At 71.4% G+C, this 112,059-nt stretch carries 101 protein-coding genes and 1 riboswitch (2 of these 102 cut by a window edge); of the genes, 39 read left to right on the top strand and 62 right to left on the bottom strand.

Going from position 1 to position 112,059, the window contains the following annotated elements; translation table 11 throughout:
* The 6 genes from ACGFNU_RS18955 to pgl form a co-directional block, all read left to right on the top strand.
* A protein-coding gene (locus ACGFNU_RS18955) for a glucose-6-phosphate isomerase (protein WP_392595200.1) crosses the window boundary here: on the top strand, positions 1 to 353 show its final stretch. The gene continues 1,315 nt to the left of window position 1, outside the view; only the last 353 of its 1,668 coding nucleotides appear in the window; its start codon lies off the left edge, out of view; the stop codon is at positions 351 to 353.
* Between the two features lie 290 nt (positions 354 to 643).
* The gene (locus ACGFNU_RS18950) at positions 644 to 2,332 is read left to right on the top strand and encodes a phosphoheptose isomerase (RefSeq protein ID WP_392595198.1); all 1,689 of its coding nucleotides are present in this window, start codon (positions 644 to 646) and stop codon (positions 2,330 to 2,332) included.
* Positions 2,329 to 3,999 carry a glucose-6-phosphate isomerase gene (locus ACGFNU_RS18945; protein ID WP_392595197.1) on the top strand — a complete coding sequence of 557 codons (1,671 nt, stop codon included), beginning with the start codon at positions 2,329 to 2,331 and terminating at the stop codon, positions 3,997 to 3,999. The genes ACGFNU_RS18950 and ACGFNU_RS18945 overlap by 4 nt, the downstream gene beginning before the upstream one ends.
* Positions 4,000 to 4,165: 166 nt before the next feature.
* Positions 4,166 to 5,692 carry a glucose-6-phosphate dehydrogenase gene (gene zwf, locus ACGFNU_RS18940; protein ID WP_392595195.1) on the top strand — a complete coding sequence of 509 codons (1,527 nt, stop codon included), beginning with the start codon at positions 4,166 to 4,168 and terminating at the stop codon, positions 5,690 to 5,692.
* 1 nt (position 5,693) lies between these two features.
* On the top strand, positions 5,694 to 6,674 hold the full coding sequence (locus tag ACGFNU_RS18935) for a glucose-6-phosphate dehydrogenase assembly protein OpcA (protein WP_392595193.1): 981 nt from the start codon (positions 5,694 to 5,696) through the stop codon (positions 6,672 to 6,674).
* Positions 6,674 to 7,456 (top strand): 6-phosphogluconolactonase, encoded by a 783-nt coding sequence (pgl, locus tag ACGFNU_RS18930; RefSeq protein ID WP_392595192.1) that lies wholly within the window; start codon positions 6,674 to 6,676, stop codon positions 7,454 to 7,456. Before ACGFNU_RS18935 ends, pgl begins: the two co-directional genes overlap by 1 nt.
* Before the next feature lie 98 nt (positions 7,457 to 7,554).
* On the opposite strand, the gene ACGFNU_RS18925 is transcribed toward pgl, so the two are convergent.
* Positions 7,555 to 8,130, bottom strand: coding sequence for a hypothetical protein (locus ACGFNU_RS18925; protein ID WP_392595190.1), 576 nt, complete (start codon positions 8,128 to 8,130; stop codon positions 7,555 to 7,557).
* 103 nt (positions 8,131 to 8,233) lie between these two features.
* On the opposite strand from ACGFNU_RS18925, the gene ACGFNU_RS18920 reads away from it, so the two are divergent.
* Entirely contained in the window at positions 8,234 to 9,430 is a 1,197-nt protein-coding gene (locus ACGFNU_RS18920) for an Ig-like domain-containing protein (RefSeq protein WP_392595188.1), read from the top strand.
* A gap of 13 nt (positions 9,431 to 9,443) precedes the next feature.
* Here ACGFNU_RS18920 and ACGFNU_RS18915 read toward each other — a convergent pair whose 3' ends face one another.
* Positions 9,444 to 10,988, bottom strand: a complete 1,545-nt coding sequence (locus ACGFNU_RS18915) for an alpha/beta hydrolase (protein ID WP_392595187.1) — start codon at positions 10,986 to 10,988, stop codon at positions 9,444 to 9,446.
* Positions 10,989 to 11,158: 170 nt separating this feature from the next.
* Here ACGFNU_RS18915 and ACGFNU_RS18910 point away from each other — a divergent pair, with 170 nt between their 5' ends.
* From ACGFNU_RS18910 to ACGFNU_RS18895, 4 genes are all read left to right on the top strand, one after another.
* On the top strand, positions 11,159 to 12,358 hold the full coding sequence (locus ACGFNU_RS18910) for a sensor histidine kinase (protein ID WP_392595185.1): 1,200 nt from the start codon (positions 11,159 to 11,161) through the stop codon (positions 12,356 to 12,358).
* Positions 12,359 to 12,384: 26 nt separating this feature from the next.
* The gene (locus ACGFNU_RS18905; RefSeq protein ID WP_392595184.1) at positions 12,385 to 13,068 is read left to right on the top strand and encodes a response regulator; all 684 of its coding nucleotides are present in this window, start codon (positions 12,385 to 12,387) and stop codon (positions 13,066 to 13,068) included.
* Between the two features lie 110 nt (positions 13,069 to 13,178).
* Positions 13,179 to 14,126 (top strand): ABC transporter ATP-binding protein, encoded by a 948-nt coding sequence (locus tag ACGFNU_RS18900; RefSeq protein ID WP_392595182.1) that lies wholly within the window; start codon positions 13,179 to 13,181, stop codon positions 14,124 to 14,126.
* Complete coding sequence (locus ACGFNU_RS18895) at positions 14,123 to 14,899, top strand: ABC transporter permease (RefSeq protein WP_392595180.1); 777 nt, start codon at positions 14,123 to 14,125, stop codon at positions 14,897 to 14,899. Before ACGFNU_RS18900 ends, ACGFNU_RS18895 begins: the two co-directional genes overlap by 4 nt.
* Before the next feature lie 40 nt (positions 14,900 to 14,939).
* Here the strand turns inward: ACGFNU_RS18895 and ACGFNU_RS18890 are convergent, their stop codons facing one another.
* The gene (locus tag ACGFNU_RS18890) at positions 14,940 to 15,443 is read right to left on the bottom strand and encodes a winged helix-turn-helix transcriptional regulator (RefSeq protein WP_392595178.1); all 504 of its coding nucleotides are present in this window, start codon (positions 15,441 to 15,443) and stop codon (positions 14,940 to 14,942) included.
* Between the two features lie 31 nt (positions 15,444 to 15,474).
* On the bottom strand, positions 15,475 to 16,563 hold the full coding sequence (locus ACGFNU_RS18885; protein WP_392595176.1) for an amidohydrolase family protein: 1,089 nt from the start codon (positions 16,561 to 16,563) through the stop codon (positions 15,475 to 15,477).
* 91 nt (positions 16,564 to 16,654) lie between these two features.
* Here ACGFNU_RS18885 and ACGFNU_RS18880 point away from each other — a divergent pair, with 91 nt between their 5' ends.
* Complete coding sequence (locus ACGFNU_RS18880) at positions 16,655 to 17,128, top strand: MarR family winged helix-turn-helix transcriptional regulator (protein ID WP_392595174.1); 474 nt, start codon at positions 16,655 to 16,657, stop codon at positions 17,126 to 17,128.
* A 49-nt stretch (positions 17,129 to 17,177) separates the two neighbouring features.
* Positions 17,178 to 18,272, top strand: coding sequence for a suppressor of fused domain protein (locus ACGFNU_RS18875; RefSeq protein WP_392595172.1), 1,095 nt, complete (start codon positions 17,178 to 17,180; stop codon positions 18,270 to 18,272).
* Here ACGFNU_RS18875 and ACGFNU_RS18870 read toward each other — a convergent pair.
* From ACGFNU_RS18870 to ACGFNU_RS18860, 3 genes are all read right to left on the bottom strand, one after another.
* Positions 18,253 to 18,636 (bottom strand): RidA family protein, encoded by a 384-nt coding sequence (locus ACGFNU_RS18870; RefSeq protein ID WP_392595170.1) that lies wholly within the window; start codon positions 18,634 to 18,636, stop codon positions 18,253 to 18,255. The two genes, ACGFNU_RS18875 and ACGFNU_RS18870, sit on opposite strands and share 20 nt — an antisense overlap.
* Positions 18,637 to 18,679: 43 nt before the next feature.
* The gene (locus tag ACGFNU_RS18865; RefSeq protein ID WP_392595169.1) at positions 18,680 to 19,303 is read right to left on the bottom strand and encodes a LysE family translocator; all 624 of its coding nucleotides are present in this window, start codon (positions 19,301 to 19,303) and stop codon (positions 18,680 to 18,682) included.
* 141 nt (positions 19,304 to 19,444) lie between these two features.
* A complete protein-coding gene (locus ACGFNU_RS18860; RefSeq protein ID WP_392595167.1) occupies positions 19,445 to 20,314 on the bottom strand; it encodes a LysR family transcriptional regulator in 870 nt (289 codons plus the stop codon).
* 75 nt (positions 20,315 to 20,389) lie between these two features.
* On the opposite strand from ACGFNU_RS18860, the gene ACGFNU_RS18855 reads away from it, so the two are divergent.
* Together ACGFNU_RS18855 and ACGFNU_RS18850 are read left to right on the top strand one after the other, a co-directional pair.
* Positions 20,390 to 20,536, top strand: coding sequence for a hypothetical protein (locus ACGFNU_RS18855; protein WP_392595165.1), 147 nt, complete (start codon positions 20,390 to 20,392; stop codon positions 20,534 to 20,536).
* 306 nt (positions 20,537 to 20,842) lie between these two features.
* Entirely contained in the window at positions 20,843 to 21,025 is a 183-nt protein-coding gene (locus ACGFNU_RS18850; protein ID WP_392596467.1) for a PKD domain-containing protein, read from the top strand.
* Between the two features lie 9 nt (positions 21,026 to 21,034).
* Here ACGFNU_RS18850 and ACGFNU_RS18845 read toward each other — a convergent pair whose 3' ends face one another.
* Complete coding sequence (locus tag ACGFNU_RS18845) at positions 21,035 to 21,307, bottom strand: DUF397 domain-containing protein (protein WP_392595163.1); 273 nt, start codon at positions 21,305 to 21,307, stop codon at positions 21,035 to 21,037.
* The gene (locus ACGFNU_RS18840) at positions 21,304 to 22,164 is read right to left on the bottom strand and encodes a helix-turn-helix domain-containing protein (protein ID WP_392595161.1); all 861 of its coding nucleotides are present in this window, start codon (positions 22,162 to 22,164) and stop codon (positions 21,304 to 21,306) included. Before ACGFNU_RS18840 ends, ACGFNU_RS18845 begins: the two co-directional genes overlap by 4 nt.
* Before the next feature lie 161 nt (positions 22,165 to 22,325).
* On the opposite strand from ACGFNU_RS18840, the gene ACGFNU_RS18835 reads away from it, so the two are divergent.
* Positions 22,326 to 22,721, top strand: a complete 396-nt coding sequence (locus ACGFNU_RS18835; RefSeq protein WP_392595159.1) for an ATP-binding protein — start codon at positions 22,326 to 22,328, stop codon at positions 22,719 to 22,721.
* Between the two features lie 190 nt (positions 22,722 to 22,911).
* Positions 22,912 to 23,289, top strand: a complete 378-nt coding sequence (locus ACGFNU_RS18830) for a hypothetical protein (RefSeq protein WP_392595158.1) — start codon at positions 22,912 to 22,914, stop codon at positions 23,287 to 23,289.
* Here the strand turns inward: ACGFNU_RS18830 and ACGFNU_RS18825 are convergent.
* Complete coding sequence (locus ACGFNU_RS18825) at positions 23,279 to 24,472, bottom strand: hypothetical protein (protein ID WP_392595156.1); 1,194 nt, start codon at positions 24,470 to 24,472, stop codon at positions 23,279 to 23,281. The genes ACGFNU_RS18830 and ACGFNU_RS18825 overlap by 11 nt on opposite strands.
* 133 nt (positions 24,473 to 24,605) lie before the next feature.
* Between ACGFNU_RS18825 and ACGFNU_RS18820 the strand changes: the two genes are divergently transcribed.
* Together ACGFNU_RS18820 and ACGFNU_RS18815 are read left to right on the top strand one after the other, a co-directional pair.
* A complete protein-coding gene (locus tag ACGFNU_RS18820) occupies positions 24,606 to 25,376 on the top strand; it encodes a hypothetical protein (protein ID WP_392595155.1) in 771 nt (256 codons plus the stop codon).
* Positions 25,373 to 26,152 carry an isocitrate lyase/phosphoenolpyruvate mutase family protein gene (locus tag ACGFNU_RS18815; RefSeq protein WP_392595153.1) on the top strand — a complete coding sequence of 260 codons (780 nt, stop codon included), beginning with the start codon at positions 25,373 to 25,375 and terminating at the stop codon, positions 26,150 to 26,152. Before ACGFNU_RS18820 ends, ACGFNU_RS18815 begins: the two co-directional genes overlap by 4 nt.
* Here the strand turns inward: ACGFNU_RS18815 and ACGFNU_RS18810 are convergent.
* Genes ACGFNU_RS18810 through ACGFNU_RS18795 form a run of 4 tightly spaced genes read right to left on the bottom strand, consistent with a single transcriptional unit; the run spans position 26,129 to position 29,162 of the window.
* Positions 26,129 to 26,452, bottom strand: coding sequence for a DUF1330 domain-containing protein (locus tag ACGFNU_RS18810; protein WP_392595151.1), 324 nt, complete (start codon positions 26,450 to 26,452; stop codon positions 26,129 to 26,131). The genes ACGFNU_RS18815 and ACGFNU_RS18810 overlap by 24 nt on opposite strands.
* A gap of 19 nt (positions 26,453 to 26,471) precedes the next feature.
* On the bottom strand, positions 26,472 to 27,881 hold the full coding sequence (locus ACGFNU_RS18805) for an NAD(P)/FAD-dependent oxidoreductase (protein WP_392595149.1): 1,410 nt from the start codon (positions 27,879 to 27,881) through the stop codon (positions 26,472 to 26,474).
* A 56-nt stretch (positions 27,882 to 27,937) separates the two neighbouring features.
* Positions 27,938 to 28,486, bottom strand: a complete 549-nt coding sequence (locus tag ACGFNU_RS18800; RefSeq protein ID WP_392595147.1) for a GNAT family N-acetyltransferase — start codon at positions 28,484 to 28,486, stop codon at positions 27,938 to 27,940.
* Positions 28,479 to 29,162: a carboxymuconolactone decarboxylase family protein gene (locus ACGFNU_RS18795; protein ID WP_392595146.1), complete on the bottom strand. Its 684-nt coding sequence runs from the start codon at positions 29,160 to 29,162 to the stop codon at positions 28,479 to 28,481. The genes ACGFNU_RS18800 and ACGFNU_RS18795 overlap by 8 nt, the downstream gene beginning before the upstream one ends.
* 188 nt (positions 29,163 to 29,350) lie before the next feature.
* On the opposite strand from ACGFNU_RS18795, the gene ACGFNU_RS18790 reads away from it, so the two are divergent.
* Both ACGFNU_RS18790 and ACGFNU_RS18785 read left to right on the top strand, forming a co-directional pair.
* Positions 29,351 to 30,139, top strand: coding sequence for a class I SAM-dependent methyltransferase (locus tag ACGFNU_RS18790; protein WP_392595144.1), 789 nt, complete (start codon positions 29,351 to 29,353; stop codon positions 30,137 to 30,139).
* 10 nt (positions 30,140 to 30,149) lie between these two features.
* Positions 30,150 to 31,040 carry a DUF4429 domain-containing protein gene (locus ACGFNU_RS18785; protein ID WP_392595142.1) on the top strand — a complete coding sequence of 297 codons (891 nt, stop codon included), beginning with the start codon at positions 30,150 to 30,152 and terminating at the stop codon, positions 31,038 to 31,040.
* Positions 31,041 to 31,065: 25 nt separating this feature from the next.
* On the opposite strand, the gene glyA is transcribed toward ACGFNU_RS18785, so the two are convergent.
* Positions 31,066 to 32,337 (bottom strand): serine hydroxymethyltransferase, encoded by a 1,272-nt coding sequence (glyA, locus tag ACGFNU_RS18780; protein ID WP_392595140.1) that lies wholly within the window; start codon positions 32,335 to 32,337, stop codon positions 31,066 to 31,068.
* 54 nt (positions 32,338 to 32,391) lie between these two features.
* Positions 32,392 to 32,478, bottom strand: a riboswitch (ZMP/ZTP riboswitch).
* 51 nt (positions 32,479 to 32,529) lie between these two features.
* On the opposite strand from glyA, the gene ACGFNU_RS18775 reads away from it, so the two are divergent.
* Together ACGFNU_RS18775 and ACGFNU_RS18770 are read left to right on the top strand one after the other, a co-directional pair.
* The gene (locus ACGFNU_RS18775) at positions 32,530 to 33,582 is read left to right on the top strand and encodes a peptidoglycan DD-metalloendopeptidase family protein (protein WP_392595138.1); all 1,053 of its coding nucleotides are present in this window, start codon (positions 32,530 to 32,532) and stop codon (positions 33,580 to 33,582) included.
* A 167-nt stretch (positions 33,583 to 33,749) separates the two neighbouring features.
* On the top strand, positions 33,750 to 35,069 hold the full coding sequence (locus ACGFNU_RS18770; RefSeq protein ID WP_392595137.1) for an acyltransferase family protein: 1,320 nt from the start codon (positions 33,750 to 33,752) through the stop codon (positions 35,067 to 35,069).
* 483 nt (positions 35,070 to 35,552) lie between these two features.
* On the opposite strand, the gene ACGFNU_RS18765 is transcribed toward ACGFNU_RS18770, so the two are convergent.
* From ACGFNU_RS18765 to uvrC, 9 genes are all read right to left on the bottom strand, one after another.
* On the bottom strand, positions 35,553 to 35,927 hold the full coding sequence (locus ACGFNU_RS18765) for an RNA polymerase-binding protein RbpA (protein WP_392595135.1): 375 nt from the start codon (positions 35,925 to 35,927) through the stop codon (positions 35,553 to 35,555).
* Positions 35,928 to 36,016: 89 nt separating this feature from the next.
* Positions 36,017 to 36,256, bottom strand: coding sequence for a preprotein translocase subunit SecG (gene secG / locus ACGFNU_RS18760; protein WP_392595133.1), 240 nt, complete (start codon positions 36,254 to 36,256; stop codon positions 36,017 to 36,019).
* Positions 36,257 to 36,419: 163 nt separating this feature from the next.
* Complete coding sequence (gene tpiA / locus ACGFNU_RS18755) at positions 36,420 to 37,214, bottom strand: triose-phosphate isomerase (RefSeq protein WP_392595132.1); 795 nt, start codon at positions 37,212 to 37,214, stop codon at positions 36,420 to 36,422.
* A gap of 3 nt (positions 37,215 to 37,217) precedes the next feature.
* Positions 37,218 to 38,405, bottom strand: coding sequence for a phosphoglycerate kinase (locus ACGFNU_RS18750; protein WP_392595130.1), 1,188 nt, complete (start codon positions 38,403 to 38,405; stop codon positions 37,218 to 37,220).
* 74 nt (positions 38,406 to 38,479) lie between these two features.
* Entirely contained in the window at positions 38,480 to 39,484 is a 1,005-nt protein-coding gene (gene gap, locus ACGFNU_RS18745; RefSeq protein ID WP_392595128.1) for a type I glyceraldehyde-3-phosphate dehydrogenase, read from the bottom strand.
* 304 nt (positions 39,485 to 39,788) lie between these two features.
* A complete protein-coding gene (whiA, locus tag ACGFNU_RS18740; RefSeq protein WP_392595126.1) occupies positions 39,789 to 40,769 on the bottom strand; it encodes a DNA-binding protein WhiA in 981 nt (326 codons plus the stop codon).
* Positions 40,770 to 40,829: 60 nt separating this feature from the next.
* The gene (yvcK, locus tag ACGFNU_RS18735) at positions 40,830 to 41,783 is read right to left on the bottom strand and encodes a uridine diphosphate-N-acetylglucosamine-binding protein YvcK (RefSeq protein WP_392596465.1); all 954 of its coding nucleotides are present in this window, start codon (positions 41,781 to 41,783) and stop codon (positions 40,830 to 40,832) included.
* A 40-nt stretch (positions 41,784 to 41,823) separates the two neighbouring features.
* A complete protein-coding gene (rapZ, locus tag ACGFNU_RS18730; RefSeq protein WP_392595124.1) occupies positions 41,824 to 42,702 on the bottom strand; it encodes an RNase adapter RapZ in 879 nt (292 codons plus the stop codon).
* Positions 42,699 to 44,774, bottom strand: a complete 2,076-nt coding sequence (gene uvrC, locus ACGFNU_RS18725; protein ID WP_392595123.1) for an excinuclease ABC subunit UvrC — start codon at positions 44,772 to 44,774, stop codon at positions 42,699 to 42,701. The genes rapZ and uvrC overlap by 4 nt, the downstream gene beginning before the upstream one ends.
* Positions 44,775 to 44,998: 224 nt before the next feature.
* On the opposite strand from uvrC, the gene ACGFNU_RS18720 reads away from it, so the two are divergent.
* Positions 44,999 to 46,051 (top strand): mechanosensitive ion channel family protein, encoded by a 1,053-nt coding sequence (locus ACGFNU_RS18720; RefSeq protein ID WP_392595121.1) that lies wholly within the window; start codon positions 44,999 to 45,001, stop codon positions 46,049 to 46,051.
* A gap of 74 nt (positions 46,052 to 46,125) precedes the next feature.
* On the opposite strand, the gene ACGFNU_RS18715 is transcribed toward ACGFNU_RS18720, so the two are convergent.
* Positions 46,126 to 46,617, bottom strand: a complete 492-nt coding sequence (locus ACGFNU_RS18715; protein WP_392595119.1) for a Rieske (2Fe-2S) protein — start codon at positions 46,615 to 46,617, stop codon at positions 46,126 to 46,128.
* 180 nt (positions 46,618 to 46,797) lie between these two features.
* Between ACGFNU_RS18715 and ACGFNU_RS18710 the strand changes: the two genes are divergently transcribed.
* From ACGFNU_RS18710 to ACGFNU_RS18700, 3 genes are all read left to right on the top strand, one after another.
* Positions 46,798 to 47,538: a hypothetical protein gene (locus ACGFNU_RS18710; protein WP_392595118.1), complete on the top strand. Its 741-nt coding sequence runs from the start codon at positions 46,798 to 46,800 to the stop codon at positions 47,536 to 47,538.
* 274 nt (positions 47,539 to 47,812) lie between these two features.
* Positions 47,813 to 48,196, top strand: a complete 384-nt coding sequence (locus ACGFNU_RS18705; RefSeq protein ID WP_392595116.1) for an STAS domain-containing protein — start codon at positions 47,813 to 47,815, stop codon at positions 48,194 to 48,196.
* Positions 48,193 to 48,822 carry a GAF domain-containing protein gene (locus ACGFNU_RS18700; protein WP_392595115.1) on the top strand — a complete coding sequence of 210 codons (630 nt, stop codon included), beginning with the start codon at positions 48,193 to 48,195 and terminating at the stop codon, positions 48,820 to 48,822. The genes ACGFNU_RS18705 and ACGFNU_RS18700 overlap by 4 nt, the downstream gene beginning before the upstream one ends.
* A gap of 228 nt (positions 48,823 to 49,050) precedes the next feature.
* Here the strand turns inward: ACGFNU_RS18700 and ACGFNU_RS18695 are convergent, their stop codons facing one another.
* Positions 49,051 to 49,275, bottom strand: coding sequence for a hypothetical protein (locus ACGFNU_RS18695; protein ID WP_392595114.1), 225 nt, complete (start codon positions 49,273 to 49,275; stop codon positions 49,051 to 49,053).
* A gap of 264 nt (positions 49,276 to 49,539) precedes the next feature.
* Between ACGFNU_RS18695 and ACGFNU_RS18690 the strand changes: the two genes are divergently transcribed.
* On the top strand, positions 49,540 to 49,743 hold the full coding sequence (locus tag ACGFNU_RS18690; RefSeq protein ID WP_392595112.1) for a cold-shock protein: 204 nt from the start codon (positions 49,540 to 49,542) through the stop codon (positions 49,741 to 49,743).
* 64 nt (positions 49,744 to 49,807) lie between these two features.
* Here ACGFNU_RS18690 and ACGFNU_RS18685 read toward each other — a convergent pair whose 3' ends face one another.
* The 12 genes from ACGFNU_RS18685 to ACGFNU_RS18630 all read right to left on the bottom strand — a co-directional run bounded on the left by ACGFNU_RS18685 (position 49,808) and on the right by ACGFNU_RS18630 (position 66,485).
* Entirely contained in the window at positions 49,808 to 50,392 is a 585-nt protein-coding gene (locus ACGFNU_RS18685) for a sarcosine oxidase subunit gamma (RefSeq protein ID WP_392596464.1), read from the bottom strand.
* Entirely contained in the window at positions 50,385 to 52,904 is a 2,520-nt protein-coding gene (locus ACGFNU_RS18680) for a 2Fe-2S iron-sulfur cluster-binding protein (protein ID WP_392595110.1), read from the bottom strand. The genes ACGFNU_RS18685 and ACGFNU_RS18680 overlap by 8 nt, the downstream gene beginning before the upstream one ends.
* Positions 52,901 to 53,170, bottom strand: coding sequence for a sarcosine oxidase subunit delta (locus ACGFNU_RS18675; protein ID WP_392595108.1), 270 nt, complete (start codon positions 53,168 to 53,170; stop codon positions 52,901 to 52,903). Before ACGFNU_RS18675 ends, ACGFNU_RS18680 begins: the two co-directional genes overlap by 4 nt.
* Before the next feature lie 12 nt (positions 53,171 to 53,182).
* Positions 53,183 to 54,400: a sarcosine oxidase subunit beta family protein gene (locus ACGFNU_RS18670; RefSeq protein ID WP_392595107.1), complete on the bottom strand. Its 1,218-nt coding sequence runs from the start codon at positions 54,398 to 54,400 to the stop codon at positions 53,183 to 53,185.
* Complete coding sequence (locus ACGFNU_RS18665; RefSeq protein ID WP_392595105.1) at positions 54,393 to 56,762, bottom strand: FAD-dependent oxidoreductase; 2,370 nt, start codon at positions 56,760 to 56,762, stop codon at positions 54,393 to 54,395. Before ACGFNU_RS18665 ends, ACGFNU_RS18670 begins: the two co-directional genes overlap by 8 nt.
* A 20-nt stretch (positions 56,763 to 56,782) precedes the next feature.
* Positions 56,783 to 57,742: an ABC transporter substrate-binding protein gene (locus ACGFNU_RS18660; protein WP_392595103.1), complete on the bottom strand. Its 960-nt coding sequence runs from the start codon at positions 57,740 to 57,742 to the stop codon at positions 56,783 to 56,785.
* Positions 57,743 to 57,814: 72 nt separating this feature from the next.
* A complete protein-coding gene (locus tag ACGFNU_RS18655) occupies positions 57,815 to 59,764 on the bottom strand; it encodes an ABC transporter permease (RefSeq protein ID WP_392595102.1) in 1,950 nt (649 codons plus the stop codon).
* Complete coding sequence (locus tag ACGFNU_RS18650; RefSeq protein ID WP_392595100.1) at positions 59,761 to 60,864, bottom strand: glycine betaine/L-proline ABC transporter ATP-binding protein; 1,104 nt, start codon at positions 60,862 to 60,864, stop codon at positions 59,761 to 59,763. Before ACGFNU_RS18650 ends, ACGFNU_RS18655 begins: the two co-directional genes overlap by 4 nt.
* A gap of 37 nt (positions 60,865 to 60,901) precedes the next feature.
* The gene (locus tag ACGFNU_RS18645; protein ID WP_392596462.1) at positions 60,902 to 62,374 is read right to left on the bottom strand and encodes an aldehyde dehydrogenase family protein; all 1,473 of its coding nucleotides are present in this window, start codon (positions 62,372 to 62,374) and stop codon (positions 60,902 to 60,904) included.
* 104 nt (positions 62,375 to 62,478) lie between these two features.
* Complete coding sequence (locus ACGFNU_RS18640) at positions 62,479 to 63,264, bottom strand: IclR family transcriptional regulator (protein WP_392595098.1); 786 nt, start codon at positions 63,262 to 63,264, stop codon at positions 62,479 to 62,481.
* Positions 63,265 to 63,278: 14 nt separating this feature from the next.
* Positions 63,279 to 64,949, bottom strand: coding sequence for a choline dehydrogenase (gene betA / locus ACGFNU_RS18635; RefSeq protein WP_392595096.1), 1,671 nt, complete (start codon positions 64,947 to 64,949; stop codon positions 63,279 to 63,281).
* A gap of 6 nt (positions 64,950 to 64,955) precedes the next feature.
* Positions 64,956 to 66,485 (bottom strand): trimethylamine methyltransferase family protein, encoded by a 1,530-nt coding sequence (locus ACGFNU_RS18630; protein WP_392595094.1) that lies wholly within the window; start codon positions 66,483 to 66,485, stop codon positions 64,956 to 64,958.
* 12 nt (positions 66,486 to 66,497) lie between these two features.
* On the opposite strand from ACGFNU_RS18630, the gene ACGFNU_RS18625 reads away from it, so the two are divergent.
* From ACGFNU_RS18625 to ACGFNU_RS18605, 5 genes are read left to right on the top strand one after another with little or no spacing between them, the layout of a single operon-like run.
* Complete coding sequence (locus tag ACGFNU_RS18625; RefSeq protein WP_392595093.1) at positions 66,498 to 67,268, top strand: IclR family transcriptional regulator; 771 nt, start codon at positions 66,498 to 66,500, stop codon at positions 67,266 to 67,268.
* A gap of 37 nt (positions 67,269 to 67,305) precedes the next feature.
* A complete protein-coding gene (locus ACGFNU_RS18620; protein WP_392595091.1) occupies positions 67,306 to 67,974 on the top strand; it encodes a corrinoid protein in 669 nt (222 codons plus the stop codon).
* On the top strand, positions 67,971 to 68,846 hold the full coding sequence (locus ACGFNU_RS18615; RefSeq protein WP_392595089.1) for a dihydropteroate synthase: 876 nt from the start codon (positions 67,971 to 67,973) through the stop codon (positions 68,844 to 68,846). The genes ACGFNU_RS18620 and ACGFNU_RS18615 overlap by 4 nt, the downstream gene beginning before the upstream one ends.
* Complete coding sequence (locus ACGFNU_RS18610) at positions 68,843 to 70,642, top strand: ASKHA domain-containing protein (RefSeq protein WP_392595088.1); 1,800 nt, start codon at positions 68,843 to 68,845, stop codon at positions 70,640 to 70,642. Before ACGFNU_RS18615 ends, ACGFNU_RS18610 begins: the two co-directional genes overlap by 4 nt.
* A gap of 49 nt (positions 70,643 to 70,691) precedes the next feature.
* Positions 70,692 to 71,321, top strand: coding sequence for a DUF1638 domain-containing protein (locus ACGFNU_RS18605; protein ID WP_392595086.1), 630 nt, complete (start codon positions 70,692 to 70,694; stop codon positions 71,319 to 71,321).
* Here the strand turns inward: ACGFNU_RS18605 and ACGFNU_RS18600 are convergent.
* The 3 genes from ACGFNU_RS18600 to ACGFNU_RS18590 all read right to left on the bottom strand — a co-directional run bounded on the left by ACGFNU_RS18600 (position 71,314) and on the right by ACGFNU_RS18590 (position 75,854).
* Positions 71,314 to 71,820 (bottom strand): Rieske 2Fe-2S domain-containing protein, encoded by a 507-nt coding sequence (locus ACGFNU_RS18600; RefSeq protein WP_392595085.1) that lies wholly within the window; start codon positions 71,818 to 71,820, stop codon positions 71,314 to 71,316. The genes ACGFNU_RS18605 and ACGFNU_RS18600 overlap by 8 nt on opposite strands.
* An 81-nt stretch (positions 71,821 to 71,901) precedes the next feature.
* On the bottom strand, positions 71,902 to 74,739 hold the full coding sequence (gene uvrA / locus ACGFNU_RS18595; protein WP_392595084.1) for an excinuclease ABC subunit UvrA: 2,838 nt from the start codon (positions 74,737 to 74,739) through the stop codon (positions 71,902 to 71,904).
* Positions 74,740 to 74,924: 185 nt separating this feature from the next.
* Complete coding sequence (locus ACGFNU_RS18590; protein WP_392595082.1) at positions 74,925 to 75,854, bottom strand: SMP-30/gluconolactonase/LRE family protein; 930 nt, start codon at positions 75,852 to 75,854, stop codon at positions 74,925 to 74,927.
* A gap of 185 nt (positions 75,855 to 76,039) precedes the next feature.
* On the opposite strand from ACGFNU_RS18590, the gene ACGFNU_RS18585 reads away from it, so the two are divergent.
* Positions 76,040 to 76,789, top strand: a complete 750-nt coding sequence (locus tag ACGFNU_RS18585) for a maleylpyruvate isomerase family mycothiol-dependent enzyme (protein ID WP_392595080.1) — start codon at positions 76,040 to 76,042, stop codon at positions 76,787 to 76,789.
* On the opposite strand, the gene ACGFNU_RS18580 is transcribed toward ACGFNU_RS18585, so the two are convergent.
* The 3 genes from ACGFNU_RS18580 to ACGFNU_RS18570 form a co-directional block, all read right to left on the bottom strand.
* Positions 76,784 to 77,482, bottom strand: a complete 699-nt coding sequence (locus ACGFNU_RS18580; protein ID WP_392595078.1) for a Crp/Fnr family transcriptional regulator — start codon at positions 77,480 to 77,482, stop codon at positions 76,784 to 76,786. The two genes, ACGFNU_RS18585 and ACGFNU_RS18580, sit on opposite strands and share 6 nt — an antisense overlap.
* Positions 77,483 to 77,564: 82 nt before the next feature.
* Entirely contained in the window at positions 77,565 to 81,377 is a 3,813-nt protein-coding gene (locus ACGFNU_RS18575) for a tetratricopeptide repeat protein (RefSeq protein WP_392595076.1), read from the bottom strand.
* Positions 81,374 to 81,847, bottom strand: coding sequence for a hypothetical protein (locus tag ACGFNU_RS18570; RefSeq protein ID WP_392595074.1), 474 nt, complete (start codon positions 81,845 to 81,847; stop codon positions 81,374 to 81,376). The genes ACGFNU_RS18575 and ACGFNU_RS18570 overlap by 4 nt, the downstream gene beginning before the upstream one ends.
* A gap of 168 nt (positions 81,848 to 82,015) precedes the next feature.
* Here ACGFNU_RS18570 and ACGFNU_RS18565 point away from each other — a divergent pair, with 168 nt between their 5' ends.
* Complete coding sequence (locus ACGFNU_RS18565) at positions 82,016 to 82,666, top strand: MBL fold metallo-hydrolase (protein ID WP_392595073.1); 651 nt, start codon at positions 82,016 to 82,018, stop codon at positions 82,664 to 82,666.
* A 51-nt stretch (positions 82,667 to 82,717) separates the two neighbouring features.
* Here ACGFNU_RS18565 and ACGFNU_RS18560 read toward each other — a convergent pair whose 3' ends face one another.
* The 5 genes from ACGFNU_RS18560 to ACGFNU_RS18540 form a co-directional block, all read right to left on the bottom strand.
* Positions 82,718 to 84,298 carry a benzoate-CoA ligase family protein gene (locus ACGFNU_RS18560; RefSeq protein ID WP_392595071.1) on the bottom strand — a complete coding sequence of 527 codons (1,581 nt, stop codon included), beginning with the start codon at positions 84,296 to 84,298 and terminating at the stop codon, positions 82,718 to 82,720.
* 15 nt (positions 84,299 to 84,313) lie between these two features.
* The gene (gene boxB, locus ACGFNU_RS18555) at positions 84,314 to 85,732 is read right to left on the bottom strand and encodes a benzoyl-CoA 2,3-epoxidase subunit BoxB (RefSeq protein WP_392595069.1); all 1,419 of its coding nucleotides are present in this window, start codon (positions 85,730 to 85,732) and stop codon (positions 84,314 to 84,316) included.
* Positions 85,733 to 85,734: 2 nt separating this feature from the next.
* Complete coding sequence (gene boxC / locus ACGFNU_RS18550; RefSeq protein WP_392595067.1) at positions 85,735 to 87,405, bottom strand: 2,3-epoxybenzoyl-CoA dihydrolase; 1,671 nt, start codon at positions 87,403 to 87,405, stop codon at positions 85,735 to 85,737.
* A gap of 74 nt (positions 87,406 to 87,479) precedes the next feature.
* Positions 87,480 to 88,703 (bottom strand): ABC transporter permease, encoded by a 1,224-nt coding sequence (locus tag ACGFNU_RS18545; protein ID WP_392595065.1) that lies wholly within the window; start codon positions 88,701 to 88,703, stop codon positions 87,480 to 87,482.
* A 202-nt stretch (positions 88,704 to 88,905) separates the two neighbouring features.
* A complete protein-coding gene (locus ACGFNU_RS18540; RefSeq protein ID WP_392595063.1) occupies positions 88,906 to 89,940 on the bottom strand; it encodes a LacI family DNA-binding transcriptional regulator in 1,035 nt (344 codons plus the stop codon).
* Positions 89,941 to 89,976: 36 nt separating this feature from the next.
* Here ACGFNU_RS18540 and ACGFNU_RS18535 point away from each other — a divergent pair, with 36 nt between their 5' ends.
* Positions 89,977 to 91,161, top strand: coding sequence for an MFS transporter (locus ACGFNU_RS18535; RefSeq protein ID WP_392595062.1), 1,185 nt, complete (start codon positions 89,977 to 89,979; stop codon positions 91,159 to 91,161).
* Here ACGFNU_RS18535 and ACGFNU_RS18530 read toward each other — a convergent pair.
* Both ACGFNU_RS18530 and ACGFNU_RS18525 read right to left on the bottom strand, forming a co-directional pair.
* Positions 91,150 to 91,650 (bottom strand): nuclear transport factor 2 family protein, encoded by a 501-nt coding sequence (locus ACGFNU_RS18530; protein WP_392595060.1) that lies wholly within the window; start codon positions 91,648 to 91,650, stop codon positions 91,150 to 91,152. The genes ACGFNU_RS18535 and ACGFNU_RS18530 overlap by 12 nt on opposite strands.
* 81 nt (positions 91,651 to 91,731) lie before the next feature.
* Positions 91,732 to 94,449, bottom strand: a complete 2,718-nt coding sequence (locus tag ACGFNU_RS18525) for an AAA family ATPase (RefSeq protein WP_392595058.1) — start codon at positions 94,447 to 94,449, stop codon at positions 91,732 to 91,734.
* Positions 94,450 to 94,592: 143 nt separating this feature from the next.
* Between ACGFNU_RS18525 and ACGFNU_RS18520 the strand changes: the two genes are divergently transcribed.
* A complete protein-coding gene (locus ACGFNU_RS18520) occupies positions 94,593 to 95,996 on the top strand; it encodes a wax ester/triacylglycerol synthase family O-acyltransferase (protein WP_392595057.1) in 1,404 nt (467 codons plus the stop codon).
* Positions 95,997 to 96,023: 27 nt separating this feature from the next.
* On the opposite strand, the gene ACGFNU_RS18515 is transcribed toward ACGFNU_RS18520, so the two are convergent.
* The 7 genes from ACGFNU_RS18515 to ACGFNU_RS18485 all read right to left on the bottom strand — a co-directional run bounded on the left by ACGFNU_RS18515 (position 96,024) and on the right by ACGFNU_RS18485 (position 106,227).
* The gene (locus ACGFNU_RS18515) at positions 96,024 to 96,881 is read right to left on the bottom strand and encodes a patatin-like phospholipase family protein (RefSeq protein WP_392595055.1); all 858 of its coding nucleotides are present in this window, start codon (positions 96,879 to 96,881) and stop codon (positions 96,024 to 96,026) included.
* 137 nt (positions 96,882 to 97,018) lie between these two features.
* A complete protein-coding gene (locus ACGFNU_RS18510) occupies positions 97,019 to 97,690 on the bottom strand; it encodes a cutinase family protein (RefSeq protein ID WP_392595053.1) in 672 nt (223 codons plus the stop codon).
* A gap of 217 nt (positions 97,691 to 97,907) precedes the next feature.
* A complete protein-coding gene (locus tag ACGFNU_RS18505; protein WP_392595052.1) occupies positions 97,908 to 99,257 on the bottom strand; it encodes an alpha/beta fold hydrolase in 1,350 nt (449 codons plus the stop codon).
* Between the two features lie 186 nt (positions 99,258 to 99,443).
* Positions 99,444 to 100,652: a helix-turn-helix domain-containing protein gene (locus ACGFNU_RS18500; RefSeq protein ID WP_392595050.1), complete on the bottom strand. Its 1,209-nt coding sequence runs from the start codon at positions 100,650 to 100,652 to the stop codon at positions 99,444 to 99,446.
* Positions 100,653 to 100,700: 48 nt separating this feature from the next.
* Positions 100,701 to 101,966, bottom strand: coding sequence for a PucR family transcriptional regulator (locus ACGFNU_RS18495; protein ID WP_392595048.1), 1,266 nt, complete (start codon positions 101,964 to 101,966; stop codon positions 100,701 to 100,703).
* A gap of 127 nt (positions 101,967 to 102,093) precedes the next feature.
* Positions 102,094 to 103,968, bottom strand: a complete 1,875-nt coding sequence (locus ACGFNU_RS18490; RefSeq protein ID WP_392595046.1) for a methyltransferase domain-containing protein — start codon at positions 103,966 to 103,968, stop codon at positions 102,094 to 102,096.
* A 396-nt stretch (positions 103,969 to 104,364) separates the two neighbouring features.
* Positions 104,365 to 106,227 carry a cellulase family glycosylhydrolase gene (locus ACGFNU_RS18485; protein ID WP_392595044.1) on the bottom strand — a complete coding sequence of 621 codons (1,863 nt, stop codon included), beginning with the start codon at positions 106,225 to 106,227 and terminating at the stop codon, positions 104,365 to 104,367.
* A 101-nt stretch (positions 106,228 to 106,328) separates the two neighbouring features.
* On the opposite strand from ACGFNU_RS18485, the gene ACGFNU_RS18480 reads away from it, so the two are divergent.
* On the top strand, positions 106,329 to 106,973 hold the full coding sequence (locus tag ACGFNU_RS18480) for a TetR/AcrR family transcriptional regulator (RefSeq protein WP_392595042.1): 645 nt from the start codon (positions 106,329 to 106,331) through the stop codon (positions 106,971 to 106,973).
* A 15-nt stretch (positions 106,974 to 106,988) separates the two neighbouring features.
* On the opposite strand, the gene ACGFNU_RS18475 is transcribed toward ACGFNU_RS18480, so the two are convergent.
* Positions 106,989 to 107,906 (bottom strand): oxidoreductase, encoded by a 918-nt coding sequence (locus ACGFNU_RS18475; protein ID WP_392595040.1) that lies wholly within the window; start codon positions 107,904 to 107,906, stop codon positions 106,989 to 106,991.
* An 80-nt stretch (positions 107,907 to 107,986) separates the two neighbouring features.
* Between ACGFNU_RS18475 and ACGFNU_RS18470 the strand changes: the two genes are divergently transcribed.
* Positions 107,987 to 108,586, top strand: coding sequence for a TetR/AcrR family transcriptional regulator (locus ACGFNU_RS18470; RefSeq protein ID WP_392595038.1), 600 nt, complete (start codon positions 107,987 to 107,989; stop codon positions 108,584 to 108,586).
* Between the two features lie 46 nt (positions 108,587 to 108,632).
* Here ACGFNU_RS18470 and ACGFNU_RS18465 read toward each other — a convergent pair whose 3' ends face one another.
* The 3 genes from ACGFNU_RS18465 to ACGFNU_RS18455 all read right to left on the bottom strand — a co-directional run.
* A complete protein-coding gene (locus tag ACGFNU_RS18465) occupies positions 108,633 to 110,927 on the bottom strand; it encodes a sensor histidine kinase (RefSeq protein WP_392595036.1) in 2,295 nt (764 codons plus the stop codon).
* Positions 110,928 to 111,022: 95 nt separating this feature from the next.
* Positions 111,023 to 111,643 (bottom strand): hypothetical protein, encoded by a 621-nt coding sequence (locus ACGFNU_RS18460; RefSeq protein ID WP_392595034.1) that lies wholly within the window; start codon positions 111,641 to 111,643, stop codon positions 111,023 to 111,025.
* Positions 111,640 to 112,059, bottom strand: the 3' portion of a protein-coding gene (locus tag ACGFNU_RS18455) for a hypothetical protein (RefSeq protein ID WP_392595032.1). The gene runs 30 nt beyond the window's last position; only the last 420 of its 450 coding nucleotides appear in the window; the start codon falls outside the window, past its right edge; it ends in the stop codon at positions 111,640 to 111,642. Before ACGFNU_RS18455 ends, ACGFNU_RS18460 begins: the two co-directional genes overlap by 4 nt.

Below are 112,059 nucleotides of genomic sequence, written 5' to 3'. Positions count from 1 at the left end.
ACCGGTTCGGCGACGCCTCGGCGGCCGGGCTGCGGTCCCTGCTGGCCGAACGCGGCGCCGAGCTCCGCAAGCGCGCGGCGCCGGTCACGTTCGGCTGGGGCCCGCGGTTCCTGCACTCCACCGGGCAGTTCCACAAGGGCGGCCCGCGGAACGGGACGTTCCTGCAGATCACCGGGGCCGTCAAGAACGACATCGCCGTGCCGGACCGTCCCTACACGCTGGGCCAGCTGCAGCTCGCCCAGGCGTTCGGAGACCAGCGGGTGCTGCGGTCGCTCGGGCGCCCCGTGTTCCGGCTGCACCTGCGAGACCGCGACGAGGGCATCGCGCAACTGACCAAGGTGCTCACCGGCTGACCATCGTGTGTGTCCTGGGACACGCCCCGGCGTGCCAGGCACCTCCTGGTCGTGTGGTCGAGCGCAAATCGTCATCCAGAAGATCGGCGTTTTGGTAGCTGTTGCCCGTTCTTCCCTGAAACGATGGGGTTGGCTGCCAAGCGCAGCTTGACGATCAATGGTGGCGGGTGGGGCTGGAGCAGATGGCTCCGGGCGAAGCCCGTCAATTGATGGTGGTGGGTGGGGGCTGGAGCAAAATGGCTCCGGGCGAAGCCCGTCAATTGATGGTGGTGGGTGGGGGCTGGAGGACGGTGGCCGGATTCGACGTACTGACCCGCGGTGACGCGCTCGACGCGGCGCTGCAGGCTCGCGACTATCTCGTGAGCTGCGGCGTCCCCGGCGCGCTCGCGGCCAAGGACCCCCGGCTCTGGGGGCGGCGCACGGTGGACCACAGCCGCCTCGGCTGGCTGGACCTGCCGTTCGCCTCCCACGGCCTGCTCAACCAGATCGAGGGCCTGGTGGCCGAGGCCCGCTACTCCGGCCTGGACCACATCGTCCTGATCGGGATCGGGGCCGAGACCCTGGCGGCGCAGGCGATCGTCGAGGCGCACTCCCCCGCGGGCCGGCCGCTCGCCGTCCAGACCGCGGGCGGCACGCCCGGCGTCCCCGCCGACGACCAGGGCGCCGGACGGTCCGGCGAGCTCACCGTGCTCGACGGCGCCGACATCGCCGCCCTCATGTTCGCCCTCGAACGTCTCGACCGCACGCTCGTCGTGCTCTCCAGCAAGGCGGGCGTCTCGCTGGAGGGCGACGCCTACCGGCGCATCTTCTCGGCGGCGTTCCGCGAGCACGGCCTGTCCGAACGCGAGATCGCCGGGCGCTTCCTCGTCATCACCGACCACGGCAGCCCGCTGCACGACTTCGCGCGCCAGTGCGGTTACCGGGTCGGGCTCACCGACCCCTACCTGCCCGGGCACTACGGCGCGCTGTCGGCCTACGGCCTCGTCCCGGCGATGCTGGCGGGCGGCGACGTCTACCAGCTGCTCGACGAGGCCGCCGCGCTCGTGCCCTCCCTGGCCCGCGAGGACGAGAACCCCGGGCTGCTGCTCGGCGCGGTCCTGGGCGGCTGCGCGCAGCAGGGGCCGGGCGGCTTCCCCCGCGACAAGGTGGTGGTGCGCGAGCCGGCCGGGCCCAGCGCCCTCAGCGCGTGGATCTCCCAGCTCCTCGCCGTCGGCACCGGCAAGCGCGGCCGCGGCGTGCTGGCGTTCGAACCGCCCGGCAGTCCTGGGCCGAGCCCCGACATGCACGCCGTGGCGCTCAATCCCACCGCCGCGACCGGCGCCGACGCCGACACCTCGCTGTGGGCGCCGCTGGGCGGCCAGTTCCTCGTCTGGGAGTACGCGACGACGGTGGCGGGCTGGCTCCTCGGCGTCAACCCGTTCGAGCCCGGCGGCCCCGTCGTGCAGGACGCCGAGGACGACGCGGCGACGATCCTGCGCGCGGCGGGCACGGGCCCGCTCATGGCCGGCGAGCCCGCGTTCGTCGACGGCGACATCGAGATCCACACCGATCTCGCCCACACCGGCGGCACCGGCCTGGACGCCGCCCTCGGCGACCTGCTGAGCCGCATCCCCGCCAACGGGTACCTGTCGGTGGTCACCTACCTGTCGGGCGACTTCTCCGGCCGGTACCTGGCGCCCGCCCTGTCCCGCCGCACCGGGCGGCCGGTGTCGTACGGCCCCGGCCCCGGTTACCTGCACGCGACCGGGCCGGTGCACAAGGAGGGGCCGGGCAACGGCGCGTTCCTCATCGTGACCGGCGACATGGCCGACGACCATCCGGTGCCGGGCCGCCCGTACACGCTCGGCAAGCTCCAGCTGGCCCGCGCGGTGGCCGAGGTCCGGGCGCTGCGCCAGCGCGGTCTGCCCGTCCTGCGGCTGCACCTGCGCGACCCCGCCGAGGCGGCCGGCCGTCTCGCCGAGGCGGCCCGCTCGACGTGACCGCGACGAGCTTCACCGCGGTCGTGTCGGGCGACACGACCGTCACCGCCCGCGGCCCCGTCAGGGACGCCGCGGAACGCATGCTGGGCAGGCTCTGGATCGACCAGGTGCCGGTCCGGCTGGCGTCGGAGGACCCGGCGCTCTGGCCGTCGGCGGGCGCGGCGGCGGGCGACGGTCGCACGCTGTGCTGGCCCGGCCAGCCCGGCCCCTCCCGCGCGCTCCTCCCCCGCGTCGGCGAGCTGCGGGCGACGGCCGACGCGGAGGGCCTCACGGAGGTGGCGCTGCTCGGGCGCGGCGCCCCGGCGCGCGCCGCCAGGCTCATCGCCCGCAACTCCGCCGCGGGCCGGCCCCTGACCCTGCTGGACAGCGCCGAGCCCGGCCCGGTGGCGCGGCTCGGCGCCGACCGCGACCGGCTGGACCGCACGATGGTCGTGGTGACCGGCGATGACACCGCCACCGAGACGCTGCGCCAGATCCTCGTCCGGATGTTCCAGGACCTGGACCTGTCCCCCGCGCAGATCGCCCGGCGCTTCGTCACCGTCGCCGAACCGGGCTCCGCCTCGGCGAAGCGGGCGAACGAGGCGGGTCATCCCCTGATCGAGGCACCGGGACGCACGCCCTTCGGGGCCCTCTCCCCGTACGCGCTCGTCCCGGCGGCGCTCGCCGGGACCGACGTCGCGAGGCTCCTCGACCACGCGGCGACCGTGCTGCCCGCGCTCACCCGCCCGGAGAACAACCCGGGCCTGGTGCTGGGCGCCATCCTCGGCGGCGCGGCCCGGGCCGGCCGCCCGACCGTCGTCCTCGGCGACTACCCGGCCTCCCTGCCGGGCCTCGCGGACTGGGTGGCGGTCCTGCTCGCCGAGGCGACCGGCGGGCGGATGCTGCCGCTCGTCCAGCACGGCGGCCTGCCGGTCCTGCCGTCCGACGACGTCTTCCTCGTGACCCTGGACGGGCGGCCGCGGCAGGACGACGCCACGGTCACCGCTCCGCCGTCCGTGCAGCTGGTCGTCTGGGAGTACGCCGCCGCCGTGGCCGCCCAGCTGCTCGGCGGGGACCCGCTGGCGCCCCCGCCCGGCGCCGCGACGCCGGACCCGCACGCCGAGCCGGACCCGCACGCCCAGCCGGACCCGCACGCCACGGCACCGGATGTGCCCGCCGAGGAATCCGCCGCGTCCACCGTGTTGATCGTGGGCGATCCCGGGCAGGCCGTCGAGGTGCACACCCACGATCCGGTGCTCGGCCGCGCCACCGACCTGACCGGGCTGTTCGACGCCCTGGCCGAACGGGTCGGCGCGGACGGGCATCTGGCGATCGTCGCCCATCTCGACCCCGACCGGGCCCGCGGGCAGGGCACGCAGGTGCGCCGGCTCGGCGCGCTGCTGGCCGCCCGCTGTGCCCGCCCCGTGACGATCAGCTGGGGTTCCCGTTACCCCGCGATCGGGAATGATCGTCGGGAGAGGGGCGTATACCTGGTGTTGACCGGGAACGTCGTTCACGACGTGCCGGTCCCGGGCCGGCACTACCGGTTGAGCCGGCTCCAGCTGGCGCGGGCCCTCGCGGAGGCCCGCGCGGCGCGGACCGGCGGCCGCCCGGTGGTGCGGCTGCACCTGCAGAACCGCTGGGCGGGACTCGCCCGGCTGCTCGAATCCGCCCGAGGAGAGGCATGAGGTCGCCACGACCTGTGACAGCCAGATGCACAGCCACAGCGAGAAATACAGCGACAGCCGGAGATATGCCGACAGCACGAGATAGTCAGAGCAGACTGAGGGCGGGAACGCGCCCTGCCGGGTCACGAACGAAGCAGGGCATGCCGCGAGCAGAGGGGGCCGCCAGGTGAGCACGAAAGACAATCCGCTCCGGGATCCGCGGGACAAGCGCCTGCCCCGGGTGGCCGGGCCCTGCGTGCTGGTGCTGTTCGGCGTCACCGGGGACCTGTCGCGCAAGAAGCTGCTGCCCGCGATCTACGACCTGGCCAACCGCGGCCTCCTGCCGCCCGGCTTCTCGCTGGTCGGCTTCGCGCGCCGCGACTGGGACCACCAGGACTTCCGCCAGATCGCCTACGAGTCGGTCAAGGAGCACGCCCGGACCCCGTTCCGCGAGGACGTCTGGCAGCACCTGTCGGAGGGCATGCACTTCGTGCCCGGGGAGTTCGGCGACCCCGGCGCGTTCGACGCCCTCGCCATGGCGGTCAAGGAGCTCGACACCACCCGCGGCACCGGCGGCAACTACGCGTTCTACCTCTCGATACCCCCGAAGTTCTTTCCGCAGGTGGTCGAGCAGCTGCAGCGCAGCGGCCTCGCCGAGCACGACGAGAAGTCCTGGCGGCGGGTCGTCGTCGAGAAGCCGTTCGGCCACGACCTGGCGAGCGCGGTCGAGCTGAACGACACCGTGCACCGCGTCTTCCCCGAGGAGTCGATCTTCCGGATCGACCACTACCTCGGCAAGGAGACCGTGCAGAACATCCTGGCGCTGCGGTTCGCCAACACGATGTTCGAGCCCATCTGGAACCGCTCGTACGTCGACCACGTGCAGATCACCATGGCCGAGGACATCGGCATCGGCGGCCGCGCGGGCTACTACGACGGGATAGGCGCCGCCCGCGACGTCATCCAGAACCACCTGCTCCAGCTGCTCGCGCTCACCGCGATGGAGGAGCCGACCTCGTTCAGCGCCGAGGCGGTCCGCGCCGAGAAGGCCAAGATCCTCTCCTCGGTCCGGCTGCCCGACGACCTGAGCCGGGCCACCTCCCGCGGGCAGTACTCGGCGGGCTGGCAGGGCGGCGTGAAGGTGCGCGGCTATCTGGACGAGGACGGCATCCCGCCCGACTCCAGGACCGAGACGTACGCGGCCATCAAGATGGAGATCGACACCCGCCGGTGGGCGGGCGTGCCGTTCTACCTGCGGACCGGCAAGCGGCTGAGCCGCCGGGTCACCGAGGTCGCGATGATCTTCCAGCAGGCCCCGCACCAGCCGTTCTCGCAGACCGACACCGAGGAGCTCGGCGAGAACGCGCTGGTCATGCGGGTCCAGCCGGACGAGGGCATCACGGTCCGGTTCGGCTCCAAGGTGCCCGGCACCTCGATGGAGATCCGGGACGTCAACATGGACTTCGCCTACGGCGAGTCGTTCACCGAGTCCTCCCCCGAGGCCTACGAGCGGCTGCTGCTGGACGTGCTCATCGGCGACCCGCCGCTGTTCCCGCGCCAGGAGGAGGTCGAGCTGTCCTGGAAGATCCTCGACCCGGTGACCGAGTACTGGGCGTCCAAGCCCAAGGTCGAGCAGTACAAGTCCGGCGGCTACGGCCCCGCCGGCGCCGACGAGCTCATGGCCCGCGACGGACGCGCCTGGAGGCGAATCTGAGATGAACATCGATCTCACCGACACCAGCACGCGCCGGATCCAGGAGGCGCTCACCCAGGCCCGGCATCTGATGGGCGGGCCCGCGGTCGGCATGGTGCTGACACTGATCATCGTGACCGACGAGTCGGCGCAGTACGACGCCGTCCGGGCGGGCACCGAGGCGTCCCGCGAGCACCCGTGCCGCGTCCTGACGGTCATCTCCCGGGAGGCGCGCGGCAGCACCTCGCGCCTGGACGCGGAGATCCGGATGGGCGAGACCGGCCCGGGCGAGACCGTGCTGCTGCGCATGTACGGGCCGCTCGCCGAGCACGCCGACTCGGTCGTCATCCCGCTGCTCATGCCCGACACGCCGGTCGTGACGTGGTGGCCCGGCGGCAAGGTCCCGAAGGTGCCCTGCGAGGACCCGCTGGGCGCGCTCGCCCAGCGCCGGGTGACCGACTCCTACGCCGCCCGCGACCGGCTCGGCACCCTGGCCAAGCTCGCGGAGGGCTACAAGCCGGGCGACACCGACTTCGCCTGGACGCGGCTCACCTCGTGGCGGTCGCTGCTCGCGGCCGCGCTCGACCAGGACCACGACGAGGTCCTCTCGGGCGAGGTGTCCGCCGAGCCCGACAGCCCCAGCGCCGAGCTGCTCGCCGCGTGGCTGTCGATCCGGCTGGGCGTCCCGGTGAGCCGGGTCGTCTCCGACGGGCCCGGCATCACCGGCGTGCGGCTGGCCACCACGGGCGGCGACATCGCGGTGTCCCGGCCGGACGGCCGGGTGGCCACGCTGTCGCGGCCCGATCAGCCGGACCGGCAGGTGGCGCTGATGCGCCGCCCGATGCCGGAGCTGCTGGCCGAGGAGCTGCGGCGGCTCGACCCCGACGAGCCGTACCAGGAGGCGGCGGAGCGCTTCGCCAAGGACCTGTCCAAGCGCGACGACGCCGAGCCCGCCAAGCCCGCGCCGCGTTCCAAGGCCAAGCCGAAGCAGGCGGGCAGCTGATGACCACCCCGGCCGTTCTGATCCACCGTGACCAGGCGCTGCTGGCGCAGGCGGTCGCGGCCCGGCTGGTGACCCGGATCGTCGACGTGCAGGCGGCCCGGGGCACGGCCTCGGTGGTGCTGACCGGCGGCGGCGTGGGCACCGCGGTGCTCGCCGAGCTCTGCGCGAGCGGGGCCCGCGAGGCCATCGACTGGCGGCGCCTGGACATCTGGTGGGGCGACGAGCGGTTCCGGCCGACGGGCGATCCGGAGCGCAACGAGACCGGCGCCCGCGAGGCGCTGCTCGACCACGTGGACGTCGACCCGGCCCGGGTGCACGCCATGCCCGCCACCGACGGCCCCGACGGGGCCGACCCGGAGGCGGCGGCCGAACGGTACGCCGCGCGGCTGCGCGCCGCGTCCAGGCCGGAGGACCACGGGCCGGTGCCCTCGTTCGACATCCTGATGCTGGGCGTGGGCCCGGACGCGCACGTGGCGTCGCTGTTCCCCGAGATGCCGGCGGTCTACGACGAGCGCCCGGTGGTGGCGGTGCGGGGCGCGCCCAAACCGCCGCCCACGCGCATCTCGCTGACGTTCCCCTCGATCCGGGCCGCCCGCGAGGTCTGGGTCCTCGCGGCCGGCGCGGAGAAGGCCAGGGCCGTCCGGCTCGGGCTGTCCAAGGAGGCGGGCCCGGTGCAGGTGCCGGTCGCCGGCGCCCGCGGCCGCCAGCGCACGCTGTTCCTCCTGGACCGGGCGGCCGCGTCGCAGCTGCCCCGCGGCATCGAACGCATCGGCTCCCCGTAACGCCGTCAGCGTGACACACGAGTGCGAGCCCGGTCGCTGGAACGATCTTCCGAAGTTCCAGCGACCGGGCCCGCCGTGTGTGGGCGTGAACCCAGGGGTCAGCGGGTGCGGCGGGGGCTCTGGCGGGGCTTGGAGCGGCGTTCTCCTAGGCCCGGGTCGTGGACGGGGAGCCGCCACTGGAGCGCCATGCCCTCCCCTACCGGCGTCCGGGTCCAGCGGTCGGCGGCGGCGCGCAGGGCGGCGATCGCCTGTTCGACGTCGTCGAGGGCTATCCGCAGGGGCTCGCGGCTCATGGCGCCGTGCATCTTGCGGAGGGCCTCCAGTGCCTGGCCGGGGGTGTGATCGTGCTCTACCGCGTCGTGGATCGCTCCCGCGACCGCCTCGGACGCCCACACCCACTGCTCGTTGGCCTTCATGATCCGCTTGGAGCGCTCGTCGGCGTGGGGGCGCCGCCGTCCCTCCAGGACCGTCATGTTCGTGAACATGGCGCCGGCCGCGACGCTGCCCCAGAAGCCCCGGTTCAGCCCGAACTCGCGTTCGGCGACGAAATGGGCGAGGTCGTGCGGGACCGGGCTCTTGCGGTCGTAGCCCGGCACCCTGACGGTCACGCCGTCGTCCCGCGCGGCGGTGCTGAAGTACACGGCGGCCGCCTGCCGGTGAAAGATGACCTCCATGCGTCCAGCGTCACCGATGTTCCGAGACGGGGGCAAACGGTTTTCCGGCGACATACTCTGGCCAACGGGGGGAAGCCCTTATCGGATGACGAGGAGGGGCACAGTGGTCAAGGGTCGGGCTTTTGCGGCGGCCATGCTCGCGGTGGCGGTCGCCGCGGCCGGATGTTCGTCCGGCGGGGACGGCGACGGCGGCGGGAAGGGCGGCGGAGGCGGCGGCGGGAAGAGCGACGCCAAGCTGGCGATCACGCCCGCCACCGGCACCAAGCAGGTCGCGCCCGACCAGCCGGTCACGGTCAAGGCCGACAAGGGCAAGCTGACCGAGGTGACGGTCGCGGACGCCAAGGGCCACAAGGCCGAGGGGGCCCTGGCCGCGGACGGGCTGTCGTGGAAGTCGCGCTGGACGCTGCGCCCGGCGACGACGTACACCGTCACCGCCAAGGGCACCGATGACGGCAAGCCGGTCACCGCCACGTCCACGTTCACCACCCTCACCCCGCGCAAGAAGCTCGAGAGCGGCATGGCGCCGCTGGAGGGCGAGAAGGTCGGCGTCGGCATGCCGGTCCAGCTCCTGCTGACGCAGCCGGTCACGGGCAAGGAGGCCCGCGCGGCGGTCGAGCGGTCGCTGGTGGTGCGCATGTCCAAGCCGGTCGAGGGCGCCTGGCACTGGATCAGCGACAAGGAGGTCGACTTCCGGCCCCGCGTGTACTGGCCGGCGGGCTCCAAGGTCCAGGTGGTCGCGCATCTGGCGGGCGTCAAGGCGGGCAACGGGACGTACGGGGTGAAGGACCGCACGCTGAACTTCACGGTCGGGGCCAAGCACTACACGAAGATCAACGCCAAGACGCACAAGGCGACGGTGACCGACGGCGGCGAGACCGTCCGGACGATGAAGGTCAGCCTCGGCAAGCCGGGGGACGACAGCTACACCGGCGTCATGATCGCCCAGGAGAAGCTGTCGCACATGGTCATGGACTCCTCCACGACCGGCAACCCGGGCGAGTACCGCACGCCGACCGACTGGAACGTCCGCATGACCTACAGCGGCACGTTCGTCCACTCGGCTCCGTGGTCCACCGGGTCCCAGGGCAGCGCCAACGTCAGCCACGGCTGCGTCAACGCCGCCCCCTCGGACGCGAAGTGGTTCTACAACTTCACCCAGCGCGGCGACGTCATCGAGGTCACCGGCACCACGCGCAAGCTGCGGTTCGGCAACGGCCCGACGCCGTGGGCGATCTCGTGGGACGAGTGGCTCAAGGGCAGCGCGCTCGGCGCTCCGGTCACCGGCCAGCCCCTCACCTGACGGATCGCCGGGGTCATTTCTCGCAGACGACGTCCTTGCTGGGCAGCACCCCCGTTCCCAGATAGGCGTTGACCTGGTCGTTGACGCACGCGTTTCCGTAGGCGGCCTGGTAGGGCGCGTGGAAATTGGCGCCGCGCAGGGTGAGCAGGCGTGAGCCGGGCAGCAGGCGGTGCAGGGTCTGGCTGCCCTGGTAGATGGTGCGGGTGTCGCCGGTGGCGCCGACGACGAGCGAGGGCAGGCGGGTGGAGACGCGGGTCGGCTTCTCGCGCGGCGTGTACGGCCAGAACGCGCAGGGGTTGATGTTGTGCGCGACGGCGCCGAACACCGGGTGCCGCTTGCGGCTGCGCTGGACGTCCCGCCAGAGGACCTCGGGATCCCGTTCTCCCGCGGCGTCACCGCACAGCAGGGCGACCTGGGCGCTGCCGTAGCGCGACTCCGCCCCGGTCAGCGCGAACGTCAGTTCCTCGTCCAGGCGGGCGCCCGGCTCGGCGGGACGCCCGGCGGCGGCGGTCGTGAAGACCTTCACGGCATCCGCCAGTTCGGACCGTGCCTTGTCGCGGTCGTCCCCGAGATAGCCGAACAGCAGGGCGGGGAGAACGTTGTCGTCGACCTCGAACCTCCCCACGCGCAGCGGCTCGCGTGCGGAGGCCTGAACGACGTGCAGAACGGTGTCGAGGACCTCCTTGCGGGTCGCTCCAAGGCCGTACGTGGCGTTCCGCTTCGCCGCCCATCCGGCCCAGGCCGCCAGCGCCCGCTCGTTCGCCTCGCCGGTGTCCTTGAGGAGCCCGGGGCCCCACTTGGCCGGGTCCACGGCGCTGTCGAGCAGGGTGCGGTCGAGCCTTCCGGGGAACAGCTGGGCGTATACGGCGCCGAGGTACGTGCCGTACGACGCGCCGTTATAGGAGATCTTCCGTTCGCCGAGCGCGGCGCGCACGACGTCGATGTCACGTGCGGCGTTGCGGGTGCTGATGTTCGTCATCAGCTCCGGATCGACCCGCGCGCACTTGGCGGCCAGGTCCTTGGCGAACGCGGCGGCGCGGTCGAAGCCGCGGCGGTCCACGCCCGCCGACCTGATCCACGTGCCGATCTGCCAGCCGCAGTCCACCGGGGCGCTGCGGCCGATCGAGCGCGGATCCATCCCGATCAGGTCGTACCGTTTCCCGGCGTCGCCCATGAGGTCGCGGATGTACGGGGGCATGTCGATCGCGGGCCCCGGACCGCCGCCGTTGATCAGCATGGTGCCGATCCGGTTCGCCCGGTCGGTGGCGGCCAGCCGCGAGATCGCCACCTTGATCGTGCGGCCGCCGGGTTCGGCGTAGTCGAGCGGGACGGTCACGTCGGCGCATCTGGCGCCCGCCTTGTCGAGTTCCTTGCCCACTTCGTCATCGGGGCCGAGCGTGCAGTCCTTCCAGACGATCTTCTGCGTGTGGTAGCGGTCGAGAGCGGTGGTGGCCGCGGTGGCGGGGGGCGCGAGCGCCAGGCCCGCGGCGCCGATCGTGAGCGCCGCGACGACCGCGCCCGGGCGCCGTCCGCCGGGCCTGTGTTCGGTGATGGTCATGGGCAACGACGCTAGGGAGCGGACGCGCCGGGCGCAGGCGAGCGATCTCCCGAATCCGGGGTGGTGCGGGCCGGTGCACCGATCTGGGGGCTGGCCCCATCGACCAAAGTCGGTACCGCGTCGACCTGCGGTCACTGCCGGTGCGTCCGCCGGCCGATACCGTTGACCGGGTGGAACTGCGGCGCACGAAGCGCGAGTGGGCCGCCGACGCGTGCGCCACGGTCTTCGCGGCGATCCTCGGGCTGGCGATGCTCGAGAACTCAGAGCGGACCTTCGACCATAAGAAGATCTGGTGGGACGCGGCCATCGGTGCCGTCACCTGCGTGGTGTTCCTGCTGTTCCGGCGTGCCAGGCCCGCAACGCTGGCCGTCGTGATGATGATCGCCCAGCTCACCTCGTCCACCGCGTACGGGAGCGCGGCGATGGCCGTCTACACGGTCGCGGTGTTCCGGCCGTGGCGGGTGACCGCCATCGTCACCGCCACCAACCTCTGGCTCATCACCCTCGTCTTCTGGGCCCTGCTTAAGGGGCAGGACTTCCGCGACGGCATCGTCACCTTCTACCTGGGCTACGCGGTGCTGGTCGCCGTGGGCCTGCTCGTCCGGACCCAGCGCGAGCTGATGCGCTCCTACAAGGACCGGGCCCTGGAAGCCGAGGAGGGCCAGCGGCTGCGGGTCGAGGAGGCCCGGCTACTGGAACGCGAGCGCATCGCCCGCGAGATGCACGACGTCCTCGCGCACCGCATCTCGCTGCTGTCGGTGCACGCGGGCGCCCTGGAGTTCGGCCCGGACGCCCCGGCGGCGCAGCGCGAGGCGGCGGGGATCATCCGGCGGTCCGCGTACGAGGCGATGGAGGATCTGCGCGAGGTGATCGGCGTGCTCCGCACCGACGCCCCGTTCACCGGCGAGACCGCGGCGGCCGCCGGCGAGCGGGACCGGCCGCAGCCGACGCTCGCCGACCTCCCGGCACTGATCGACGAGTCGCGTGCGGCCGGGGCGCACGTCACCCTGGACGTCCGCGTCCCCGACCCGGACGCCATCCCGGCCAGGATCGGGCGGCACGCCTACCGTGTCGTCCAGGAGGGCCTGACCAACGCCCGCAAGCACGCGCCCGGCTCGCACGTGCGGGTCACGGTCGAGGCCGCGGGCGGCGAGCTGACCATCGAGGTGGCCAACCCGCTGCTGCCCTCCCTGGCCGCCCTGGGCCTTCCCGGCGCGGGCGCCGGGCTCGTCGGCCTCCGCGAACGCGTCGACCTCGTCGGCGGAACGATCGAACACGGCCGGACCCGCGACGGATTCCGGCTGCGCGTGTCCCTGCCCCTTCCCCTGCCCGCCCGGCCAGGCCGCGAGCCGGGCCCGACCAGTGAGTGACGGTATCGACAAGTGACGGCAGACAAGTGACGGCGGCGGACGCGCACATCCGCGTGCTCATCGTCGACGACGACGCCCTCGTCCGGCGGGGCCTGTCCATGATGCTGGCGGGCGCCGACGACCTGGAGGTGGTCGCGGACGTCGGCGACGGCGCCGAGGTCGTGGCGGCCGTCAACCAGCACCGGCCCGACGTGGTGCTGATGGACATCCGGATGCCGCGGATGGACGGGCTGGCCGCCACCGAGCTGCTGCGCTCGCGGCGGGAACCGCCCGAGATCATCATCCTGACGACGTTCGACACCGACGACCACATCCTGCGCGCGATGCGCGCGGGGGCGGGCGGGTTCCTGCTCAAGCACACGCCGCCGCCGGAGATCATGCGCGCGATCCGGCAGGTCGCGGCGGGCGAGCCGATGATGTCGCCGGCGGTGCTGCGCCGGATGATGTCGTACGTGGCGGGCGCGGGCGTCGCCCCGCGCCAGGCCCGGGCCCGCGAGCGGCTGGCCGGGCTGAGCGACGGCGAGCGGTCGGTCGCGCTGCTGGTCGGTCAGGGCAAGACCAACAGCGAGATCGGCAAGGAGCTGTCGCTCAGCGTCGCCACGGTCAAGGCGTACGTCTCGCGGCTCCTCACCAAGCTGGAGCTCAACAACCGGGTCCAGATCGCGCTGCTCGTGCACGACGCGCGCGGCGACGATCCCCCGGACGACTGATCATCCAGACGATTGATCATCCTTCGGACGGCTGATCACCGACTTTGGTCGAACCGGGCGCCGACGCCCGGCCGATGTGCCGCGCCGGGCCCGGCCGGCAGCCTGGAGGCATGATCAGTGTTGAGCATCTGACCAAGCGATATCGCGAGGTCACCGCGGTCGAGGACGTCTCGTTCCGGTGCGAGCCGGGAACGGTCACCGGCTTCCTCGGCCCCAACGGCGCGGGCAAGTCCACCACCATGCGGATGATCTGCGGCCTCACCCCGCCCACCAGCGGGTCGGCGACGGTCAAGGGCGTCCCGTACCGCCGGATCAGCAATCCCGGCCGCCATGTCGGCGTCCTCCTCGACGCCGCCGCGCAGCACGCGGGCCGCACCGGCCGCGAGACCCTCGCGCTGACCGCGCACGTGCTCGGCGTCGACCAGAAGCGCGTCGGCGAGATGCTCGACCGCGTGGGCCTGTCGCCCAAGGCGGCCAAGCGCCGGGTCGGCGGCTACTCCCTCGGCATGCGGCAGCGCCTCGGCATCGCCCAGGCCCTTCTCGGCGATCCCAGCGTGCTGATCCTGGACGAGCCCGCCAACGGTCTCGACCCCGAGGGCATCCACTGGATGCGCTCCATGCTGCGCGACTTCGCCGACCGGGGCGGGGCGGTCCTGCTCTCCTCGCACCTGCTGCTCGAAGTGGAGGCCGTCGCCGACCGTTTCGTGGTCATCGCGGGCGGGCGCGTCGCCGCGCAGGGCACCAAGCACGAACTCCTCAGCGAGCCCACCGGCGTCGTGGTGCGCGCCCTGGACGGCGCCGCCTTCCAGGCGACACTGGCACAGGCGGGGTTGCCCGCCCGGCCCGACGGCCAGGGCGCCTTCATCGTCGAGGCGCCGGCCGAGGCCGTGGGACGGGCCGCCGCCGCCACGGGCACCGTGCTCCTCGAACTTCGCCAGGCCAGCGGGGGCGGTCTGGAGGAGCTGTTCCTCTCCCTCACCAATCCCGCCGCCGCGTCCGCCGGGGCCCCGACCTCGGTTCCGGCTTCGGTTCCGGCTTCGCAGGAGGCACTCCGATGACCGCCGTCACCGCACCCGCCGCCCTGCTGGAGCCGGCCCGCCCGCCCCTCGCCCGGCTCACCGTCGTCGAGCTCCGCAAGATGATCGACACCCGGTCGGGCCGGTGGCTGCTCATCCTCATCGGCCTGACCGCCGTGGCGATGATGCCGGTCGTGCTCTTCGCGGTGCCGAAGGAGGACCAGACGCTGCCGGAGTTCTTCAGCGCCTCGCAGACCGGCGTCACGATCCTGCTGCCCGTCCTCGGCATCCTCGCGGTCACGACCGAGTGGTCCCAGCGCACGGCGCTCACCACGTTCACCCTCGTGCCGGAACGGCCCCGGATCCTGGCCGCCAAGCTGATCGCGGGTTCGGTGCTCGGCGCCCTCTTCGCCTGCGTCGGGCTCGTGACGGCGCTGATCGCCCGTACGATCGGCGAGGTGCTGGGCCGTTCGGACGGAAGCTGGTCGCTCAGCCCCGGCCGCTTCGGCCTGACCGTGCTCTTCGCGGTGCTCGTGCTCTTCATGGGCATCGCGTTCGGAATGCTCTTCATGAACTCGCCGCTGGCGATCGTGCTCTTCTTCCTGCTGCCCACGGTCTGGGGGACGCTCGGCGAGATGGTGAGCAAGCTGAGGGGTCCCGCGGGCTGGCTGGACACCAACCGCACGCTCACCGCGCTCAGCGAGCCCGGGATCACCGCCGAGGAGTGGGCCCGCGCCGGCACCTCGCTCGCGCTGTGGATGGTCCTGCCGCTCGTCATCGGGACCATCCGCCTGGTCAGGCGCGAGGTGAAGTAGGACGCGGGCCGGTGCCCGCCGGCCCGGGTGCGGCGCCCCGTCAGCCCGGGTGGCGGCCCAGGACGCGGGCGATCTCGTGGGTGCCCGGCCCGATCCGGGCACCCGGGCCCGGTTCGGGCCGCACGCCGTCCGCGGTCAGCGGCTCGCGGCAGTCCGGGCAGCTCACGACGGGGGTGACGGCATGGCCGCAGGTCTCGTGGCGGACGGTCATCGGGGGGCCGTCCTCGCCCGACGTCCAGCGGTCGCCCCAGGCCATGAGCGCGAGCAGGATGGGCACGAGCTCGCGGCCGCGCTCGGTGAGCACGTACTCGTGGCGCGGGGGGCGTTCGCTGTAGGGGCGGCGGGCGAGGATCTCCTCCTCGACGAGGCGGTCCAGGCGCTGGGTGAGCACCTTGCGGGAGATCCCCAGGTTGGACTGGATCTGCTCGAAGCGGCGGAGCCCGAGGTAGACGTCCCGGACGATCAGCGGCGTCCACCACTCGCCGAAGACGTCGAGGGTCCGGGCGATCGAGCAGGGGAACTCGGCCAGCGAGGTGCGTTGCATGACACCAGCGTAGTCGGTTTCCTCAAGAAACTCACGCAGGCACAGGCGCCGACGCGGGCGCGGGGCGTGCGGGACGCAGGCGCCGGGCGAGCGTGGGCATCAGGCGGAGCGCGTTGCCCTGGTAGATGGCGTCGCGCATGCGGTCGTTCAGCGCCGGGTCGCGTTCGAGACCGCGCGTCGTCTGCGCGACCTCCGGGGCCGTCGTCTGCGCCCAGTCGGTGCCGTAGAGCAGTTGCCCGGCCCCGGCCGCGGCGAGCAGGGTGGGCGTGGCGTAGGGCGAGGGCGGGGCGGCGGTGTCGTAGTAGAACCGCCGCACCGCCCGGCGGAACGCGGCCGGGCTCGGACCGCGCCCCGTCCGGCCCGCGTGCTCGATCCGCCCGCCGATGTACGGCAGGAAGCCGCCCGCGTGGGAGAGGATCACCGAGATCCGCGGATGCCTGTCCATCGTCCCGGAGGCGACGAGGTTGAAGGCGGCCCTGGTGGTGTCCAGCATGAAGTCGGCGATCCAGTCGTCCATGCCCGGCACCGCGAAGTCGCTCCCGGGCAGCGAGCCGGGATGGGTGAAGATCACCGCGCGGCGCCGGTCGAGCTCCGCGAAGAGCGGGTCGAACGCCTTGTCCCCGAGGTAGCGCGTCCCGTCGTTGGTCATCAGCAGCACCCCGTCCGCCTTGAGCACGTCGAGCGCGTACGCGGCCTCCTGGAGCGCGACGTCGACGTGGAGCAGCGGCAGGTAGGCGAAGAACCCGAACCTCGCAGGGTGCTCGCGGGCGAGATCGGCCAGGTCCTCGTTGATGATCCGCGTCCCGGACACCGCCAGCGCCCGGTTCCGGAACGCCTGGGACGGGACCGGTGCCGACGCGACCCCGAGCGCGATCTGGTTGCGGCGCATCGTGCGGAGGGTCTCCGACAGACTCCACTGACCCCAGCGCGGCCCGCCCTCAGCGGGCAGGAGGCCCTGCTCGACCGCCCACTTGCGCATCGCCGGGGGGACGGCGTGGTGGTGGGTGTCGATCCGGAAGGGGCGGACCGTGGCGTCCGCCGCGGTGGACGAGCCGAGCCCGGCCGCGGCCGTGGTGAGCGCGGCCGCCTGAAGGACCCGCCGCCTGCTCATGTCGCGCATTCACTTCTCCCTGCTTCGTCGGAGCCGCCCGATTAGAAGCATATAAGACAATCTCAAATGAGACTATATCGCGTGCCACTACGATGGGAGGGTGGAACAACCGGAGACGCCGTCGGTCCTGGGCGACCCGCGTGACAACGACCTGGCACTGGGATTCCTGCTGGCCACGGCGCACTACAACTCCCGGGAGAGGCTCGCCGGGCGCCTGCGGCCGTTCGGCATCGAGGTCCGCCACTTCGGCGTGCTGTCGGCGCTCGACCGGCACGGGCCGACCAGCCAGCGGCACCTCAGCGAGCTGCTCGACCTGGACAAGTCGGCGATGGTGCGGATCATGGACGAGCTCGAACGGTCCGGGCTGGCGACCCGCAACCGCTCGGCCCACGACCGCCGCGCGTACGCGATCGAGCTGACCGGCGAGGGCCGCGCGCGCCTGCACGCCGCCCGGGCCGAGGCGGCCGTGGCCGGCGAGGAGCTCTTCGGCTGGCTCCGGCCCGCCGATCGCGGGCGCCTCGTCGCGCTCCTGGAGGAACTCGTGGCCCGGATCGACCGTCCAACGGGGAACTGAAAACAGAGGATCTTGGTCCTCGTCGCTCCCCTCCGACGGAAGGCCTCCCGTGGCCACTCACTCCGAGCTCGTCCGCCTCTTCGGCGCGGACGAGGTCATCACGCTGGATCCGGCCGACGCCGAACGCCATGGCCTGCGGCCCGCCGACGCCGAGGCGCTGTGCTCGGCCGGGCTCCCGGTCACCGCCGACATGTTCTTCACGACGAAGGTCGACGGTGACTTCGACACCTTCACGCTCGTCGAGGCCGGGCCCCTGCGTCTGCTGGTGCTCGGCAAGGCCGCCACCGACGACCGCGTCCGGTACTGCTTGGATATCGAAAGCGGCCTCGTCCTCACGCTCGGGCTGGACGACGGCGTGCCGCGGGACGCCGAGCCCGTCAACTCGACCCTCGACGACTTCGTGGAGTTCCTCTACCGGATCTCGCTCCGCACGATCGAGCTGGCCGGCTCCCCTGCCGAGGAGGCCCGCCTCTACACCGAGCAGCTCCTGGCGACTCTGCGGGCCCGGGACGAGAAGGCGTTCACCCGGGACGGCCTGTGGGCGGTGGTGTTCGACGCGTACCTCGAGTCGGGCGTCCCCGAGGGCAGCCGGATGGCGATCGTCGCGACCCTGGAGGCCCTCCTGCCGGACCGCCCGCGGCTGCGCTGGTCGACCGAGGCCCCGGTGGGCCAGGGCGTCCAGGAGCTCAGCGCCCATCGCGCCGACGGCCACTGGCTATTGGTCACCCACGGCTTCAGCGACCTGGACGGCATCCTGGATCTCGATACCACCACCAGCGGCCTCGGATTCGAGCTGACGATGCGCGTGCCCTGCGGGGAGAACGACGAGCAGCCGCCCGGCTGGGCGCTGCAGGCGCTGCTCAACCTGGGCGACTACGTCTTCGGCGACGGCTACCCGTTCGCCGACGGCCACCGGATGCGGGTCGCCGGCTCGCTCGGCGACAGTGGCCGGCTCACCGCGCTGGCGTTCGTCACCGACCCGCTCCTCGGCACGATCGAGGCGCCCAACGGCCGCGTGGACTTCATCACCGCCGTGGGGGTCACGGCGGACGAGCTGGCCGAGGCCAAGGAGAACGGCAACGACAGCGTCGTCGCCCGCCTCACCGAGACCTACGGCGTCCCCCTCACCGACGTCTCGCGGTGACCTCGATCTCGATGCGCATCCTCGGATCGGCCAGCCCGCAGGAGATCATGGTGGCGGCGGGCCGCGCGGAGCCGAAGGCCGCGCGCAGGGCCGGCCAGCACGGCTCGAAGTCCGCCGGATCGGGCAGCATGTAGCGGACCCGGACGACGTCGCCGAACGTGGCACCGGCCTCGGTGAGCGCCGCCGCGATATTGGCCAGGCACTGCTCGGCCTGGGCGACGACATCGTCCTCGATGGTCATCGTGGCGTAGTCGAATCCGGTGGTGCCGGAGACGTGCACCCACTCCCCGTCCACCACCGCCCGCGCGTAGCCGATCTGCTCTTCGAACGTGGACCCGGACAGGATCGATCTACGATTCCGCATGATCGGGACTCTAGGGAAACCCCGCGCCCTACGTCCAACGTGCTCAGCGGGTCACGGCCAGCCGCAGCCCGAGCCCGATCAGAGCCGCGCCCGTGAGCCCGTCGACGGCACGCCGGACCCGCTGCCGCGAGAACACCCGCCGCAGCGCCCCCACCACGTTGGCGACGATGGTGAACCAGACCGCCGCGACGAGAGCGGCCACCACCGCCAGCACCAGGGCCTCCGACACGGCCGGATGGCCCCCCACGAACTGCGGGATCAATGCGACGAAGAAGACGCCCGCCTTCGGGTTCAGCACGTTGCACAGCAACCCCTGCCGGAACGCGTCCCACGGGGACGCGGCGGTCTCCTCTTCAGCGACCTCACCCGTCCCACCCCGCCTGGCCGCGATCAGCGACCGCACACCCAGATAAAGGAGATAGCCCGCGCCGACGACCTTCACCACCGTGAACGCGGCCGCCGAGGCCGCCAGCAGCGCCGCGACGCCCAGCGCCGCCGCCGCAACCCACACCAGCACGCCCGCGGCGATCCCCGCCGCGGCGGCCGTCCCGCCCCGCCGCCCGCCGGTGGCCGCGTGCCGGACCACGATCGCGAAGTCCGGCCCCGGCGACATCGCACCGAGCCCCATGGTCCCCGCGAACGCGATGACCTGCGCCGTAGTAGCCATTCACCCCTCCATCCCAGAAACCGCCAGCATAGTGATCATCCCCGCCGCCCGCCGGTGCGGAGGGTCACGGTGCAGGCCGGCCACGGCTCGTGGGCGGGCGGCCGCCTACGGAACTGTCGTGCACGGTGGGGTCGCTGCCTGCTATTCGAGCAGGTGATCCAGGAGGGCGGCGGCGGCCGGGTTGGTGGGCTTGGGCGCGCGGCCGGCGAGGACGGTCGTGCGGGCGGGGTCGGGCTGGCGGATCGTGAGGCACGGGAGCCCGGCCCGCTCCCCCACGAGGCGCGGGACGATCGCGATGCCGATACCGGCCCGCACGAGCTCGACCAGCAGCCTGATCTGGGTGACCTCGCAGGTGATGTGCCGTTCCAGACCACAGCTCGCGGCCAGGCGGCGGACGGCGGACTCCAGGCCGGTGCCCGCGCGGAAGTCGACGAAGTGTTCGTCGGTCAGGTCGGAGAAGAGCGCGCGGCGGTCGCCCGCGAGCCGGTGGCCGGGCGGCGTGACCAGGACGAGTTCCTCCTCCCAGGCGCCGAACGCGGTCAGCCCGTCCGGGACGCCGGGGCCCGCGCTGGCGAGGTAGGCCAGGTCCAGCTCGCGGGCGAGCAGGCGGTCGACCAGCTCGCCGACCGGCGCCTCGTGCACCGAGATCTGGACGCCCGGCCATTTGAGGTGGAAGGCGGCGAGCTCCGCGGCCAGATCGACCCTGGTCAGGGTCTGGAAGGTGCCGATCGCGACCCGTCCCGTCGCCAGCCCGGTGACCGCCGCGACCGCGTCCCGCGCCGCCGTCGCGTCGGCCAGGAGCGCCCGCGCCGCCGGGAGGAACGCCTCGCCGGCAGGCGTGAGCACCGGCCGCCGCCCGGTGCGGTCGAAGAGGTCCGTGCCGAGGTCCTGTTCCAGCTTGCGGATCGAGGTGCTCAGCGCCGACTGGACGATCAGCTCCGCGCGGGCCGCCGCCGTGAAGCTGCCATGCGTCGCCACCGCCACGAAATGGCGCAGTTGCCGCATCTCCATCCATCTACGATATCGATGGCCGATAGCGAAATGATGTGTTGGACCGATGGGCGTGGAGGAGACCACGCTGAACGCATGAACCGCGTTCCCTTTCTGTGGTCCGCCGCGTACGGCCCCCGCCGATCGCCCGTGACCCGCTACGCCGCCCGCACGGCTCTGAAGCTCAAGGCCTTCGTCCAGGACCTCGCCCGAGCGGACCACACCCCGTTCGCCAGCCACTAGCTCGATCATGGCGAGACAGGCCACCCGTCCTGACGTGAGCGATGCCTCTTCCTATGCTGGAAGGCACGCGCCCCTGGCTCGGCAGCGCGTGATCCCCAGCGGCTCCCTTGATTGCTGGACGCGGCCTCAGGCCCGTCCCGGAGGTGACCTGATCCCGACCGCCGCCGGCACGGAGCCCTCGCCCGTGACGTTCGCGCCGGACGGCCGTACCGCGTACGTGCTGAACCGGGGCGATAACACCGTGTCGGCGTACCGCGTCGGCCCTCGCGGTGAGCTGAGCACGACTGGGCCTTCGGCGACGGCACCATCCTGCGCGACGGCGGCCCTACGCCGACTCACACCTACCAGCGGCCAGGCACGTTCACCGCGACGGTCACCGTCACCGACAACGAGAACTGCTCCACCACCCTGGTGTTCACCGGCACCACCGCCCACTGCAACGGCTCACCGGAGGCACGCGCGTCAAAGAGCGTCACCATCACCCCATGACCGATCCCGCTAGAGGTCGAACGCTCCGCGCTTGACCCCGCCGAGGAACGCGCCCCACTCACTCCGGCTGAACGCCAGCACCGGCCCACTCGCATCCTTCGAGTCCCGTGCCAGAACGAGGCGGCTTGCAGGCGCTGCCGCTGCCTCGACACATTCGGTGCCCTGGCCACTGCTGTGGCTGCTCTTACGCCAGACACCCGCAATTTCCACACAGTCTGTCGGGTCGCCGCCGCTGTAGCTGCTTTTGCGCCACCTGAGGTTGGAAAGAAGCTGCTCACTCATGCCAGGGACCCTATCCGCTCGATTCTCGCCCGAGAATCGTGTTCGGACAGCGCCATCTCTTGGAGCCGTCTGAACGTCTCGGCGTAGAGATCCACGTCCGACGGCTCGTCCACGTACCAGCTCCGAGCAAGGCTGTGAACCGACACCACCTCCAGCAGTTGCCCGGGGCCACTACTGAGGATGATGAACGCACCGTCGACACCTGGGTGCGCTCCTGCTGCGAACGGGAGGATCTGGAGTTCGATGTGCGAAAGCTCGCTGATGGCGAGCAATTTGGCTCGCTGGTGCTGCATGACCTCCGGGCCCCCAATCTCCAGATGCAGAGCAGCCTCGCCCAGCACGACGGAGATACGGGGTGGCGGCTTCTGATCATGAATTCGCTGGCGGCCGAGCCTGAAGTCGATCGCAGTCTCGATATCGCGAGGGGATCGCAGTCTGGTTCCAGATCCGCTGATGACGGCCCTGGCGTACTCCGGGGTTTGGAGGAGGCCGTACACCAGGTGCGGCTGGAATGCTCGAATGCGCGAAGTCTCGGCTTCAAGCGCTGCATGGTCGAGCACACCGGGTTCGAGGCGTTCCTCGAAGTCGTGCCACCAGCCGTCCTGACGGCCGTGGCCCGCGAGGGAGAGCAGGCGCGTGCGCACCAGCTCGTCCGTGACCCCGTAGCTGTCGAGGATGTGCTTGAGATCGCGGGGGCGGATGGCGCGGTGCCCGTTCTCGTACGAGCTGAGGGAGGCTTGGGAGCGTTCGAGGAGACGCCCGGCGGCACCTTGGGTGAGGCCGCGCTCCTCGCGAAACCGGCGGAGCGCATCACCGATCTTCCGGCGGCGATACGTGTTTCGGTCGTCGTAGCGCATACCGCGACGATGTCACTCTTCGTGTCTGCATGGATCGTTTCCGTGAAAGACGAATATATTCGTTCTTCCACGTTTCAGCTCCTCACGGGATCACGGAGGAATAGTTCCAACCTGCTCCGTTCGTGTTGATGTGGTGACACTGCGCGACGACGCTGGCGGGCATGAAGGTGATCGCGGTGCTCACGCTGCCTGGTGTCGAACGGTCCGTCTGGTACGCGCGGCGGTTCCTGCGCGACTCCGTCGTCCCGGAGCTTCTGGCGGCGGAGGACGAGCGGGTGGACGACATGGAGCTCGTGGTGGACGAGTTCGCCAGCAACGGCATCCGCCATACGGCGTCGGGACGGGACGGCAAGATGACGATCGCCCTGCTGGCGGATCGCACGGTGCTGCGGATCGAGGTGACCGACGAAGGGGCGGGCGGCGAGCGGCCGGCGCTGACCGACGCTCCCGACGACGAGAGCGGGCGAGGGCTGCACATCGTGGCGGCGCTCGCCGAACGGTGGGGACATCGGCCGGACGGGGACCGCACAACGGTCTGGGCGGAATTCCCCCGGTGATACACGCGCGGGGACACCGACCCGTCCGAGGCAACGCCGTTCTCATAAAATTGAGCCTTTCCTAACAATTCAGCACCCCCGGTCGCCCTTTTCTCACCCCTGGTGAACGCGGTTCTCGCCTTATTGACTTCATGATCAATCTTTGCCTAAACTCCCGGCGTTTTCCTTTCGCCAACGGAAAGTGACGTCCATGATGAAGTCCTGGCTCACCCGCGCCGCCGTGGTCGGCGGCGTCGCCGTCACGATGATCGCCGGCTTCGCCGGCACCGCGATGGCCGACGACAAGACCATCAGGCTGCCGGGCGGATACGGCACGATGACCTTCATCGACGACGGTGACGTCTTCAAGATCTGCGACACCAGGGCCGACGGTCACGGCGTCTCCGGCGAGGTGTGGTTCCAGCCGTGGATCGGCGACGAGGACATCGTGCTCAGCATCGACGACGGCGGCGACGCGGGCTGCGACAAGAAGGGCTACAACGTCGGAAACGACGGGGAATACCAGATGCGCCTGTGCTGGGACGGCCCCAACGGCACGTGCATCTGGAGCGACGAGTTCAACGAGTAAGGCCGCGCAGGGTCAGGGTCCGGTTGGACATCGAGCCGTTGACGAGGACGTTCTTGTAGCCGACGGCCCACACGACCGGAGCCGTGCCGGGCACCGCTGCGATGCCCTGGGTCAGGCCGCCCAGCTCTGGCGCGGGCGTGGTTTCGACGCGCCAGGCTGTACCGTCCCACCGTTCGACCAAAGGCTGAGGGCCGCCGGAGGTGCTGGTGTATCCGACGGCCCAGACCTTGTCGGCCCCAAGCGCGGTGACCGCGTAGAAGAGGTTGTTGCCCGAGGTGCCGACCATGGGCGTGGGCATCTCGCTCCATGCCGAGCCGTTCCAGTGGTAAGCGACAGGCTTGCGGTAACCGTCCTTGGAGCCGACAGCCCACGCGTCGGTGGGCGAGATCGTGGTGACGCTGTAGAGAATGGCGTTTCCACTGGCCGGGACGTCGGACTGCGTCCAGGCGGAGCCGTTCCAGTGCATGGCCAGGGGATGCCGGGTGCCGTTCGGCTGGCCTCTGTCGACGAACGCGCCGACGGCCCAGATGTCGTTCGGCCCTGAGCCGGACACACCGTGCAGCTGGTTGTAGTAGTTCGCAGGGTTGGGCGAGTCGACCTGTGACCACGCCGTACCGTTCCAGTGCAGAACCAGCGTCTCGTACGTCGTCCCGGATTCGAGGTAGTAGCCGACCGCCCACGCGTTGGTCGTCGAGAACGCCTCGACGTCGTAGAGGTCCCGACCCTGAATCCCGGGATTGGGGGTAGCGACACGGCTCCAGGTGCTGCCGTTCCAGTGCATGGCCAGGGTGTTGTGCGGGCCGTTGTTGCCGTTGCCGCCGCCCGACTGGCCGGTGGCGAACGCACCCACCGCCCATGCGTCATTCACCGAAGTCGCGTCCACGCCATAGAGCTCGTTGTAGAAGTTGTTCACGTTGGGCGTCGTGACAGAGCTCCACTGGGATCCGTTCCACCGAAGCGCGAGCGTCCGGGTCGAGGCCAGGTTGACGTCGTACCAGTTGCCGACCGTCCAGACGTTGCCCGCCGAGGTGGCCGAGGCATCGCTCAGGGCGTTGACCCAGGTGCCACGGTTGGGGCTGCCGACCACGGTCCAGCTGGTCGCGGCACCGGCGCTCAAGGTCAGCACAGCACCGAGCACCACGCTCATGACGGCCGTCGGCACAACGCGTCTTCGCAGAGTCATAACAGGCTCCTGAGGTTCCTCGGGGAGACTCGCCCTCACCACGGACGGCCCCGCCGATCGGCTCAACCCCGGCCACAAACGGCCGACCGACCCTTCGACCGGCGTCGAAACGAATGCGGCTTACGTTCAAGGCATGGAGATCCGCGCCCACGCCGACGTCACAGCCGTGCTGTCCGACGACCGCTACACCGTCCCGCCAGTCCCAGGCCAGGCGGAACGCGGCACGTTGCAGTGGCTGCGCCAGAACGTGTGCCGCTTCAGTGAGGGCGAGGAGCACGACCGCCGTCTGGCCATCGTCACCAGGCAATTGGCACAAATGGATCCCGCGGCCCTTCGCCGAGAGGCCAACGAGCGCGCCACCGCGATCCTGAGAACCTCTCCGCCCGACCCGGTCGAAGCCGTGGCACGCCCCGTACCAACGGCCGTCCTGGGCCACGCCCTGGGAGTGACCGACCTAAACGCCCTGCTCGACGCAGTCCCCGTGGCAGCGGCCGTCTACCTGACGGGCACCGATCAGCCCGGGGAGGCCGACAAGGCCGTGGCCACCCTCGTCGATCTCCTCTCCCCCGGCTCGGACGAGCGGATCGCCAACCGCATCGCCATCCTGACGCAGTCGTGCGACGCGACCGCCGCCTTGATCACCAAAGCCGTCGACCGCGCCCACCCCCACGCAGACACCGAATCACTCCTCACAGAGACCCTCCGCCAAGACCCACCAGCCCCCGCCCTCCGCCGTCTGGACCCCCAAGGCAACCCCGTGACCCTGGACATTAAGACCGCCAACCAAGAGAAGGCCCCGCACCTGGCCTTTTCTGCGGGAAGACGCCCCTGCCCCGGCAGTGACCACGCCCTCCAATTGGCCGCCGGAGTCCTAGACGCCCTCCGAACCAAGGGGAACCTATGAGCACGCCCTTCCACGCCCTGCACCACACCGACAAGCCATTGCTCCTGCCCAACGCCTGGGACTTCGCCAGCGGGGCCCTCCTGGCCGAAGCCGGTTTTCCCGCCATCGGCACGACGAGCCTCGGCGTCGCCGGCGTGGCCGGAAAGCCCGACGCCTCAGGTGACACCAGGGAGGAGGCCATCGACCTGGCGCGACGTCTGGCTACCCGCCTGCCCGTGCCGGTCACCGCCGACATCGAGGGCGGCTACTCGGAACGTCCATCCGAGGTAGCCGCCCTGGTCAGCGAACTAGCTTCGTACGGCGTCGCCGGAGTCAACCTGGAAGACGGCCGAGCCGACGGGTCACTGAGGCCCATCGATCATCACGTCTCAGTGATCGAAGCCGTCAAAGCAGCCGCCCCGCAGGTCTTCCTGAACGCGCGCACAGACCTGTTGTGGCTCGGGAAGGGCTCCCTGAAAGAGACACTCGAACGGGCGAACGCGTACGCCGACGCAGGCGCGGACGGCATCTTCGTCCCAGGCGCAGCCGAGGACGACGACGTGCGCACCCTCGTCGAAGGAATCCCGCTCCCCCTGAACGTCCTGCACCTCCCAGGCCGCACCGACTTCACACGCCTGGGCGAGCTGGGCGCGAAACGAGTGAGCTGCGGCTCCCTGCTCTACCGCGCAGCGCTCCAGACCACCGTCAACACCGCCCTGAGCGTCGCAGGAAAGCCAGCCGACCACCCGATCCCGTCCTACGCCGACGTCCAGTCAGTCCTTGAGGAGGGGGCGTAGGTCTTCCAGTTTGTCGAAGAGGTGCCAGATGTAGGCGGACGAGCCGTCCTCTCTGTGCGGGTGCAGGTCGGTCAGGGCCGGGTCGTTCCGGTAGGAGTCGAACGCCTCCTTCGACTCCCACTCGACGACGATCAGCACCTGGCGGGGCTCGATCTCGCCGGTGACCGATTCGCGGAACTTGCCGAGGGCGACGACGCGGCCGCCGTGTGCGGCGACCTCGCGGGCGGAGCGGCGGGAGTACGCGAGGTACTCGTCGCGGTCGGCCACGTCGAAGAGGTTGAGCGCGTATACCGGGGCCATGCTCGCAACCTAGCCGGTCTCAGTGGCCGGTGATCGTGTCGGCGGCTCGGGCCAGGAGCGAGGTGCGCGAGGAGGCGGAGGCCGACTCGCGGGCGTCGGCGGCGCGGTAGAGGGCGTACATCGCCTGGACGCCTAGCCAGCGGAGCGGTTCGGGTTCCCAGCGGCGGACGCGCCAGTTCACCCACGGCAATGTTGTTAGGTCGGTGTGCTCGCGTAGGACGAGGTCGCGGAGGGTGCGGCCGGCGAGGTTCGCGGTCGCCACGCCGTGGCCGGTGTAGCCGCCGGCGTGGCCTAGGCCTGATTCGTGGTCCAGCACGACCGTGGAGCACCAGTCGCGGGGGACGCCCAGGACGCCCGACCAGGCGTGGGCTACTCGGGCTTCTTGTGCTGCGGGGAACATGTCCGTGAGCATTCGCCAGAGCAGCTCGATGGTCTGCGGCTGGGTGCGGCCTCCGTCGTCGATCCGGGAGCCGTAGCGGTAGGGCTTGCCCCGGCCGCCGAACGCGATGCGGCCGTCGGCGGTGCGCTGGGCGTACATGTAGTAGTGGGCCATGTCGCCGAGCAGTTCGTCGTTCTCCCAGCCGATCTGCTTCCAGACGTCCGGGGAGAGCGGCGTGGTCACGATCATCGAGCTGTTCATCGGCAGCCAGTCGCGGTGGTGCCCGGGCAGCGCGGCGGTGAAGCCCTCGGTCGCGCGGATCACGTGGCCGGCGGTGACGGTGCCGTGGGGGGTTGTGGCGGCTGGGGGGAGCTCGGCCGCGCGGGGGCGGATCCTGAGGACGGGTGTCCTCTCGAAGATCTCCACGCCCAGGCCGCGGACGACCTCGGCCAGTCCCCGGGCCAGTGCGGCGGGCTGGACGCGGGCGCAGTGCGGGCTCCAGACGGCGCCGACCGCCTTCTCTATCCGGATCCGGTCGTCGAGGCCCGTGACGATCAGGTCATCCTCGTTCCAGCCCCATTCGCGGGCGTTGCGCACCAGGCCGGTGAGGCGGACCCGCTGCGCCTCGTTGCGGGCGACGGTCAGGACGCCGCCCTTCACCACGTCCGCCTCGATGCCCTCCTCGGCCGCCACCCGGACGACCTCGTCCACGGTGTCGAACATCGCGCGCTGCAAGGCCACCGTCGCGGCCTTGCCGTGGCGGCGAGCGTAGGTCTCGCGCGATCCGGCGAGCTCGCCCACGATCCAGCCGCCGTTGCGGCCGGACGCGCCGAATCCGGCGAACTCCTTCTCCAGGACGATGACGTGCAGATCCGGCCGCGCGCGCTTGAGGTAGTAGGCGGTCCACAGGCCCGTGTAACCGGCGCCCACGATGCAGACGTCGCAGGCGCGCGGGCCTGGCAGGCGGGGGCCCGGCTCGGGCACGCCGCCGTCCCGGAACCAGTACGAGACGTCGCCGTTGACGTGGTCGGCGGAATACAGAGAGCCCATGCTCTCATCCTGACGTAATCAGCCGCCGGAGGCACCTGGGTGCACTGAATCAGTTGTCAAGCATCGATGGAATGGCGTGATCCGTGCCAGCTGATCCGTTCGGCCTTGTAGTGGCCGGGGTCGCCGTGCGGGCGCATGCCCAGCCGTTCGGCCAGCTCGGACGAGGCGCCGTTGGCCTCGTCGATCTCGGCGGTGACGCGGCGCAGCTGGAGCACCTCGAACGCGTAGTCGAGGACGGCGCGCGACGCCTCCGCCGCGAGCCCCTGCCCCCACCGGTCGGGTTCGAGGCTGTAGACGATCTCGACGTCGGCGTCGTGGCCGCGCAGCCCGGCGACGCCGACGAGCGCGCGATCGGGCAGCGCCGCGTCGATCGCGTCACCGCGCGCCGCCGCCCGGACGGCCCACAACCCGTAGCCCTCGGTGGCGAAGTCCCGCTGGCTGGCCGCGATGATCTCGGTGACCTCCAGCGCCGAGAGCGTCTTGTCGTCGAAGAGGTACCGGCGCACGAGCGGGCCGGTCCAGTGCGCCAGCAGGGCGCCGTGATCGCTCATGCTGAGCGGATGCAGCGCCAGCCGGTCGGTCCGCAGCACATCGCTGTCACTCACGTTCTCTCCACTCGGTGGCGGGACCGGGTTCCTTCCAGACCGGGGCGGGCTCACCCTCGGGCACGCCCGCCCGGAACACACGCAACTGCAGCGCCAGTGCCGCGTAGTAACCGACCAGCGTGACCAGCTCGACGAGGGCCGAACGGCCCAGGGTGGCGACGGCCTCGGTGTAGAGCGCGTCGCCGAGGTCACGTTCGGCGGCGAGCTGCCGGGCCGCCTCGTACACCACGCGCTCGCGGACGTCGGCCAGCATCGGCGCGCGGCCCTCGCGCAGGGCGTCGAGCTCGCCGGGCGTCAGCCCGGCGCGGCGGCCGACCCGCTCGTGCGCGTACCACTCGAAGTCCGAGCGCCAGTGCTCGGCGACCACCAGCGTCGCGATCTCACGTTCCCTCTTGGTGAAGGAGGTCTGGAAGCGCAGCGCCGAGCCGAGCTCCTGCAGCGGGCCGCCGACCGCGGGGCTGTAGAGCATGGCGTTGAACGGGCCGAGGAGGTGGCCGTCGTCGTCGACGAACCGGAAGACCGGTGCCCGCCCGCTCCGCGGGCCACCGCGCACCGCGTCGTACACCTCGCGCTGCTCGTCGCTCAACATCCCCGGCGGCAGGAGCGGCAGCCGGGCGGGGGGATCGGTGGCCAGGGGTCGCTCGTTGACGTGCTCACCACTCAGCGGGTCGATCACTTACGGCACGGTATGCGGTCGCGGGCAACGCCTCAACCCCGTCCCGAAAGGTGAAACCGTCAGCTCATGATGTCGTGGCGGTTACGTAACAGCGGCGGGCGAACGCGCTCGATGCACGAACGGTCCCAGCGATGGCCGGATGCCCCGACCACACGTGCCGCCCCGGGCGCGGCTGGCAGGATGGCCGGGTGACGACCGGCATCTATGACGACCCGTGGGCCTACGAGCTGGCCTGCTCGTTCCGTGACGTGCGCGCGGAGGTGGACGTCCTTCTGGCCTGGTGCGCCGAGCATTCGGGGGCGCCGGTCGCGACCGCGCTCGAACTTGCCGCCGGGCCGGCCGAGCACGCCCGCGAGCTCGCCCGCCGCGGGATCGGCGCGACCGCCCTGGACCTCAATCCGGCGATGTGCGCGTACGCCGCCGAGCGGGCCAAGTTCGCCGGTCTGGACGTCGAGGTGGTCCAGGCCGACATGACCGCCTTCGACCTCGGCCGCCGGTTCGATCTGGTCGTCACCATGCTCGACTCCACGTCCCATCTGATGACGCTCGACGCGTTCACCGCCCATCTCGATCGCGCGGCCGCGCACCTGGCGGACGGCGGCCTCTACATCGTGGAGATGTCGCATCCCAAGGACCGGCTCACCGACGAGCCCAGCGTGGGAACGGCGTGGACGGTCGACCGCGACGGTGTGCGCGCCACCGTCCGCTGGGGCGAGCCCGCCGACCGGCTCGATCCCGTCACGCAGATCGCCGACGACCACGTCACGATGACGATCGCCGAGGACGCGGGCGAGCCGCGGGTGATCCGCGACGTCGTGCCCTACCGGTTCTGGACCGCGACGGAGCTCGACGCGGCGATCCGCCTGTCCGGCGCGCTGGCGGTCGTGGCGCGGTACGGCGACTTCGGGGACGTCGCGCTCGCCGATCCCGAGGCCTGGCGGATGATCACTGTTCTGCGGCGCGCGCGGCCGTCCTAAGATCTCGTACATGGAGGTCATCGGGCGCGACGGCACATGGACGTTCGACGGTGAGGTGCTGCGGGTCGTCCCCGGCCGCGACCGGGGAGTCCACAAGCTCCGCAAGGCCCTCGGCGAGCTGGTCGTCCCGCTGGAGGCGGTGGCCGGAATGGCGTTCGAGCCGGGCCGCAAGGGCGGCCGGCTCCGGCTGCGGCTGCGTCCCGCCGCCGACCCGTTCAGCCAGGCCGTCGCGGGCGGCCTCGCCGACTCGGCCGCGGATCCCTACCGGCTGACGATCGACGCCGGGCGGACCGGCGTGGCCGAATACCTCGTCGACGAGGTGCGCAACGCGCGGCTCCTCGAACAGGTGCCGGACAGGCCGTGCGACCGCTACCTCATGCCGGGCCCGCCGGTGCCGGTGAGCGCCTCGGCGGGCGACGGGACGGCCTCGTTCGACGGCGAGCGCGTCCGGCTCGAATTCAACTGGATGGCCAACTCCAAGAAGGAGGAGGCGGGCCCGCAGCTCTTCGAGCTCGCGGACATCGCGGGCGTGGAGTGGGCGCCGCAGTCCGGGATGGGGTACGGCTGCCTCCGCTTCCGGCTCAGGAGCGGCGACTCCAGGCTCACGGCCGAGGAGGACCCCCAGTGCCTCGCGTGGGGCATCCAGAAGGAGGGCGGCCTCACCGCGCTGGTGGCGGCCGCCGTCGTCGCGCGCCTGCCGCATCCGGCCGCGCCGGCGGTCGAGGCCGCGGCGATCGAGACGGCGGCGCCGAGCCCGGAGCCCGCTCAGGGCGAGACTCCGGGCGACGACCACGACACCTTGCTGCGGCGGCTGCGCGAGCTGGGCGCGCTTCACAAGGACGGCATCCTGGACGACGAGGAATTCGCCACGGCGAAGCAGGCGCTGCTCCGCCGCTTCTGACACCATCCGGGCTTTACGCAGCGTCCTACGGCGTCGGCGCCCAGCCGGGCATCGGGTAGGCCGCGAGCAGCTCGCGCACCTGGTCGGCGATCCGTGCCAGCACGGCCTCGTCGTCCTTGGCGGTGGCCTGCACCACCTCGTCGATCCAGGCGGCCAGCTGCGGCATCTGCTGCTCGGTCAGGCCGCGCGTCGTGATCGAGGCGGTGCCCAGGCGCAGGCCGGACGGGTCGAACGGCTTGCGCGGGTCGAACGGCACCGCGTTGTAGTTGAGCTCGATCCCGGCGCGGTCGAGCGCCTGCGCGGCGGGCTTGCCCGCGACCCCCTTGTTGGTCAGGTCGATGAGGATCAGATGGTTGTCGGTGCCGCCGGACACCAGGTCGTAGCCGCGTTCGAGCAGGGCGTCGGCGAGCGCGCGGGCGTTCGCCACGATCTGGCGGGCGTACGCGGCGAACTCCGGCCGCGCGGCCTCCTTGAGCGCGACCGCGATCGCGGCGGTGGTGTGGTCGTGCGGGCCGCCCTGGAGACCGGGGAAGACCGCCTTGTCGATCGCCTTGGCGTGCTCGGCCGTCGACATGACCATGGCGCCGCGCGGGCCGCGCAGCGTCTTGTGCGTGGTGGTGGAGATGACGTCGGCGTGACCGGCCGGCGAAGGGTGCGCGCCACCGGCGATCAGGCCGGCGATGTGCGCGATGTCGGCGGCGAGGACGGCGCCCGCCTCCCGCGCGATCTCGGCGAACGCGGGGAAGTCGATGGTGCGCGGGATCGCGGTGCCGCCGCACCAGATCAGCTTGGGCCGCTCCTTCAGTGCCAGCTCGCGCACCTGGTCCATGTCGACGCGGCCGGTGTCGGCGCGCACGTCGTAGCGGACGGGCGTGAACCACTTGCCGGTGGCCGACACCGACCATCCATGCGTGAGGTGGCCGCCCATGGGCAGCGACAGGCCCATGACCTTGTCGCCCGGATCGAGGAACGCCATGTAGACCGCGAGGTTGGCGGGCGAACCCGAGTAGGGCTGGACGTTGGCGTGCTCGACGCCGAAGAGTGCCTTGGCGCGCTCGATCGCCAGGAGCTCGATCGGGTCGACGTTCTGCTGGCCCTCGTAGTAACGGCGGCCCGCGTAGCCCTCGGAGTACTTGTTGGTGAGGACGGAGCCGGTCGCCTCCAGGACCGCGGGCGAGACGTAGTTCTCGGAGGCGATGAGGCGGATCTTCTCGTACTGGCGGCAGGCCTCGGCCTCGACCAGTCCGGCGATGTCGGGATCCTGGTCGTGCAGATGGGGAAGGGCGGGCTGATGCATGACAACCTCCGCGCTGATCACGCCGGGGTTCGGGACGGGACCCCCGGCTGAGGACCCGTACACCCAGGCGCGCGGTGTGCGGACGGTCTTCGCTCCCCGGTGGGTGATTCCACCTTGACTGCGCCAGTCGCGTGGCCGCCAGCATAGCCCAGATCGAATTGACGGAATTCCGTAAAACCGTAATCTGGAGGCATGAGGACCCTCGCCCCGCACCTCGCCCGCTTCAAGACACTGATCGTCCTGCTCGGCGTCCTCCTCGCCCTGTCGACGTACGTCCACGGCAGCGGCCAGGTCATGCTCGCGGGCATGCTCCTGATCGCCGCGGGATTCGCGCTGATGCTCGTCCACCCGCCTCGGCTCACCACGGACGCGTTCAAGAGCACGCCCCTGAACGCACCACCCACCCCGAACAACCGGCCGATCCCCCCAGAGCCGCCCACCCTCCACAAGCCGCCGCCCCCCGACAATCCGCCCGCACCCGGTGAGCCGTCCACGCCCGGTGAAGCGCCCGTTCGGGCCAAGCCACCCGCGCCCGGCGAAGCGCCCGTTCGGGCCAAGCCACCCTGGCTCGGTGAGGTGCCCGTTCGGGACGAGCCGACGGCGCCCGCCGAACCGCGGGCGGTCCAGGCACCGGTGCGGGGCCGGTGGGTGCCCGTGCACAGCCCGGCCGACAAGGTGCCCAGCCACGGCGTGGACGCCTACGGCCAGACCTACGCCATCGATCTCGTCCACCACGAGGACGAGGAGCACGACTGGTCCGCGGTGCGCGCGTGGCCTCCGGCGCGGCGGGCGGCCGCGTTCTCCGGCTTCGGGCGGCCGGTCTACGCGCCGGCCGACGGCGAGGTCGTCCGGGTGTCCGGGCGGCACCGTGACCACTGGAGCCGCAACTCGTGGTTCGCGCTTCCGTACATGGTGGTCGAGGGCATGCTGCGCGAACTGGGCGGCCCCGGCTTCATCCTCGGCAACCACGTGATCCTCGACCTGGGCGACGGCACGTACGCGGCGTTCGCCCACCTCAAGCGCGGCTCGATCAAGGTCAGGCCCGGCCAGCGCGTCCGGGCCGGCGACCACCTCGCCGACTGCGGCAACTCGGGCAACACCTCCGAGCCGCATCTGCACTTCCAGCTGATGGACCGGGCCCGTCCGATGATCGCCAACGGCGTGCCCTTCGTCTTCGAGCACTACGAGACCGGCGGCGAGCACCACCGCGGCGTCCCGGGCGGCCAGCGCCCCTTCACCGCCTAGACAGGCGGAGGCGGCGGGCCTGCTGTACTTCTCGTCCATGGCTCGGCAAGCTGGGCAGCCGACCCCGGCCTGAGCGCGGACGGGCCGTTATGAGAAAGTGATGAACTTCCGGTGAGTTCGCGAGAATCCGGTCCGGGCACTTCTCCGGTGCCACTAGGGTCCGTTGGATGACCAAAACCGGACATCAAGCCTCACCTGTCCCGGTGATGTCGTCTCCGGGCGCCGGACGGCTCGGCTGGCTGGACGCGCTGCGCGGTCTCGCGGCGCTCACGGTGGCCTTCCACCACGGCACCGCGCGCTTCACGCCGTCCTTCCACAAGGACATGCTCGCGTGGTTCGACCCCGGACTGGCAGGTGTCCTGGTCTTCTTCCTGGTCAGCGGCTACATCATCCCGGCCTCGCTGGAACGCACCGGCTCGTTCCGCCGGTTCTGGATCAGCCGGGCCTTCCGCATCTACCCGCTGCTGCTGGTGGCGCTGGGCGCGGTCCTGGTGCTGGAGGCGACCGCGCTGCCCGTGCTCCCCGGCGGCCTCGACGCGTACGATCCGATCGCCGTGACCTTGTCGCATCTGACGATGTTGCAGGAGCTCCTCGCGGTTCCGAACGCCCTCACGGTGCTCTGGACGCTGTCGTACGAGATGGCGTTCTACCTGCTGGCCGTCGCCTTCTTCGCGGCCGGGACGCACCGGCGGTCGAGCGGCATCGCGCTGACCCTCGCCGTCGGCGCCGTGGTCCTCGCGGGCGTGCTCCCCAGCATGGCGCTGGCCACGGGCGCCGGGGTCACCCCGCTCGTGCTCGGCACGGGCGTCGCCGTCGTGGCGGCCATCGGCCTCGCCTGCTCGCGCAACCCGGCGGGCCGCCGGGCCGGCGCGCTCCTTGGCGGGGCGGTGGCCATGGCGTTGCTGCTGTTCAACGCCCGCATCCCGGCCTGGCAAGGTTTGATCATCCTGGCGGTGATGTTCACCGGCACCGCCCTGTACCGGGCGGAGCGGGGTCAGATCCGCCGGCGGTCGGCCGCGCTCACGGCCGCGGTCGTGGCCGGGACGGCCTGCCTGCTCGGCGCGATGCGCCTGAGCGCCTGGAACGCGGAGACGACCGACTGGGCCGTGCGGCGCGCCTGGATCTCCGCCGTGCTGGTGGCGGCGGTCGTCTTCGCCCTCGGGTATGCGCTGCGCCACCGCTCCATGCCCCAGGCCCTCACCCGGCTCGGAGTGATCAGCTACTCGGTCTACCTGCTCCACCCGGTGGTACTGGTGGCCCTGGAGAAGATCGCGGGACTCTCCGCCTCGGAGCGTCCGCTCCTCATGATCGTGTTCTTCGCCGCGCTGCTCCCCCTGGCCCACTGCACGCAACGGCTGGTGGAGGCCCCGGCCCAGCGCCTCGGCCGCAGCCTGACCCGCCGCCTGGCCGACCGTCCCGAGACGCCACCCGCCCCCGTGCCGCAGAAGACCCCCGAACCCGCCCTGGCCTCCACCCGAACCACCTGACCAGCCGCTCCACCCGAATACCATCGCCGTCTGATCAGCTGCGCCACGCAAATGCCGGCGCCGCCTGGTCAGCAGCGGCACCTGCATACCACCGCCACTTGACCAGCGACACCGCCTGAACGGCACCGGCGTCTGCGCCCGCGCCATGGCGCCTCACCAGCGGCTCCGGAACGCCAGCGGCGCTTGACCAGCAGCGCCACCTGAACAGCAGCGCCGCCCGGACAGCAACGGCATCTGCGCCCGCGCCACCTCGCCGTGGCGCCTATCAGCGGCTCCGGAACGCCGGCGGTACTTGATCGCCAGCGGCGCGCCATCTGGACGGCAGCGCCATGTGGACGCCAACGCCGGCTGATCAGCGGCGGAACCTATACGCCGCTCGGACGCGCGTTTGATCGGGAGGGGCCGGGCAGGCGGCAGGGCCCGGCTTCCCTGGTGGGGAGCCGGGCCCTGCCGTTGGCTGCGCGTGTCTGGTACCGGTGGTCGTCAGACGCGGGCGGCGGCCTCCATGGCGGCCTTGACGGCGGCGCGCTTCTGGCGCAGCTTGGCCAGGGCCTCCTCGAGGATGGCCTCGCCGTCCTCGTCGCTGCGACGCTCCTTCACGTACGCCAGGTGCGTCTTGTAGGGCTCCGTCTTCGGCGGAGCGGGGGGGTTGGTCGAATCCTGGCCCGCCGGGAACCCGCAGCGCGGGCAATCCCACGTGTCGGGCACCGCGACGTCCGTCGCGAAGCTGGGGCGGGTCTCGTGCCGGTTGGCGCAGTAGAAGGTCACCCAGACACGGGGCGCTGCGTCCCCGCGCTCGGCCTCTCCCATCGGCCCTGCTCCGACACGGCTGCCCCGAATCGCGTTACCACTACCCACGGACTACTCCTCGCTCAAAGTTCCGCTGCCGCCCGCCTGCCTGACCCCGGCCGGAGCGGCGATCGTTCGTGTGTGCCCGCCTGCTCGGCTCAGGCGCCCTTGCTCTTGAACAACAGCCCGAGGACGACGATCGAGGCGAACCAGATCACGCCCGTGCCGATCGTCAGCCGGTCGAGGTTGCGCTCCACCACCGACGAGCCGCCCAGGGAGGACGAGACGCCGCCGCCGAACATGTCGGACAGGCCGCCGCCCTTGCCCTTGTGCATCAGGACGAGAACCACCATCAGCAGGCTCGTGAGGATGAGCACGATGGACGTTGCGAGAATCACAGCAGTTGCGCCTCTTCTGGCCACCCCCGCTGACGCGGGGCTTGTCGTATTCAAGGACGGACGTTCGAGCCGGGCGGTTTACCCGTCAGCTACGAAGGGTACGACGAACTCTTCGCTGGTTCGTCAAGAACCCCCATGTCGTAGCCGAATTGATCAGAATTGATCAGACGGGCAGGTCACGGTACCGGCAGATCTTGACGAACTCACCCGGGTCGAGGCTGGCACCTCCGACCAGAGCGCCGTCGACATCGGGCTGGGCCATGATCCCGGCGATGTTGGCACCCTTCACCGACCCTCCGTACAGGATACGTACGGAATCGGCGATCTCGCCGTCATAGAGCTCGGCGAGCCGGGACCGGATCGCGCCGCAGACCTCCTGGGCGTCCTGCGGGGTGGCGACCTCGCCGGTGCCGATGGCCCAGACGGGCTCGTACGCGATCACGATGGTCCTGGCCTGGTCGGCCGGGATCTTCTCCAGCCCCCCGTCGACCTGGGCCAGCGTGTGGGCGACCTGCTCGCCCGCCTTGCGGACGTCCAGCCCCTCGCCGACGCACATGATCGGCGTCAGCTCGTTCGCGAAGGCGGCCTTCACCTTGGCGTTCACCACGGCCTCGTCCTCGTGGTGGTACTGGCGGCGCTCGGAGTGGCCGATCGTCACGTACGAGCAGCCCAGCTTGGCCAGCATCGCGCCGGAGATCTCACCGGTGTACGCGCCGGAGGCGTGCTGGGAGATGTCCTGCGCGCCGTACTGGATCCGGAGGCGGTCGGCGTCCACCAGCGTCTGCACCGAGCGGATGTCGGTGTAGGGCGGCAGCACGACCACGTCGACGGCCTCGTGGTCGGCCTCCTTGAGCCCGAACGCGAGCTTCTGCACCAGCGCGATCGCCTCGAGGTGGTTGCAGTTCATCTTCCAGTTGCCGGCCATCACCGGCTTGCGGGCGGGGGCTTTGGGAGCCATGTGTCAGTCCTCCAGCGCTTGCAGGCCGGGCAGCGTCTTGCCCTCGAGGTATTCGAGGCTGGCGCCGCCGCCGGTCGAGATGTGGGAGAAGGCGCCCTCGTCGAAGCCGAGGGTCCGCACGGCCGCGGCGGAGTCGCCGCCGCCGACGACGGTGAACGCGCCGGAGTCGATCAGGCCCTGCGCGACGGCGCGGGTGCCGTGGGAGTAGGGCTCCATCTCGAAGACGCCCATCGGGCCGTTCCAGAACACCGTCCTGGTGCCCGCCAGCCGGGACGCGAAGAGCTTCCCGGACTCGGGGCCGATGTCGAGGCCGATCCGGTCGGCCGGGATGGCGTCGGCGGCCACCACGTCGTGGCCGGCGTCGGCGGCGAAGGCCGTGGCGGCGACGATGTCGACCGGCAGCACGAACTCCACGCCCGTCTCGTCCGCACGTCGCAGGTAGTCGCGGACGGTGTCGAGCTGGTCTTCTTCGAGCAGGCTCTTGCCGACCTCGTGGCCCTGGGCCTTGAGGAAGGTGAAGACCATGCCGCCGCCGATGAGGATGCGGTCGGCCTTGCCCAGCAGGTTGTCGATCACGCCGAGCTTGTCGGAGACCTTGGAGCCGCCGAGCACCACCGCGTACGGGCGCTCGACCTCCTCGGTGAGCTTCTTCAGGACCGCGACCTCGGTGACGATCAGGCCGCCGGCCGCGTGCGGGAGCCGCCGGGGGACGTCGTAGACGCTGGCGTGCTTGCGGTGCACCGCACCGAAGCCGTCGCCCACGTAGACCTCGGCGAGAGCGGCGAGCCTGTCTGCGAACGCGCCGCGCTCGGCATCGTCCTTGCTGGTCTCCCCCGCCTCGAAGCGGAGGTTTTCGAGCAGCGCCACCTGGCCGTCGTCAAGGCCGCCGGCCGCGGCCTGTGCGGACTCCCCGACGACATCGGTGGCGAACGTGACGTCGGCACCGAGCAACTCACCCAGCCGCTTGGCGACGGGGGCGAGCGAGAACTCGGGCTTGGCCTCGCCCTTGGGACGGCCGAGGTGGGCGCAGACGATGACCTTGGCGCCCTTCTCCCGCAGCGCCGTGATCGTCGGCACGCTGGCCCGGATCCGGCCGTCGTCGGTGATCTTCCCGTCCTGGAGGGGGACGTTCAGGTCCGCGCGGACCAGCACCCGCTTCCCGGCGACGTCGAGATCGTCAATGGTGCGCATCGAAACGCGTGTCCTTCCGGAAGACGACACCGCCGTGATCACGCGGACGCATGATCACGGCGGAACGGGCGCTGTCAGAGGCTGGAGCCGACGAGCTTGACGAGGTCGACGAGGCGGTTGGAGTAGCCCCACTCGTTGTCGTACCAGCCGACGACCTTCACCTGGTTGCCGATGACCTTGGTCAGCCCGGAGTCGAAGATGCAGGAGGCCGGGTCGGTGACGATGTCCGAGGAGACGATCGGGTCCTCGGTGTAGGTCAGGTAGCCCTTGAGCGGTCCCTCGGCGGCGGCCTTGAACGCGGCGTTGACCTCGTCCACCGTGACCTCCTGGCCCAGGGTGGCGGTCAGGTCGGTGGCCGAGCCGGTCGGCACCGGGACGCGCAGCGCGTAGCCGTCGAGCTTGCCGTTGAGCTCGGGCAGCACCAGGCCGATGGCCTTCGCGGCGCCGGTCGACGTCGGCACGACGTTGAGCGCGGCCGCGCGGGCGCGACGCAGGTCCTTGTGCGGGGCGTCCTGGAGGTTCTGGTCCTGGGTGTAGGCGTGGATCGTCGTCATCAGGCCCTTCTCGATGACGAAGTTGTCGTGCAGCACCTTGGCCAGCGGAGCCAGGCAGTTGGTGGTGCAGGACGCGTTGGAGATGACCGTGTGGGCCGCCGGGTCGTACTTGTCCTCGTTGGCGCCCAGGACGAGGGTGATGTCCTCGTTCTTGGCCGGCGCCGAGATGATGACCTTCTTGGCGCCGTTGTCGGCGTGCACCTTGGCCTTGGTGGCGTCGGTGAAGAAGCCGGTCGACTCGACGACGATGTCGACGCCCAGGTCACCCCACTTGAGGGCCCCCGGGTCGCGCTCCTCGAACGCCTTGATCGCCTTGCCGCCCACGATGATCTCGTCGGCGGTCGCGGTGACCTCCTCCGGGAACCGGCCCAGGATGCTGTCGTACTTGAGCAGCGTGGCCAGCGTCTGGTTGTCGGTCAGGTCGTTGACCGCCACGACCTCGATGTCGGCCCCGCTCGCCTTGATCGCGCGGAAGAAGTTGCGGCCGATGCGGCCGAACCCGTTGATGCCTACTCGGATGGTCACGGAACGCCACTCCTCGTACGTCGATGTCCAGCTTGCTGGGAAGGGACCGCAAGGGCCCTTCCATCAGCGACCCTACCGAACCCCGGCCCCCCGCATCGCCACCGGTCGGGTGTGATCTACCGAGGGATTCCCCCTCCCCCGCCCGAGGGACCCGGCCCGCCGACCCGCATCCGCACGCGACTGCGCTACCTGAGCCGGAGCGAGCGCCAGCGAAGCTCCGCGCGAAGATCGCGAAGCGATGTCGCAGTCGCCGCTTTTGCGGTTCGGGTCCGAGCCGCCAGGCGAGGGCCCGAGGCCGTAAGAGCTATGAATTCAGCATGTCGGCGGTGAGGTTGGCCTCGGTGCCCGGAACGCCCTGGTCTTGGGCGCGCTTGTCGGCCATCGCCAGCAGACGCCTTATACGGCCCGCGATCGCGTCCTTCGTGAGCGGCGGGTCGGCGAGCTGGCCCAGCTCTTCCAGCGAGGCCTGCTTGTGCTCCAGGCGCAGGCGGCCCGCGTTGACGAGGTGCTCGGGAGCGTCGTCGCCGAGGATCTCCAGGGCGCGGGCGACGCGGGCGCCGGCGGCGACGGCGGCGCGGGCCGAGCGGCGCAGGTTGGCGTCGTCGAAGTTGGCCAGCCGGTTGGCGGTGGCGCGGACCTCGCGGCGCATCCGCCGCTCTTCCCAGGCCAGCACGCTGTCGTGCGCGCCGAGCCGGGTGAGCAGCGCGCTGATGGCGTCGCCGTCGCGCACCACGACCCGGTCGACGCCGCGGACCTCGCGCGCCTTGGCGTGGATCTTGAGCCGGCGGGCGGCGCCGACCAGCGCCAGCGCGGCCTCGGGGCCCGGGCAGGTCACTTCGAGTGACATGGAGCGGCCCGGCTCGGTGAGCGAGCCGTGCGCGAGGAACGCGCCGCGCCAGGCCGACTCGGCGTCGCAGGCCGCCCCCGACACCACGTGCCGGGGCAGCCCGCGCACGGGCCGCCCGTTGTTGTCGATCAGGCCCGTCTGGCGCGCCAGGGACTCACCGTCCCGGAACACGCGTACGACGTAGCGGTTGCCCTTGCGCAGGCCGCTGGGCGCGAGCACCACCACGTCCGACGTGTGCCCGAACACCTCGGCGATGTCCTTGCGCAGCCGCCGGGCGGCGGACCCGGTGTCGATCTCCGCCTCGATCACGATGCGCCCGCTGACCAGATGCAGGCCGCCGGCGAAGCGCAGCAGCGTCGACACCTCGGCCTTGCGGCAACACGGCTTCATGACGGACAGCCTGCTCAGCTCGTCCTTCACCAACCCGGTCATCGCCATAGATGAACCCTCCCCCTAATGAACTTCCTGCAGTCTGGCCGATCGCGGCCCCCGCGGTTGTCAGTCAGCGAATATCTGTACGAAGGCTTGGGCCAGCAGGGTGGGATCATGACGTGGCGACCCGTCCGGCGCGGCGACGTCGGCGAGCACCAGGGCGCCGCCGAGGGCCTGGACGGCCTTGTCGAGGGCGGCGGTGTCGTCGACGACACCCCGGTCGGCGAGGACGACGTCGACCCGGAGGCCGGGGGCGTGCGCCTGCAGCACCTCGAGATGGGTCTGCGGCGAGAAGTCGTCGGTCTCCCCGGGCTGCGGCACCAGGTTCAAGGCGACGATCCGCCGGGCGCGGGTCTCGGTCAGGGCCCGGGCGAGCTCGGGGACCTTCAGGTGCGGGAGCACGCTGGTGAACCAGGAGCCCGGCCCGAACACCACCCAGTCGGCCTCCTCCACCGCCCGCAGCGCCTCCGGGCACGCGGGCGGGTCGGTCGGCACGAGGGACACGCTGAGCACCGTGCCGGGCGTCTTGGCGCACGCCACCTGGCCCTTGACCCTGGAGATGTCGTCGGGACGGGCCGGATCGGCGCCGCGCACCTCGGCGACGATGTCCATCGGCACCGACGCCATCGGCAGGACCCGGCCCTGGGCGCCGAGCAGGCGGCCCACCCAGTCGAGCCCCTCGACGGCGGCCTCGGCGCCCAGCAGCTCCCAGAGCGCGACGATCAGCAGGTTGCCGACGGCGTGGTCGTGCAGGTCGCCCTGGCTGCGGAAGCGGTGCTGCACGACGTCGCGCCAGGTCTGGCCCCACTCGTCGTCGCCGCAGAGCGCGGCCAGCGCCATCCGCAGGTCGCCGGGCGGCAGCACACCGAGCTCCTTGCGCAGCCGGCCGCTGGAGCCGCCGTCGTCGGCGACCGTCACCACGGCGGTCAGCCGGTCGGTCACATGGCGCAGCGCCGACAACGACGCGTAGAGGCCGTGGCCCCCGCCGAGCGCGACGACCTTGGGCCCAGGGGGGTTCACCGTGCCGCTCGTCTCCTCGTGCCGTACCTGATCGGAACGCTCACTCACGACCGAGATCACGATGGGCGACCTGAACCTCGATGCCCTCGTCCCGCAGCCGGACGGCGAGCTGTTCTGCCATGGCCACACTACGGTGTTTGCCGCCCGTGCATCCCACGGCGAGCGTGACGTAGTGCTTGCCCTCGCGCTCGTAGCCGTCGGTCAGCAGCCGCAGGACCTCGGTGTAGGCGTCGAGGAACTCCTTGGCGCCGCGCTGCCCCAGGACGTAGTCGCGGACCGGGGCGTCGCGGCCGGTCTGGGGGCGCAGCTCGGGCACCCAGTGGGGGTTGGGCAGGAAGCGGCAGTCGACGACGAGGTCGGCGTCGACCGGCAGGCCGTACTTGTAGCCGAACGAGAGCACGGTGGCGCGCAGCCGGGACTCGCCGGTGTCGTTGCCGAAGAAGCCGACGATCTTGGCGCGCAGCTGGTGCACGTTCAGGTCGCTGGTGTCGAGCACCAGGTCTGCCTCGGCGCGCACCTCGCGGACCCGCTCGCGCTCGCGGGCGATGCCGTCGGTGAGGGTGCCGTCGCCCTGCAGCGGGTGGGGCCGCCGCACGCTCTCGAAGCGGCGCACCAGGGCGGCGTCGGACGCCTCCAGGAACACCACGCGAGGGTGGACGCCGCGGGCCTCGAGGTCCTCGATCGAGGAGTGCAGGTCGGCGGTGAAGGCGCGGCTGCGCACGTCGACCACGACGGCGATGCGCGGCACCGCGTCCTTGACCCGGCCGCCCAGGTCGGCCATGGTCGCCAGCAGCCCCGGCGGGAGGTTGTCGACCACGAACCAGTCGAGGTCCTCCAGCGACTTGGCGGCCGTGCTGCGGCCCGCCCCGGACATGCCGGTGACGATGACGATGTCCGGGACCCGTGTCTCGGCGGTCATGTCGGCTCCCCCCTGTCGTCGGCCCTGTGCTCGTCGTCGGCCGCGCCCGCGCGTTCACCGATCGCCGCTGTCGCGGACCCGCCCGGGACCGGCGCTCCCCCGAGCGCGGCGGCGATCTGCGCGCCGCTGCGCAGCCCGATGCCCGGCACCTCGGCGATCTGCTCGGGCGTCGCTTCCTTCAAGCGCTTGAGCGAGCCGAAATGTTTCAGCAGGGCCTTGCGGCGTGCCGGGCCCAGACCGGGAACGTTGTCGAGCTCGCTCGCCGTCATCGTCTTGGAACGTTTCTGGCGGTGGAAATTGATCGCGAACCGGTGCGCCTCGTCCCGCAGCCGCTGGACGAGGTACATACTCTCGCTGTTGCGCGGCAGGATCACCGGGTCGTCGTCGCCGGGCAGCCAGATCTCCTCCAGCCGCTTGGCGATGCCGCAGACGTCGATGTCGTCGATGCCGAGCTCGTCGAGCGCCCGCTGCGCCGCCGCGACCTGCGGCGGGCCGCCGTCGACGAGGACCAGGTTGGGCGGGTAGGCGAACTTGCGCGGACGGCCCGTCTCGGGATCGATCGGCTGGTGCGCCGCGCTCTCGTCCGGGCGGGGCTCCGCGTCACCTGCCGCGCCCTCCGCCGGCCCTGCCTCCGCGCCCGCCTCGGGGTCGCCGAGGGAGTCGAGCTCGCCCATCTTCTCGCTCTCGGCGAGGTAGCGCTTGAACCGGCGGCTGATCACCTCGTGGATGGACCGGACGTCGTCCTGCCCCTCGACCGCCTTGATGGTGAAGCGGCGGTACTCGCTCTTGCGGGCGAGCCCGTCCTCGAACACCACCATGGAGGCGACCACGTTGGTGCCCTGCAGGTTGGAGACGTCGTAGCACTCGATCCGCAGCGGCGCCTCGTCCAGGTCGAGGGCCTCCTGGATCTCCTGCAGCGCCTTGCTGCGGGTGGTCAGGTCGCTGGCCCGGCGCGTCTTGTGCTGCTTGAGCGCCTCCATCGCGTTGCGCTGCACCGTCTCGAGCAGCGCCTTCTTGTCGCCGCGCCGGGGCACCCGCAGGCGGACGGGGCCGCCGCGCTGCTCGCTCAGCAGCTCGGTCATGGCCTCCTCGTCCGGCGGCAGCGCCGGGACCAGCACCTCGCGCGGCACCGAGTCGCTCTCGCTGTAGATCTGGATGAGGAAGTCCTCGACGAGGTCGCCGGTGGTGACGGCCTCGACCTTGTCGACGACCCAGCCGCGCTGGCCGCGGATGCGCCCGCCCCGCACGTAGAAGACCTGGACGGCCGCCTCGAGCTCGTCCTCGAAGAGGGCGATCATGTCGCAGTCGGTCGTGTCGCCGAGCACGACGGTCTGCTTCTCCAGCGCGCGTTCGAGGGCGCGGATGTCGTCGCGCAGCCGCGCGGCGCGCTCGTACTCCTGGGACGCGGCGGCCTCGCGCATGTCGCGTTCGAGCCGCTTGATGAACCGGCCGGTGTTGCCCGCCATGAAGTCGCCGAAGTCCTCGGCGAGGAGCCGGTGCTCCTCGGGCGTCACCCGCCCCACGCACGGCGCCGAGCACTTGTCGATGTAGCCGAGCAGGCAGGGCCGGTCGAGCTGGTGCTGCCGCTTGAACACGCCCGGGCGGCAGGTGCGCACGGGGAACACGCGCAGCAGCTGGTCGACGGTCTCCCTGATCGCCCACGCGTGGGAATAGGGACCGAAGTAACGCACGCCCTTGCGCTTGGCGCCCCGCATCACCATCACCCTCGGAAACTCCTCGTCGAGGGTGACGGCCAGATACGGATAGGACTTGTCGTCGCGGTAACGGACGTTGAACCGGGGGTCGAACTCCTTGATCCAGGAGTATTCGAGCTGGAGGGCCTCGACCTCGGTGCCGACGACCGTCCAGTCGACGCGGGCGGCGGTCTGCACCATCGTCTGCGTGCGGGGGTGGAGCCCGGCGAAGTCGGCGAAGTAGGAGTTGAGCCGGGAGCGCAGGCTCTTGGCCTTGCCCACGTAGATGACCCGCCCGTGCTCGTCGCGGAAGCGGTACACCCCCGGCGAGTCTGGGATGGACCCCGGGGCGGGTCGGTAGGTCGCCGGATCTGCCACGCCACAAAGCCTAGTGGGCGCCGCCGACAGAGTACGCGTGAGCGGGCCTCCGCCCGCCTCCGGCCACGATCGTCATCCGTCTCCGCCCGCCGCCGCCGCGATGGCCCCGATGTGACCCAGGTCTCACGGGGTGATCCAAATCTCGATTCGGCCCCGCGAAGATCGGAAAGGGACACCCGGATGACGCCCAGGCCGCGATCAAGATCAAGGGAGGTCGTCCGGACGTGTCCGCGCTCTGGTCCTGGATCATTCTGGCGATAGCCGTCACCACCTCGGTGATCGTGGTGGAGGGCGGCCGCCGGCTGCTGGCCGGCCGGCATTCGCGGCGGTGGCCCGCCGTCGGCGCCGTCGCGCGCCGCTGCACCGCGCCCGCCTTCGCCACCGCCGCCGTGGTCAGCGCGAACGCCGCCATGCCGTACGAACTGCTCGGCGACGGGGCGAGCGGAGTGGTCCGGCACGGGATGCGGATCGCGGCGATCGGCGCCGCCACCTGGCTGCTGCTGCGGATCTCCTACGCGCTCACCGATCCGGCACTGAACCGGCTGACCCGCATCGAGGGTGAGCGCAACCGCCGGGCCCGCCGGGCGCGCACCCAGATGATGCTGCTCCGCCGGATCGCGGCGGTCGTGGTGGTGATCCTCGCGATCGGCGCGGCGCTGTTCACGTTCCCGGCGGTGCGGGCCCTGGGGGCCGGAGTGCTCGCCTCGGCCGGTGTCGCCGGGCTGGTCGTCGGCATCGCGGCCCGGCCGACGCTGGGCAACCTGTTCGCCGGGCTGCAGCTGGCGTTCAGCGACGCGCTGCGCCTTGACGACGTGGTGGTCGTCCAGGGGCAGTGGGGCCGCGTCGAGGAGCTCACCCTGTCGTACGTCGTGGTACACCTCTGGGACGACCGGCGGCTGATCCTGCCCGTCTCCTACTTCACCGAGCAGCCGTTCGAGAACTGGACCCGCCACTCCAGCAGGGTCATGGGAACCGTGCTCATGCACGTGGACTGGTCGGTGCCGGTGGAGGAGCTTCGCACCGAGGTCTACTCCTACCTGCGCGACAACCCGCTGTGGGACCGCCGCGAATGGGTGCTGGAGGTCACCGACGTCCTCCCGAACGGGCTGGTGCAGGTGCGCGCCCTGATGAGCGCGGCCGACTCCGCCAGTGCCTGGGATCTGCGCTGCGACGTGCGCGAGCACCTGGTGCGCTACATTCGCGAGAACCATCCGCACGCGTTGCCCAAGTTCCGCACGGAACTTCCCGAGCCCCTCCTCACCCACGCCGATGGCTGACGGAGGGGCCCGGGATCCGCGCGTCCGGGCACGCCGGGCGCCCCGCGCGAGCGGGCGCACCGGGCGAACCGGCGTCAGGCGAGCTTGATCTGCCCGTCGGCGACCGTGACCTGCTTCTCCTCCAGCGGGTCCTTCGCCGGGCCGGCGGCCACCGAGCCGTCCGTGATCTTGAACTTGCTGCCGTGGCACGGGCAGTTGATCGTGCCGCCGGCGACCTCGTCGACCGGGCACTTCTTGTGCGTGCAGATCGCGCTGAACGCCTTGAACTGGCCCTGCGCCGGCTGGACGACGACGATCTTCTGGTCCTTGAAGACCTTGCCACCGCCCACCGGGATCTCGCTCGCCTGTGCCAGCGCCGCCCCGCCGCCACCGGTGCCGGCCGCCGGCGACTGCTGCCCGGCGTCGCCGCCCGAATCGCCCGAGTCATCGGACCCGCCGCAGGCCGCGACCACTCCCGCGGCGCCGGCGAGCCCGACCCCGATGAGGACCCCGCGCCGGGTGTTGCCCTTGTCCGGTGCCGCGGTGGCCTCCTGCTCCGCCTTCTCCACCTGCGATGCGGACTCCATCACCATGAACCTCATACCTCCGTGTGCGGCGTTCGATTACTCCCCTGTCACAGGGGGATACGTATGAGTGACGCTGAAGGTTCAATTCTGAACAGATCAACCGGTCAAGATCACGCCGCGCCGGCCCGTTCTCGCCCCGCGGGCTCGACTCCGGGGCCGCTCATTGGTTTCACTGGACTCATGGCCGAGCTGCCCACACCAGACCCGGACATGGTCCGCGCGGCACGCCACCATCTCACGTCCCGCTACGCGACGGGGGTGGCCGCCGTGCTCTGGGAGATGCACAAACATCCGATGCACGACCTGGACGCCATCACCCAGGTCCTCAAGGCTGCGCGAGGGGACGACACCGACACCGCGCAAGGGTCTCAGGAGGAATCCGAGGATCCTCCTGAAGCGGACGCCATGGACGTGGGAGCCGCGCTGCTCCTGCTGGCCGCCGTACGCCTCGACGTCGACAAGCTGGAAGCCGGGCTCTTCGACAGGGCGCTCGAGCTCGGCATGAACTACGAGCAGATCGCCAGCACGCTGGATCTACGCGACGCCGAAGCGGCCCGGCGCCGCCACAAGTCCCTGAACCGGCGCGCCCGGGTCCCGGCGGACGAGGTGGAGCCCGTTCAGTTCGGCGGGACCGACGAGCGCGTGGCACGCGGCAGCGCCGCCGCCCAGCGCGCGGCGGAGGCGGCCGCCCGCACGGAGCAGCTCGAACGCCGCCGCCGCGACCTGCGGCGGCCGGAGCTCGACCCCGAGGCGGCGGCCGGCCACGCGGCCGCGGCGGCCCGGCACGAGAGCGCGCTCCGCGACGGCCACGGCGACGCCGCGCACCACCAGCGCCAGGCCGCGCACCACCGCCGGGCGGCGCGGGCCGATCGCAGGGACGCCGCCGAACTCGCCGGCGAACTGGGAGAAGACGGCACCTGACCGCGTCGTGCGGCGATCGTGACCGGGCGCGAGCGCAGTTGAAGGCGTACACTCGTGTCGACCGAGGGTTTCCAGATGCGGGCAGCAAAGCCGGCGTCGCCCCGGTTCCCCACTCCGTGGGCCCCGCGCGGGGCCCGGACAGGTCCGGCGCCCATGCCGCCGCAGTACCAGCTTCGACGCCGGGCACCGGTCCGGCCGGCTCCGCGGTGAGCACCACGTCCCCCGCCACGTCGGCGCCGCCGACGACCGTCCGACCCTGGATCGGAGATCCGGCATGACCGACCATCCGGCGCGGGACGAAGCCGGGATGACGCTCGAACGCGCGCCCGGGCACGTCCTCATCGGAATCCGCGGCGAGCTCGACATCGCGTCCACCCCGGACCTGCGGGGCCCGCTCTACGCCGCGCTGCGCGACCCCGGCCCCCTGGTGGTCATCGACCTCTCGGGCGTGACGTTCTGCGACGTGTCGGGCCTGGCCCTGCTGGTCGGCGCGCGCCGCCGGACACGGCCGCACGACGTCTCGATCGTCCTCGCGGCCCCCCGGCCCCAGCTGGAACGGCTCCTGAGCCTCACCGGCCTCAAGCGCGCGTTCACCATCCGCCGCTCGGTGCGCGAGGCGATCTCGCCTGGCGCCGGCACCCGTTCGACCGCGGCATGACCGCGGCCGGTTCCACTCCCGAGAGAGCCCAGGTGGTCCAGAAGATGTGGAACGACGAGGTGGCAGGCGACGAGGTCGCGCCGGTCAAGTGGGCCCCCGCGGGACGGACGTGGAGCTCTGGCGACCCCGAGCGGCTCGCGGCGTCGTTCGAGCTGATGTCGGTGATCCTGGACGGCGCCGGCCTGACGGACGTGCTGGGGCGGGTCGCGACGAACGCCCGCGCCATGGCCCGGGCCCGGCTGGCCTTCATCGCGCTGCCCCAGGACGACCCGAACCTCCTGCGCGTGGAGATCGCCGTCGGCGACGACGGCGATCGTGTCCTCGGCCTCACGGTCCGCCGCGGCCGCTCGATGATCGGCCGGGTGTTCGCCACCCGCCGGGCGCTGTCGGCACGGGTCGCCGTGGACCAGGCCCTGACCGGGCTGCCGGCCGGGCCCATCCTGCTGCTGCCGCTGGAGACGGGCGAGGCCACCCGCGGCGTGCTGGCGGTGGTCGGCCGTCCCGGCGATCTGCCGCTCAGCGCCTCGGTCACGCGCAACCTCGCGCTGTTCGCGGGCATGGCGGCGACGCTGATCGAGCTCGCCGAGGAACGCCGCGCGGCCGACCGGACCGCGGAGATGCGCTAGCCCACCGCGATGCGCGGGCTTGCCGAGGTGCGCGGGCTTGTCAGGATGCGCAGCCCTGTCGGAATGCGTCGGCTCGTCCGGGCGCGTGGGAACGTCCGGACGTGTCGGTTCGTTGGAGGGTACGTCGGCTCGTCCGGCGGCCGGTGGGTCCGGGCGCCGGAGGGTGCGGGAATGGGCGGAGCCGGCCCGTGCCCCTCGGGGACGCGGGCCTGGTGGGTCCGGGACGGATCAGAGCTTGAAGAGCTTGGCGTAGGGCGCGATGATGCGCGCCTTCACCGTGCCGAAGTCAACGAGGACGGCTTGCCCCTCGACCTCGAGAACGCGTCCAAGACCGTGCTTGTCATGAGTCACCTGGTCGCCCAGCTCGAACTCCTTGACCGGCGGCGCCGGGAGCGGAGGCTTGAAGGGGCTGGTCGGCAGGTGTCGCCGTTTGGCTGATCGGGAGGGTTTCATCGCTCCCCAGTATGCGCCACCGAGGCGGATTCCGGTGCATTTCCCCGGCACCTGACCTTGAATTTTGCCATCGGGAGCAAGTTGACCACGGCGGCCCGGACGTGTGCTACCGTGTGTGCGTTGCGGTTCCCATAAACATTGTTGTGTGCGCCTGACGGTTCCTCCTCAGGCGCTTTTTGTTTTTCTGGATCTTCCGGATGGGCGGTCGCGGCGTCCTCGTGCCCACAAGGGGTGGGTTCGAGGCCTATCCAGAAGGAGATGGCTATGGCCACCGGTACTGTCAAGTGGTTCAACTCGGAAAAGGGCTTCGGCTTCATCGAGCAGGACGGCGGAGGCCCTGACGTCTTCGCCCACTACTCGAACATCGCCTCCCAGGGCTTCCGTGAGCTCCAGGAAGGCCAGAAGGTGTCGTTCGACGTCACCCAGGGCCAGAAGGGTCTCCAGGCCGAGAACATCGTTCCCGCCTGACCTGAATCGCCGATGATGCCCGTGGCGGGCACGGCCTGACGGCCGCCGCCCGCCACGGGCATCGTCATGCCCGGGCGAGGTGTTCGGTCATGGCGTCCAGGAGCCAGCGCGTCAGGTAGTCGGCATAGGACGCGCGAACGAAGATGCGGTAGTCGCGAGGCGCGGTTTGGTGCAGGACCACCTGGGCCTGGGCGAGGTTCGTCTGGGCGCAGGTGCCGGGGGCGAAGGCGCGGGGGTGCAGATCCAGGGCGCAGCCGTGGCGGAGGACCTCATGGGCGGCGGGCCCGCTGAGCTCCAGGACGGTGCGGGCGGCGGAGACGTCCACGGCCGAGCCGCAGGCACCGCCGCAGTCGCCGCCGATCGCCGAGCGCAGCCCGGCCACGAGGCCGGGGGCGCGATTCTGGTGGTCGACGATCAGATACCAGCCCGGCCCCATCCAGAGGACGTGCGGATCGCCCCTGCCCGTGGCCCGGTGGGGTGCGGGGACATCGCAGGAGAGGAACTGGCCCACCCGGGGGCCGAACGAGTCGGCGTCCTCGTCGTCCAGGCGGAGCTCCACCTGGGCGGGGAACGGTAGCTCGCGCAGGCGGACGGGACCTCCGGTGCGGGCCAGGGCGCCTGAGAGATGCTCGATCGCGCTTCTAGGCATCGCCGTCACGGCGGCTCCCCTCCTTGTCGTAGGCGACAGGATCGGTGACCTCCACAGGGATGGCCCTGGTGGAGTCGACCGCGTAGATGCGTTCGCCGAGGCGGCTGGTCCCATTGGCCAGGAGGGCCAGGGCGAACGAGCCGACCGTGCCCCTGTAGGCGGAGGTCACGTGGCCCTGCATGGTGGTCGCCTCCGGAGCGGCGACGAGCTGGGAGCCTTCGGTCAGGACGTGGGACTGGTCGAGTGGGCGCAGGCCCACCAGCTGCTTGCGGTCGGGGCGGATGGTGTCGGGACGGCGCAGGGAGCGGCGGCCGAGCCAGTCGCCCTCGGCGGCGACCGCCCAGGCCAGGCCCGCGTCCAGGGGCGTGACCGTGCCGTCGGTCTCCTGGCCCGCGATGATGTAGCCCTTCTCGGCCCGCAGGACGTGCATGGTCTCGGTGCCGTAGGGGGTGGCGCCGGCGTTGATCACCGCTTCCCAGAGGGTCAGGCCGTGCCAGGACGGGACGTTGATCTCGTACGCGAGCTCGCCGCTGAAGCTGATCCGGAAGACGCGGGCGGGGATTCCGGCGACCACCGCCGGACGGACCGCCATGAACGGGAAGGGCTCCGGAAGGGTCGTGAGGGTCTGGAGGGCGTCCCGGGAACGGGGGCCGACGAGGGCGACGGTGGCCCACTGGTCGGTGACCGACGTGCAGCGCACGCAGAGGTCAGGCCACTCGTGCAGCCACTCCTCCAGCCAGTCGAGGACGAGCGCGGCGTTGCCCGTGGTCGTCGTCAGGTGGAAGTGGTCGGGACCCAGCCGCGCCACCACCCCGTCGTCGAAGATCATCCCGTCGGTGCCGCACATGACGCCGTAGCGGCAGCGGCCGGCGCGCAGGGCGGCGAAGCGGCCGGTGTAGATCCGGTCGAGGAACTCGGCGGCGTCCGGGCCCTGGACATCGACCTTGCCGAGCGTGGACGCGTCGAGGGCGGCGACGGACTCCCGGGCCGCCCGGCATTCGCGCAGGACCGCCTCCTCCATCGACTCGCCGCCGCGGGGGTAGTACCAGGGACGCTTCCAGTCGCCGACATCCTCGAAGACCGCGCCGTGCTCCTCGTGCCAGCCGTGCATCGGTGTCCGCCGAGCCGGGGCTAGGAGGTCGCCACGGTCTCGCCCGGCGAGCAGGGCGAACGAGATCGGCTCGATCGGGGGGCGCTGGGTCGTGGTCTGCTCGCCCAGAAGGCGGGCGGTGATGACGCCCGACGTGCGGCCCTGGTCGGCGGCGGTGCCGATCGTGGTGTAGCGCTTGACGTGCTCGCCGGAGGTGAGGCCCGCCCCGGTCGCCCGCCGAACGTCCGCGAGAGTGGCGTCCCGCTGGAGATCGACGTACACGCGTGCGGTGTCGTGGCCGGGGACGTGCTCGGCGGCGCGGCCGACGACGCCCAGCGCCGCTCCGGCGACTTCGATGTCGCCGCGCCCTCCCCCGTCGGGGATGAACGCGGCGCGCTCGTCGGACCAGCGTGTCCGGCCGCCGGCCTGCGTGTAGAGGCCCAGGTTCGGGCTCCAGCCGCCGGAGACGGCGAGGAGGTCGCAGGGCACGCGCTCGCCTCCGATGAGCGCGGCGCGCAGGACCCCGTCCTCATCGGCCTCGGTGCCGTCGACGGCCAGCCCGGCACGCGCGTCCACGATCCGGGCGATCTCGATGCCCGCCGCCTCCAGGGCCGCCGCGGAGTCGAGGGCGCCGTCGTGGGCCGCGAAGACCACCGCGCGGCGGCCCGGGAGCACGCCGTAGCGCTCGGCGTAGGACACCGCGGCCCCGGCCAGCATGACCCCGGGGCGGTCGTTGTCCGGGAAGAGCATCGGCCGTTCGAGCACGCCCGTGGCGAGCACGGTCCGCTGCGCGCGGATGTGCCAGAGACGCCGGCGGGCCATGTACGGCGGCGCGTCGTCGCCCAGGTGGTCGGCGCGCCGTTCGACGGCGACGAGGAGGTCATGGTCGTGGTAGCCGGTGACCGTGGTGCGGGTCAGGACGGTGAGGTCCTGGTAGCGCTGGATCTCGCCGCTCAGCTCCGGCTGGTCGTCGGCGAGGATGACCCGCGCCCCGAACGCGGCGGCCGCGCGGGCGGCGGCGATCCCCGCCGGGCCGCCGCCGACCACCAGCACGTCGCAGTGGGCGTACGTCTTGTCGTAGCGGCTCGGGTCGGGACGGTCGATGAGGCGGCCGCGGCCGGCGAGCGACACCGCGCGCAGGCCGTCGTACACCTCCAGGCCGGTGGCGCGCACCATCGGCTCGCCGGGACCGGCCTCGACCTGGACGAACGCGTTCGGCTCCTCCGCGCCGGCGCTGTAGACGCCGCGCGGACGGCCGCTGTAGGGCCCGCGCGCCACGATCCGCACGCCGTGGGCCAGCAGCGCGGAGGCGAGGGTGTCACCCGGGTGCGCCTCGTAGGCGACTCCGTCGAACGTGAAGGTCAACGTGCGCGAGCGGTCGATGCGGGAGCCGCCCGCAGGGGTACGGAACGGGCCGGTCATGCGGGCGTCTCCGATGAGGGCGTCTCCGGGAGGAACTCGTAGGTGACCGTGTCCCTGGCCACGTCGACCCAGCGGCGGCAGCCCGCCGTGTGCACCCACCTCTCTTCGAACCGGCCCTTGGGGTTGTCGCGCATGAAGAGGTAGTCGGCCCAGGCCACGTCGTCCAGCGCCTCCGGATCGGACGGGAAGACGACATGCGCCTGCCCTCCGTACCGGAACTCCGTCTCCGGCCGGTCGCCGCACCACGGGCACGGAATCAGCAACATCGATGTCCCCCTTCAGTGCGCCACGGCGGCGGCGCCGTGTTCGTCGATGAGCGCGCCTGTGGTGAAGCGCTCCAGCCCGAACGGTTCCGCCAGCTCGTGCGGGCGGCCGTTCACGATCGTGTCGGCGTAGACGTCCCCCGCGCCGGGCGTGGCCTTGAAGCCGCCGGTCCCCCAGCCGCAGTTGACGAAGACGTTCTCGACGGGCGTCGGGCCGATGATCGGCGAGGCGTCCGGGGTGATGTCCACGATCCCGCCCCAGGTCCGCAGCACGTGCGCCCGTTCGAAGGTCGGGAAGAGCTCGACGGCCGCCGCGATCTGCTGCTCGATCACGTGGAACGAGCCGCGCTGGCCGTAGCCGTTGAACGCGTCGACGCCCGCGCCCATGACGAGCTCGCCCTTGTGCGCCTGGCTCACATAGACGTGGACGGCGTTCGACATGACGACCGTGTCGAGGACCTGCTCCAGCAGTTCCGACACCAGTGCCTGCAACGGATGGCTCTGGAGGGGAAGCCGGATGCCGAGCATGGCCGCGAGCACGGACGTGTGCCCGGCGGCGCACAGCGCCACCCGCCCGGCGCCGATGACGCCCCGGGAGGTCTCGACGCCGGTGACCGCGCCGTCCGGTGCCCGCCGGAAGCCGGTGACCTCGCAGTTCTGGATGAGGTGGACGCCGCGTTCGTGGGCGGCGCGCGCGAAGCCCCAGGCGACGTGGTCGTGCCGGGCGATCCCGCCGCGCGGCTGGAACGTGCCGCCCAGGACGGGGAAGCGGAGCGTGTCGCTAGTGTTGAGGATCGGGACGAGCTTCTTGATGTCGTCGGGGGTCAGCCACTCGGCGTCGACCCCGTTCAGGCGGTTGGCGTTGACGCGCCGCACGCCTTCGCGCACGTCGGGCAGGCTGTGCGCCAGGTTGAGCACGCCGCGCTGGCTGAACAGGATGTCGTAGCCGAGCTCGTCCGCCAGGCCCTCCCACAGCTTGAGCGAGTGCTCGTAGATCGCCGCGCTCTCGTCCCAGAGGTAGTTGGACCGGATGATCGTGGTGTTGCGGGCCATGTTGCCGCCGGCGAGCCAGCCGCGTTCCAGCACCGCCACGTTCGTGACGCCGTGCCGCGCGGCCAGGTAGTGGGCGGTGGCGAGGCCGTGCCCGCCCGCGCCGACGATGACCACGTCGTACGTGCCGTTCGGGGGGCGGTCCTCCCACAGGAAGTCGGGATGCTCGAACGGTCTATCCACGCAGGCGCTCCATTCCGGGGTCGAACAGCGGCTCCGCCGCCACGGTGGCGGGGATCCGCCGGTCGAAGTAGCCGATCTCCACGGTGGTGCCGGGCGCCGCGAGGGCGCTCGGCAGCCAGGCGTAGGCGACGCACCGTCCGATCGTGTACCCCCAGGCGGCGCTCGTGACATAGCCGACGGGGGCACCCTTCGCGTACACGGGTTCCTTGCCCATGACCACCTCGTCGAGGGTGAGGCAGGTGAGCAGGCGCTTCGGCGCCGCCCGGCCGGGGTCCACGTCCCGGACGGCGAAGCCGAGCCCCGCCTCGTAGGGATCGTGCTCGCTCGTCATGTCCACGCCGTACGAGCGGTAGCCCTTCTCCAGGCGCAGGCTGTTGAACGCGCCGCGCCCTCCGGCGATGACCCCGTGCTCCTGACCGGCGGCCCACAGGGTGTCCCAGAGCTTCAGCCCCATGTCGGCCGGGCACGACAGCTCCCAGCCCAGCTCCCCCACGTACGACACCCGCAGGGCGGCCACCGGCACCATCCCCACGTAGGTCCGGCGGCAGCGGAAGTAGCGGAACGCCTTGTTGGAGAAGTCGTCCTCGGTCAACGGCTGGACGAGGTCGCGCGCCCGCGGCCCCCAGACGCCCACGCAGCACGTGCCGGCCGTGACGTCCCGCACGACCACGTCCGCCGGCGCGAGCCGGGCCAGCCGGTCCGCGTCGAGCACGGAGTTGGCGCCGATCTGGAACTCCCGCTCCCCCAGCCGCGCCACCGTGATGTCGCTCAGCACGCGGCCGTGCTCGTCGAGCATCAGGCAGTAGGTGACGGCGCCGACGCCACGATCGAGCCGTCCGGTGGTCACGCCGCTCAGGAACGCCTGCGCGCCCGGCCCGGTCACCTCGATCCGTTTGAGCGCCGTCATGTCGTACAGCGCGACCCGTTCCCGCGTGATCTGCGCCTCGGCGCCGACGATCGGCGACCAGTAGCGCGCCGCCCATTCGCCCGGCTCGTGGATCTCGCGGCCTTCGAGCAGCGGCGCGTTGGACTCGTACCACTGCGGGCGCTCCCATCCAGCCGCCTCAAGGAAGACCCCGCCGAGCTCCTGCTGCCGCGAGTAAAACGGGCTGGTCCGCAACGGTCTCGGGTCCTCCATGGGCTGGAGGGGATGGATGATGTCATAGACCTCGACGTAGTTCTGGCAGTCGCGGGCGAGCACGTAGGCGGGACCGCGCTGGTGCTCTTCGAACCGCCCGACATCGCATTCGCGCGGCGGGGTGACGGGCCGTTCGCCGGTGATCCACTCGGCGACCGCGCGGCCGACGCCCGCCGAGTGCGTGATCCAGACCGCCTCGGCGAACCACAGCCCGTCCACGGCACGGGACGGGCCGAGCAGCGGGAGGTTGTCCGGGGTGAACGAGAAGAGCCCGTTGAAGCCCTCCTCGATCTTCGCCTCGCGCGCCGCCGGGAAGAGCCGCCGCGTCTCCTGCCACGCCTCGGCGAAATCGTCCTCGGTGAACGCCGCCATCGCGTTCGCCGCCAGCTTCTCCGGGTCGGCCGGCAGCGGCCGGTGGCCGTAGTTGCCGATGGCCAGCCGGTCGAACCGTTCGCGGAAGTAGAGGTCGGCGCCCTGATGGCGCAGGATCGGGTGCCGGATCTCCCGGTCCGCGTCCGCGCCGCCGGGACGCGCGAGGCGGGCGAGCGGATTCGTGAACGCCAGCTGGTGGGCGACCGGGGTCAGCGGCAGCGCCACGCCCGCCATCCGCGCGACCTTCGGGCCCCAGATTCCGGCGCAGCACACCACGAGATCGGCCGGTATCTCTCCCTCGGACGTGACGACGCCCGTTATCCGGCCGCCCTTCACCACGAGGTCGACGACCTCATGCCCGCCTTTGAAGACCGCGCCCCGCTCTTGCGCGGCCGCCGCCTGGAGCGCCGCCGCGTCCACGGCGCGCGCCATCCCGTCGGACGGCACGTGCAGCCCGCCCAGCACCCGTTCCGGATCGACCAGCGGATGCAGCCGCGCGCACTCGTCCGGTTCGACGACCCGCGCGCCGACGCCCCACGCGGCGGCCCAGCCCCGCCGCCGGTGCAGCTCGGCGAGCCGCTCCGGCGTGCACGCCAGCTCCACCCCGCCGACCTGGTCGAACGCGCCGAGCCCGGAGTACTTCGCGACGGTGTACGCGGCGAACTCCGTCATCGCCTTGACCGGGTTGACCTGGAAGACGAGGCCGGGGGCGTGGGACGTCGATCCCCCGGTCTCGTACAGCGGTCCCCGGTCCAGGACGGTCACGCCGGTCCAGCCGCGCCGGGTCAGCTCGTCGGCGGTGGCGCATCCGACGATCCCGGCTCCGATCACGACCACGCGGGGCTGAGCCACGAGCACCTCCTAGGGACGGATCACTTGGGGATCCACGCCTGCCACTTGGCCTTGTTGGCCTCGACCCACTTCTTCGCCGCCTGCTCCGCCGTCATCGAGTTGTTGGTCATGTCGTTGGCGACGCCGTTCTGGTCCTCGTTGGTCCAGCTGAAGTTCTTGACGAGCTGGTAGGCCTTGCCCCCCGAGGTCGCGAACTTCGAGCTGACGATCTTGTCGAGATCCATCTCCGGGTAGTCGCACGCCACCTTCTTGGGGTCGGCGTCGCAGCCCTCGGTGTAGGCGGGCAGCTTGACCCGGGAGAGCTTCATCTTCGAGAACAGCCAGTGCGGGTCCCAGAAGTAGAAGAGCAGCGGCTTCTGCTGCGCCTCGGACTGCTGCGCGGACTTGATGAGCGTCGCCTCGCTGCCGCCCACGACCACCTTGTAGTCGAGCTTGAGGTTGGTGATGAGCGCCTTCTCGTTGCTCACGTAGGAGGGGTCGCCGAACAGCAGCTGCCCCTTGCCGCCCGACTCGGAGGTCTTGAAGACCGAGGCGTACTTGTTGAGGTTCTTCCAGTCGGTGACGCCGGGGTACTTGGTCTCCATCCACGACGGGACGTACCAGCCGATGACGCCCTTGTTGCCGGTCGATCCGGCGACGGCGGCGACCTTCTTCTGCTCGATGTACTTCTTCTTCAGGTCCGGATGGCCCCAGTTCTCGATGATGACGTCGACCTCGCCGGACTCGAAGCCCTGCCAGGCGACCTCCTCCTTGAGGTTCTTCTTCTGGACCTTGTAGCCGAGCTCCTTCTCCAGCAGGTGGGCGACGACGGCGGCGGACGCCTCGTACCCCACCCAGGGGTTGATGGCGATGTTGACGACGCCTCCGCCGCCCCCGCTCCCGCCGCCCTTCTCCTCGACCTTCGCGCCGCCGCACCCGGCCAGCGACAGTCCCAGCGCGAGCCCGGCCGCGATGACCGGGCCGACCCTTCTCAGCTTCATGTTCTCGTCTCCTCTGGTCGGGCCTTCTGCGTCTGGTCGGGCCTTCTGCGCCTGATCAGGCCGTGCGTCTGATCAGGCCTTGTGCGCGGCTCGGAACTCCTCGGAACGACCTCCCGCCCCCTGCGTGATCCGGTCGAGCATGACGCCGAGCAGCACGGTCGCGAACCCGGCAGCCAGGCCCATCCCGAAGTCCTCCTGCTGGGAGAAGCCCGACACGACGTCGTAGCCGAGCGCGCCCGCGCCGACCAGGCCGCCCACCACCACCATCGCCAGGACCATGACGATCCCCTGGTTGGCGGCGAGCAGCAGCGCCCGCCGGGCCATGGGGAGCTGGACCTTCCAGAGCACCTGGCGCGGGGTCGACCCGGCCGCCGTCGCCGCCTCGACCACGGTCGGCGAGACGCCCCGGACCCCGTCCTCGACGAGTCGGATGACGGGCGGCACCGCGTAGATGACGGCCGCGACGATCGCGGTGAAGCGCCCGGCGCCGAACAGCGCCAGCGCGGGCAGCAGGTAGACGAACGAGGGCATCGTCTGGGCCGCGTCGAGCACCGGGCGCTGCACGGCGGCGTACGTCCGCGACCGTGCCGCCGCGACGCCCAGGACCACGCCGATGACCAGCGTGAGGGCGACGGCGAAGAGCACGGAGGCCAGCGTCTGCATGCTGTGCTCCCACTGGCCGAGGCCCGCGATCGCGACCAGGCAGCCGCCCGCGACCAGGGCGGGCACCGTCCCGCTGATCCGCCAGGCCAGCGCCATCACCGCCGCGACGATCAGCCACCACGGGCTCGTGGTGAGCAGCTCCTGGAGCGGGTTGAGCAGCACCTCGGTCGCCGCGTTCTTGATGGCGTCGGTCATCGAGTAGAGGTTCTTCTCCATCCACTCGACCGCGTCGTTGGCGTAGGGGGCGAGCCGGAACTCCAGCCCCGCAGGGAACTCGGCCGCCAGGACACGGCCCAGGACAACGCCGATCACCGCGATGGCCGCGCCCGCCGCCAGCAGTAGACGCCGGACGCGCGGGTCGGGGGCGCCGCCCTGCCCGGCGTGCTGGATCGCCTCGGCCCGGCGGCTCGCGCCCATCGTCAGCCGGTCCAGGACGATGGCCATGACGACGACGGCGAGCCCGGCGTCCAGTGCCATGCCGACGTTGATGCGTTCCAGGCCCTGGATGATGTTCTCGCCGAGCCCGGGGCCGTCGATCAGCGCGGTGATCACGACCATCGACAGCGCCATCATGATGGTCTGGTTCACCGCGAGGGCGAGGGTCGGCCGCGCCATCGGGAGCTGCACCTTGCGGAGCGTCTGCCAGCGGGTCGAGCCGAGCGCCACCGACGCCTCGACCGTCTCGCCCGGCACGTTCCGGATGGCCAGCGTGGTGATCCGGATCGTGGCGGGCACGGCGTAGATCATCGTGACGACCGTCGCGGCGGCCGGGCCGATCAGGAAGAACAGCGTCAGCGGCGCCAGGTAGGCGAACGCCGGCATGATCTGCATGACGTCGAGCACCGGGGCGAAGAGGTTGCGGACCCGGTCCGAACGGCCCGCGAGCACCCCCAGCGGAACGCCGATCGCGAGCGAGAGCAGGACGGCGGTGAGGGTGAGCGCCAGCGTGTCGACGCTCTCGTCCCAGAGCCCGAGCACGCCGAAGCTCAGCACGCCCGCGACCGCCAGCAGGCCGGTCCGCCAGCCCGCGAAGACGAGCCCGGCCGCCCCGGCGAGCGCGGTGAGACCGGGCCAGCTCACGAACACCAGGATCGACTGGAGGGTGTCGAAGAGGTCGCCGATGCCGAGCCGGATGTAGTTGACCAGGTAGAGGAAGATCGGGCTGGAGTTTCGGTTGTCGTCCACCCAGTCGCGCACGTCGGTGAGGAAGCGGAACGTCCCGTGTTCCTCGTCGTGGGCCAAGACCCACTTGTCCTGGAACGCCAGGTAGAGCAGGGCGAGGAGGACGACGGCCCCGGCTTCGGCGGCGCCGCGCGGGAGGCGGGCGGGCAGCCGCCGCACCGCTTGGACGCCGGTCACCGCCCCTCCCCGTTCCCGTTCCCGTCCGCCTCCGCGACGACCGAGAGCACGGCGTCCCGGTCGACCACGCCGTCCAGCTCGCCGGCGGTGACGACGCGTACCGGCCCGTCCGCCTCCAGGACCGGCCGGACCGCGTCCCGGACCAGCGTCGATCCCGGCAGCTCGGGCCCGGCCGCCCCCTCGCCCGGCCGGGCCTCGCGGGCCAGCCAGCGCAACGTCAGCACGTTCGCCTTGGCGATGTCCCGGGTGAAGTCGGCGACATAGCCGTCGGCGGGCGCGCCCACCAGCTGCTCGGGCGTCCCGGTCTGCACGATCGCGCCGTCCCGCATGATCGCGATCCGGTCGCCGAGCTTGAGCGCCTCCGCCAGGTCGTGGGTGATGAACACGAGGGTCTTGCCGACCTCCCGGTGCAACCGGATGACCTCGTTCTGCATGTCGCGGCGGATGAGCGGGTCGAGCGCGCTGAACGGCTCGTCGAAGAGCAGCACGTCGGGATCGACCGCGAGCGCCCGCGCCAGTCCGACCCGCTGCTGCATGCCGCCCGACAGCTCCTCGGGGTAGGCGGCGTCGTAGCCCTCCAGGCCGACCAGCCCGAGGATCTCCCGCGCCCGCGCGTGCCGGCGCTCCCGTCCGATGCCCTGGATCTCCAGACCGTAGGCGACGTTGTCGATGACCCGGCGGTGCGGCAGCAGCCCGAAGTGCTGGAACACCATCGCGATCCGGTGGCGGCGGATCTCGCGGAGCTCGCGCGCCGAGGCGCGGGCCATGTCGTCGCCGCCGATGAACACCTCGCCCGCGGTGGGCTCCACGAGCCGGGCCAGGCAGCGGACGAGCGTGGACTTGCCACTGCCCGACAGGCCCATGACGACGAACACCTCGCCCGGGGCCACCTCGAAGTCCACCTCGCGGACCGCCGCCGTGCAGCCGGTCTTTTCCCGGAGCTCGGCCCGGGACAGCTCGGCGTCGGGTGTTCCGATGATCCGGTGCTCGTTCGGCCCAAAGATCTTCCACAGTCCCCGTACCGAGATCATCGGCTCGCCCGGTGGCGTCGTCACGGCCGGTGTCCTGGAATCGGCTTTATCCGGACTTGGGGCTGTCATATCGCTCCATCGGGTCGAGGTCTGGGACAGGGCGCGGTCAGCCTCCGAACCAGCGCTGGGGGCGCGGGCGCGTGTTCTGCCAGATGTGCTTGGTCTCCTGGTATTCGGCGAGCCCCGCCGGGCCGAGCTCGCGCCCGACGCCGGACTGCTTGAAGCCGCCCCACTCGGCCTGCGGGACGTACGGGTGGTAGTCGTTGATCCAGACGGTGCCGAGCCGGAGCCGGGCCGCGACCCGCCGGGCGAGGTCGGCGTCCCGGGTCCACACGGCGCCCGCCAGGCCGTAGATCGAGTCGTTGGCGAGCCCGACGGCCTCGTCCTCGGTCACGAACGTCTCGACGGTGAGCACCGGGCCGAACGACTCCTCCTGGACGACCCGCATGCCGCTCACACAGTCGTCGAGGATCGTCGGCCGGTAGTAGAAGCCGTCCCGGAGCCCGGGATCGTCCGGCCGCCGCCCGCCGCAGCGGAGCGTCGCGCCCTCGGCCATCCCGGCGGCGACGTACGCCTCCACCTTGGCCAGGTGCCCGGCGGAGATGAGCGGGCCGGTCTCGGCGTCCGGGTCGAACGGCCCGCCGAGCCGGATCCGGTCGGCGCGCTCGGCGAGCTCGGCCACGAAGGCCTCGCGCAGGTCGCGGTGGACCAGCAGGCGCGCGCCCGCCGAGCAGACCTGGCCCGAGTGCAGGAAGACGGCGGTCAGCGCCATGTCGAGCGCGGCGTCGAGGTCGGCATCGGCGAAGACGATGTTGGGGTTCTTGCCGCCGAGCTCCAGCGCGACCTTCTTGACGGTGCCGGCCGCCGCCGCCATCACCGCGCGGCCGGTGGCCAGGCCGCCGGTGAACGAGACCAGGTCGACCGCCGGATGCTCGACGAGCGGCGCGCCCACCACGGGGCCCGCGCCGAGGACGAGGTTGGCCACGCCGTCGGGCAGGCCCGCCTCGATCAGCGACCGCATCAGCAGGATCGCCGTGGACGGGGTCAGCTCGCTCGGCTTGAGGACGAACGTGTTGCCCGCGGCGAGCGCCGGGGCGACCTTCCAGGAGGTCTGCAGGAGCGGATAGTTCCACGGCGTGATGAGCACGCACACGCCGGCCGGTTCCTGCACCACGTGGCTGACCACGTCGTCCCGCCCGTTGTCGGCGACGCGGCCGGGGTCGCCGGACATGCAGAGGCCGCCGTAGTAGCGGAAGACCCCGATGACGTCGGCGACGTCGTACTCGCTCTCGACCGCGCGCTTGCCGGTGTCCATCGACTCGGCGCGGGCGATCTCGAACCTGTCGCGCTCCAGGATCTCGGCGACCCGCATGAGCAGCGCGCCGCGAACCTTGGCGGGGGTGCCGGGCCACGGCCCGTCGTCGAAGGCGCGGCGCGCGGCGAGCACGGCGGCCGCGGCGTCGGCGGGGCCGCCCTCGTCCACGGTGGCGACCGGCGTGCCGTCGGCGGGACAGACGATCTCGCGCCGGTCTCCGGTATCGGAGCCGGCCCAGCGCCCACCGATATGGAGATCCGGCACGTCGCCCCTCGGGTCGATCACGCATCGCCATCCGCGCGACCAGTTGCTCATTCCGCAACAAGTCTTGCTATGGGCGACAGTGAAACCCCGCACGGCGAGTCACGTCAAGAGCTCCAGCCGAGCCGTCGCGAGATCTCCTCGCCCGCCCGGCGCACGGCGGCGGCGACCGCGGGGACCCGCTCGGGCGGCAGCCGGAAGCTCGGCCCCGAGCCGCTGACCGTGGCGATGACCTCGTCGGCCGCGTCGCGGACGGGGGCGGCGATGGCGGTGAGCCCGAACTCCAGCTCGTCGACGGCGGTCGCGTATCCGCGCTCGCGCACGGCCCGCAACTCGGCCTCCAGCTCGCCGCGTCCGGTGATGGTGCGATCGGTGAGGCGCTCCAGCGGCCGGGCCAGATGATCGGCCAGCCGTTCGGGCGAGAGGTGCGCCAGCAGGACCTTGCCGTTCGAGGTGGCGTGGGCGGGCAGCCGCTGGCCCACCCAGTCCTTGGGCTGCAGCGCGGACGGCCCAGCGACCTGGTCGACGTACAGCACCTCGTGCCCCGACAGCAGCGTCAGGTTGACGGTCTCGCCGATCTGCGCGGCGAGCTCGCGGCACACCGGCCGCCCGATCCGCACGACGTCCATGCGCGCCGTCGTCGCGCCCGCCAGCCGGACGATGCCGAGGCCCAGCCGGTATTTGCCGCGCTCGGTGTCCTGCGCCACGAGGTCGCGGTTCTCCAGCGCCGAGACGAGCCGGAACGCGGTCGACTTGTGCACGCCGAGCTCGGCGGCGATCTGGGTGACGCCGACCTCGCCCTCCCGCGCGAGGATCTCCAGCACGGTGACGGCCCGGTCGACCGACTGCACGGTCACGGGACCGGGACCCTCCGGGGCGGGACTGTTGCCCATTGGGGAACGGTACCTCAGCGATGCCGGTGGAACCGGGCGTGCTCCGGCGGGAGCGGGGTGGCGCCGAGGATCAAGTCGGCGGACTTCTCCGCGACCATCATGACGGGGGCGTAGATGTTTCCGTTGGTGATGTAGGGCATGACCGACGCGTCCACGGCGCGCAGGCCGTCGAGCCCGTGCACCCGCATGGTGGACGGGTCGACTACCGACCTCGCGTCCGTCCCCATCCGAGCGGTGCAGGACGGGTGCAGCGCGGTCTCCCCGTCGCTCGCGACCCATTCGAGGATCTGCTCGCCGGTCTCGACGGCGGGCCCGGGCGACAGCTCGCCTCCGTTGAAGGGGGCCAGGGCCGGCTGGTTGAGGATGTCGCGGGCGACGCGGACGGCCTCGACCCATTCGCGGCGGTCCTGGCCGGTGGACAGGTAGTTGAACCGCAGGGCGGGATGCTCACGCGGGTCGGTGGAGCGGATCTTCACGGTGCCGCGGGCGTCTGAGTACATCGGGCCGATGTGCACCTGGTAGCCGTGCCCGCCCGCCGGTGACGAGCCGTCGTAGCGGATGGCGATCGGCAGGAAGTGGAACATGAGGTTGGGGTAGGCGACCTCGTCGTTGCTCCGGGCGAAGCCTCCACCCTCGAAGTGGTTGGTCGCCCCCGGTCCCGAGCGCAGGAAGAGCCATTGCGCTCCGATGAACGGCCGCCGCCACATCTTGAGTGCCGGAGCCACCGAGACGGGTTGCTTGCAGGCGTACTGGACGTAGACCTCAAGGTGGTCCTGGAGGTTCTCGCCGACGCCGGGAAGGTCTTGGACGGGCTCGATGCCGAGCGCGCGCAACTCCGCCGCGTTGCCGACGCCGGAGAGTTGCAGCAGCTGCGGGGTGTTGATGGCGCCGCCGCAGAGGATGACCTCGCCTGCCCGTACCCGCAGCGGCGGCGATGTGCGGCCTCGCCCGCGCCCGCGTCCACGCGTGAACTCCACGCCCACGGCCCGTTTTCCTTCGAAGAGGACGCGGTGCACGAACGCGCCGGTCGCCACCGTCAGGTTGGGGCGGTGCCCCACCGGATGCAGGTAGGCGCGCGCCGCGCTGAGCCTGCGGCCCCGGTGGATGTTGCGGTCGAACGGGCCGAAGCCTTCCTGCCGATAGCCGTTGACGTCGTCGGTCCGGGAGAAGCCCGCCTGCTCAGCCGCGTCGAAGAACGCCTGGAAGAGGGGGTTGGCGGCCGGGCCCGTCTCCAGCACCAGCGGCCCGGAGCCGCCGCGCAGCTCGCCGCCCGCGAGGCGGTTCTCCATCCGCTTGAAGTAGGGGAGGCAGTGCGCGTAGTCCCAGGTCTCCATGCCGGGATCGGCGGCCCAGCGCTCGTAGTCGAGGGGATTGCCGCGCTGGAAGATCATCCCGTTGATGCTGCTGGAGCCGCCGAGGACCTTGCCGCGCGCGTGGTAGATCCGGCGGCCGCCCATGTGAGGCTCCGGCTCCGACTCGTACCGCCAGTCGTAGAAACGGCTGCCGATCGGGAACGGCAGCGCCGCCGGCATGTGGATGAACACGTCCCACAGGTGGTCGGGGCGCCCGGCCTCCAGCACCAGGACACGGTTGCCGGGGTCGGCGCTCAGCCGGTTGGCGAGCGCGCATCCCGCCGACCCGCCGCCGACAATGACGAAGTCGTAACTGCCTCGGGAGCTTGGCAACGTCGCTCAGTCGCCGAGTTCGGTGCGGCGGCGGGCGACGTAGTCGGCCAGCTCGGCCTGGATCGCGTCGTCGAGCGGTGGCGGCTCGTACTCCGCGAGCCGCGTCCGGGCGATCTCGGCGGCGCGGGCGGCGGTGTCCTGCGCGCCGCCCTTCATCCAGCGCTCGTAGTTCTGGGAGGACGACAGGAACGGGCGGTAGAAGCAGGTCCGGAAGCGTTCCATCGTGTGCGCCGCACCCAGGAAATGCCCGCCATGCCCGACCTCCTCGTGGGCGCCGAACGCGAGCGACGCCTCGTCGATCTCCAGGGGTGTGAACTGCCGCTGGAGCATCTCCAGCACCTGGAGATCGATGATGAACTTCTCGTACGAGGCGACCAGCCCGCCCTCCAGCCATCCGGCGGCGTGCATGACCCAGTTGGTCCCGGCGAGGAACGTCGGGAGCATCGTCATCAGGCCCTCGTACGCGGCCTGCGCGTCCGGCACCTGCGAGGACGTGAGCGCGCCTCCGGACCGGAACGGCAGCCCGAAGTGGCGGGCGATCTGACCCGTGCAGAGCAGGCCGGTCGCCGACTCCGGCGTACCGAAGCAGGGCGAGCCGGACTGCATGTCGATGTTGGACAGGAACGAGCCGAAGATGACCGGCGTCCCGGGCCGGATGAGCTGGGAGAGCGCGATCCCGGCGAGCGCCTCGGCGATCTGCTGGACCAGCGCGGACGGGATGCTGACCGGCGACATCGCGCCCATGAGCAGGAACGGCGTCAGCACGACGGGCTGCCCGGCGGCGCTGTACTCGAACTGCGCGTCCAGCATCCGCTCGTCCCACCGCAGCGGCGAGTTGCAGTTGATGAGCGAGATCGTGACCGGCGTCTCCTCGATGGCCTTGCGGCCGCCGAAGAGGATCGCCGACATCTCCAGGGTGTCGCGGGCGTTCTCGCCGGACACGACGTTGCCCATGTAGACGCGGTCGGTGAGGGTCTGCAGGGCGTACACCATGTCGAGGTGCCGCGAGTCGAGCGGCGCGTCGTTCGGCTCGCAGATCACTCCCCCGGCCGAGTCGAGCGTTCCAGAGGTCTGCGTCAGCATGGCCAGCTGCCGGAAATCGTCCATGCTCGCCTCGCGGCGCACCTCGCCCTCGCGGATGAACGGCGGGCCGTAGACGGCGCCGAAGGCCATGTGGTCGCCGCCGATGTGCAGCGAGCGCTCGGGGTTGCGGGCCTGGACGTCGAACTCGCGCGGCGCCTGGGCCACCTGTTCGAGCACGAAGTCGGGGTCGAGCCGGACGACCTCGCCCTCGACGTGCTGGCCCGCGTCCGCGAAGAGCCGGAGGGCGCGGGGGGAGGCGAACTCCACCCCGACCTCGGTCAGCAGGCGGCGCCAGCCGGTGTCGAGAACGGCCATCGCGTCCGGCGAGAGGATCTCGTAGCGCGGCATCCGATTCACGAACATCCCGGCTCCCCTCGAACGCACTGGGCGCTTTGCACCCTTGACGGCATTCCGCCGGAATTCTACGCTCAAGCTATGGAACCGAGGTTCCATATTATGGAACTCATGGAACGCACCTCCGGCCCCGCTCCGGGCTCGACCGGCACGCAGGCCATCGACAGGGCGGCGGAGCTGCTCCGGCTCGTCGTCGAGTCGGCGCGTCCCCGCACGTTCACCTCGCTGGTGACCGAGACCGGCCTCGCCAAGTCCACCGCCTCCCGTCTCCTCCAGGCCCTCGAACGCAACCATCTGCTGCGGCGCGACGAGGACGGCGCGTTCCACGCGGGCCCGGTCCTCACCCGGTACGCGCTGCGCGGCGACATCACCGGCACGCTCGCCGACCTGTGCCGGCCGACCCTGGAACGGGTGGGCGAACGCACCGGCGAGACCGTCACGCTGGCCGTGCCCCGGGCCGGCTCCGTCATCACGATCGCGCAGGTCGACAGCAGCTACCTGCTGAGCGCGACGAGCTGGGTCGGGCTCGACCTGCCCACCCACTGCACCTCGTCCGGCAAGGTCTTCTACGCGCACGGGAGGCTCCCGTTCCCGGACGGCGACCTGCCGGCCCGGACCGAGCACTCCGCCTCCAGCGCCGCCGAGCTCGCCCGGGAGTTCCCCGGGATCCGGCGGCGCGGCTACGCCGTGGCGCGCGACGAGCTGGAGATCGGCCTGGTCGCCGTCGCGGCACCGGTGTTCGCCTCCGACGAGGCCGTCATCGCGGCGATCGCGGTGACCGGCCCGACCGCCCGCCTCGACCAGCGCCGCACCGCCGAGGTCGGCGCGCTGCTGACCGCGGAGACGCGGTCGCTCTCGGCCGCGCTCGGCCACCGCCCCTGACGCCGTCCCCGCCACCGTCCCGAGAGGAAGGCGCGGAATGACACCAGACGAGATCCTCACAGGCCTCTACGACGAGACGCTCGTCGGCAACGCCCCCCGCGTCCTGGAACTCACCGACGCGGGACTGGCGGCGGGGCTGCCGCCGGAACGCATGCTCTACGACGCGCTCATCCCCTCGCTCGAAGAGGTCGGAGCGCGCTTCGAACGCGGCGACTTCTTCGTGCCGGAGATGCTCATCGCGGGCAGGGCCATGGCGGGCGCCCTCGAAGTGCTCCGGCCGCTGCTGGCCGAGACCGGCGCGGCCTCGGTCGGCACGTTCCTCATGGGCACGGTCAAGGGCGACGTGCACGACATCGGCAAGAACCTCGTGAACATCATGCTGGAGGGCGCCGGGTTCCACGTGATCGACCTGGGCGTCCAGGTCGGGCCGGAGAAGTTCGTCGAGGCGATCCGGGAGCACCGGCCGGACGTCGTGGGGTTCTCGGCGTTCCTGACCACGACGATGCCGATGTTCAAGGCCAACATCAACGCGCTCACCAAGGCGGGGCTGCGCGACGAGGTCATCGTCATGGTGGGCGGCGCCCCGGTCACCCAGGAGTACGCCGACGCCGTGGGCGCCGACGGCTACGCGGCCGACGCCTCGGCGGCGGTCAAGCGCGCCAAGGAGCTGATCCAGAAGCGCCGCGCCATGGCGGGCACGCCGTGACGGGCGGGCACGCCGTGCCGCTGGAGACGACCCTGCGATCGCGCGGCGCCGAGGTCGTCATCGGCGCGGACCGCCCGTTCTGCGTGATCGGCGAGCGCATCAACCCGACCGGCCGCAAGGTCTTCGCCGAGCTGCTGCGGGGCGGCGACCTGTCCCGCGTCGAGCGGGACGTGCGGGAGCAGGCGGGCGCGACGATGCTCGACGTCAACATGGGCGTGCCGCTGGCCGACGAGGCCGAGCTCCTCACGCGGGCCGTCCGGATGATCCAGGACCTCACCGACCAGCCGCTGTGCCTCGACTCGTCGGTGGTGGCGGCGCTGGAGGCGGGACTGGCCGCCTATGACGGCAAGGCCCTGGTCAACTCGGTGACCGCCGAGGACGAGCGGCTGCACCAGATCCTGCCGCTGGTCAAGCGGCACGGCGCCGCCGTCATCGGCCTGCCCAACGACGAGGACGAGATCCCCGAGGACCCGCACCGGCGGCTGGAGCTGGCGCGCAAGATCGTCGACATCGCGACCGGCACGTACGGGATCCCGCCGGAGGACGTGCTCATCGACCCGCTCGCCATGCCGGTCGGCGCCGACACCACGCTCGCCCGCAAGACCCTGGAGACGATCGCGCTGATCAAGACGGAGCTCGGGGTCAACATGACGCTCGGCGCGTCCAACGTCTCGTTCGGCATGCCGGACCGGCACGCGATCGGCTCGGCGTTCCTGCCCATGGCCATGGCGTACGGCCTGACGAGCGCGATCATGGACGCCCGGAGCCCGCAGCTCGTCCAGGCCGTGCGCGCCGCCGACCTGCTGCTGGGCAACGACCCGTGGGGCGGCTCCTGGATCTCCGCCTTCCGGAGCCGGGAAGCCGGCCGGTGAGCCGGGTCCGGCTGGTCTACCGGCTCGACGACGGACGGGAACGCGAGGTCAGCGTGCCGCCGGGCGTCACCGCGTTCGACGCCGCGAGCTGGCACGGGATCGCGATCGACTCCACCTGCGGCGGGCACGGCACCTGCCGCAAGTGCGGCGTGCGCATCGCCGCCGGGTCCGTGCCGCCCACGCCGCTCGACGGGCGGGCGTACGAGGCCGACCGGCTGCGCGACGGGTGGCGGCTGGCGTGCCGGGCGGTCGCCGGGCAGGACCTGACGATCGAGGTGCCGCCGCTGGTCACCCGGCCCAAGGCCGCGACGGTCGGGGTCGGGCGCCAGGTCATCCTGCGGCCCGCCGTGCAAAAGAGATACGTGGAATTGACCGAACCGGACCTGGCCGACCAGCGCTCCGACCTCGAACGGCTCCAGGACGCGCTCGACGATCTGCGCCCGAGGACCGAACTGGACGTCCTCCAGCGCCTCGGACCCACACTCCGCGCCGCCGACTGGAAGGTCACCGCGGTGGTCGTCGATGACGTGCTCATCGACGTCGAGGCGGGCGACACTTCGGCCCGCCGCTTCGCGATCGCCTTCGACCTGGGCACGACCACCGTCGTCGCCACGCTGCTCGACCTGGCGACCGGAACGCCCCTGGCCGCCGCGTCCCGGCTCAACGCGCAGCAGCCGTTCGGCGCCGACGTGATCACCCGCATCAGCGCCACCATGCTCGACCAGGAGGCCCTCCCCCGGCTCCGCGACCTCGCCCACGCCAGCCTCGACGAGCTCGCGCAGGAGGTCTGCAAGGAGGCCGAGGTCGAGCCGGACGAGGTGTACGAGATCGCCGTAGCCGGGAACGCGACCATGACCCACCTGGCCCTGGGCCTGGACCCCGAGCCCCTTGGCGTAGCGCCGTTCATCCTCGCCGCCCGCACCCTCCCCCAGGTTCGGGCCGCTGACCTGGGGGTCCGCGTCCACCCGGCGGCGCCCGCGATGCTCTTCCCCGCGCTCGGCGCGTACGTCGGCGGCGACATCGTGGCGGGGCTGCTCGCGTCGGGCATGGACCGCGACCGGCGGCTGCGGCTCTTCATCGACGTCGGCACCAACTGCGAGATCGTGCTCGGCTCGGCCGCGGGCCTGGTCGCCACCGCCGCGCCCGCGGGGCCCGCGTTCGAGGGGGCGGCGATCCGCTGCGGGATGCGCGCCGCCACCGGCGCCATCGAGACCGTCCGCCTCACTCTGGACGGGGTCGAGCTCGGCGTCATCGGAGACGTCGAACCCACCGGCCTCTGCGGCTCCGGCCTGGTCGACGCGGTGGCCGAGCTGGTCAGAGTAGGTCTAGTCGACCCCTCCGGCCGTCTGCTGACCCCCGAGCACGCGCCCATCCTGGCCGAACGACTGACCGAGGTGAACGGTGAACGGGCCTTCACCCTTCACGGCGACATCCATCTCTTCCAGCGCGACATCCGGGAACTGCAATTCGCCAAGGCGGCGATCGCCACCGGCTGGAGCCTCCTCCTGGAGGAGACAGGCATCGACGTGGGCGAGATCGCGCAAGTCCTCCTGGCCGGGTCGTTCGGCTCCTACCTCTCCCCCGCCAACGCCATCCGGATAGGCCTCGTTCCCCGGCTCCCCGTCCCCCGCGTCGTCAGCGCGGGCAACGTCGCGGGTGAAGGCGCCAAGCTGGCCCTCCTCAGCCTCCGCGAACGAGCCGGTGCCGACGCCCTGCTGGAGGAGGTGAGATATGTCGAGCTCTCCGACCGCGCCGACTTCAACGACCGCTTCATCGCCAACCTCGCCTTCCCCTGACCCGGCCCCGACGGCCGAGACGAGGCCGACGGCCTCCACGGCCGCCGCAGTGGTCGTGGAAACGGCCGCGATCGACACGACCGACACGGCGGCGACGGGGGCGGTGGCGGTGGTCGCTTGCGGGGCGCTGGCGCCGCACGTTGGGGAGATCGCGGCGCGGCGCGAATGGCCGGTCGACGTGCACGGGCTGGCGCCGCTCCTGCACAACCGGCCCGAACGCATAGCGGCCGCCGTTGAGGATCAGATCGTCTCCCTGCGCGCCTCGTACGCCCGTGTGGCCGTGGCCTATGCCGACTGCGGCACCTACGGGGCGCTCGATGAGGTCTGCGAGCGCCTGGACGCGCGCCGTCTGAGGGGCGCCCACTGCTACGAGATCTTCGCCGGGCCCGGCTCCTGGCAGGCGCTCCTCGACGAGGAGCCGGGCACCTACGTGCTCACCGACTTCCTCGTCAGGTCGTTCCGCCAGACCGTGATCGCCCAGCTCGGGCTCGATCTCCATCCGGAGCTGCACGCCGACTACTTCCGGCACTACCGCCGCGTGGTCTGGCTCGCCCAGTCGCCCACTCCGGAACTCCGGGCGGCGGCCGAGGACGCCGCCGCGGTCCTCCGCCTGCCGCTCACCGTCCGCCCCGTCGGCACGCACGGCCTCGAAGCGGAGCTGGAATCCCTGCTCACGTGAGGTAGATCTCACCGCCGTTCACGGTGACGTCTCGGCGCGCGAGCCCCCGTGGCGCCGGCCCTGCCTGGACCGAGGCGTCCTCGATGGAGTATTTGCTGCCGTGGCACGGGCAGTTGATCGTGCCGCCCGACACCGGGCCGACCGTGCAGCCGCGATGGGTGCACGTGGCGCTGAACGCGTAGAACTCGCCCTTCTCCGGCTGGGTCACGACGACCTTGCGTCCGGCGAAGACCCGTCCGCCGCCGACGGGGATCGCACTGGCCTTGGCGAGCTTCGTCCCGGAGGGTTTCTTCATGGGTTCCGGAGACTTGTTCGTGGGCGGAGCCGGTGCCGGCGTCCCGGAGGACTGGCCGGTCTCCGACGGGGTCGCGGGGGCCGTGCCGCTCTCCGACCCGCCGCAGGCCGCCGCCACCCCGGCCAGCCCAGCGAGCCCCGCACCCGCGAGGAGCTCGCGCCGAGTGCCCCCGCCCGCCGTGTCGTTTTCGATTGGCTGACGCATCGGCCGGCCTCCGCTGGTGCGAGGAGTACGGCGGGAGTGCCGCCGTACTCCTGACACGGCTGGCGGAGGCCGCCGGTTCAGCTAGTCGAGCATCTTCGCCAGGAAGGTGCCGGTGTGGCTGGCCTCGACCTTGGCGACCTCTTCGGGGGTGCCGGTGGCGACGACGGTGCCGCCGCGCGAGCCGCCCTCGGGACCCATGTCGATGATCCAGTCGGCGGTCTTGATGACGTCCAGGTTGTGCTCGATGACGATCACCGTGTTGCCCTTGTCGACCAGGCCGTTGAGCACGCCGAGGAGCTTGCGGATGTCCTCGAAGTGCAGGCCGGTGGTCGGCTCGTCCAGCACGTAGATCGTGCGGCCGGTCGAGCGCTTCTGGAGCTCGGCGGCCAGCTTGACGCGCTGCGCCTCGCCACCGGAGAGGGTGGGCGCGGGCTGGCCCAGGCGGACGTAGCCGAGGCCGACGTCGTTGAGGGTCTTGAGGTGACGGTGAATGGCGGTGATCGGCTCGAAGAAGACCGTGGCCTCCTCGATCGGCATGTCGAGCACCTCGGAGATCGTCTTGCCCTTGTAGTGGACCTCCAGGGTCTCCCGGTTGTAGCGGGCGCCGTGACAGACCTCACACGGGACGTAGACGTCCGGCAGGAAGTTCATCTCGATCTTGATGGTGCCGTCGCCGGAGCAGTTCTCGCAGCGGCCGCCCTTGACGTTGAAGGAGAACCGGCCCGGCTGGTAGCCGCGCACCTTGGCCTCGGTGGTCTGCGCGAACAGCTTGCGGACGTGGTCGAAGACACCCGTGTAGGTGGCCGGGTTGGAGCGGGGGGTGCGGCCGATCGGCGACTGGTCGACGTGCACGACCTTGTCGAGCTGGTCGATGCCGTTGACCCGCTTGTGCTTGCCGGGCACCGTGCGCGCGCCGTTGAGCTGCTTGGCGAGCGAGTTGTAGAGGATGTCGTTGACGAGGGTGGACTTGCCGGAGCCGGAGACGCCGGTGACCGCCGTGAAGACGCCGAGCGGAAAGGCCACGTCGACGTTCTGCAGGTTGTTCTGCGCGGCGCCCTTGACCGTGACCTCGCGGCCCTTGGTGCGGGGCCGGCGGATCGCCGGGATCTCGATCTTGCGGCGGCCCGACAGGTAGGCGCCGGTCAGCGACGTGTCGGAGCTGAGCATGTCGTCGAGCGTGCCGGACACGACGATCTCGCCGCCGTGCTCGCCCGCGCGCGGGCCGATGTCGACGATCCAGTCGGCGGCCTGGATGGTGTCCTCGTCGTGCTCGACGACGATGAGCGTGTTGCCCATGTCGCGGAGCCGGATGAGGGTCTCCAGGAGCCGGTGGTTGTCGCGCTGGTGCAGGCCGATGGACGGCTCGTCCAGCACGTACAGCACGCCGACCAGGCCGGAGCCGATCTGCGTGGCCAGCCGGATGCGCTGCGCCTCGCCGCCGGCCAGGGTGGCCGAGGCGCGGTCGAGGGTGAGGTAGTCGAGGCCCACGTCGAGCAGGAAGCCCAGGCGGGCGTTGACCTCCTTGAGGACCCGCTCGGCGATGTGCGTCTCGCGCTCGTCCAGCTCCATGGCCAGCAGGAACTTGGCGCACTCGCCGATCGGCATGGACGCGACCTCGGCGATCGACCTGCCGCCCATGGTGACCGCGAGGATGACGGGCTTGAGCCGCGCCCCGTCGCAGGTCGGGCAGGGGATCTCGCGCATGTAGCCCTCGAAGCGCTCGCGGGTCGCGTCGCTCTCGGACTCGGCGTGCCGCCGCTGGATGTAGGGGATCGCGCCCTCGTAGGCGGTGTAGTAGGAGCGCGTGCGGCCGTAACGGTTCTTGTAGCGGACGTGCACCTGGGTCTCGTGGCCGTTGAGCACTGCCCTGCGCGCCTTGGCGGGCAGCTTCTCCCACGGGGTGTTGAGGTCGAAGCCCATGGCGTCGCCGAGGGCCGACAGCAGCCGCAGGAAGTAGTCGCTCACATGGCCGTTGGACCAGGGCTGGATCGCCCCTTCGCCCAGCGTCTTCTCGACGTCCGGGACGACCAGCTCGGGGTCGACCTCCATGCGGGTGCCGAGGCCCGTGCAGTCGGGGCAGGCGCCGTAGGGCGAGTTGAACGAGAACGAGCGCGGCTCGAGCTCGTCGAACGACAGGTCGTCGTACGGGCAGTAGAGGTGCTCGGAGTACATCCGGGTGCGGTGCTCGTCGTCCTCGGGGAGGTCGACGAAGTCGAGCACGATCGTGCCGCCGGCCAGCCCCAGCGCGGTCTCGACCGAGTCGGCGAGCCGCTGGCGGGCCGAGTCTTTGACCGCGAGGCGGTCGACGACCACGGCGATGTCGTGCTTCTCCTGCTTCTTGAGCCGGGGCGGCTCGTCGAGCCTGATCATGGCGCCGTCGACGAGCGCGCGGGAGTAGCCCTTGGACTGGAGCTCGCGGAAGAGCTCCAGGTACTCGCCCTTACGGCCGCGGATCACCGGGGCGAGCACCTGGAACCGGGTGCCCTCCTCCAGTTCCAGCACCCGGTCGACGATCTGCTGGGGCGCCTGGCGGCTGATCGGGCGGCCGCACTCGGGACAGTGGGGGTGGCCGATGCGCGCGTACAGGAGCCGCAGGTAGTCGTAGACCTCGGTGATGGTGCCGACGGTCGAGCGGGGGTTCTTGCTGGTCGACTTCTGGTCGATGGACACCGCCGGGGACAGGCCCTCGATGAAGTCGACGTCGGGCTTGTCCATCTGCCCGAGGAACTGCCGGGCATAGGCCGACAGGGACTCCACGTACCGGCGCTGGCCCTCGGCGAAGATCGTGTCGAACGCCAGACTCGACTTGCCGGACCCGGACAGCCCGGTGAACACGATCATGGAGTCTCGCGGGAGGTCCAGCGAGACGTCCTTCAGGTTGTGCTCGCGTGCTCCACGCACGATGAGTCGATCATGCACAGCGTTCTTCCCGGTTCCTCTTCTGGGGCGCGGCGAATAGAGACAGAAAACGTCGGTCTCAGGCTAGCCAGGGGGTACGACAGAATCCCCGTCCTGCGACAACAGCGGCGAGCGCCTCCGCATTTCGAACCGTACACGTGTTCGAAGATCTCTCGCCACCGGAACCGCGCCGTGCCCGTCCCAGGCTACCCGTGCACTCTAACCCCGACCACGTCGTAGGTGGTCTCGGGCGTCGGTGTCGTGGTGAACCGGGCGTTCGGCAGGTAGAGCCGGCCCTTGAACGACGCGACCGTGGTGGGCACGTCGAAACGAGTATCGGTGATCCGGCGGACCACCCGGGCCGAGGTCCCGGACCGGTCGAGCTTCAGGACGGCGATGGCGTTGGTGCGGTTCTGCACCACGTACAGCGTGTTTCCGCGCCGCAACATTCCATCGCCGTTGGGAACCGACTCGCCCCCGAGATCAACGGTCTTCGTCACACCCGTCGCCGGATCGACCCGGAAGAGCTTCCCGGCGTTGCTCTGGACGATCAGCAGCGCCTTCCCGTCCGGCGTCGACTCGATCCCGTTGGCGTTCGCGCCCGCCGGGTTGAACACGAGATCACCGCTCAGCCCCAGCCGCTCGACGCCCCTGGGCAGCCCGTCCCGTCCCAGCCGCATCTTGTAGAGAGCAGGCTGTGGAGTGGCCGAGTCGGTGAACCAGGCAGTGTTCCTCGTCACAACAACATCGTTGATGAAGGTCGGCGTCCCGCTCGCCAGCTGATGGCTGGAGATGATCCGCCCGCTCCGCGCGTCCACCACGCGCGCCGTCCCGGCCGGCCCGCCCGCCGCGAAGATCCGGCCCCGGTGCACCTTGATCCCGACCGTCGGCGTCCCCGGCCCCTGGCTGATCACCGCGCCCTTCCCGGTCCGCAGATCGGCCCGGTAGAGGTCCCCGTCCGCCAGCGACCCGACATAGGCGAACGGCCCCGCCCCGATGGCGATCCCCTCCGGCCGCCACCCGTTCGGCAGCTTGATCTCGCTGACCAGACGGCCATGCGCGGAAGCCTCCACCGGAGGCAGCACGACCACCCCGAGGATCCCGGCGGACACGACGGCACCGAATCGGCGCAGCATAACGATCACTCCTCTCGGAAGATCAAGTCTGTCACCGCCACAAACCTCAATAAACCCCTCACCCCTGGCCACACCGCGCCAGTCCCCCATGCGCGAGACGGGCGGGCGGCGTGGCGGCCGGGCCGGCGTTCAATCCGGGCTCGCAGCGTGGAGGATGGAGATCCGGCTACGAGAGGAGCGGCGTCATGCGCGACTGGAGGAAGGTCCTCGAGGAGATCGACTCGGGGACCGAACGGGTCGTGAGCACGCTGGCCGGGCTGCCGGACGAGGAGATGGCCGCGCCCTCCGCGCTGCCGGGCTGGACGCGCGCGCACGTGGCCACCCACATCGCCCGCAACGCCGACTCCCTTTGGAATCTTCTGCAATGGGCGCGGACGGGCGTGGAGGTCTCGCAGTACCCGAGCCTCGCGGTGCGGGACGCCGACATCGAGGCGGGCGCCGGGCGGTGCCGGGCGGCGCTGGTAGCCGACGTGCGGGCGACGGCGGCGCGGTTCGCCGAGCAGGCGCGCACCCTGCCGGAGGCGGCGTGGGACGTCGAGGTGCGGGCGATGGCCGGGTACGCGCATCCCGCCTGGTACATCGTGTACCGCCGCTGGAACGAGGTCGAGGCGCACCACGCCGACCTCGCGGCGGGGTACGGGCCGGCGGACTGGCCCGAAGCGTACGTGCGCTGGGCCCTGGGCGCGACGCTCGCGGATCTGGCCGCTCTCCCGGCCGAGCGGCAGGGCCAGGTCGCCGGGTTCCGGCTCGTCGCCACCGACACCGGAGAGTCGGCCGATCTGCGCGGGGCGGCGGACGGGCCGGTGATCTCCGGCGCCGGGCGGGCGCTGCTCGGGTGGCTCAGCGGCCGTTCCGGTGGTTCGGGGCTGGCGCTGCGGCCCGACGGGGCGCTGCCCGTGCCGCCGGCGTGGCCGCACGAGCCGAGCGGGCTATGAAGGGTCTTCCGGAGCGGCGATGTCCGGGCCCGCGTCGTCGGCCAGCCGGTGCAGGACGTCGGGCGACCGCGCGGTGATCGAGTTGCGGGTGACGGTGAGGTCCCCTCGGACGCGCTTCCCGGCGAGGATCTGGGCGACCTTCCGGCGGCCCATGCCCGCCCACCGGCCGAGGTCCTGCTGGCTGACCGGCAGCCGGACGACGAGCGCGCCGTCGGCGGGGTCGCCGAAGCGCGCGAAGAGGCGGATGAGACGCGTGCCGAGGCGCCGTTCGGCGTCGTCGGGGAAGTGCGAGATCCGCAGCTCGTTGGCGTCGCGGAGCCGTTCGGCGAGGACGCCCGCGACCGCCCACACCCACTCGGGATCGCCGTTCAGCACCGTGCGGAACCGATCGGCGGGCAGCACGAGCGCCTGGACGGGGGTGAGCGCCTCCACGCTGGCCTCGCGCACGCCGCCGTCCACGGCCTCCAGCTCGCCGACCAGGTCGCCGGGGCCGAGCACGTCGAGGATGACGCGCTCCCCGGCGCGGTCGACCCAGACCTCCACCGCGCCCGAGCGCAGCACGTACACCTGGGACGAGCGGTTGTGCTGGCGCATCAGGAACGCGCCCTGCCTGATCAGTACCGAGGTGCCGGCCTCCTCGAGCGCCCTGCGCCCCGGGCCGGGCAGCTCGGCCCAGAACGTGCCGATGTCCATCGACGCCCTCCCCATTCAAGTGAACGCGGCAGTGCGACGATGAACTGCGCAAAACTACACACATGTGGTCGGCGGCTGAAGATCATTCTGCCTCGGGTTCCTCCTCCGCGTCGATGCCCTCGGAGTCCAGCCACATGTCGATGGCGCGCATCCGGCGGGCGCAGTCGGCGGCCGCCGCCTCGTCGCCGAGCGCCAGATGCGAGTCGCGCAGCTTCTCCAGCGCGATCCGCTGGCGGCTGTGGTCGCCGACCTCGCGGCGGATGACGATCTCGGCCGCGAAGTGCACGGCGGCCTCGGGATGGCGGCCCTGGCGCTGGCAGGCGCGCCCCATCGTGTGCATCGAGTACGCCTGCTCGCGGGTGTCGCCGAGCCTGGTCGCCAGGTCGAGCGCCTCCTTGCCGGTGGCGAGCGCCTCGTCGACGCGGTCCAGGTCGAGATAGATGGCCGCGAGGTGGACCAGCGCGGTTCCCTCGCTGTGCCGGTCACCGACTTCGCCGAGGACGCGCAGGGCCTCCAGTTCGGTCTGCAAGGCCTCGCCGAGGCGTCCGCTGCGGCGCAGCACGAGGGCGTAGGTGTCCAGGCCGGTGCCCAGCCCGTACCGGTCGCCGATGTCGCGGCGGATCTCCAGCGCCTGGGTGGCGGCGCGTTCGGCCTCCTGGTGCAGGCCCAGGCACAGGTAGGTGCGGGCGACGCTGCCGAGCGTCCCGGCCAGCCCGTCCTGGGCGCCCAGCCGGTGCCACAGGTCGAGCGCCTCCAGGCCGAGGACGAACGCCTCCTGGTAGCGGTTGAGCCGCCGCATCACCATCGACAGGTGTTCCAGGTCGTGGGCCTCGCCGTGCAGGTCACCGATCTCGCGGCGGATCTCCAGCGCGCGGGCGATCTGTTCGCGAGCCTCCCTGTATCGGCCGAGGCGCCAGTGCACGATGCCGACCTGCGCCAGGGCCTCGGCTTCGCCGTGCCTGTCTCCTATCTCGCGGTGCAGGCGGAGCGCCTGGCCGCAGTAGGTGAACGCCTCGGCGAAGCGAGCGGCATCGCACATCAGCCGGGCCAGAGTGGTGAGCGCACGCGCTTCGCCCTGGCGGGCGCCGAGGGCCCGATAGGTCTCCAGGGCCTTCTCCGCGTCCAGCTGTGCCAGGTCACGCAGACCCAGCGACGCGTAGACGCGCGCCAGCTCGGTGAGGGCCTGGGCCTCGCCGTGCCGGTCGGCGAGTTCCTGCCGGATGAAGAGGGCTTCGAGCGCATGCGACACCGCGGCGTCGATGGCCCCGCGCCGCCGGTGGACGCGGGCGATGGTGAGCAGCGTCTCCGCCACCCCTGCCGCCTCACCGATCCGGCGGCGAATCTCCAGGGCTTTTCCTGCGTTCTCCAGGCACGCCTCGTAGTCGGCCAGGAAGAGGAAGCTCCTGGCGAGGGTCTCGTGCCCCCTGGCGACTCCACTGCTGTCGTCCAGGGACTCATGGATGGCGAGCGACTGCCGAGCGCGTTCGATCGCCGTCATGTAGCGGCCAAGCGCGCAGTGCACGTCGGCGAGGGTGGCCAGTGCCAGCGCCTCCCCCAGCGGGTCGGGAGGATCGGCGGAACGGAACCCGCGCTTGGCGTCCTCGCCGTACCCGATGGCCTGGACAAGCCGGCCGAGGTCGAAATGCGCGACCGCGAGGTTGTGCAGCATGACCGCTGCGGCGGGCCAGTCCTCCTCTGTCCGAGCCGCTCTCAGCCCTGCCACATGAACGGTGATGTTGTCCTCGCTATAGCGCCGGAACTCCTGGAAGTCGAACAACGCGTCGGCCAGCTCCCAGCACGTGCGGTGCAGACCGTGCTGAGCCGCCAAGTGCACCGCGGCGACCAGGTTGCGCCGTTCGGCCTCGAACCAGGCCAGGCTCTCCGCACGGTCCACCGCGCCCGCCGCCGAAGCCGGCTCCTCGGCACCTTCGAGGACGGGACGTCCCCCTCGCCCCAGGGCCTGCCCCGCCTCACGCGCCTCGGCCAGATACCCGCCCAGCAACCGCCGCTGCGCCGCGAGCCGGTCATTGTCGGCGTCCTCGCTCAGGCCGCGTTCACGGGCGAAGTCACGCAACAGGTCGTGCATGCGGAACCGGCCCGGCGCCACGTCATGCACCAGATACGCCTGGCACAACCCATCGAGCAGCTCGTGCGCGTCGGCCACCGGCCGGTCCAGCAGCGCCGCCAGCGCGGTCGCGGTGAAGTCCGGGCCGGGCACGAGCCCGAGCCTGCGGAACGCCTCCCGCTGGTCACGGCGCAGCCCCCGGTAGGCCACGTCGAACGTCGGGCTCAGCACGCCGTGCAGCCCGCCGGGCACCGACGAGCCCTCCGCGCCCTGGTAGGGCGCCGGCGCCGGGCCGTCGCGGTCCGCCAGCTCGCGGACCGCGTCGGAGATCGACTCGCCGGGGTTCTCGGCCAGCCGGCCCGCCATGATGCCCAGCGCGAGCGGCAGGAAGCCGCACTCGCCCGCGAGCCGCACCGCCGCCCTCGCCTCGTCGCGGACGCGCCGGTCCCCCGGCCCGAGGACGGCGGCCATCAGATCGACCGCCTCCTGCGGCATCATCTCCCGCAGCTCCAGCGTGCGGACGTCCGCGCCGTCGAGCAGGTCCGGCAGCTGCCGCCGGCTGGTCACCATCGCCAGCCCGGGCCCCATGGCCCCCAGCAGCGGCCGGACCTGCTCGGCCCCCGCCGCGTTGTCCAGCACCAGCAGCACCCGCCGGTCGGCCAGCACCGACCGGCACTGCGCGATCAGTCCGTCCTCCGTGCGCGGCAGCTGGTCGCCGGACACCCCCATCCCCCGCAGCACCTGCCCCATCGCCTCGCCCGCGGTGACGGGCGTGCGCGTCGTCCCGCGCAGGTCCGCGAAGATGACGCCGTCCGGGAACCGGTCGGCGACGCGGTGCGCCCAGTGCAGCGCCAGCGTGGTCTTCCCGACCCCCGCCATCCCCTGGACGACCACCGCCCGCGGCATCTCGGACTGGGAGACCAGCAGATCCAGCTTGCCCAGCCCGATCTCGCGGCCGGTGAAGTACGGATTGTCGGGCGGCAGCCTCAGCACCGGCTCGTCCTCGACCGGCTGGAGCCGCACCGGCGAACGGGTGGCGATCCGGGCGCCGATCGTCTCCTCCCCGACCGGCGTGACCGGGACCCGGTCCGCGGCGCGCGGCGCGCTCGGGGCCGCGGGCCACTCGTCGCCCCACGGGCTGGCCGCCCGCCGCAGCGCCTCCGGGGCGAGAACGGTCAGCGGGCGGCTGCGGCTGTCGAGAATGCCCTTGGAACGCCAGACCCGGAACCAGCGCACCAGGGTCTCGCGGGAGATGCCCGCCCAGTTGGCCAGATCGGCCTGGCTCAGGCGCAGCGGAATCTGCACGCCGTACGTCGTCGCCACGCCGAACCGATGCGCCAGCTCCAGCAAGTGGTACGCCAGACGTTGCGGATGCTCGGCCGCCCGTACGGCATGGCGGCGCCCGCCATAGGCGTCGCCCTCCGCGATGGTGTGCATCATCGCCTCGGCGACCTGGGGATTGGCCGCGAGCAGGCTGGCGAACTGCCGCCGGTCGATGCGCAGCACCGCGACCTGGTCCAGCGCCGCGACCGTGCCCCGCTGCGGATGGCCCCACGGCGCCAGCGCCCCCACGAGGTCGCCCGGCCCGAACAGATCGATGATCGACTCATCGCCCTCGCTGGAGTCGACGAACTCCTTGGCCACCGCGTTCGACACGGTCCGCGCGTTCGCCTTGAAGACGACGAACACGCCCGGCGCCACCACCCCCTGGTGGCAGACCATCCCGCCCTTGGGAATCTCCGAACGCCGCCCCATCGCCCGCAGCGCCTGCCGGTCGGTGACCGCGAGCCGATCCCAGAAACTGCCCGCCCGTACCTCGTCGTCGATCACAGCGTCACCATCGCCATCGTCCAGATGACGAACGCCAGCGCGGTCACCATCCCCCACACCACCGCGCGCCACGACAGCTCCGAGCAGCGGTGCGCCGCCGCCAGCAGCCGCCGCAGCTCCCCGTCCCGCACCCGCGCGTCGAGCGCGGCGTCCAGCGCGAACGGCCTCCACGGCACGCCCGGGTCGAGCGGCGACCCCGTGTTGCCGCGGGCGGTGCTCAGTGCCGCCACCAGCGTCATCCGCGACCGCACCAGGAATCCCGCCGACCCCGCGTACGCGATCGCCAGGGCCGCCAGCGGCACCAGCTGGACGATCCCGGGCCGCACCACGGCGAGCTGCGCGATGACGCCCACCCCCACCACGACGAGCAGCACCGCCGCGATGAGCCCATCCTGCCCGCACAGCCGTACCAGCGTGCAGGCCTGCCGCAACAGATCCGCCGGGGCGTCGTCCGGGGAAGTCCTCGTCACCACCGCGTCACCGTCCTCTCGACCTGACCTTCCACGAACGATCGTCCGTCAAGAATCGGCAAGGAACCACCCGGTACGGCACGCTTGGGCTGAGTCTGGTGACTCAAATACCGTCCCGCCCCGCATGGGGCAGGATGGAGCCGCGAGGGAGCACCGAGGAGGACGCACATGAGCTACACCGGTTACGTCGAGGTCGGTGGGAGGCCCGACGTCCGGGAGCTGCCCGGCCTCTCGATCACCAAGATCGCGGTCGGCCCGTACGACAACAACGCCTACCTGCTCCGCTGCACCGCCACCGGCGATCAGCTGCTCATCGACGCGGCCAACGAGTCCTCCCGCCTGCTCGAACTGATCGGCGACGGCCCCCTCAGCCGCGTCGTGACCACCCACCGCCACCAGGACCACTGGATGGCGCTGACCGACGTGGTCCAGGCGACCGGCGCCCCCGTGGTGGCCCACCCCTTCGACGCCGAACCCCTCCCGGAGCCCGTGACCGAACCCGTGGACAACGGCGACACCCTCACCGTCGGCGAGGCGACGCTAGAAGTCATCCATCTCCGCGGCCACACCCCCGGCTCGATAGCGCTCCTCTACGAAGCCGACCGCCCCCACCTCTTCACAGGCGACAGCCTCTTCCCCGGCGGCGTGGGCAACACCTGGGGCGACCCGACGCGCTTCAAGCAACTGCTGGCAGACGTGACAGAGCGAGTCTTCGACCGCCTCCCGGACAACACCTGGTTCTACCCGGGCCACGGCAAAGACTCGACCCTGGGCAGAGAACGCCCCAGCCTCCCCGAATGGCACCAACGCGGCTGGTAGTGGCTCGACGTGGACGAGTCAACGCCCGTCCCAGGAGTGCCTAGCGGGCGGTCATGACGGGACGGCCTCCTGGTCCGGGTCGGTCAGGACACCGGCGGCGTGGGCGCGCAGTTCCACCCTGCGGACCTTTCCGGTGGCGGTCGTGGGCAGCGCGACCACGAATACCACCCGGCGCGGCCGTTTCACCGACGGCAGCCCGGTGCGGCAGAACTCGACGAGCTCGGCCTCGGTGACGGTGCTGGCCGCAGACGTGCCGGTCACGACGTAGGCGACGGGCTTCTCCAGCCCGTCGGCGTCGGTGGCGCCCACCACCGCGGCCTGCTCGACCGCCGGGTGGGCCAGCAGGCGGGATTCGACCTCGGCTGGAGAGACCCAGATGCCGCTGGCCTTGAGCATGTCCCCGGTACGGCCCAGGCAGGTGTAGTAGCCCTCGGCGTCCTGCACATAGGTATCGCCGGTGCGCAGCCACTCGCCTTGGAAGACCTGTCTGGACGCGGCGTAGCGCGACCAGTAGCCGGTCGCGGTGGACTCGCCCCGCACGTACAGCGTGCCGGGGGTTCCCGGGACGACCTCGCGTCTCTCCTCGTCCAGTATGCGCAGCTCGTAGCCGGGGACAGGCGTTCCGGTGGTGCCGGGGCGCACCCGTCCTTCCTGGTTGGACAGGAAGATGTGCAGCATCTCGGTCATCCCGATGCCGTCCAGGATGTCGACGCCGAAGTGCCCGGTCCATCGGTGGTAGAGCGCGGCGGGCAGCGGCTCTCCGGCCGAGGCCGCCAGCCTCACCTCGCCGAGCGCGTCAGGGGCCAGGCCGGCCCGCAGCATGTTGGCGAAGAACGTCGGCCCGGCGAAGAACAGCGTCGCTCCGTGGCTCCGCGCCCGTTCGGCCAGCGTGTCCGGACGGGACGGCGCGGGCTCCAGAATCGCGGCGGCGCCGGCCGCCAGCGGGAACAGCACCGAATTGCCCAGGCCGTAGGCGAAGAACGCCTTGGCCGCCGACATGCAACGGTCATTCTGCTTGATTCCCAGGACCTTCTCGCCGTAGGTCTCGCACACCACGCGGATCGAGCCGTGCCGGTGCATCGCCGCCTTGGGCGTGCCGGTCGTTCCCGAGGTGTAGAGCCAGAAAGCCGGGAAGTCGGCGGTGGTCGGATGCGGCTCCCCGGCCAGGTCGGAATTTGCCAGGTCGGCCAGAGCGTGCGTCCGCAGGGTGCCGAAGACGCCGGCGCCTTCACCGGCCAGCACGCCGGTCAGTTCCGGCGCCGTGCCGACGGCCTCGTCCGCTATGGCGGAGAACTCCTTGGTCACCGCCAGCATCGTCGCCCGCGAGTCGCGGAGCAGCTCGCCCAGGCCGTCGGCGTGCAGCATCGTGGACACCGGTACCGGAACGGCGCCGATCCGCAGCGCCGCCAGGAACACCGTGACGAAGTCCGGCGAGTCGCTCATGAACATCATCAGCCGCTGCTCGGGCAGCAACCCTGTGCGTCGCAGCCCTGCCGCCGTGCGGCGGACACGGTCGTACAGCTGCGCGTAGGTGAGGTCGCCATCCGGGCCGGTGAGGGCGAGGCGGTCGCCGCCGCCCTCCGCGATGTGGCGGTCGAGCAGGTAGACGCATGCGTTGAAGCGTTCGCTCATGGTCGCCGTCCGGCTTCAGGCGAGGTGGACGTAGTCGTAGTCGAACGGCTTTCCGTTGATGCCCTGGCGGGGCGGGGCGATCCAGGCGGCGATCTTGCCCGGCTCGTGGACCGGCCGCATCAGCGAGCGGACGTGCGCCTTGTCGACGTCGGTGGGCAGCCAGGCCCCCTTGCGCCGCTCCCACTCCTCGGCGGTGAGGGTCTCGCCGTCCGGGGTGGTCTCGATCCCGGCGAACGCGCCGACCCGCCGGTTGAACGCGACGTTCGGCAACCTCAGCCGCTGCGGGAGGCCCGCTTGCTCCAGGATGCGGTTCCACCGGTTCACACCGCTCTGGCAGTCGGCGATGTACTCCCGCCGCAGGTCGGAGTTGAGCCCGACGAGCGCGGCGACCTCGGTCTGCCCGGCCCTGCCGTCGACGACCGCGTCCACCATGATCGAGTCGTCGGTGAGCCGGTGGTCGTCCTTGCGGCGCTCCTCGGCCCAGCGTCCCTTGAGCCCGGCGGTGAAGTAGTTGGCCACGTTGGTGGACGTCTCGGAGCCGAAGAGGTCGAGCGACACCGAGTAGTGGAAGTTGATGTACTTCTGGATGACCTCCAGGGGGATGCCGCCGCGCGCCACGACGTCCTCGGTGTCGTGTTCGAGCATCAGCTCCACCGTCCGCCGCACCACCCGGTCGATGCCGGTGGTACCGACGAACATGTGGTGCGCCTCTTCCTTGAGCATGAACTCGCAGGTCCGCGACAGCGGATCGAACGCCGACTCCTTCAGCGTGCCGAGCTGGTACTTGCCGTCGCGGTCGGTGAAGTAGGTGAACATGAAGAACGACAGCCAGTCGGGCGTCTCCTCGTTGAAGGCGCCGAGGATGCGCGGCGACTCCTCGCTGCCGGAGTTGCGGTGCAGGAGTTCTTCGGCCTCCTCGCGGCCCTCGCGTCCGAAGTAGGCGTGCAGCAGGTACACCATCGCCCACAGGTGACGGCCCTCTTCGACGTTCACCTGGAAGAGGTTGCGCAGGTCGTACAGGCTGGGCGCGGTGGCGCCGAGGTTGCGCTGCTGCTCGACCGAGGCGGGCTCGGTGTCCCCCTGGATGACGATGAGGCGCTGCAGGTCGGCTCGGTACTCGCCGGGGACCTGCTGCCACACCGGCTCGCCCTTGTGCTGGCCGAAGGCGATCCGCCGGTCGTCGTTGCGTTCGGCCAGGAAGATGCCCCAGCGGTAGTCGCGCATCGCCACGTGCCCGAAATGCGCCCAGCCTTCGCGGCCCACGTTGACCGCAGTGCGCAGGTAGACGTCCTCGGTGGGGAGGGAGGGGCCCATCGTCTCCCACCACGACAGGAAGTTGGGCTGCCAGGACTCCAGCGCGCGTTGCAGCCTGCGGTCCTGGTGCAGGTCGACGTTGTTGGGGATCTTCTCGCTGTAGTCGGCGGTGATCGTCATGCTCAGACTCGCTTCGTGTCGAAGCCGGGACGCTGCCCGGTGCCGTACCTGCGCAACGCGCCCTCGGGACCGGCGGCGTTCGGACGGTTGAAGATCCAGTTCTGCCAGGCGGTCAGCCGCCCGAAAATCTTGGTCTCCAGGGTCTCGGGGCCGGCGAAGCGGTAGTTGGCCTCCAGCCCGGTGAGGGCGTCGGGGCTGAAGCTCGTCCGCTCCTCGATCGCGATGCGCACCTCCTCCTCCCAGTCCAGGTCGTCGGGCGCGAACGTGACCAGCCCGAGCCGGTCGGCGTCGGCCGCCTCCAGCGGCTTGCCGGCGGCGTCGCGGACGGCGGTGAGCGCCTGGTCGTCGCCGAGGAACCGGGTCTGGAGACGGGTGAGGCCGTTGCCCATCGGGAGGGGGCCGAGGTTCATGGCGTCGACGGTGATGGCGGCGGGCTCGGCGTCCGGCTCGACGTCCTCGAAGACACCGGCGAGCTGGAACGAGCGGTCGGCGGCGAGGGCCAGCTCCAGCAGCGACCCGGCGAAGCAGCTCCCCGGCTCGATCAGGGCGATCAGGCTGCGGCTGGTGACGTCCAGGCGTTTCAGCGTGCGCTTGAGGTAGAGGACGATCTCGTTGGCCAGCCAGTCGTCGCGGTTGTCGAGCAGCAGGGCGTCGTGGGCCAGCACCCGCGCGGCCTCGCCCCGGGTCCGGAAGGCCCAAGTGCCCAGCTCGGGCTCGTTGGTGCGCAGATCGAGGATGAGATCGTCGATCTCGCGGGTCATGGCGAGGGTCCAGAACTCCGCGCCGCGCGAGTGAAGAGCCGCGGTGTCGGCGGGCGCGTCCTCCGCTGGCGCGGCGACGGTGATCTCCACGATTCCGCGAGCGTGGTCGAGCGCCGCGTCGACGTACCGGTAGCCGACGCGGTCATCGGTGCGGGTCTTGTCCAGCGGGGTCAGCTCGATGCCCCGGGCGTCCGCGGGCCTGGACGAGCGCTCGGCGAACGCGGCGGCCCGCTCGGCCACGGCCTTCTCCCAGGTGGTCCTGGGCACGGCCTCGTCCACCAGCTTCCAGGCGACTGCCTTCTTGCCGCCCACGCCCTCGGCCTTGGTCGAGAAGTAGTCGGCGATGTCCCGGCGCACGTGCCGCTTGTCCGAGATCCGGGTCAGACCGCCTGTTCCGGGCAGGACGCCCAGGAGCGGCAGCTCCGGCAGCGACACGGCCGAGGAACGGTCGTCCACCAGCATGATGTGGTCGCATGCCAGCGCCAGCTCGTACCCGCCGCCGGACGCGGTACCGTTCAGCGCCGCCACGTACGTCTGCCCGGAGTTGGCCGTCGCGTCCTCGATGCCGTTGCGGGTCTCGTTGGTGAACTTGCAGAAGTTCACCTTCCACTCGTGGGCCGAGGCCGCCAGCATCCGGATGTTGGCGCCCGCGCAGAAGATCTTCTCCTTCGCGCTGGTCAGCACCACCGTCCGCACCTCGGGATGCTCGAACCGCAGCCGCTGGACGGCGTCGTAGAGCTCGATGTCCACACCGAGGTCGTAGGAGTTCAGCTTCAGCTCGTAGCCGGGGACCAGGCCCCCCTGTTCGTCCACGTCCATCGTCAGCGTGGCGACCGGACCGTCGAGGGCCACCCGCCAGTGGCGGTACCGAGCCGGCCCGGTCCGGAACTCGACGCGCTCCGAGCTGGTCATCAGAGAGCCCTCCCTGGGAACGGATGGCTCAATAGTCCACAGAGAAGTCGCATTGCGTCAAGTATCAGTAGAATTTAGCCGCGCGCCCGGGTCGACGGCCTGACCTGCCATGCCTGCCGGGGCGCCGGGACCGTCACCGGGATGCGGACGGCCGGCCGCTCGCGCCGCCAGGCCAGGGCGAGCAGCACGATCAGCGAGACGATCAGGTTCTGCAGGCCGGTGGGCACCGAGAGCAGGCCCAGGCCATTGCTCAGCACGGTGATCATGGCGGCGCCGAGCAGCGCGCCCTGGAGCCGGCCGCCGCCGCTGAACAGCCCGGTCATCCCGAGCAGCGCCGCGGCGACCGGCGCGATGATGAGGAACATGCCGCCGGAGTCGGAGGTGGCCGCCGCCGAACGGGACGCCATGAAAACACCACCGATCGCCGCCATGGACGAGCAGATGACGAAGACCGCGATCCGCAGCCGCCCCAGATCCACGCCTTCGTCGACGGCCCGTTCCGGATCGTCGGCGGCCAGCGTCAGCCGCCGCCCGAACGTCGTCCGGCGCAGCACGAACGACAACGCGACCACCAGCGCCGCGATGATGGGCACCACGATCGGCGTTCCGCGCAGGGAGACCACGTCCGGGTTCGGGCCGCGCTCCCGGTTGAGCGCCAGCACGAGCACCGCCGAGACGACCCCCGACGTCGCGACCCGCGTCAGGGCCAGCGCGGGCGGCTCGGCATAACTTCGATGGTGAACGCCACGCCGCTTGCGCTGGACCTCCAGCATCGCGTAGGCCCCCAGGCCCAACGCCCACACCAGCCAGGACATGTTCGGGCCGAGACTCCGGGTGGCGATGGCGACGACCGTCTCATCGGTGATGGCGACCGTCCTGCCGTCCAGAAGCAGCAGCGCGAGCCCGTTGAGCCCGAGCACCGCGACCAGCGTCACCGCGATCGACGGCAGCCCCGTCCTCGTCACCAGGACGCCGAGCGTGAACCCGACCAGCATGCCCGCAAACAGCACCACCGGCAGCGCGACCACCACCGGCGCATGCTGCAGAAGCACCGCCAGGAGCGCCCCGCACACCGCGCCCGTCGCCGCCACCGACAAATCGATCTCGCCGAGCATCAGGACGAAGACCAGCCCCATCGAGACCACCGCGACCACCGACCCCTGCGTGAACAGGTTGGCCAGATTGCTCGGCGACCGGAACCCGGGGCTCACCACCGCGAGCACCGACCCGCACACCAGCAGACCCGCGAACGCCGGCCAGACTCCAAGATTTCCGCGATACGGGTTCCGCGCGCGCATGATCGCCTCCTCGCGAGGCCCTCGTCCCCACATGTTGCTGCCAACAACATATTCAGTGGCGTAGATCACATCACGGCTTTGACCTGTTATGTCCCCCTGACTTTTCGTCAGCCACCCCGTGAACGCCCACGTACCGCCCACGAACCCAAGGAGAGCATCCCCGCCGAGGGAGGTCGTTCGGCGGTTGGCGGCGGCGATCCGTCTATAGGCGGGTGCTGGATCTGCGGACCAGGGACCATGACGCTGTCTGGGACGTTGGTTCTCCCAGGGCTGCGTGCGCGCATGCCGCGCCCTGTTCGCGGAGCGATTGCGCGACCGTGGTGAGGTCTAGGCGTGCGGCCACTGCCGCGTCGTCCCAGCCGGTCACCGCCAGGTCGTCAGGGATGGCGCGACCGGCGGACCTCGCTGCGTGGACGACTCCGGCCGCCTGCTGGTCGCTCATCGCGGCGATCGCGTCGGGCGGGCCGGTGGAGGTCAGGAGGGCCGACGCGACTCGTTCCGCCTCGGCGGCGTCGTTGCGGGCACAGACCGCTATGAGCACGTCGTGCCATGCGATGCCGGCCTCGTGGGCTGCTTGCCGGTAGCCCTCCAGCCGTTCACGCGTGACCGGGAACAGGACGTCCTCGATGTCGGCACCGCTGATCGTCGTGCTGACGCGGGCTCGGGACAGCGGGAAGCTCACGATCGCCGGACGTGCGGCGTTCGCGAACGCCAGGGCGCCCACGGCGTGCGCCGCCGCGCGGTTGTCGATGGTCACCAGTGCCAGATCGCGTACTGATGGACCGCCGTGGATCACCGCGGGGCGCTTCGTCGCCCGGACGGCCGCCAGGACCGGATCGTCGTCGGACGTGGTCCACACGATGAACCCGTCGACGGCGGCGCTAGTGATCCGCGGGACGTCATCGGCGGCGCCCGTGATCGGCAGGATGGTCATGCCGTAGCCGCGTTCGGCGCAGACATCGGCGATGCCCGCCAGGAACGACACCGCCTCGGGGTCTTCGAACGCGTAGCTCAGATGCTCGCCCATCACGACGCCGAGCGTGCGGGTGCTGCCGCGGCGGAGAGAGCGGGCGCTCGGGTCGGGTCCGGCGTAGCCCAGGTGCGCCGCCGCGGCGAGCACCTTCGACTTGGCCTGGTCGGACACGCGGTCAGGCCGGTTGTACGTGTACGAGGCGGTCATGACCGACACGCCGGCCAGCTCGGCCACCTGCGCCAGCGTCACCCGCTTCGAGCCCATGACGACCAGCCTAGCGGGTTGTGTATCGTTACACATATGATTCGGTCACCGGCGTTCGTGGCCTTCGCCGCCTTCGGCGCGTTCTGGGGGGTGTGGGGCGCGTCCGTGCCGCGCGTCCAGCAGCAGGCGGGCATCGGTGACGGCTCGCTCGGCTTCGCGCTGCTGTTCGTGGGCGCGGGTGCCCTTCCCGCGATGTTGCTGGCGGGCAGGGCGCTCGATCGCTGGGGACCGGCGGTCGCTGCCGTGGTCATCGGCGCCCTCGGTGTCGCCGGTGCCGGCCTGGCGCTGACCGCCGTGAACCTCGCGAGCCTGTGCGCCGGGCTGGCCGTCGTCGGCGCCGCCAGCGGAGCGGCCGACGTCGCCATGAACGCGGTCGCCGGACGGGCCGAGAAGATCACCGGCCGGCCCGTCATCACCCGCGCCCACGGCGTCTTCTCCAGCCTGGTGGTCCTGGCCAGTCTCGCGACCGGGCTGTCGGCTGACGCGTCGCTGCCGCTCGCGGTCCCGTTCACGGTCGTCGCCGGTCTCTCCCTGGCGGCCGGCGCCTTTCTGCTCATGACGCTGTCCGGCGAAGTCACCGTCCCGGCGCGCGCCACGACGGCCGCGCCGTCCGGCCCGGGGATCGTCCCGTTCGTGCTCGTGGGGGTGCTGGGCGCGCTCGCGTTCGCCAGCGAGAACGCGCACCAGAGCTGGAGCGCGGTCTTCGCTCACGACGAGCTTCACTCGGGCGCGGGACCGAGCGCCGTCGCTCCCGCCGTGTTCGCGGGCGTGGTCGCGATCGCGCGGTTCTCCGTCGGCGGGCTCAAGGCCGCCCACGCCCGCGTCGTCCTCCTCACCGGCGCGGTGGGCGCCGCGGCCGGGGCGGTCCTCATCGCCGCCGCGCCCACGCTGCTCGTCGCCGCGCTGGGTCTCGCGGTGGCCGCCGCCGGGACCGCGGTGCTGTTCCCGACCCTCCTCACCATCGTCTCGCGGGACGTCGACGAGTCCCGCCGGGGCCGCGCGACGTCGGTCGTCACGACGGTGTCCTATCTCGGCTTCCTCCTCGGCCCGGTCTACGTCGGGGTGTGGGCCGACGCGGTGGGACTGCGCGGCGCCATGATCGCGGTCGCGGCCCTCGCGGTCGTCCTGTTCACCCTCACGCCAGCGCTGCTGCGCCTCAGCGGCTTCGGCCGCACGGAGCACCGCGGCGACGCGGACCTCGTCGCGCGATCATCGCTTTAGCTCCGTCACCTGCCAGGCCAGGCAGGTCCATCGGCCGCCCTCGGCGGTGAGGACGTGGAGGTTGCGGAACCGTGCGGGCGACTCGGTCCGCTTCGCCGGATCGTGGACGGCGACGATGCTCCGCACCACGCCGAGGTTCGACGACCGCCATGCGCCTTCGACGTCGATTTCGCGATGGAGCAGCGGGTTCTGGGGGGCCGCGATCTCCGACAGGAGCTGCTCCCTGCCCTGCTCGACCCCGCGGGCGCGGGTGATGCCCGCGCAGTCCGCCGACAGGAGCCCGCTCGCCGCCTCCCGGTCACAGTCGTTCTCGGCCTGGACGAGCCCGCGCACGGATTCGACGAGGGCATGGGCGCCCGGCGGCCGGGGCTCCAGCAGGCGGAGGAGCTCCAGCCAGCCGTTGAAGGCCGCGGGTTTCCTCTCGTCGTCCCGGATGAGCCGTCCTTGGATGCCGTCCGAGGTGTGATGCAGCTCCAGTACGAAACGCATGGCGTCTCCACGTCGTCGATGTGGCCCCATGGTCCTCGGGAATCAGCCCCGTGCGCCCCGGGGAGCGACCAGGGGAATTCCCTACGGCCCACCGGCGGCGAAGCGGGCGGCGAGTTCGGCTCGGTTGGTGACACCGAGCTTGGCGTAGACGTGACCGAGGTGGTACTCGATCGTCTTGACGCTGAGCATCAGTTCCCTGGCCGTCCGCTGGTTGCTCTTTCCGGTGGCCACCAGCCTCGCCACCGCCTGTTCCCGCGCGGTGAGGTTCCACGGGCGGCTTGTCATACCGGCCGCGCCGCCGCACGCGGCGAGCTCACGGCCGCACCGTTCGAGATAGGGCGAGGCGCGCAGCGTGGCGAACGTCCGCTGCGCCGTCTCCAGACGTTCGGCCGCCGCGTTCCGCGATCCGTGGCGCCGCAGGAAGCACCCGTAGTCCAGGTCGAGCCACGCCTTGTCGAAGGGAACCGGGGACCGCTGCGCCTCGCGTACGCCTCGTTCGAAGGCCTCGGCGGCGCCAGAGAAGTCCTGCCGCGCGGCGAGCAGGTTGCCCTTGGCCCGCCACACGCGCACCAGCGACATATGGCGGCCACGGTCGAGGGCCCTGCGCTCGAACGGCTCCAGGATCTGCTCGGCCTTTCCGATCTCTCCGGCGGAGAGCAGCGCGTCGCTGAGCAGATCGCGCCAGTCCAGCGAACCCGGTTCGTCGATACCGTTTCGGGCCCCGAGGTCGAGGATGGGAAGCAGAACGCGGAGCACACGGTCCGAATCGCCCCGCGAGGCGCTCAGCCAGCCCTCGGCGACGGCGACGTAGAACCGGGACGCCAAGATCTCTCCGGCGGCCCGGTGGCCTTCGGCGACGTGGTGCTCGGCGGTCGCCCACTCGCCACGTTTCGCCGGGACCAGGGCGGCCAGCCCGCGAGCACCACCGGCCATCCAGACCTGATCGCCCTCCTCGGCGAGGATCGTGGAGATCTCACCATGGATCACCGCGTCGTCCCACTCGCCCCGCAGATGCAGGGCGTGCCCCAGGTGAGCGTGCACGACCACGCGCTGGAAGGCCGACAGCCGGTCGGCTCCCCGGAGCAGACCGGCCAGATCACCGATCGCTCCGTCGAGGTCACCGGCCCAGGAGCGGACGGTGCCCCGGCCTACGAGGAGATCCCGGCCCTCCGGGGTGGCGGTCTGGGCGGACGGCAGATGCGCGGTCGTCTCCAGGGCCTTCTCCGGAAAACCCAAGGCGGCGAGCGCCAGGACCTGCACGCTGCGGACGATCCTGGTATCGAGGCCCGCACTGGTAGCGCTCAGTGCCCGCTCGGCCCACTTGGTGGCCTCGGCGGCATCCGACGACATCATGGTGAGGATGGCCAGTTGCTCCGCCGTGCGGACGGCCAGTCCCGGATCGGTCGTGGTGTCGGTACGGTCCCAGGCCTCCGTCAGGAGCCTCGTCGCCTGCAGCGATCGGCCGGCGACCTGGGCGAGCACGCCCTGCGCGAAGCAGCGCACCTCCGGCGGGCACTCGGGCGGCAACGTCCGCGTCAATTCGGCCGCCTCCTCCACCCGCCCCGCGTGGACGAGCGGGCCGACCGCCTCGCCGATGAGCCCGGCCCTCCGCGCGGGCTCGTCCACCAGACGGGCCGCCTGCACGAAGTGCGTCCCCGCGCTCGACCATTGACCGGTGCGCTGTTCCTTCCTGGCGAAGGCGGCCAGGTCGTCCGCGAGCTCCGGGCTCGGGCCCGCGGCGGCCCGGACGCGATGGTGCAGGCGTTCGAGCTCGCTGGTGACCTGGCCGGTGGCGCGCGCGTGGAACCGGTGCCGGGCCACGACGCCGAGCCCCTGGTAGATCGCGACCTGGACCAGCGGGTGCGGGAACGCGGCGCACAGGCCGAGTTCGGTGGTCCTCTCCTCCAGCAGGCCCGCGCCGGCCGCCTCCTCGAACGCGGCCAGGGGCTCGGTGCCGGCGAGCGCGCCGATCCGGCCGACGGGGCAGGGCGTGGCGAGGACGCTGGCCGCTCCGACGAAGTCGCGGGTGTGCGTCCCGCAGGCGGCGAAGCGGGCCAGGATCAGCGCGGCGAAGCCGTGCGGCGCGGGCAGCGGCCGGGTCAGATCGTTCAGCGCCCCGACCGGCAGCCGCTCCATGAGCTCGCGGGCGTGCAGGACGTTCCCGCCGGTGAACGCGCACAGCCGCTCGGCCGCCGCGCCGCTGAGCGCCGGTCCGCCGAACGCGCGCAGGTCGGCGGCGGACAGGCCGCCGAGGCTCAGGCGCACCGTCCGGTCGTCCTGCAGCAGCCTGCGCAGCCCGTTCGGGAGCGCGGCTTCGGCACGGTCGCGGGCGATCACGATCGAGAGCACCTGGTCGGCGCGCAGCCGCCGCAGTGCGAAGGTCACCGCGCTCAGCGAGAGCATGTCCGCCCATTGGACGTCGTCCAGGACGAGCACGACGGGGCCGTCATCCTGGAGACGCCCCAGATGTTCCAGCAGCCCGGCGCCTGCCGCGATCGCGTCCCGCTCGGCAGGGCAGGCCTCCCCGGTGAGCTGCGACAAGACCCCGTAGGGGAGCTCGGTCTCGTTCTCGTCGCCGCTGGCCTCCAGCACGGCCAGACCCTGCTGCGCGGCCAGGAAATGCCGCACCAGAGTGGTCTTCCCGATCCCGGCCGCACCGTGGACATGGACGATGCACGGCACGCCGGATCCGGCCGTTCGAAGGGCCTCGGCCAGCCGGCCGAGTTCTACGGCGCGCCCCACGAAACCTGTCGCCATCTCCTCATCGTCGGCCGGGAGCAGCATGGCGGCTAGGGCCACGTCCAGAAGTTGCCGATGAGCCGCTCCGATGTATTTCCCGGCGGCCGAGGCGTCTCCCAACCGTCCATATCCGGCCGTGTCTGGTTTGTCTGCATTGTGGGCGGGGAGTCCGTAGGCCCGGCCTTGCGAAGGGACGAGGGTCCATGGAACGCATGAGCGCGCTGGACGCAGGCTTCTTCCATGTCGAGTCGGAGAACGTGCCGATGCACGTGGGCTCGGTGGCCGTGTTCGAGGGGCCGGCGCCGACCTACGGTGACCTGATCCGGCTGCTGCTCTCCAAGCTCCCCCAGGTGCCGCGCTACCGGCAGCGGGTGCGGACACTCCCCCTGAGCTTCGGGCGTCCGGTCTGGGCCGACGACGAGCACTTCCAGATCCTCTACCACGTGCGGCACACGGCCGTTCCCGGGCCGGGCGGGCCCGAGGAACTGCGCAACCTCGCGGGCCGGGTCTTCGGCCAGCGGCTGGACCGTGCGAAGCCGCTCTGGGAGGTCTGGCTGGTCGAGGGCCTGGAGAAGGGCCGATGGGCCATCATCTCCAAGGTCCATCACTGCATGGTGGACGGCGTCGCCGGGACCGATCTGATGACGCTGATCTTCGACGTCGCCGCCGACGCCGAGCATCCGCCCCCGCGGGAGTGGTCGCCGCGGCCCGCGCCGTCCGCCCTGTCGCTGGTGGCCGACGGGCTGCGCGCCGCCGTCACCGAACCGGCCCGGCAGGTCGCGGGAGTGCCGGCGGTGGCCCGCAACATCAGCGGCTTCACCGGGCTGCGGGACTTCGGCCGCGGCCTGCCCGGGACGCTGCGCCGGCTCACCGACACCCCGGTGCGCTCGCTGAACGGCCCGGTCGGGCCGCACCGCCGATGGGCGTGGACGGAGGCCGAACTGGCCCAGGTGAAGCGGATCCGCCGCGCCGTGGGCGGCAGCGTCAACGACGTCGTGCTGGCCGCGGTGACCCACGGCTTCCGCGACCTGCTCACCGGACGCGGCGAGCAGGTCGACGGGCGCGTGGTGCGTTCGCTCGTGCCGGTATCGGTCCGGGCCCCGGCGGAACGCGGCACGCTCAACAACAAGGTGGCCGGCGTCCTGGTGAACCTGCCGGTCGACGAGCCGGCTCCGTTGCGCCGTCTGGCGCTGGTGCGCGGGCAGATGGACGAGATCAAACGCACCCGGCAGGCCCTGGCCGCCGAGGCGCTCACCGGGCTGGCGGGGTTCGCCGCGCCGACGCTGCTGGCGCTCGGGTCGCGGTCGGCGTTCCGGCTGCCGCAGTCGCTGGTCCAGGCGGTGACCACGAACGTTCCGGGCCCCCGGTTCCCGCTGTACGTGCTCGGCCGCCCGATGTGCCAGGCCTATCCGTTCGTGCCGATCGGCAACAACCTGCGCGTCTCGGTGGGGATCTTCTCCTACCTCGGCCATCTCCACTTCGGCGTCAACGCCGACTACGACACCGTGCCGGACGTCGAGGTGCTCACCGAGGGCATCCGGCGGGGGTTCGACGAGCTCTTGGCCGCGGCCGAGACGGCGGCCGAGGCGCGAGCGGCCGAAGTCTGATCCCGAAGCCCGATCAGAGATCTGCAGTCACGGCTTCGCCGCACGCAGGCGCCGCAGGGTGTGCGCGTGGGCGTGCTTCTCGATCTCCGCGGAACGAGAGTTCCGGAGCATCGCCCAGCCCATCGCCCCCAACGTGGGCCGGTCGGGCTCGATGATCACGACCCGTCCGGCGGAGCCCCGCAACGTCCACAGCTCGTTCCGCAGGAATCGGTGGAACCGCCACCGCACCGGCAGGTCGAGGCGCGGTCCGGTGGTGCGCGGGTCCGCCGACATGGGCGAGCTGACCACCACCAGATCCAGGGGGTGACCGGCGAGCAGGTCGGCGTTGGTCGGCGAGTGCAGGCCGCCGTCCACGTACGCCGTCCCGTCGATGCGCACCGGGCTGACGTACCCGGGCACGGCGCAGGAGGCCGCGACCGCCGCGGCGACGTCGGCCCGGGGTGCGCCGGGGCGGCCGAAGGCGACCCGCCGCCCGTCGGAACGGCGGACCGCGACCACCCACAGCGCCGCGTCCGGCCAGGACGAGCCGTACACGGCGCGGTAGTGGCCGACCATCTCGGCGAGATCCAGGTCGCCCAGGCGAACATCGGGCCGGAGCAGCAGCGCGTTGACGGCCTGCCGCGGGCGCCGGGCGAGGTCCAGCAGTTCGGCGCGGGGCGAGAGGGGCACTCGTCCGGGCGGTGCCGTCACCGGGCCGGCGGCGTCTTTCCGCAAACCGGCCCCGACGGCCGCGCCCGCCGAGGTTCCGACCACGACCTCGGCGTTCGCGGGACGCAGCCCGAGGTCGTCCAGGGCGCGCAGGACGCCGCGGTGGAACGCGACCCCCGCCTCGCCGCCGGCCCCCAGCACGAGACCGAGCCGCTGGGACGAGCCGTTACCGTCCACGGGTGCTCCTTCGAGGTCCGGACGACCTCCATGCCCCTTTCACGGCCCTTTGAACCATGCGGCAGGGCGCCTCGGGCTCCCGTCGCCGGGAAACCGAGACGCCCTGCCGATGACGCCTGCCGGTTACGGCTTGCCGGTCACACCTTGCCGGCGGCGAAGGTGGCGGCCTGGTTGGCGTTACCGCCGTAGCTCAGGTGCGCGAGGATGTTGGCGCCCCCGCCGCAGATGGGGTCGCCGTCCGCGCAGAGGTCGAGCGTGCGGCTCTGGTAGGTGCCGGTGACGCGCCGTCCGATGGCCCGGATCGGGTTGCCGAACAGCAGGAGCGCGGCGACGCGGGGCTGGATCGAGGCGGGGATCGTCTTGGTGATCGGACCGCCGACGAGGGCGCCGTCGCTGCTGATCCCGATGGAGTTGTCCACCACGTTGGCGCCCTGGGAGTAGCCGACGAGGATGAACTTCTGGTTCGGGCAGGACGCGGCCTGGGCCGTGACGTGGTTGACGAGGTCGGTGTTGCCCTGCGAGGCGGAGCCGGGGATCACGCTGGCCGGGTAGTTGACCGGGTAGCTGGTGAAGGTCTTGCCCCGGATCGTGCTCTTGAGCGCGGAGAAGACGGGGTCGCCGACGATCCAGCCGAGGGTCCCGGGCTCTCCGGTGCCGCGGGCGCTGACCACGTCGAGGTCGGTGCACGGGGCGGCCGCCGAGGCGGGAGCGGCCGAGACGACGATGCCGCCGCCGGCGGCGACGCACGTCACGATGGCGAGCTTGGCGGTGAGTCGCCGTCCGGTGACGACGCGGGGGGAGAAACGCATGGGGGCCTTTCCAGGGGCGGGTTCTCGCGGCGGACATATCCGGCCGCGATTGGGTGCTGTGATGGTCGGCCCTTTGAAAAGCCCCGAAAACGCGGTTATCGCTAAACTTCCGCGGCCCGCCTACTCAGCCAGGTGATGGATTGTGGCGGCGTTTCGTGGCAGCGGAACGGCCGCCACCCGACCGAGGTGGCGGCGTTCCTTATGGAAGCCGGACGGCCTATGTGAAGTCGTCGAAGAACACGGTGACGGTATGGGCGTCCGACGGCCAGTTCGGCACGACGATCCGGGCGGTCTGGCCGTTGCCGCCCCGCTGCCGCGTCTCCATCGTCACCGCGCCGATCGGCAGGTTCGAGGCGGGCAGGAAGATGTCGACGCCGCTCATGAACGGGATCGCCGGGAACAGCCCGATCGACGCCGAGGTGTCGGTGACACGATCGGACTTCCAGTCGTAGGCGAAGAGCCCGATCGCACGCTTGCCGCGGGGAGCGGTGGTCGCGTTGAGCACTCCCGTGCCGTTCATGGTGAGGGTGTCGCTGCCGGCGCCCTGGTCGCCCCACCATTCCTTGTTGCGGTAGGCGAGCAGGGCGACGTGCCGCTGGTTGCGCTCGATGAGCCAGTCCACCAGGCTCCCCGGCTCGCTGCTGAGCAGCCGGATGCCCAGGTCGGTGCGGCGGAACGGCTGGTAGTACAGGTGGTGCACCTGCGTGGAACCGGGCCTGGTGATGAGGAACTCGTAGTGGGCCGTGCCGCTGCCGTTGAACGGGCCGAACGAGCCGTCCCCGGAGAGCTGGTACGTCGCGACGGGCTGCAGGCCGGTGCGGCGCCCGGTGGCCGGGTTCAGCGCGAACACGTCGAGCCGCGCGTTGGTGACGCCCACGTTGTAGGGGAACAGGACCGCCCGGCCCGCCAGCTTGATCTGCCCGGACTCGGGGACGACGTCGGTGGTCCGCGGGTCCTCGCCGGTGAAGAACTTGTAGACGGCCTTGAACGTGGCGACGGAGGACGTCGTCTCCACGTGCGACTCGTTGATCTGGTAGACGTTGGTCGCGCCGGTGATCGTGCGGCTCTGGCCGCCCTCTCCCCAGATCGCCATGGTGGGGACGCCGCCGGGCAGGGCGGTCGCGGCGCCGCCGTCGATGTTGACGTAGTGCGCGACGTTCTGCGCCCGTGCCGCCGAGCTGTTCAAGTAGTCCTGGGAGATCTTCGTGCCGAGCGAGTGCCCCAGCAGGTCGACCTGGTCGGCGCCGGTGGCCGCCTTCAGCCGGGCGATGCGCTCGTCGAGGGCGGTGTTGACCTGCTCGGTCGTGTTGTTGGCGAACGTCGAGTCGTACTCCAGGAACTCGACGTGGCTCGCCGGGTAGCCGTTGCTCGCGAACCGTTTGGCCTGGGTCTCGAACTGGCTGCCGGAGCCGAAGAACCCGTGCACGAAAATCATCGGGCGCTGAGCGGCCTTGGCATGCCGAGCGGCCTTGGCAGGTGGCGCACCGGGCGCGGCCGCGGCGGACGCCGCCGGGATCATCCCGAACAGCAGGACCACGGCGGCCAGCAACCCCAACAGTCGTTTCATGAGGTGCGTTCCTCCGATCAGGGAGCGGACAGGACCACCCGTCGCAAGGTACGAAGCAGGGGCGGCGCCACCTATGGCCCTCCGCACAAAGTCGCGCCGCTTCTCTTTGCGGGAACCACATAGCGTCCGCGGCCGGAAGGAAAACGCCAACCCGACTTCTGGGCCCCGGCTTCTACGTCCTGGCTTCTATGTCGTCGGCGGCAATTCGAGATCGCGCGCGGGCCCGGCCGGGATGAGGCCGAATTCCACTCCTGCATACAGGACGAGGAGGAGTTCCGTCCGGTGTTCCGGATCGTGGATCGCGTCGCCCATCAGCTCCTTGAGCCGACGGATCCGGTACCGGACGGTCTGGTCGTGCACCGTCAGCCGTTCGGCCGTGTCGACGGCGTTGTCCCGGCACTTCATGTACTCCAGCAGCGTGCGCGCGAACACGACCCGCTGGCGTGGCGGCAGGTCGCCCAGCGCGCCGAGCCGCGCCTCCACCGCGATCGTCAGCAGCTCCTCGCTGAGGGAGACGACGTGCGCGGCGACGTGGTCCATGCAGCGCGTGACGTCGCGCTCGGCGATCACTTCACGGTCGACGAGCGCCAGCGTCCGCCGCGCCCACCGGAACGAGACCGCGCCCCGGTCCGGCGGCACGGCGGGCCCGATCGCCGCCCGCACTCCCTCGCCCAGCGCGTCCAGGACCTCCTCGGCGGCCGGCGCGGGCACCACCAGGAAGGGCTCGGGGCCGTACCATTCGGCCAGGACCGTGGCCGGGAGCGCGGGCGCCGCCCGTTCGGCCGGGCTCCGCACGGCGACCACCGCGATGGCGGGCGGCACCGGCCACCCCGCGGCGGCGGCCAGGTCGGCGAGCGCCTCGCGGCTCGCCGGCGGATCCGAGACCAGCAGCTCGCACAACCGGCCGCGGACACGTTCGCGTTCGGTCGCGATGCGCTCGTTCGCCTCGGCGAACCCCTGGGAGACGGCGCCGGCGAGCTTCTCCAGCAGCACGAACAGCGACTCGATCAGCTGCCCCAACGTCAGGAGCGGCCAGTCGAGCCGCTTGGCGGCCTCGATGAAACGGCGGCACGCCACCTGACCGCCCACGCGCATGGCCGTGTGCAGCTGCTCCATGTCCCGGCCCTGCTGCGCCTCGTACTTTCCGGTCGCCGCATAGATGCCGGTGAGCCGCTGCCAGTCCGTCTCTGCCGGGGCCAGCGAATCGAAGAAACAACGCGCGGTCTCTCTGACCAGCCAGTGCAGTCTCCGGCCATAAGGGCTGTCCGCCGGACGTGCGTACTCGGGCACCACACGCTGGATCTCACGGACGATTTCCGCGGTGCAGGCGCCCGGGTCGGCCCGCAGTTGTTCGGCGACCTCGTGCACGGTCATGGCCGATGACCCGTCGGTCATTACGGAAAGAACCTCTCAGCCATTCTTCCTCCGTCGGGAACGGGCCGCCTATCCCGCGGCCACGTCGGTGAAGGGGTCGTCGTCCTGCCGTGTCCCGGTGGTGAGACCGGTGACCTCGGGCGGGCTGATCCGCACCCACGAATGGAGCAGGAGCATCAGTTCCGTTCGATGGGCGGAGTCGAACGGCAGATCGCCGAGGATCTCCTCCAGCCGCCGGATCCGGTAGCGGACGGTCTGCTCGTGCACCAGCAGCTTCTCGGCCGCCGCCACGGCGTTGTCCCTGTTCTCCATGTAGACCAGCAGGGTCCGCGCGAGCGGCTCCCGGCGCTGGGGCGGCAGTTCGAGCAGCGGCGCCAGCCGGGTGCGCACCGCCACGTCGATCAGCTCCTCGCACATCGCGCCGGCCAGCGTGGGGATGTGGTCGACGCAGCGGATCGGCTCCTTGGCGGGGAACACCCCGCGTTCGACCAGCGCGAGCGTGTGCCGCGCCCACCGCAGCGACATGCCGGCCCGAGTGACGGCCACCGTCGGGCCGATCGCCGCCATCTGGTCGCGCGCGAGCGAGGCGAGCAGGCGTTCCTGGCCGGGCCCCTCGGGATCGGGCACGATCAGGTACGGGTCGGCGCCGTGCCAGTCCGCCAGGATCTGCGGCGACAGCACCGGCACCGGCCGCGAGTCCGTCCGGCGGATCGCCACGATCGCCAGGGAGCGCGGCACCTCCCAGCCGGTCCCGCGGGCCAGCTCGTTGATCGCCTCCATGCTCGCGTGCGGCTCCATGATCAGCAGGTCCCGCAGCCGGTGCCGGGTCCGCTCCCGCTCGGTGGCCATGGCCTGCTCGGCGCGGGCGTAGCCGTGGCCCGCGGCGCTGGCGATCTTCTCCAGGAACACGAACAGCGACTCGGTGATCTGCCCGAGCGTCTCCAGCGGCCAGTCCAGCCGCCGCGCGTCCTTGATGAACCGGCGGCAGGCGACCTGCCCGCCGACGCGGATCGACGTCTGCAGGCCCTCCAGGCTGCGGCCCTTGCGCGCCTCGTAGGTGCCGATGCCCGCGAAGATGTCGGCCACGGACTCCCATGGCGGGTCGGCCCGGCCGATGGCCTCGATGAACGCGCCCACGCTCTGCTCGGCCGCCCAGCGCATCCGCTGGCCGTACCGGCTCTCCCTGGGGCGCGCGTACTCGGGCACCTGCCGCTGGATCTCATGGATGATCTCCGCCGCGGCGGTCTCCAGGTAAGGCCGCAAGGGAACGGCCAGATCGGGCGACACCCGCGACAGCGGAACGCTCTCGGCGGTCCTGACAACGCGCGGAACCACACAGTCCTCCCAGAAGCTCGTCCCCCGGTCTTGACTGGTCCCCCGATCTCCGTGAACCGGCCCCCAGGGTCTGCTCCCGCTCGGCGTTTTCCTAGCGAGCCTCAGACAAGGCCGGAGCGGCGACTCATCAGCCGGCACGCAAAGCGGATGCCGTCGCGTCCTGGTCTCCCTCGGCGGGCACCCGCCGGGCCAGCACCCGGTAGGTGTTGGACCGCGGCCCGCGCTTGATCAGCGGCGCCAGCAACTGGTCCGCGGAGGCGCCCACGAACATGGCGGGTCCCGCGGCCAGGTAGACGCCGGCCCGCAGGGCGCGCCGCAACCGGGGGTGCCGCTCCGTCCGCCACGGCTTGGCGGGATCGGGGACGAGCCGGTGCGCCAGCATCATCACGATCATGAGGAAGTCCACCGGCTGGTGCGCCGGTCCGCGCTCGACGGCGACGGTCTCCAGGCCGCGGTCCGCCAGGGCGTCGACGAGATTGCCCAGCGGGACGAAGTTCAGGTGCTGCGGCTGGAACCAGGCGTGCCACCAGCGCCCGGCGACGCGGCCGACGATCCATTCCGGGTCGGGGACCTCGATGAGCAGGTGCCCGCCCGGCGCCAGCACCGTGGCGGCCGCGTCCAGCTCCGCGTACGGGTCGACGGTGTGCTCCAGGTAGTGGTGCATGCTGACCACGTCGTACGCGCCGGCCAGCTTGTCGGCCAGGTCGGGGAAGAAGCCCAGGTGACCGCCGTCGATCCAGCCGCGCTCCTCGGCCTCCTTGATGCTCACGCTCATGTCGAGGGCGTCGAAGCGCGTCTGCGGCCAGACGTCGCGGGCGGCGTTGCAGAAATGACCGTGACCGCCGCCGACGTCCAGCCACGCCTCGGGCTCGGTGTGGCCGCGGACCATCCGGGCCCGGTCCCGGTAGTGCGGGGCCGCCAGCCGGAATCCGCGCTCGACCTCCGGGCCGCCGGGCCCGTCGTAGAAGTCGCGGTAGTGGAACTCCAGGCCGGCCGAGCTCAGCCGGGGGTTCTGGAAGACGTGCCCGCAGTCGCGGCACTTGTCGAGGATGAAGACGCCGGGGCGGTGATGCTGGTGGTCGCCGCTGGTGACGAGCCGGCGCAGGTCCGTGCCGCCGCACCACGGGCAGTCCGTGCGGCGCGGCTCGACGAAGGTGTCGGCCTTCTCCGCCAGCTCGGCCGCGTACTGGCGGCGGAGGCGGGGCATCTCGGGGTCGGGCTCCTCGCGCTGGGCGGCGACCCGGACCCAGCGGACCAGCGCCGTCACCGGGCGCAGGAGCGAGAACCCGGCCAGGTCGTGCGGGCGGAGCGGGGTACCGGCCGTCGCGAGGACCGGCTGCGCGCAGGTGGCGACGAGCACCGCCGCCGCGGCCGCGGCGTCACCCTTGCGGCGGCTCGCGAGCGCCCAGGCGACGCCCGTGCTCAGCACGGCCAGCCCGAGGAGGTTGCCGGACAGATACTCGGGCAGGTCGCTCGGCCAGCGGCCGCGCAGGATCGTGCGGCGCTCCGCGGCCGAGCAGCCGACCGGAGCGATCCGCCCGGCCACGGCCAAGTCGGTGCCGACGGGCGCGTAGGTCTTGAGCCGGACGGCGAGCTCCTCCATCTCGGCCGCGTCCAGGCCGGCGAACCGGGTGATCTTGGCGCGCTCCGCGACGTCCGCGGTCACGAGCATCGCGTGCCCGCCGCCGACGCCGCGCGCGAGCCGGGCCGCGCGGTAGGTGTCGGGCTCCACGCGCCGGGCGAGTTCCAGGGCGCGCGCGCAGTCGAGACCGGCGGGGACGAGGTCCAGCACGTCCAGCCGCTGGCCGGTGGCGTACGTGCTGGCCGCCCGGCGCGTCTCCTCGTCGAGCACGACCCCGGCGGCGGTGACGAAGCAGTGCTCGTCGGCGACGGGACCGCCGGAGGACGGCAGCGGCCGTAGTCTGGCCGCCCGCGTTCTTCGCCAGACGGCATCGGCGCCAAGACCGAACGCAGTGGCCAGCAGAATCGATCGAAGTCGCATCAGGACCCCTTCGCAACGGGAGCGGAAATCTGTCGGATCCCAAGATCTGCATGCGATGATCGATGACTCTCACCGCTACCGGACACGTCCCCGCCGCCAAATTCCGCCCGGCCGACACTCACCTGGCTGAGTAGTCGAAGGGCATAAGTATCCGGGCAGCCTGGAACATCACTCACCGAAACACGAGCGGATTAAGCAATTCCTACAAAGCGCAGCCGAGTGAGCGCTCCCCGTATTTATGACTACTGCCGGTCAGCCAATATCCACGGCCAGCCACCTTCGAGCCGAATTCACCGTTCCCCACGCGGGCGGACCGGGGAATTCGCGCGCGGAAAGGACCATACGCCAACAAAGAAGTCGTTCACAACAATTCCCGCGATCTTCCCTCCGCCGCGGTCAGGAGGCGGGGAACTTCTGGGTCAGCCAGGCGGTGAGCTGGGTGCGGGCCGCGGTGAGCTGGGCCGGGGTGGGCGCGGTCCCGGTGCCGGTGTTGACCACGAGCGCGACGTGGACGCCCGAGGAGGCGGGGGCGGTGAGCCTCAGCCGCTTCGCCGTGGTGGAGCCGGGTTCGGGCACCGCCGCGACGGCACCGGAGCCGGGCACGCCCGTCACGGTGGAGAGATCGCTGACGATCGTGGTGGCGGCCGGGACGAAGGACTGCGGGAGGTGCAGTTCGGTGGGGGCGGCAGAGGATCCGCTCCGCCAGACCAGCACGCCGTACTGGCGGTTCTGCACCAACGCGGAGAGGTCCGGCATCGAGGAAGGGGCGATCAGCCAGGGCTGCTGGTTGCCCGAGCCTCCGTAACCGGAACGGGCCAGATCCTCGTAGGCGAACGCAAGTGTGTCGCCGCTGACGCCCGAGGGGTAGAGGCGGTCGAGGACACGCTGGTCGAGACGCAGTTTGACGTTGCCCGCGTCATCGGTGGCGACGACGGAGTGATCCTCGTCGTTCCAGGCGTCGCCCTCGGTCTTGACCTTGCTGGGGTTGCCGTTCATCAGCTCGTGATGGCGCCCGCTGTAGGTGTCCCAGTGCCACTGGGTGGAGGACAGGACGTCGCCGCCGGACGCGGGCGTGCTCCACCAGTTCTTGCCGGCCACACCGGCGTCCATCGACTGGTACATGGAGCGGATCATCCAGGGCGTCCGGTCGCTCCCGCCGCCCGACAGCTTGTGCCCGAACTCCGAGACGAACGGGGCGGTCCCCAGCGACGCGGACCGCTGCCGGATCTCGTTCATGGCCGCGGCGTAGGTGCCGTCGGTGGCGGGCGAGGGGTCGATCGCGATGCGCGCGCCGTCGTAGTAGTGGCTGTTGAAGACCATCCGCCCACCGAGCTGACCGACCGTGGTCATGCCGCCCTCTTCGAAGAATCCGGTGTTCCAGAAGACGAGGGGCTCGACGAACGCGGGCTTGGACGTCCAGCCCGCGCGGTCCATCGCGGCGCGGAAGCGCTGGTAGAAGGGCATCAGGTAGGTCTTCTCCCAGTCGACGCCCTTCTTGCCGTCCAGCCCTCCGTCGAACGGCTCGTTGAACGGGTCCATGCCGATGACCGAGTCGAACGACTCGCGCGGCAGCTTCTGCTTGAGATAGGCCATCGTCGCCTCAGCCTGCTGCAGATAGGCGCTCTGCACTCCGACCTGCCCGGCCGGCGTCGTCAGAGCGCGGTCGCGCCAGAAGTCGTACATGGCCTGGCGCACCGCGCCGTTCGTCTGCATGTTCTGGCCCCACAGGATGCAGATCCCGCAGGACTCCTTGGGGTAGCCGCCGGCCTGGATCACCCATTTGGGCGCGCCGTCGCCGGTGTACCAGCTTCCCTGGTTGAACAGGTGGGCCGAGTAGAGGTCCTGGTGGTAGTCCAGAAGGACGTTGATGCCGCGGTCGGTGAAGACCTTGATCTGGGCGATGGCCTTGTCGAGGTAGCCGTAGTCGATGCGGTCGGGAGCGGGCTGGACGCCCTCCCAGCTGATGAGGAACCGGACCACGTTCGCGCCGGTCAAGTCGCGCATCGCCTGGGCGGACTTGACGGCGTCGGCGGTGCTGCGGAAGGGCAGCAGGCCGTTCTCGTAGAGCTTGGTGCTGCCCGAGACGTTGAAGCCCCGCATCGTGACTTCCCGGCCCTGGGCGTCACGGAGAACCCAGCCCTGCTGCTTGGGCGAGACGACGACGTCCGCGCGAGCGGGTGCCGGAGCGGCGACGAGGGCCGACGCGGCGAGCGAGGCCGCCGCGACGGTTCGGAGCAGGCGGCCAGAGAGTCCGGTCATGGGGGTGGGGCCTCTCGTCCAGAACGCAAGAATCTTCTTGCATCAAGGGGGTCCTCAGTATGCAAGAACCCTCTTGCACTGGCAATGGCTACTTTTCTCGGGTGGCATCCCCTACGCGCCCCACGCGCGAGCGCATCCTCGACGCGACCCTGGCACTGGTGCAGGAACGCGGTTTCGGCGGCACCACGGTCACCGACATCGAGGAGCTCGCCGGCCTCTCCCCCGGCAGCGGCAGCTTCTACCGCCACTTCCGCTCCAAGGAGGAGGCGGTGCGCGAGGTCTACGAACGCGAGCTCGACCGTGCGCGGCGGCACCGCGAGTCGTTCGAGCGCGGTCCCGTCGACGACCCGCCGCAGGCCCTCACCCGCCGCCTCGTCCAGCAACTGGCCTACATGGAGAAGATCGGGCCGCTGATCACGCTGCTGGCGCGCGAGCACGGCAGGTTCCCCGACCTGGAGGCCAAGATCGGCCGATCCCTCCTCGACCAGGGCATCGTCGAGGAGGCCGACCATCTGACCCGCGACCTCTCCGGCAGCCCCGCCCACGGCGATCCCCGCGCGCTCCTGACCGTCGTCATCTCGGCCATCACCGGCTATCACCTGGCCAAGACGTTCTTCGGCAACTCCCCCGGTGACGTCACGCCCGAACGTTTCGCCGCCACCCTGGCCGACCTGATCATCACCGCCCCCGCCGACCCTCCCGGGTCTCCGGCGGAGCCGGGCAATTCCGGCGACGACACGCCGTGACGCGGCCGGGTGCCCTCAGGCCCCGGCCACCGCGGGCAGTTTGGGGAAGGCGACCCCGGTCATCTCCTCGGAGACGGTCCAGAGGCGCCGGGCGGTGACGGGGTCGCTGGCCGCCGCCGAACGGCTGACCATGGCGGGGGCGCCGCGCATCTCGCCCCGGCCGTCCGGGCCGATGTAGCTGGCGCCGGGCAGGTCCTCGACGGCCGCGTAGAGGGTGGGAAGCGCCCCGGCCCGGTTGTCCTGGGCTATGAACCTGTTGCCGACCCGCATGAGACCGCGTCGCACGACGTTGGCGTCGTGCCCCTGGAGGCCCGTCGCGGCCCATCCGGGATGCGCGGCCAGGGCGCGGACGGGCGAGCCCGCTTCGGTGAGCCGCCGCTGCAGCTCCAGCGTGAACAGCAGGTTGGCCAGCTTGGACTGGCTGTAGGCCTTGATCGGGCCGTAGTCGCCGGTCAGGTTGAGGTCCTCGAAGTGGATCCGGGGGCTGCCCGGCATCCGGTGCGCGCCGGACGACACGGTCACGACGCGGTCGGTGATCCGCGGCAGCAGCAGGTTGGTCAGGGCGAAGTGGCCCAGGTGATTGGTGCCGAACTGCATCTCGAAGCCGTCCTTGGTGGTGGCCTGCGGGATGTTCATGACACCGGCGTTGTTGACGAGCAGGTCCAGGTCCCCGTGCCAGCCGGCGGCGAACTCGCGGACGGAGGCGAGGTCGGCCAGATCGAGCCGGCGCACCTCCACGCTCCCCCGCACGGTCGCGGCGGCGGCCTCGCCGCGCTCGAGATCCCGGACGGCGAGCACCACATGGGTGCCCGCCCCGGCGAGCGCCTCGACGGTGGCGATGCCGAGTCCGCTGTTGGCGCCGGTCACGACGGCGGTACGGCCGGTCTGGTCGGGGATGTCCTTGACGTTCCACTTGCCTGAGGTCGTGGTCATGGCCCCAATGTAGGCAACGACAACAATGATGTCAATGACAACAATGTTGGCGGCGACCACATCCGGCTACACTGGCGGTCATGCCGACCCGCCCGCGCCGTTACCACCACGGAGACCTCCGCGCCGCGCTGCTGACCCGCGCCGAGGAGACGCTCCGCGAGAAGGGGCCGGCCGCCCTGTCGCTCCGCGAGCTCGCCCGCGACCTTGGCGTCAGCCACGCCGCGCCGAGCCGCCACTTCAAGGACAAGCAGGCCCTGCTGGACGCCCTGGCGCTGGCGGGCTTCGAGCGGCTCGGCGAGATCATGGCCGCGTCCCGGGAGGGGACCGGCGAGTCGTTCGCCGAACGGCTGGACGTCATGGCCCGGGCCTACGTGGGGTTCGCCACGGCCAACGCCGCGCTGCTCGACCTGATGTACTCGATCAAGCACGATCCGGCGGCGTCGGAGCCGCTGAGCGCCGCCGCCCAGCGCTGGGCCGAGCAGCTCGTCGAGCTGATCGCCGAAGGGCAGCGCCGCGGTGAGGTGCGGGAGGGGCCGCTGGAACGCGTCAGCCTGCCGGTCTTCACGACCTTGCACGGCTACGCCGATCTGGCGGTGAGCGGCATGCTGCCGCCGGAGGTGACCGAGAACGGGCTGGACGACGTGATCGCGCACATCCTGCGAGGTTCCGCGCCGGACTAGCCTCCCGGCAGGCGGGCGGATTCAGCCTCCCGGGAAGGCGGGCGGATCAGCCTCCCGGAAGGCGGGCGTGCAGCCCGAAACGGCCGTCGCCCTCGAATCCCGCGGTGAGCACCCCGCCGAGCGCGGCGACCCTGTCGGACATGTTGCGGATGCCGCTGCCCCCGTGATCATCCTGGGGAGACCCGGCCGCCCCGTCGTTGACGATGCTCAGGCTCACCGCGTCGCCGTCCGTGCGGACCGCGATGTCGCAGCGCTCCCCCTTGCTGTGCCGCAGCACGTTGGTGGCGCCCTCGCGCAGCACCATGGAGAGCACGGTGCCGGCCTCGGGGGTCAGAGCGCCGCCGTCCAGCTCCATGCGCACGTCCATGCGCACGTCCATGCGCACGTCCAGGCCCGCGGTGGCCAGCAGCGCCTCCACGGTCGCGCATTCCTCCGCGAGCGACATCTCGTGATCGCCGCCGGCCACCGACCGGACGTCCGCCAAGGCGTGCCGGGAGGTCTCCAGCATCTCCGCCAGGACGGTGCGGGCCCGGGCCGCGTCCCTGGGGATCAGCCGGTAGGCCAGCTCGCTCTTCAGCGTGATCGCCGAGAGGGTCAGCCCGAGCAGGTCGTGCAGGTCCTGCGCGAACCGCAGCCGCGTCTCGGCCAGCGCGGCCGCCGCCAGCTCCCGCCGCGCGGCGCGCAGCTGGCGCACCGAGCGCGCCATCCAGGTCAGGCCGTAGGTGATCAGCCCGAGATCCATGGTGAGCAGGACGTTCAGGCCGAAGTCCTGGGGGGTGCCGCCGGATCCGATCGTCCAGATCCAGGCGACGGACGCCACGACCGCGGCGAACACGCTCCAGCCGAGGACGGGCCGCAGCACCAGCAACGCGCTGCCGGCGAGGAATCCCGGCAGCCCCACCCACGCCAACGGGAGCTGAAGCCACGGCAGGTACACGAGAAGGGCCAGCAACACCAGCAGGAGATGCCCCCTCGACGAGCGCAGCCGGGCCTCTGGGCGGCTGAAGTACGCCAGTTGCAGGACCAGTGCCGCGAGCAGGAACGAGGTGCCCAGCGCGATGTCCCAGAACTCTCTGGTCGCGTAGAACAGGCGGATCACCGCCTGGAGGAAGAGCCCGCAGAAGACCGCCACGACGAGCCCGCCGGCGAACCTGGTCGCGACGTTCGGGATGGACTCCGCGGGCTCGTCAGCTGCCTCGGCCTCGCGTTCCTGGCCCCGTGCGGTCACCGGAAGGGTGACGTGCAGGCGGAACCGCCCGTCGGCGTCCGCCCCGGCGGTGAGCTCGCCCGCCATCCTCGACACCGTCGCCGAGAGGCGGGCGAAGCCTTCCTCCTCGTGCGCCGGCGCGCCGCCGGCCGCGTCGTTGAGGATGTCGACCGAGACCGAGTCGCCCTGCCGCCGCAGGACGATCTCGCAGCGCGCCACCTCCCGGTGCCGCAGCACGTAGGCGGCGCCCTCGCGCAGGACGGTGGTGAGCATGGCCATCGTGGCCGCCGGCACCTCGCGGAGGTCGAGATCCACCCGCAGTTCGACATCGGACGCGGCGAGCATCGACGTGAGCGTCCCGGACTCGTGGTCGAGCGACGTTCCCCGGTAGAGGAGGGCGATCGACCGCACGTCGGCCAGCGCGCGCCGGGCGACGCCCAGGATCTCCGAGAGCTCCCGCGTGGCCCGCTCGGGGCTCGTCCGCACGAGCCGGAGGGTGAGTTCCCCCTTCAACGCGATCGCCGACAGGCTCAACCCGAGCAGGTCGTGCAGATCCCGGGCGAACCGCAACCGCTCGTGCGCGACGGCCGTCTCCGCCAGCTCGTCGCGTGCCTCGTGCAGAGCGGTGACGAGCCGCGCCAGCCGAGTCAGGCCGTAGACGAAAAGGCCTGCCGTCGGCGTGTTCACGAGGATGTAGACGGTATCGAGCCACACGCCGTTGACGAGGAACTGCGTCACTCCCGTGCCCACCGAGATGCCGGCGAACGCGGGCCAGGCCAATCGTGGTGGGAGCACCAGCAGCACGGTGCCCGCCAGGAACGATGGCAGGCTGACCCAGGACTGCCCGAACACGGCCAGCGGAAGGTAGACCAGGCAAGCCTGCACCGCGAGCATCCAATAGGACCGCGCCGAATGCAGACGTGTGCTCGGACGGCCGAAGTAGAAGTACTGCAGGCCTAACAGCCCGGCCATGAAAGCGACGGCGAGCGCGATCTCACCGGAGCTCTCCGCCGCGTCCACCACGAACAGCAGTGCGACCCCGGCGAAGCCGCAGAACACCACGGCGACGATCGCCCTGGCCAGCGTCAGGGCGATCATCGCTCCGCGATCGTCCCGGTCGCCGGCCGGGAACATCACGCCCGCCTCGCCATCGCCGCCCGTTCAGGATCGAACGTCAATTCCTGTCGGGCTCGAATTGTAGGCGTGCCCAGGGACCCTGGGCAGGGGGTTCAGGATCGGACGGCGATGACCACCATGGCGACGGCGAGCAGCGTGTCGATGACGAAGCAGAACTCCGCCAGCGAGCGCGCCACGACCTTGCCCGTCCGGTGGTGCCAGACGTCCCAGGCCGCATGGCCGAGCAGCCCCGCGGCCACCAGATAGCCGCCGATCTCGTCACCGGCGAACAGCGAGACCGCCGCGATGGCGCCGGCCCCGGCCATCGCGAGGGTCTGGAGCGGCAGCCCATCGAGCGGCAGACCGTCGGCCGGACGCGTCGCGCCCCGCAGCAGGCCGTAGCCGACGAAGACGCCCGCCAGGCCGAGCAGAATCCAGGTCGCGTCGATGCCCACGCCCAGGTCCGGAGTGGCGGCGACGATGACGAAGGCCCCCAGGAACACCGGCCATGTCGCCGAGCGCCGTCCCAGGGCGGCGGCGCCCAGGTACACCAGGCCGGAGGCGGTCAGGATCGGGGCCAGGTCGGCGGCGGACATGTCGTACGCGGTGAAAGCGGCCATGGCGATCCCGGCCACGACCGGCCACCGCCGGAGCAGCGAGCCCACGCGCGTACGGGCCGGTGTGGCCGGCGGAGCGTCGGTCCAGGCGGCGTGGCCGGATGTCGTGGTGGTCATGCGAGCTCTCCTTGAGTCGGGTTCGTTCCGCCGTACTCGCCGCGGCGCCGGAGCATGACGAGGTACATCAGCGGGAGCATCAGCACGTGCTCCAGGACCATGAAGGTGTCGCCGGAGACGGCGCCCAGCCACAGCAGCGGGAACAGCGCGATGGCGGGGGCGAACATCACCCCGGTCATCTCCAGGGTGCCGGGCCAGCCGTGACCGCGGTACCGCATCCAGGCGACCATTCCGACGGACATGTCGAAGGCCATCTCCAGCGCCACCAGTTCCGGATGCCGCGACGGGAACTCCAGGCCCATCACCGCCAGGACGCCGCGCACCGCCGCGCCGACCACCACCATCCCCACCAGCATCGCGACGACCATTTCCAGGTAATGGCGGAGGAACGCCCACCGGCCGTGTCCTTGGACGGC

Origin of the sequence: Spirillospora sp. NPDC048911, assembly GCF_043198015.1 — a bacterium.
Lineage (GTDB): Bacteria > Actinomycetota > Actinomycetes > Streptosporangiales > Streptosporangiaceae > Spirillospora.
The sequence above is the reverse complement of the archived record's forward strand: the minus strand, read 5'-3'. Positions and strand labels throughout refer to the sequence as shown.

What these genes read in the sequence shown, in the direction of transcription:
- ACGFNU_RS18935 (WP_392595193.1), top strand. Translation starts at nt 5,694, where the DNA reads ATGAACATCGATCTCACCGACACCAGCACGCGCCGGATCCAGGAGGCG.
- pgl (WP_392595192.1), top strand. Translation starts at nt 6,674, where the DNA reads ATGACCACCCCGGCCGTTCTGATCCACCGTGACCAGGCGCTGCTGGCG.
- ACGFNU_RS18925 (WP_392595190.1), bottom strand. Translation starts at nt 8,130, where the DNA reads ATGGAGGTCATCTTTCACCGGCAGGCGGCCGCCGTGTACTTCAGCACC.
- ACGFNU_RS18915 (WP_392595187.1), bottom strand. Translation starts at nt 10,988, where the DNA reads ATGACCATCACCGAACACAGGCCCGGCGGACGGCGCCCGGGCGCGGTC.
- ACGFNU_RS18900 (WP_392595182.1), top strand. Translation starts at nt 13,179, where the DNA reads ATGATCAGTGTTGAGCATCTGACCAAGCGATATCGCGAGGTCACCGCG.
- ACGFNU_RS18895 (WP_392595180.1), top strand. Translation starts at nt 14,123, where the DNA reads ATGACCGCCGTCACCGCACCCGCCGCCCTGCTGGAGCCGGCCCGCCCG.
- ACGFNU_RS18890 (WP_392595178.1), bottom strand. Translation starts at nt 15,443, where the DNA reads ATGCAACGCACCTCGCTGGCCGAGTTCCCCTGCTCGATCGCCCGGACC.
- ACGFNU_RS18885 (WP_392595176.1), bottom strand. Translation starts at nt 16,563, where the DNA reads ATGCGCGACATGAGCAGGCGGCGGGTCCTTCAGGCGGCCGCGCTCACC.
- ACGFNU_RS18870 (WP_392595170.1), bottom strand. Translation starts at nt 18,636, where the DNA reads ATGCGGAATCGTAGATCGATCCTGTCCGGGTCCACGTTCGAAGAGCAG.
- ACGFNU_RS18865 (WP_392595169.1), bottom strand. Translation starts at nt 19,303, where the DNA reads ATGGCTACTACGGCGCAGGTCATCGCGTTCGCGGGGACCATGGGGCTC.
- ACGFNU_RS18860 (WP_392595167.1), bottom strand. Translation starts at nt 20,314, where the DNA reads ATGGAGATGCGGCAACTGCGCCATTTCGTGGCGGTGGCGACGCATGGC.
- ACGFNU_RS18855 (WP_392595165.1), top strand. Translation starts at nt 20,390, where the DNA reads ATGAACCGCGTTCCCTTTCTGTGGTCCGCCGCGTACGGCCCCCGCCGA.
- ACGFNU_RS18845 (WP_392595163.1), bottom strand. Translation starts at nt 21,307, where the DNA reads ATGAGTGAGCAGCTTCTTTCCAACCTCAGGTGGCGCAAAAGCAGCTAC.
- ACGFNU_RS18840 (WP_392595161.1), bottom strand. Translation starts at nt 22,164, where the DNA reads ATGCGCTACGACGACCGAAACACGTATCGCCGCCGGAAGATCGGTGAT.
- ACGFNU_RS18835 (WP_392595159.1), top strand. Translation starts at nt 22,326, where the DNA reads ATGAAGGTGATCGCGGTGCTCACGCTGCCTGGTGTCGAACGGTCCGTC.
- ACGFNU_RS18830 (WP_392595158.1), top strand. Translation starts at nt 22,912, where the DNA reads ATGATGAAGTCCTGGCTCACCCGCGCCGCCGTGGTCGGCGGCGTCGCC.
- ACGFNU_RS18825 (WP_392595156.1), bottom strand. Translation starts at nt 24,472, where the DNA reads ATGACTCTGCGAAGACGCGTTGTGCCGACGGCCGTCATGAGCGTGGTG.
- ACGFNU_RS18820 (WP_392595155.1), top strand. Translation starts at nt 24,606, where the DNA reads ATGGAGATCCGCGCCCACGCCGACGTCACAGCCGTGCTGTCCGACGAC.
- ACGFNU_RS18815 (WP_392595153.1), top strand. Translation starts at nt 25,373, where the DNA reads ATGAGCACGCCCTTCCACGCCCTGCACCACACCGACAAGCCATTGCTC.
- ACGFNU_RS18810 (WP_392595151.1), bottom strand. Translation starts at nt 26,452, where the DNA reads ATGGCCCCGGTATACGCGCTCAACCTCTTCGACGTGGCCGACCGCGAC.
- ACGFNU_RS18805 (WP_392595149.1), bottom strand. Translation starts at nt 27,881, where the DNA reads ATGGGCTCTCTGTATTCCGCCGACCACGTCAACGGCGACGTCTCGTAC.
- ACGFNU_RS18785 (WP_392595142.1), top strand. Translation starts at nt 30,150, where the DNA reads ATGGAGGTCATCGGGCGCGACGGCACATGGACGTTCGACGGTGAGGTG.
- glyA (WP_392595140.1), bottom strand. Translation starts at nt 32,337, where the DNA reads ATGCATCAGCCCGCCCTTCCCCATCTGCACGACCAGGATCCCGACATC.
- ACGFNU_RS18775 (WP_392595138.1), top strand. Translation starts at nt 32,530, where the DNA reads ATGAGGACCCTCGCCCCGCACCTCGCCCGCTTCAAGACACTGATCGTC.
- ACGFNU_RS18770 (WP_392595137.1), top strand. Translation starts at nt 33,750, where the DNA reads ATGACCAAAACCGGACATCAAGCCTCACCTGTCCCGGTGATGTCGTCT.
- tpiA (WP_392595132.1), bottom strand. Translation starts at nt 37,214, where the DNA reads ATGGCTCCCAAAGCCCCCGCCCGCAAGCCGGTGATGGCCGGCAACTGG.
- ACGFNU_RS18750 (WP_392595130.1), bottom strand. Translation starts at nt 38,405, where the DNA reads ATGCGCACCATTGACGATCTCGACGTCGCCGGGAAGCGGGTGCTGGTC.
- whiA (WP_392595126.1), bottom strand. Translation starts at nt 40,769, where the DNA reads ATGGCGATGACCGGGTTGGTGAAGGACGAGCTGAGCAGGCTGTCCGTC.
- rapZ (WP_392595124.1), bottom strand. Translation starts at nt 42,702, where the DNA reads ATGACCGCCGAGACACGGGTCCCGGACATCGTCATCGTCACCGGCATG.
- ACGFNU_RS18715 (WP_392595119.1), bottom strand. Translation starts at nt 46,617, where the DNA reads ATGGAGTCCGCATCGCAGGTGGAGAAGGCGGAGCAGGAGGCCACCGCG.
- ACGFNU_RS18710 (WP_392595118.1), top strand. Translation starts at nt 46,798, where the DNA reads ATGGCCGAGCTGCCCACACCAGACCCGGACATGGTCCGCGCGGCACGC.
- ACGFNU_RS18705 (WP_392595116.1), top strand. Translation starts at nt 47,813, where the DNA reads ATGACCGACCATCCGGCGCGGGACGAAGCCGGGATGACGCTCGAACGC.
- ACGFNU_RS18700 (WP_392595115.1), top strand. Translation starts at nt 48,193, where the DNA reads ATGACCGCGGCCGGTTCCACTCCCGAGAGAGCCCAGGTGGTCCAGAAG.
- ACGFNU_RS18695 (WP_392595114.1), bottom strand. Translation starts at nt 49,275, where the DNA reads ATGAAACCCTCCCGATCAGCCAAACGGCGACACCTGCCGACCAGCCCC.
- ACGFNU_RS18690 (WP_392595112.1), top strand. Translation starts at nt 49,540, where the DNA reads ATGGCCACCGGTACTGTCAAGTGGTTCAACTCGGAAAAGGGCTTCGGC.
- ACGFNU_RS18685 (WP_392596464.1), bottom strand. Translation starts at nt 50,392, where the DNA reads ATGCCTAGAAGCGCGATCGAGCATCTCTCAGGCGCCCTGGCCCGCACC.
- ACGFNU_RS18680 (WP_392595110.1), bottom strand. Translation starts at nt 52,904, where the DNA reads ATGACCGGCCCGTTCCGTACCCCTGCGGGCGGCTCCCGCATCGACCGC.
- ACGFNU_RS18675 (WP_392595108.1), bottom strand. Translation starts at nt 53,170, where the DNA reads ATGTTGCTGATTCCGTGCCCGTGGTGCGGCGACCGGCCGGAGACGGAG.
- ACGFNU_RS18660 (WP_392595103.1), bottom strand. Translation starts at nt 57,742, where the DNA reads ATGAAGCTGAGAAGGGTCGGCCCGGTCATCGCGGCCGGGCTCGCGCTG.
- ACGFNU_RS18650 (WP_392595100.1), bottom strand. Translation starts at nt 60,864, where the DNA reads ATGACAGCCCCAAGTCCGGATAAAGCCGATTCCAGGACACCGGCCGTG.
- ACGFNU_RS18640 (WP_392595098.1), bottom strand. Translation starts at nt 63,264, where the DNA reads ATGGGCAACAGTCCCGCCCCGGAGGGTCCCGGTCCCGTGACCGTGCAG.
- ACGFNU_RS18630 (WP_392595094.1), bottom strand. Translation starts at nt 66,485, where the DNA reads ATGGAACCTCGGTTCCATAGCTTGAGCGTAGAATTCCGGCGGAATGCC.
- ACGFNU_RS18625 (WP_392595093.1), top strand. Translation starts at nt 66,498, where the DNA reads ATGGAACGCACCTCCGGCCCCGCTCCGGGCTCGACCGGCACGCAGGCC.
- ACGFNU_RS18620 (WP_392595091.1), top strand. Translation starts at nt 67,306, where the DNA reads ATGACACCAGACGAGATCCTCACAGGCCTCTACGACGAGACGCTCGTC.
- ACGFNU_RS18600 (WP_392595085.1), bottom strand. Translation starts at nt 71,820, where the DNA reads ATGCGTCAGCCAATCGAAAACGACACGGCGGGCGGGGGCACTCGGCGC.
- ACGFNU_RS18590 (WP_392595082.1), bottom strand. Translation starts at nt 75,854, where the DNA reads ATGCTGCGCCGATTCGGTGCCGTCGTGTCCGCCGGGATCCTCGGGGTG.
- ACGFNU_RS18585 (WP_392595080.1), top strand. Translation starts at nt 76,040, where the DNA reads ATGCGCGACTGGAGGAAGGTCCTCGAGGAGATCGACTCGGGGACCGAA.
- ACGFNU_RS18580 (WP_392595078.1), bottom strand. Translation starts at nt 77,482, where the DNA reads ATGGACATCGGCACGTTCTGGGCCGAGCTGCCCGGCCCGGGGCGCAGG.
- ACGFNU_RS18565 (WP_392595073.1), top strand. Translation starts at nt 82,016, where the DNA reads ATGAGCTACACCGGTTACGTCGAGGTCGGTGGGAGGCCCGACGTCCGG.
- ACGFNU_RS18560 (WP_392595071.1), bottom strand. Translation starts at nt 84,298, where the DNA reads ATGAGCGAACGCTTCAACGCATGCGTCTACCTGCTCGACCGCCACATC.
- boxB (WP_392595069.1), bottom strand. Translation starts at nt 85,732, where the DNA reads ATGACGATCACCGCCGACTACAGCGAGAAGATCCCCAACAACGTCGAC.
- boxC (WP_392595067.1), bottom strand. Translation starts at nt 87,405, where the DNA reads ATGACCAGCTCGGAGCGCGTCGAGTTCCGGACCGGGCCGGCTCGGTAC.
- ACGFNU_RS18545 (WP_392595065.1), bottom strand. Translation starts at nt 88,703, where the DNA reads ATGCGCGCGCGGAACCCGTATCGCGGAAATCTTGGAGTCTGGCCGGCG.
- ACGFNU_RS18540 (WP_392595063.1), bottom strand. Translation starts at nt 89,940, where the DNA reads ATGGGCTCGAAGCGGGTGACGCTGGCGCAGGTGGCCGAGCTGGCCGGC.
- ACGFNU_RS18535 (WP_392595062.1), top strand. Translation starts at nt 89,977, where the DNA reads ATGATTCGGTCACCGGCGTTCGTGGCCTTCGCCGCCTTCGGCGCGTTC.
- ACGFNU_RS18530 (WP_392595060.1), bottom strand. Translation starts at nt 91,650, where the DNA reads ATGCGTTTCGTACTGGAGCTGCATCACACCTCGGACGGCATCCAAGGA.
- ACGFNU_RS18520 (WP_392595057.1), top strand. Translation starts at nt 94,593, where the DNA reads ATGGAACGCATGAGCGCGCTGGACGCAGGCTTCTTCCATGTCGAGTCG.
- ACGFNU_RS18510 (WP_392595053.1), bottom strand. Translation starts at nt 97,690, where the DNA reads ATGCGTTTCTCCCCCCGCGTCGTCACCGGACGGCGACTCACCGCCAAG.
- ACGFNU_RS18505 (WP_392595052.1), bottom strand. Translation starts at nt 99,257, where the DNA reads ATGAAACGACTGTTGGGGTTGCTGGCCGCCGTGGTCCTGCTGTTCGGG.
- ACGFNU_RS18500 (WP_392595050.1), bottom strand. Translation starts at nt 100,652, where the DNA reads ATGACCGACGGGTCATCGGCCATGACCGTGCACGAGGTCGCCGAACAA.
- ACGFNU_RS18490 (WP_392595046.1), bottom strand. Translation starts at nt 103,968, where the DNA reads ATGCGACTTCGATCGATTCTGCTGGCCACTGCGTTCGGTCTTGGCGCC.
- ACGFNU_RS18485 (WP_392595044.1), bottom strand. Translation starts at nt 106,227, where the DNA reads ATGACCGGACTCTCTGGCCGCCTGCTCCGAACCGTCGCGGCGGCCTCG.
- ACGFNU_RS18475 (WP_392595040.1), bottom strand. Translation starts at nt 107,906, where the DNA reads ATGACCACGACCTCAGGCAAGTGGAACGTCAAGGACATCCCCGACCAG.
- ACGFNU_RS18470 (WP_392595038.1), top strand. Translation starts at nt 107,987, where the DNA reads ATGCCGACCCGCCCGCGCCGTTACCACCACGGAGACCTCCGCGCCGCG.
- ACGFNU_RS18465 (WP_392595036.1), bottom strand. Translation starts at nt 110,927, where the DNA reads ATGTTCCCGGCCGGCGACCGGGACGATCGCGGAGCGATGATCGCCCTG.
- ACGFNU_RS18460 (WP_392595034.1), bottom strand. Translation starts at nt 111,643, where the DNA reads ATGACCACCACGACATCCGGCCACGCCGCCTGGACCGACGCTCCGCCG.